Source organism: Planctomicrobium aquicomposti, from assembly GCF_051466325.1.
In the GTDB taxonomy this organism is placed as follows: domain Bacteria; phylum Planctomycetota; class Planctomycetia; order Planctomycetales; family Planctomycetaceae; genus Planctomicrobium.
Window position 1 is genome coordinate 173,015 of the sequence record NZ_CP195792.1, and the last position, 115,343, is coordinate 288,357.

Genomic DNA, 115,343 nt, shown 5'->3' on the forward strand with positions numbered 1-115,343 from the left:
AGCCCGTTGATTGCGAGGCGAGGGGAAGTCTGACCAAGGCCCCCAATACGAATCGGTGTGGTTTTTGACCAAGCCACCGAGTCGACTTTGGAGTGGCGATGATCGCAGGCTGCCCCGCGAACGGGGCCTGCTCAGCAGCTCCGGTCGATCGACATTTGCGGCAACTGCATCAGCACGCTCTTGGCGGGAGAGTCGGGGAGGACTTCCAATTCCTTCCGTGCGGCATCAGCCAGTTCACCGGCAAAGCGGACCGCATCTTCGATGACGCCCCCTTCGCGGGCCTGGCGAACCACTTCGCGGCAGGCTTCATCGCTCCCCTCTTCCAGCAGAGCGACGAGCTTTTCACGAACGGGAGGAGCGGAGGAATTCAGCAACCGGATGATCGGCAGAGTCAGCTTCTGCTGATGCAGATCAGTTCCCAGCGTTTTGCCGACCGACGCTTCCATGCCGATCAGATCCAGCACGTCATCGGCGATCTGAAACGCCTGCCCCAGCAGCTGACCATAGCGTTCGAGGGCCGCCACCACCGTGTCGTTCGCCCCGGCATACCGGGCGCCAATTTCACAGGAGATGGCACACAGGGCGGCGGTTTTGCCGTCGATAATGGCCAGATACTCCGCTTCCGTCAGGGCGAGATTCCCCCGGTTGCGGATCTGCATCAGTTCCCCTTCGCAGACCTTATTGGTCGCTCGGCCGATCATGCGGCAGGCGGCAGCGCTGCCGGTACTGGCGGCGAGGTGAAAGGCATGCGTGAAGAGGTAATCGCCGTAAAGGACGCTCGTTTCGTTGTTCCAGCGGACGTTGACCGTGGCCACATGCCGACGGACATCGGCGTTATCGAGGACGTCGTCATGCACGAGCGTGGCGGTGTGAATCATCTCCACCACAGCGGCGAGGATGAGATGTTCGCGTTGAATCTCGCCGAGAGCCTTGGCGGTCATCAGGCAGAGCAGCGGGCGCAATCGCTTGCCACGAAAACGTCGCGTATGTTCAATGATATCGCGAAGATACGGATTCTCGGCGGTCAACTCGTCTTCGAAAATCTGATCGACGTCATCCAACGCGCTGCCGAGCAAAAACCGTGTGCGGTTGAGAAGTTCGTTCACATCTTGCAAATGGGCCATAACCGATCTCGTCTGAACTCCCGATTCCGTTCCTAAACCGCAGGCTGTTTCCGCGTTTCACGCTGGAAATGGCCACTTTTTCCGCCCGACTTTTCCAACAGCCGGACATTCGAGATTTCCATTTCCCGGTCGACCGACTTACACATGTCATAGATTGTGAGGGCGGCAATTGTCACGGCCATCAGGGCCTCCATCTCCACTCCGGTGCGGCCCCGCGTGATGACCCGCGACTCGACCCGCAGCTGCTGACTCCCCACCCCCTCGAAATCCACCACCACTCCATCCAGTCCCAGCGAGTGACATAACGGAATCAGTTCGTCAGTCCGCTTGGTCGCCATAATGCCGGCCAGACGAGCCACTTCCAGCACGTCCCCCTTGGACAGCTGGCGGCTGTCAATCAGTTGCCGGGTCTCGGGCTGCATCGTCAGAAGTGCTTCGGCGCGCGCGATCCGGACCGTCGACTCTTTCGAGCTGACATCGACCATCCGACTTGCGCCGGCATCGTCAAAGTGTGTCAGTTTCGCCATGTGCACCAGGATGATTCAAGTCTGGTCGACTGTCAGCATCGATCCAGGACAATTTCGAAACATGATAGACACTGGCCGTCCGTCCCACACTTCCAATCGGGTATGAGCTTTTCAGATTCTGCCTGGACACAGGCGTTCGACTCCTCTGGGCGGTGCCGCCGTCGCTCTGGTCCCGACGAGAACCGCCGGATCGTCGGCTGAACGGGACGCATCAGCGGTTGCTGGTGTGTTGCGGCGGCTGTCACACTCGACATCAGGGAACTTCCGATGCAAATCGGTACGTATTCACGGTATAGCGAGACGCACGCGGTATTTGTGGGATCGGCTGAACCTCCTTCAGGGTCAGTGACTCCGAAGTTCTGATTTCTCACACGCCCCCGATTCATTCGATTGGTCGGCAAGCCCCCTTCTCGCGGTTTCCAACTTCGGATATCCCCGTCAGCAGGGGAGACTCGGTGCGATCATTTCGGTAGCCTCCATGGAGGGCCAACGCATCAAATCCTTCGCAAGTAGGAACTCTCCGGAGTCCCCGCAGCGACAGCGATTTCCGAAACACGGGAGACAAGGAACCTCAACCATGAGCCAGTCCCGGCGGTTCTGCTTGGTTTTGTGCCTGTTCGCGTTTCTGTCGGGCGGTTCGTCCGCCTTGGCTCAGCCCGCAACGGAAGCCGCCCCGGTCGGCCGCAATCCCTATCCGGGACAGTTTGTCGCCCCCAGTCTGGAAGGGGGGACCGAATGGCTGAACACCACCGGCCCGATCGAGCTGCCCGACCTCCGCGGCAAGATCGTCATTCTCGACTTCTGGACCTACTGCTGCATCAACTGCATTCACATTCTTCCGGACCTGAAGTACCTCGAGAAGAAGTACCCCAACGAACTGGTGGTCATTGGTGTCCATTCCGCCAAGTTTGAGAATGAACGGGACAGCGAGAACATCCGGCAGGCGATTCTCCGCTATGAGATCGCGCATCCGGTGATTAATGACTCGAACATGGTGGTCGCCCGGAAGTACGGCTTTAACAGTTGGCCGACTCTGGTGGTGATTGATCCGGAAGGAAAGGTGGTCGGCACCCGTTCGGGGGAGGGACATCGAGAATTGCTCGATCAGGTTGTGGGGCAGCTCGCCGCCTACCACCGGGCCAAAGGGACGCTCGACGAAAAGCCGGTCCACTTCAATCTGGAAAAGGAAAAGGTCGACCCGACTCCCTTGAGATACCCGGGCAAGCTCTTTGTTGATCTTCCCAAATCGCGGTTGTTTGTGTCCGACAGTAACCACAACCGCATTGTCGTCTCTTCCCTCGATGGAACACTGATCGACGTCATCGGCACCGGACAGATCGGGGCCAACGACGGAGGCTTCACCGAGGCAACGTTCGACCATCCGCAAGGACTGCAGCTGGTCGGTGACATCCTCTATGTGGCTGACACCGAGAACCATCTGCTTCGCACGATCAACCTCAAAACCCGGCAGGTCGCCACACTGGCGGGGACCGGCCAGCAAGGAAGTTTTCGCGGACGGGGGGGAAAGCTGCGACAGACCGCGCTCAACAGCCCCTGGGCTCTGCAGGAACTACAGGGAACCCTGTACATCGCCATGGCGGGACCCCATCAGATCTGGAAGCATGGCCTCAAGTCCGACTCGATTGAACCCTACGCCGGCAGTGGCCGGGAAGACATTCTCGACGGTCCCCGTTTTGAAGCGGCTCTCGCCCAGCCTTCCGACATCACCACCGACGGCCGGATGCTGTATCACGTCGACAGCGAGGGATCAGCGGTTCGCAAGATCGACCGGGGCACGCAAGGAGGAGTGCAGACGCTGGTCGGTCCGCACGACCTCGACAAGGGGGCTTCCCTGTTCACCTTCGGCGATCGGGATGGCGTCGGTGACGAAGTCCGGTTGCAGCATCCTCTCGGGCTCGTCTGGCACAACCGGGCCCTCTATGTCGCCGACAGTTACAACCACAAAATCAAACGAGTCGACCCCATTACCCGGACCTGCGTCACGTGGCTCGGAACCGGCGAACGGGGCAATTCGCTCTCCCCCGTGCAGCTGTCGGAGCCAGCGGGACTGGCAATTGCCGGTGATCAGCTGCTCATTGCCGACACCAACAACCACCGTATTCTGCAGGTCGATCTGGTTTCGCGGCAGACCCGCGAGTTGATCATTCGGGGACTCACCCCCCCGGCCGCAGCACAGCCGACACAGGATGACATGTTCCGCGGCGAAACGCATCAGGTCGAGGCGACGACGATAAAGCCGGGCGAGTCGCTGGAAGTGCGGATCAACTTCAGCCTCCCGATCGGGCACCACCTGAATGAGCTCGCTCCGGTCGTTTGCAAGCTCACGGCCGAGCCGGGGCAGACGATCATTCCTCCCGAGTTTCTCGCGGAACGCCACACGGCCGAATCTCTGGAGACCGCAGCCACACTGCAGGTTCCGCTCACCAGCACGAGCGGTTCCACCAGGCTGACTCTCACGGTTTCCTATCAATTCTGCCGCCTTGGAAAAGGGGGAGTCTGCCGGTTTGCCACCCAACGCTGGGAGATTCCGGTCAGCGTGGCTGCCGGGGGGGTGGAGCAGCTGGCACTGCAGGGATCGCCGCAGCAATGAGCCTCGAACAGCGAGCGGACTCCACCGGAACGTTCCCTGCTCGGGACGAGTCGTTGAGGGGCGGTGCCGTCCGTTTGAGCCTCCCTGCCCGGTGCGGTACACTGGATCGTTCGCCCCGAAGCACGTTGACCGGGGTTACACACCATTTTCTCCGGAGACATGTGACGCGATGTTTGGTATGGGCATGGGAGAACTGGTTATCATCGCGGTCATTGTGCTGGTGCTGTTTGGCAGCCGATTGCCCTCCGTGATGCGATCACTGGGAGGCTCGATCAGCGAATTCAAAAAGGGGATGAACGAAGCGGACGATGAAGACGCCGACCGGCTCAAGGGCCCGGACGACCGCCGCTGAACCGGCCTGCCACGCACACATTTCTCTTCCGGAGCGGTCCTGCCGCCGCTTGACCCGGTTTCCGTGACGCACTCGCGCTCCCTGTATTGGAACCTGCTCCCATGATCGAAGTCGATCACCTCCTGACCCCCGCGGATCTGCTCCCGGACCTGGCCCGACTCTGGCAAGCCTCGGGGCGCTGCATCGACGAGCTCGAAAGCTCCTGGAAGCCGGCAGACGGCTCTCCCGTGTTTACGATTCAGGGGAAGTACACCGCGCAGGGCTGGACCGAATGGACGCAGGGCTTTCAGTTCGGCTCTGCGATTCTGCAGTTCGATGCCACGGGCGATGAACGCTATCTGGAACTCGGGCGCCAGCGCACGCTCGACCTGATGGCGCCTCACGTCAGCCATATTGGCGTGCACGATCATGGGTTCAACAACGTCAGCACCTACGGTGCCTTGCGGCGGCTGATGAAAGAGGGGCGCATTCCCTTTAACGCCGGTGAACTCGCCTGTTACGACCTCGCACTGAAGACGAGTGGTGCCTGTCAGGCGGCCCGCTGGAGCACGACCCACGAGGGGGATGGCTATATCTATTCATTCAACGGACCGCATTCGCTGTTCTGCGATACGATCCGCTCACTCCGTTCGCTGGCGGTCGGCCATTTGCTCGGACATCGACTCATGGGGGAAAACGATGTCCCCTTCTCGCTGCTGGACCGGCTCATCCAGCATGCCCGCACGACAGCCCGTTACAACGTCTTCTACGGCGAAGGCCGGGATATTTATGATGTCCGGGGCCGGGTCGCTCACGAAAGCGTTTTCAACTGCAATGACGGCCGCTATCGCTGCCCCAACTCACAGCAGGGCTATTGCCCCTTCACCACCTGGACGCGGGGAGCGGCGTGGATCATCGCCGGCTATCCGGAACAGCTGGAATTTCTGCAGGTTCTCGATTCCAACGAGCTCAAGCCGTTCGGCGGGATTGTCGAAGTCGAAGACCTGATGCTGAAGGCAGCCCGGGCCACCTGCGATTACTACATCAGCGAGACTCCGGCCGACGGCATTCCGTACTGGGATACTGGAGCCCCGGGACTGGTCCATCTCGGTGACTATCGCAGCCGGCCGGCCGATCCGTTCAATGAATATGAACCGGTCGACAGTTCCGCCGCGGCCATTGCCGCACAGGGGCTGATCCGGCTGGGACGCTATCTGACTGCCCGGGGAGATCACGGCGGCGAAGAATATTTCCAGGCAGGACTGACCGTTCTGCGAACGCTGCTGAGCGACACCTATCTGAATCACAAGGCAGGACATCAGGGGCTGCTGCTGCACTCCGTCTACCATCGGCCGCGTGGTTGGGACTACATCCCTCCCGGCAGCAAGGTTCCGAATGGCGAAGCCTGCATGTGGGGCGACTACCACCTCCGGGAACTCGGGCTGCTGGTTCAGCGGCTGGCGAAGAACGAGCCGGACTACACCTTCTTCGGTCCGGTCCAATAGAGCGGGTGGCTCTGTCCGGCCCGTGCGTCGTGTGATCGCAGATTCACCTTCGCGGCGCAGTCGTCGACAGATCAGATCCAGAAGATTCTCCCGGGACTCGCGGGCCGATGACCGGCGGCGGCGTGCCCTTGGATGTGATTTCGACGCGCCCGGGGAGACTCTCCTTGCGGCCTGTTTTGTTTTTCAGCCGACTTCTCTTTCCGGGAACGGCGCTCTGGCTGCTCTCGTCGACAAATGACTGCCGATCGTCGGCGCGACCGCTCCCCGGCCCGACTTGAGGCCTCTGCTTCTCGAGTTCATCGTCGCACACTTTTTGCGCATTTGCTGCCCTGATCATCAGCAGAGGAGCCGCCCCCCTGCGTGGCAAATGGGTCTCTGCTGCAAGAAAATCCAGTGTTTTCTCTAGTGAAACCACTGTTCTCAAGGTTGTTGAAGTCCACGGCACACTGATTGCCAACTGCAACCGCTGCCCACATTCTCTCAAGAAAGAATTCAATCCGGCGACGCCAGCGGCGGGATGTTGCTCCAGTGATGCTGCATTCGCGAAAGGACTTCGTCAGGGCGGCTCCTTCATCATCTACTTACAGATTGGAAGACCCATGAAACGTTGGATAGTGCTCGGTCCCCTCATGTTGATGCTCTCAGTAGCAATACTGTCAGCATGCTCGGCGCAGGCTCAGGCGCAAGCTCCTGAAGCCGCTCCCGCAGCAGCGGCCCCCGCCGCAGAGAATCCGACACCTCCGATGGATTCGCCCACTGAAGTGGCGACCGTCGACGTTCCCGACTCCGGCAAGATCGCCTGGATGCTGACTTCCTGTGCTCTGGTGCTGATGATGACCGCCCCCGGTCTGGCCCTCTTCTACGGCGGTCTCGTCCGCAAGAAGAACATCCTCGGCGTGATGATGCAGTGCGTCTTTCTGATGGGGCTGATGTCCGTCCTGTGGGCCATCGTCGGCTACAGCTGGGCCTTCGGCGGCGAAAACCCCTACATCGGCAACCTGGACATGGTGCTGCTGAAGGGTGTGATCGCGGACAAGTCCCGCACCCTCGAAGCCGCCACCGGCGACATGATCTTCTGCCTGTTCCAGGGGATGTTCTTCATCATTACCCCCGCCCTGATCTGCGGTGCCTTTGCCGAACGGATGAAGTTCAGCGCCATGTGCGTGTATTCCGTCCTGTGGAGCCTCGTGGTGTACTGCCCGATCGCTCACTGGGTCTGGTCCGCACCGGGCTGGTTGAGCCTTGCCAATGAAAAAGCAGCCTTCCCCGGTCTGGACTTCGCAGGCGGAACCGTGGTGCACATCAGCTCCGGGGTTTCGGCTCTGGTCGCCGCCCTGCTGATCGGCAAACGTCTCGGCTTCGGCAAAGAGCCCATGCCTCCGCACAACCTGACCTACACCTGTATCGGGGCCGCCCTGCTCTGGGTGGGCTGGTTCGGCTTCAACGGCGGTAGCGCTCTGAACTCCGACAAGTGGGCCGTCAACGCATTCTTCGCCACGCATCTCGCCGCTGCTGCCGGCGTGCTGGCCTGGGCTTGTGCGGAATGGGTCATGCACGGCAAACCGACAACCCTCGGTGCCTGCTCAGGTGCCGTGGCTGGTCTGGTCTGCATCACCCCCGCTGCCGGTGCGGTGAACCCGATTCACGGAATCATTCTGGGACTGGCAGCTGGTCTGGTCTGCTTCCTGGCCTGCACCAAACTTAAGAATGCCTTCGGATATGACGATTCGCTGGACGCCTTCGGCGTGCACGGCGTCGGTGGAACCCTCGGAGCCATCCTGACCGGTGTCTTCGCCACCACCAGCGTCACGGAAGGGGTTGCCGGTCTGCTGGAAGGAAACCCCGGGCAGGTTGTCAATCAGGCTGTCGGCGTCGGAGCTTCGATCGCTCTGGCTGTCGTCGGCTCCTTCATCCTGCTGAAGCTCATCGACGCGGTGATGGGACTGCGGGTCACTCAGGAGGAAGAACTCCAGGGGCTCGACGTCACCCAGCATGGGGAAGAAGGTTACATCTTCCAGTAAGCTGCAGCCTCTGCTGAAACCAGAACGCGAGTCCCGGCGACCGATGTCGTCGGGACTTTTTTCGTTGGCCCTCTTCGCAACGGGCCTTAAAGTCTCCAGACGCTTCTTTACAAACAATTTAATGAATCGCAACTGCAGGCGTGCAAGCAGCTTACGCGTTTAGTTCTTGTGCGATTGAACCTTTTGGTTTGTGAAAGTGTCTCGCTCGGCAACAATACTCCTTTGCTGAGACCGCATCGGAAGCAACTTCCCCTGCCCGCCAGCGTTCGCCCTGCCCAAGTACTCACATGAGTTCTCCTGCTGAAGCCCTTCCGCTGGAACGGCCCGCCGCTCCGTCGACCACCATGAGCGTGCTGGTCGCGCTCAGTGTCTCGCACCTGCTGAACGATACGATTCAGTCGTTGCTTCCTGCCATTTATCCGGTGCTGAAAGACCTCTTCCAGCTGACGTATGGCGATATTGGACTGATCACCCTGACCACCCAGATGGTTGCCTCGATTCTGCAGCCGCTGGTCGGGCTCTACACCGACAAGCATCCCAAACCGTATTCACTGGCGATGGGAATGGGTTGCAGTCTGGCCGGTTTACTGCTGCTCTCGCGGGCTCACAATCTGCCGACCATTCTGACCGCGGCGGTGATGGTCGGCCTCGGGTCTGCGGTGTTTCATCCCGAAGCCTCTCGTCTGGCGAGGATGGCATCGGGGGGACGCCACGGGTTCGCGCAGGCCCTGTTTCAGCTGGGAGGGAACTTCGGGACGTCACTGGGACCGGCACTGGCGGCGATCGTCATTGTTCCGGCCGGACAGAAATCCATCGCCTGGTTTTCAGCGGTGGCATTGGCCGCCATGGCCATTCTCACCCGCGTGGGGCACTGGTACCGCGAAAAGCTGGAACAGGCGAAGAAGCGCACTGCCAGCGCTCATGAGACTTCGTTCCCCATCCCCGGCCGGAAAGTGCTGCTGGCGCTGCTCGTGCTCGTGCTCCTGGTGATTTCGAAATACATCTACCTCAGCAGTCTGACGAACTACTACACCTTCTTCCTGATTCACAAGTTCGGCGTCAGCGTGCAGAACGCGCAGTTCTGCCTGTTCGCCTTTCTGTTCTCCGTGGCTGTCGGCACGATCGCCGGCGGCCCGATCGGCGACCGCTTTGGTCGCCGGGTGGTGATCTGGTTTTCGATTCTGGGAGTCGCCCCGTTTTCACTGGCGCTGCCGTATGTCAGTCTGCCGTGGACCATCGTGCTGAGCATGTGCGCCGGTGCGATTCTGGCATCGGCCTTCTCGGCAATTCTGGTGTTCGCACAGGAGTTGATGCCGGGGAAAGTCGGCATGGTGGCCGGCCTGTTTTTCGGACTGGCATTCGGAGTGGGGGGCATCTCCGCCGCTTCCCTGGGAGAACTGGCGGATTACCGGGGAATCGAATACGTGTTCCATCTGTGCGCCTTCCTGCCGCTGACGGGACTCATCGCCGGTCTGCTGCCGAAGATTGAACGGTAACGCAGGGTGTTGTTTGCTGGATCCGCGCAGGCTGGGTTCCATCACGTGATCGTGTGTTTCCGCCGACGACCGGATGGCGGTGGTCGGCACGCACTGCCAGGTGAGGCGTCGTCGCCTACCTCGACCGATAATTGGCGGCGTCCACAATCGAATAGATCCAGATCATCGGCGCGAGTAACCACGCCAGCCCGACAGTCAGGACACCGCCGATGAGAATCAGGACCATCGTGAGCCAGTAGAGAAAGAACGAACCGATCCGTCCCTGAATCAGATAACCGATCGAGGGGAACAGGAAATTCAGAAGCGCAGCCAGTGCGTGCGACTCCCGTGGCGGCGACTGGATGTTAACGACCGTGTTCTGCTGCATCAGTGGTGCCTGCTGCAGAGGGGGCTGGGTGTAGAATTGTTGCTGCGGCTCGTACATTGGCGCAGGCACAATAGGCGGCAAGACGATCGGCGGTAGCTGCGGTGGCGTGGCCCGGCGTATCACTTCCTGTGCGGGTCCCGGCACACGGACTGTCTGTGTGCACTTGGGACATGGGAAACTCTTGCCGATCTTGGCATCGGACGCCTGCAGTCTGGTGTCACAGGCGGGACAGGCGAAACGGATCGATGCAGACATTGATTGCCCTCAGTAATCTGCCGGAGAGGCGATCCGTCGCAGCCCTTGCGTCCTGCAGCAACAGCATGTCGCGCAGAAGGCGTCACCGTCAAGCATTAATTTCCACGGGGACTCACTCTGGATCTGCCTGGTTCCGCGGTCAGGGCGTGGCAGAATCATTCAACGCAGTCCCCTCATCTGTGCACAGCGCCTCAGAGGGGGCCACCCGAATTTCCGGAATCGTTGGGGCCCGTGACGAGCACCAGGCTACCGATTCCGAATTCGATGCTTCGTAGCGATCGATAGTTTGAGAGCCAGATGCGGTCGACCGGCACGATTTCGCCTCCCGGTTCGCAGGGAATAAGACTTCCCCAAGATCTCCAGTCAGGTCGGTTCCGCCAAGGCGCAGGCAAATTCCAGCCGGACGCTGACCTTCCCCTCCACGCTGACCTTGCCTTTGAGGAAGTACGCGTTGGCAACTTTCTCACCCAGTTCTACCTCGATGTCGAGTGTGTCACCGGGGCGAACCAGCTTGCGGAACTGCACCTGATTTAATCTTGTGACCACCGGAACATGTCCCACTTCGGGAGGAGCCATGCGTGCAATCAGCACAGCCCCCGCCTGGAACGCCGCTTCACAGATCAGCACTCCCGGTAAGACGGGAAAGGCGGGATAGTGGCCCTGAAACACATCCAGCTGCGGATCAATCCATTTCCGTGCATGGATCCGGTTGTCGGTCAACTCCAGCACTTCATCCAGCCACAGAAACGGAGCCCGATGCGGGATCAGCTGCTGGATCTGCTCAACCGTCAGTGTGGTTTTCTGTTCAGAGGTCATCGAAAAATCCGGTCGCGGTTCAGGAAGCGACCGATCGTAGGGGAGCTGGGAGGCTGAAACAACCGATGTCATCACTGGGGCCAGCGTGCCAGCGCGATCCGTCAGGCCGCTCGTCTTCCCCCGAACGAATCAACATCGGTTTGAGCCAGAGGGGATGGAGTGGATTGCAGAATGTCGACATTCCATATCTTCAACTTCCGTATCGCTTGTTAAGATGTCCAGACTCCATCAGATAGCGGCCTGCGTTCGAAACGATCTCCCATGAGCACGAGGTCTGTCGAAACTGTGAGGCGTCCCCCCTTCACCGGGGTGCTGCCCGCCGCTGCGCTCTCCAGACACCGATCAGCAATGAGGAGTGGTATGAATTGCACCGCGTATGAATGGCTGGGAGCCCACCCTGTCACCGAAAACGGGAAAACAGGGACGCGGTTTGCTGTCTGGGCACCGAATGCCCGCGAAGTCTGTGTGCTGCTGGATCGCAATCACTGGCAGCACGGTGCCTTCTATCTGCACGGCAGCGATCTGGGAGTCTGGCAGGGAACGGTTCCGGATGTCGGCCCCGGAGAAGTTTACAAATACAGTATCCGGACTCAGTCAGGCGAGTTGCTGCAGAAGTCCGATCCGTATGCCTTCCAGGCGGAAGTGCCTCCCAAAACCGCCTCCGTCGTGACCGATCTGAGTCAGTATCAATGGCAGGATCAGGAGTGGATGGAACGCCGGCGGCAGACCAACTGGTATGAACGCCCGCTTCAGACCTATGAAGTTCATCTCGGTTCGTGGCGCCGGCCCAAAGATGGCCGACGTTACCTCAGCTATCTGGAGCTGGCGGACCAGCTTGTCGACTATGCCCTCGACATGGGTTTTACGCATCTGCAGCTGATGCCGATCACGGAGTATCCCTTCGACGGCTCATGGGGCTATCAGGCGACTGGTTATTTTGCGCCGACCTCCCGCTATGGGACTCCCGACGACTTCCGGATGTTCGTGGATCGCTGTCATCAGGCGGGGCTGGGAGTCCTGCTCGACTGGGTCCCCGGCCACTTCCCGACCGATGCGCATGGCCTGGCGCGGTTCGACGGCACATCGCTTTACGAACATGCCGACCCGCGACAGGGATTCCATCCGGACTGGAACACAAACATCTTCAATTACGGACGAAATGAAGTCCGTAACTTCCTGTTTTCCAGTGCCCGCTTCTGGTGCGAGGTCTATCACGTCGACGGCCTGCGGGTCGACGCTGTCGCTTCCATGCTGTATCTCGATTATTCCCGACAGCCGGGGCAATGGATTCCCAACCGCTTCGGCGGTCGCGACAATCTGGAAGCGATTCAGTTCCTGAAAGATCTCAACGTGATGCTGCACGGAGAATATCCCGGCATCATGACGATCGCGGAAGAATCGACCGCCTGGCCGGGAGTCTCGCGGCCCGTCTACGATGGCGGACTGGGCTTTACGATGAAGTGGGACATGGGCTGGATGAATGACACCCTCCGCTATCTGCGGCGCGATCCCCTTTATCGCGGTCATCATCAGCATGATCTGTCGTTCCGGTCGCTGTACGGCTTCACCGAGAACTTTGTACTGCCGCTCTCGCACGATGAAGTTGTTCACGGCAAGAAGTCGCTGGTCTCGCAGATGCCGGGGGACCACTGGCAGATGTTCGCGAACCTGCGGCTGCTGTTGGGGTATCAGGCGACGCTGCCGGGCAAGTCACTGTTGTTCATGGGGGCCGAACTCGCCCAGTGGACGGAGTGGAACCATGACATCGAACTGGACTGGATGCTGGAGTCGATTGATACGCATGCCGGGATCAAGCGGTTCGTGAAGGACCTCAATTTCCTCGTCAGGAATCACCCCTCTCTGCACGAACTCGATACGACCCACGCCGGCTTTGCGTGGATTCAGGCGGACGATGCCGTCAACAGTGTGTACGCCTTCTCCCGCTTTGCGAAAGAAGGGAAAGAGACCACGATCGTCATTCTGAACATGACCCCCGTCCCGCGCGGCGATTACCGGGTCGGAGTGCCAGAGGCTGGCTTCTACAAGGAAGTCCTCAACAGCGATGCCTGGATGTACGGCGGAACCGATGTCGGCAATCAGGGGGGCGTGGAATCGGAACCGGTCCAGATGCATGGCCGGGCGCAGAGCATTCAGGTTCAATTGCCTCCGCTGGGAATGCTGGTGTTCAAAGCCGAACCGTCGCGACGGCCCGCAGAGGCGGCGGCCCGGCCGAGTCTGAAAGCCACTCCTCCAGCAGTCCGCTGACTCGCTGAAATCAGATCCCCTGCCAGGCCCAGCCCCGGTCCTACGCGGGCAGACTCTCACTGCAACTCCCAGCGGAGCGGTCTCCTCGTTCGGTCATCGGTCTGACTGTCACTCCGCAAGGTGCTATCATCCCGCTGGCCCCGGGGTCCGGTCGAGAGCAGGTTGCTCTTTTCAGGGCTCGCACAGGCAGCGTTTCGTCTGGTGAAATACTGACGTCCGCGTGGCGACGAGGGGGCCATCAAAAGTCGAAATGCTCTTTCTCCCCGTTGAAAGCAAACCGTTGGAAACTCCTGTCCCCCTCTCGCGCGGCGATCTGGCAGCGATGTATCTCGATACCTTGCCGTACGAGCCGTATCGTGTTCAGGAAGATGCGCTGCTCACGTGGTTCGACGACACCGAGGGGATTCTGGTCTGTGCCCCGACCGGCACCGGCAAAACACTAATCGCCGAAGCTGCGCTGTTCGAAGCCCTGCACACCGGCAAGACCGCCTATTACACCACTCCGCTGATTGCCCTGACCGAACAGAAGTTTCAGGAGATTCAGGAAGCCGCCGTCCGCTGGGGATTCTCGGCCGATGATGTCGGTCTGATCACCGGCAACCGCAAAGTGAATCCGCAGGCACCGGTGTTGATCGTGGTCGCCGAGATCCTCCTGAATCGTCTGCTGCATCCGGAAGGGTTCGACTTCGGCAATGTCGCTGCGGTGGTGATGGATGAGTTCCACAACTTCAACGACCCGGAACGGGGAGTCGTGTGGGAACTTTCACTCGCCCTGCTTCCAAAGCAGGTGCGGCTGATGCTGCTCTCCGCCACAGTCGGAAACGCGGTCGATTTTCTGCTCTGGCTGCGGCGGGAACATGGCCGCAAGATTCAGTTGATTCAGGGGACTGAACGCAAAGTTCCGCTGGAGTTCGACTGGATCGGCGAAGAGTTGCTCCCGGAATTTCTGGAGCAGATTCAGGACGGCACCGAAGAAACCCGCCGGACTCCGGCGCTGGTTTTCTGTTTCAATCGGGAAGAATGCTGGTCCGTCGCGGAACAGCTGAAAGGGAAAAATCTGCTCCGCAGCGGACAACAACAGGAACTGGCCACCCGTCTGGACCAGTGGAGCTGGAAAACGGGAGCCGGTCCCAAGCTCAAGCAGCTGCTGATGCGCGGAGTCGGCGTGCACCACGCCGGATTGCTCCCGAAGTATCGTCGGCGGGTGGAGAAACTCTTTCAGGAGAAGCTGCTCTCCGTCTGTCTCTGTACGGAAACACTGGCGGCGGGCATCAATCTCCCCGCGCGCTCGGTTGTGCTGACGACGTTGATGAAAGGTCCGCCAGGCAAGAAAACGATTGTCGATGGGAGCACCGCGCATCAGATCTTCGGCCGCGCCGGTCGTCCGCAGTTCGACACGATGGGCTATGTGTTCTCGCTGGCCCATGAAGATGACGTCAAGTATGCCCGCTGGAAGAAGCAGTACGATCAGATCCCGGAAGACACGAAAGATCCGAACTTGATCCGGATGAAGAAGCAGATCAAAAAGAAGATGCCCAAGCGGCGGGCCAACGAGCAATACTGGAACGAAGAACAGTTCCGTAAACTGATCACCGCCCCGCCGGCCCATCTGGTGAGCAAGGGACAACTCCCCTGGCGACTGCTGGGCTATCTGCTGGAGCTCTCGCCGGACGTCAATCGACTGCTCCGCTTTGTCCGGACCCGGTTGTTACCCCCTAAGCTGCTGGAGAAATCAGGAGAACGACTGACCCAGATGCTGCTGCTGCTGGAAGCGGGGGATTTTGTTACGCTCGAACCCCCTCCCCCCGAGCCGTTGGTCAAAGCCCGTCGCGACTGGCCGATGCCTGACGAGGAAACCATCGCCGCCGCTGCCGCCGCGCCGGTTCTGACTGCACCCCCTGAAGAAGATTTCGGCGGAGATCTGCTGGAGGAACTGCAGGCCGAAGGGACTGCTCCCGTCGTTCCTGTGGAAGAATCGGCGGAGGTTATGGAACCGGAAGTCCCCCCGGCTGCCGCTTCACTGGGTTCGTTCGGGGCCCTCCTGCAGGAGGCGCTCACGAAAGAAACGCCTTCAGCTGAAAGTCCTCCTTCCGGAATCCGGACGATCAAACATCCGTCGATCATCGCCGCGGAAGAGAAAGAGATTTATCTGCCGCAGTTCGCGCATCCGACCGCGCGCATGAACCAGCTGATGCTCTTCCGCAGCTGTCATCCATTGTACGGCGCGTACCTGCTGGACCATCTCGGACTGGCTGACCGTGCTGAGCGCATCCAGATTCTGGAAAGTGTGCTGGAAGTGCCGAACTCGATTCTGCACCTCGTGCGGGTCCCGCCGCCGCAGGAGCTTCCCCCGGGTCCACTGGCCCGCTTGCGGATCGACCCGGAATTGATGTCGCGCGGATTGCTGACGCAGTCGGAAGTGGACCCCGATTCGGTCGAGCCGCTGTTCGATAATTTCGGCAAGCCGATCCGGCAGTTCGCTGTCCCGCTGGGAGACAAGCTGCGGCGGCTGTTCGATTCCGAGTACCCCGGTGTCCATGACTTCCGGACCCGTGCGGTCTGGATTGTCGGCGATCTTCTCCATGCGGGGGGAGATTTCAATCAGTACGTGACCACCCGCGACCTCACCAAACAGGAAGGGGTGATCTTCCGGCATCTGCTGCGGATGATTCTGCTCTGCGATGAATTCTCGCAGGTCTGTCCGACCGGCATCACCCCCGAGGCATGGGCTGAGGAACTGCGCTGGATTCAAGAGTCTTTGACCGCCAGTTGCCGGGCCGTCGATCCGGAGAGCACCGACAGCACGCTGGAAGCGATGAACGCCGTGGCTGACGTGGTGACGAGCTGAGCCCCTGATCGGCTGACTTTCGGCCGCGTCGGCCACCGGGGAAGTGGACCGGAATGGACCCCATCGCGCGCGCTTCGTGGCGGTAGAGGGACCGACGCTGCGAACTGTCGGCATCCTCCTCATTCTGCCCGGAGAGCCGGTCCCGAGTCGCTGCTGCGCTGGCAGGGTGACAACGAATCCGGGGATTTCTAATTGTCTTAAGTGGCTTTCTGTGATCCGGTTGCGCTCACTTCTAGCGGCAATTTCGGCTGGCGACTGTAGATCGTGCTTGTCGTCTGCGTACCACTTTTTGTCCGGAGATACCGGGCACCTTCCCCAGGACCCCACCGATGTCCCCTAAAAAGGTCATTTTCAGTTTGCTGTTGCTGAGGGCGCTTTCGTGTTGTGTGCAGTGCTGAATCCGAGCTTTCCGCTGGGCGCAGGCGTTGCGGGCAGCTGCCCGGCCGGTCGATTGCGTCCGCTCGCTCCTGATGGCCCCGGCATCTCGATGTGAACGGTTACTGATACTGAACGTCATTTTCCGCTGATGTGCAAAGGGTGGGGTTCGAAGTGATCGCCGACAAAACCACGTTACGAGAGAATGAAACGGAGTGTGGAATGAGCTTCAGCAGGCTGGCCGCAGCAGACACCGCACCAGACACCACTGAGCAATTTCGACTGAATGATCCGCTGTCTGCCGTGTTGAACCAGCTTCCGGTTCGATGTCAGATGACCGGAAAGCAGACGCTGCATGAACGCGAGCACGGCGAGCTGTTTCCCGAATTTCCCTGTTTTCAGTTTGTCACCGCCGGACAGGCCCTGTTCGCCCCGGAGAAAGATCGGCGGTTCCAGCTTCGGGTGGGGGATCTGCTGATTCTGCTGCGATCCCCCACGACCTCCCCGGGGGACAGCACATTGTTTGCACTGGAACCGGGAGAGATCTATTCCGGTCGGCTCGACTGCGCAGGTGATCGACTCCCGCCTTTGTTTGATGCTCTGCCGGCCGTGTTGCATGTCTCGGCACACGATCAGGCGGACCCGTTGAGCGGCCGGCTCCTGCAGGAAGCCCGCACGGCTTTGCAAAGCGAGCAGCCCGGGACCAGTGCCATCGTCAACCAGCTACTGTCGCTGGTGGTTCTGCAGTCGATCCGGATCAGTCTGCAGACTCTGTCTCCGCTGGAATCGGGCTGGATTCAGGGACTGCGTGATGCGGAACTCGGACCGATCTTCGCCTTGATGCTGCAATATCCGGAGCGGATCTGGACGATTGAATCGCTGGCTGCAGCGGGGCATCTTCCCCGGTCCACGTTTGCCCGCCGGTTCCGGCAGGTTGTCGGCGAGCCGCCGATGAATGTGCTGACGGTGATTCGCATGCAGACTGCCTGCCGGCTTCTGCAATCCTCCCTGGGACTCAAAGATGTGGCCCGACAGGCGGGCTATCGTTCACTCTCCGCTTTCTGCGCTGTCTTCCAGCGGTGGAGCGGATTGACGCCCCAGGCCTTCCGGAAGTCGCGACATCGGGACCAGGGAGAGGTAAGCGAACCGGCGCTGGCCGTCGTGAACTAGAGCGAGGCTCTCTCGTCTGCCCACGCGAACCGTGCGAATTCTCAAGCGATGTGCCCGCTGCTCGCAACCGGGGAACGAGCGGACGCGCGCGTCCATCTCGGCGGTCATTTCCCCTTGATCGTCGCCAGAGGGTCTGGTGGTCAGGCCGCCCGTCGGTGCTGTTGCTGTTTGTCTGTTGCCGTCAGCCGCTGCAGCAACACCTCCGCCGCACGGGCGACACCGCCGGTCGCCACGACGTCGTCGGCCAGCTGCGAGACCTCCTGCTGCACGTGGGCCAGCGCCTGGGGATCGCTCAGCCAATGGTCGAGTGTTTTGATCATCTGGCGGGTTGCGGAACGCTGCTTGTGCCAGAAGGGGAATTCCGGCATCACCACACGATCCGCAATCAGATTGGGGAGGGACATGTACTTGATCGTCCCCAGAAAAATCCCGATGCAGTAGATGAAGAGACCTGCCTTATACAGCACGACCGCCGGAGTTTTCCGGGCCAGCAGTTCGAGGCTGACCGATCCGGAGACCATCAGACAGCAGTCCGCGGCTTCGATCACTTCCGGAGTCCTGCTCAGATGCAGGTCGACTGGCAAATTCCCGCCATGTGCTGCGAGCAGCTGAGCGCAGCGGTCGTAGTGCCATTGCTTGAAGCAGGCGACAGGAAACCGGACGTCCGGATGTTTCCGGTGCAGCGCCTCGATGACCTGCAGCATGATCGGAAAGTTCCGTTCAACTTCCTGTTTGCGTGAGCCGGGAAGAATTCCGACGACGCGGTCCGTTCCGGCTTGAATCGCCCGGACGGCCTGCTGATCAAGGGGGTGGGCAGCCACTTCATCAAAGAAGGGATGGCCCACCAGCTCCACGTCGACGTTTCGGTTGCGGTACCAGTCCGCTTCGAACTTCAGGACCGACAGCACGCAGGTGACCCAGCGATGCACCTTGCGAATCCGCCAGGGAGCCCAGGCCCACAGCTGGGGAGGACAGTAGTAAAAGACAGGGACTCCGGCCCGCTTGGCCGCTTTGGCAATCCACCAGTTGAAGCCGGGGAAATCCACGAGCACCACGCCATCCGGCTTTTCTTTCAACAGAAAGGCCTCTGCCTCTTTATAGAGCCGCCAGAACGTTTTCAGCAGTGGCAACACGCCCGCCAGTCCCATCACCGCCAGATCGGTCAGCTGATACAGCCGGTCCTGTCCTGCGGCCGCCATTTCGGGCCCTCCGAAACCGGAGAGCCGGATTCCGGGATGGCGTTTCTTCAGCTGCTGCATGACCTGCGCAGCATGTTGGTCACCGCTTGGTTCACCCGCTGAGAAAAAGAGATGCATCGGCGTCCCTGCCAATTCTGTACGTGTTCTCGAACTCCATTTTGCTGCGGACCATAGCAGAACCGGCAGTCCGTGCCAGCAGCAATTTTCCGCGACGGGAGGTCGATTCGCCGGCTCCTCCGTCCCTTTGTGGGGACTTCGGTTTGCAATGTCCCGCAGGCTTGGGGAGAGTCTCTCCACAGCCACCCGAGGAGGTCTGTCGTCACTGCTCTATAGTTCGACTTCCACCAGTGTTTCGTACTCCCCGGAACTGTCGACTCTGGCAAAAACCGTTTCGCTGCCGGTATGCAGGCCAAGAACAGAACGGGGAAACCGGGGTGCTGCAAAGCTATGATACAACAGCCATTGCAGCTTTCCGATCCGAAGTCGGTGGCCGGCCGCGACGGTGGGATGGACGGAAACCCCATCTTCCGCGACGGTCAGCCGGGTCCATTCGACCGGGGCTTCGCGGCGCTTCGGGTTCCAGTCGAACAGAGTCGCGACGTACAAATTCGGGCCGCGCGCATTACTGGTGACCGTCAACAGCCGGTCACGGAGGCTCGTCTGCTCCTCGCTGCGGTGCACCTTCAGTTGTGGAGTGCTGAGCGGAAAGACCCGGACTCGTTGCTTCTCCTGAGTCAGGGCGAGTTCGCGGGTTTCACTGTCTTCTTCGTGCTGCCAGCCGGGGCAGAGGGGAACGGACCGTGAGAACTCCAGCAGGCCGGGCGATTCAGTCCGAATGGAGTCGGCCAGCAGCAGGACCGACTCACGCCGGAGCAGCAGCGCCTGGCGGATCATGCGGACCGACTCCCCTGATTTCTGCTCCAGTTCGATGAAGGAGGCCGACTTGTCGGCGTACCAGCAGACACAGGTCCAGTCCTCAACGATCGGGACGGTTTCATTGTCAATTTTGAGCGTATGCGACCAGTTCCCCCGGAACAGAGGATGGTCGGCAGCCACCAGATCCACCTCGGGCATCGACTGGTGATAGCGGACCAACAGCTGATCGGTCGATCCCCCGCCCGCATCGTGCAGCGTCGCCCATTCCGCCCAGTCGGACTGTCGCGAGAACGTATTCTTGTGCTTGCCGGCGGCGATCTGGCTCTGGGGACGCTCCTGTTCGAGAATGTGGCCGATCGAGCGGAGCATCTCTTCCGGGACGGCGGTCGAAGTCGCCTGAAACGGGAGGTGCGGCGTGCTCAGCAGCACCGCGGTCCGGCGAAAGAGGCCGGCAATCCGTTTCTCGGCCTTGTGTCCCCAGGGGCGTGCTTCGCAACTGGCCGCAAAGAGTTTGAGTCGGGCGAGCAGTGCCAGTGTCGGTACGACGTCAGCGAGAACCCGGGCGTGTGGCGTGCCGTCGCTGTCGGTCGCGGCATCGAGTGCGGGTAAAACTCCGTGGGCCGCCTTGCGTGACGCTTTGGAGAAGGCCTTCATCTCGCGGAACGTCTCACCGGCGAGCCAGAGAATTTCCAGCCGGTTCAGCCCTTCGAAGCCCGAGGGAGCTTCCTCTTTCGCCTGCGACACAGGCGAGATCAGACACGCTTCGAGTGTCCAGCGCCACAGCGACACGAGCGTCTGCGGATCGAGCCGGTTCACGGAGCTGCGCAGCATCCAGAGTGCTGCCAGCACGGTCTGAGGGTCAGGTGTCTCGCTCGTCTGGCCGGTGATGATCGCTTCGACGCGGCCGGAGAGTTCATCTTCGTTGAGGTCGGCATCAAACAGGCAATGCGCCAGCGAAGCGGGATCGATCTCACCTGAAAGCGCTTCTCCCGCTCGTGGCCAGAGACATTGCAGATGTTTCAACAGACGATTCCGCTTCCCTTTCTTCCAGCTCTGTTCCCGAAGGCCCGTCTGCAACGCCTCCGAAAATGCGCGCAGGTCGCCAGCTTGAGCCGCCAGCTTCAGTGCGGGTGGTGCCGATTTGCTGAAAACGAGGTGACTCAGCCACAAGGTGGAGGAAGCATCCGACGGAGGGCCGTGGGCGTCGGCCGGGAGTGGCAGGAGATTGACTGAGTCGTCCATATGCGAAGCTGCCTGTCGTGGTGGATCGCCGGGGCGCGGAAGATTGGAGCGGCACGCGCGAAGTGGGAACCTGTTGGATCAATTCGAGTGAATGGCGCCGGGAGGCTGCGAATCCCGGTGCAGGACACGGAAGACTCGCAGCAGGGGCCCCGGCAGAAACGTCTTGAGCGATCTGACCAGACGTTTTATATAGGGGGGGCAACCCGCGAAACAATGGAGTGCAAGGCAGAGTTTCATGCGATCGAACGTCATCTTCGCGCTGGTCCGGTTTCGGGTCGGCGCTCTGTTGCTGGGCCTGTTCTTCTCGCCTTTAACTGTTGTGGCGCAAGGGCCTACGTTTGGGACGTCAATGCGCGGAGCCCCGCCCATGTCCGCCCCGCAGCCTCAGGACATTCTGTTTCCACGGGGGGCCTACGACGCCCGGGGGCTGACCCCCGATGAAGCGATCAATGTCTCCGTCTACGAATTCTGCAATCGCGGCGTGGTGAATATTTCGACCGCCGGCGTTCCGGCCGGACGGTTTCTGATGATGCCCCTCGAAGGAGAGGGAAGCGGTTCCGGCGCCGTTCTCGATAAGCAGGGGCACATCCTGACGAACTACCACGTCATCGCCGGCGCCCGGCAGATCAACGTGACCCTGTTCAACGAAGAGACGGTCAGCGCCAAGCTGATCGGTGCCGATCCCGTCAACGACATCGCGGTGTTGAAGATCGACGCCCCCGAAGATCAGCTTTTCCCGCTCACGCTGGGAGATTCCGACCAGTTGAAAGTCGGAATGCGGGTCTTCGCCCTCGGCAATCCGTTCGGTCTTGAACGGAGCATGAGCCAAGGGATGATCTCCAGCCTGAACCGGACACTGGAGATCCAGAAGAACTGGGTGATCAAGTCGATCATTCAGATCGATGCCTCCATCAATCCGGGGAACTCGGGGGGGCCGCTGATCGACTCGAAGGGGAATCTGATCGGCATCAACACCGCCATTGCGAGTCGTGTCGAACAGAGTGCCGGCATCGGCTTTGCCATTCCGGTGAATCTTGTGCGACGCATTTTTCCCGAGCTGATTCAGTACGGCAAAGTGATTCGTGGTGACATTGGCATTACGCATGTGACCGTCGTCGAGAAGGGGCTGCGGGTCGCGCGGATGACTCCCGGTGGACCCGCGGAACGGGCGGGCATCAAGGGACCTGACATGATCCGCCGCGGGCTGGTCACCATCATCGATCGCTCCGTGGCGGATGTCATCGTTGCGGTCGACGGCAATCCGGTTGCGACCGCTGCGGAATTTCTGGGTTTCATTGAAAGCAAGAAGCCGGGGAACGTCGTCGAGTTGTCGGTGCTGCGGGCCGACAAGGTGATCAAGGTGAATGTCACCCTCGGAGGGGAACAAAGCGGGCCCGACGGCCTCAAGTTGTAGTTGCCTTGACGCGGCATCCCGCCGAGCCGTAACGATTCCTGAGGAATTCCTGCGGTGCGCTTGCGTCACGAAGGAGGGATCCAGACACTGCGCCAACATTTGTTCACCGGTTCGGGGCTCAGCGAATTTCCGGGTGCGAGGGCAAATCATGCTGGCGAAGCTGCAGACGTATTCCCTCTTTGGAATCGACGCCCGGCCGGTGGAGGCGGAGATCGATATCTCCCCGGCAGCTTTGCCGAAAACGATTCTGGTCGGGCTGGCGGAAGCGGCGGTCCGCGAGTGCGTGCATCGGATCGAGCGGGCGATCGTGAACTCCGGCTACACCCGGCCGATCGATCGCATTGTGATCAACCTCTCCCCCGCCGATCTGCCGAAAGAGGCACCCTCGTTTGATCTGCCGGTGGCGATCGGGGTTCTCGCAGCCAGTGGCCAGCTGCAGTCCGAACTGTTTCCGGCGTACGCGGCTGTGGGAGAACTGGCTCTCGACGGGACGGTGCGACCGGTGAAAGGGACGCTGTCGATGGCCCTGCAGGCCCGTCAGGATGGGCGTCGCGGTCTGCTGGTTCCCGCGGAGAATGCCCGGGAAGCGGCGGTGGTGGAAGGGATCGAAATCATCCCGGTGGGCTCGCTTGCCGAGGCGGTCGGCTTCTTTTCCGGAGAACTGGAGATCGACCCGGTTCCCTTCAGCTGGGATGAGGCTGTGCGGGAGTTGGCGGTCTATCCGGTCGACTATGCGGACGTCAAAGGGCAGGAGATGGCCAAGCGGGCGATTACGGTCGCGGCTGCGGGACGCCATCACATTCTGATGATCGGGGCGCCGGGGACCGGCAAAACCCTCCTCGCACAGCGGCTGGCGACAGTTCTGCCCGGACTTTCCGCCGAAGAGAGCCTGGAGACCACGCGGATTTACAGCGCGGTCGGTCGTCTGGCGGAACGTCAATCGCTGATGCTCACCCGTCCCTTCCGTTCGCCGCATCACACGATCAGTGAAGCGGGACTGGTCGGTGGGGGGAGTACTCCCGCACCCGGCGAAATCAGCCTCGCCCATCATGGAATTCTGTTTCTCGATGAATTGCCGGAGTTCAATCGCCGCACACTGGAAGTGCTGCGGCAGCCGCTGGAAGAGCATCGGGTCACGATCTCCCGGGCGATCGGCAGCCTCACGTTTCCGGCCAATCTCATGCTCGTGGCCGCCATGAATCCCTGCCCCTGCGGCTTCCGGGGAGACACCGCCCGACAGTGCAACTGCACACCGAATCAGATCGAACGTTATCTCGCCAAGATCAGCGGGCCGTTGCTCGACCGGATCGATATCCATATCGAAGTCCCCGCCGTTCCGTTTCGTGAACTCTCCAACGACCGGCCGGGGACCGACAGCCAGTCAATCCGCACTCAGGTGGTGCAGGCCCGGGCGATCCAGAAAGAGAGGTTCCGCGACCAACCCTCCGTGCAGAACGGGACGATGGGACCTCGACAGATTCGTCGCTACTGCAAGCTGGGAAATGAGACTGATGGTCTGCTGCAGTCGGCGATGGAAGAGATGGGACTCTCAGCACGGGCGCATGACAAAATTCTCCGTATCAGCCGCACGATTGCCGATCTCGCGGGGAGCGAACAGATTGAGGTTTCGCATCTGTCGGAGGCGATCAATTACAGAGCCCTCGATCGTCGGTACTGGTCGCATTGAGACAACGCCCGATTCCGAAGCGTTAATGTCGATGAACGAATCCAGAGCCCGATGCGTGAGTGTCGGTCTACTGGGCCCGCGCAGCAGAATTCTCCCCGTGTCAGACCGCGGACCGAACCTGCCGGGCGTTCTGGTGTCGTCTGCGGGATTGGCTGTTAAAATGAGCCTTTCGATTTTCTCCCAGACAGGTAGTGCAGCGTGAACGGTCCCGATTTTACAAAACACGAGTTGATTCCCGTCATCGCCCAGGATGCCGCCAGCGGCACCGTGCTGATGCTGGCCTACATGAACGAGACCGCATACCAGGAGACGCTGCAGACCGGCCGCGTCTGCTATTACAGCCGCAGCCGCAAAAAGTTGTGGCGAAAAGGGGAAGAGAGCGGCAACGTCCAGGTGCTCAAATCGCTGTATTTCGATTGCGACGCCGACACGCTGCTGGCCAAGGTCGAACAGATCGGTGGGGCTGCCTGCCACGAAGGCTATCAGAGCTGCTTCTTCCGGCGGATTGACCCTGCCACGGGGGACGTGACGACTGAAGGTGAACGAATCTTCGACCCGGCAGCGGTTTACGGGAAAAAGTAAGGGGTCCCGGCGCGATTCCGAGGGGGCACCCGATCGATGCGGAGTGCCTTGCATCAATCTCTGGGAATGCGATCCAGGAAATGCTCCTGCGGCGGGCGGTTTGTGCTCCTCAGTTGTGACAAAAATCGCCGCAACCCTCGCTGAGTGGCAGGCGGACACTTTTGAAGGGACCCGCCCGGTGACTACAGTGCGTTTTTCCAAACACGTGCGCGCCCGAGGATGATGTGATGTCTGGTCGAATTCTGAAACTGGGAATCCCTGCCGGCAGCCTGCAGGAAGCCACCGCCGAGCTGTTCCGCAAGGCCGGATACAAAATCACATTCTCTTCCCGGTCGTACTACCCGACGATCGACGACGATGAAATCGAGTGCCTGCTGATCCGGGCTCAGGAAATGGCCCGCTATGTGGAAGACGGCATTCTCGATGCCGGCATCACCGGACATGACTGGGTCGCCGAAACCCAGGCTGACGTGCACGAAGTCTGTGAGCTGATGTTTTCCCGTGTCAGCCGTCGGCCGGTCCGCTGGGTGCTCTGCGTTCCCGAGGATTCACCGGTCAAGACCGTCAAGGACCTGCAGGGGAAGCGGATCGCGACAGAAGCGGTCGGCCTGACCAGGGCCTACCTCGCGCGGCACGGTGTGACGGCGGAAGTCGAGTTCTCGTGGGGAGCGACCGAAGTGAAGCCCCCCCGTCTGGCCGATGCGATTGTCGAAATTACCGAAACCGGATCATCGCTGCGGGCGAACAACCTGCGGATTGTCGACGAAGTGATTCAGAGCACCACACGGCTGATTGCCAACAAGCAGTCGTGGGAAGATGAGTGGCTGCGGGCCAAGCTGGAAGGGGTTGCCCTGATGCTCAAGTCCTGTCTGGCTGCGGAAGGGAAGGTCGGCCTGATGATGAACATCCGGCGCAACGACCTGCCGACCATTCTGCGGGAGCTGCCGGCGCTCAAGGATCCGACGGTGGCGTCACTCTCCGATCCGGACTGGGTGGCGGTGAATACGATTCTCGATGAATCGATCGTCCGGACCATCGTGCCGAAGCTCAAAGCGGCCGGAGCCAACGGGATTGTCGAGTTCCCGATCAGCAAGATCATTGATTGATCACAGACTGAGTTTCGAATGGCGAGGACAGGTCGATTAAAATCCGACGCTGTGAGAGCAGGTTGCTCTTGCCAATGCCTGCGCAGCAAGCGTTGCGGAGGGTGAGCTGCTGACATCCGCCTGGCGAGGATGGGGCAATCAACAGTCAAAATGCTCGAGAGCGAATCTCAAAGACGCTTGGCCCTCTGCCGGTGGAAAACCAGGCGTTCAATCAAGGTTTGTCGCTGAAACGCCGCCACACTTCCCCGGGATCGGGGCTAGCGGTGGACCTGAATGTCGACGCCGGTCGCATTGTGGCGGGTCACTGGTCCGGCGATCAGCTACAGCTGACCGAATTGCACCGGTTTCCCATCTCTCCTGTCACGTGGAGGGGGACGCTGCGCTGGAATCTCCTCGGCATCTGGCAGGAAATTCAGATCGGGCTGGCGGCCGCCGCGCAGCAATTTGGAAAGCAGGTCACCTCGATCGGTGTGCAGTCATGGCATCGAGACTACGTGCTGTTGACCAGACAGGATGAGCGACTGGGAGAGGCCTGGAGTTTTGAAGACTCCCGCAGCAGTGGACTTCCCGCACACGCCGCGACACGTCTCAGCCAGCGTGACGTCGCCGCCACGACTGGGCGTGTCATTGATGAACGCAGCACGCTGTACCAGCTGATCGCCATGCAGTTGCGAGATCCTGAACTGCTGGAGCAGGCGCAGCGACTGTTGCTGCTGCCCGATTACTTCCATTGGCTGCTGTGCGGCAGCAAAGTTTCCGAGCTGACCAATGTGTCGGCGACCCAGTGTTTTCGCTGGCGGACCCGTGACTGGGCTCAGGACCTGCTGCGGCGTTTTGATCTGCCGACCCGCATTCTGCCCGAGATCGTTCCTCCGGGGACTCACCTCGGGTCGCTACGGAGTGAAGTTGCGCAGCAGGCGGGCGTGTCCCGGATAGACGTCATCACTCCAGTCACCTGGCGCACGGCCAGCGCCCTGCTGGCGACACCGACGGAACGAACGAATGTCCCCGGCTGGGCGGTCCTGCATTTCGACCAGCAGGCTGAACTGGCGCTGGAGATTGCGCAGCCAGTTGTCGGGGAGGAGACATTGAAGCCCGGCTGGTCTCATGCTGCGGGAGCGGATGGAAACTGGTGGTTGCACCGTCCGGTGACGGGACTCAGGGTCTGGAAGGCCGTTCATGAGGCGGTTTGTCAGGCGGAGAAAAAACCGACCGACAAACAGCTGGCCCGACAGATCGAAAAAGCGGCTCCGTGGTCGCAGCGAGTGACCGTGGCCGATCTTCGGGATGACGAATTTCCCCATCGGCTGCAGGCGCTGCGAGAGCAGCCTGACCCGGGTCCGGTCTTGCGCAGCCTGCTGGAAACACTGGCGTTTGAAGTGCGAAGGGGGCTGCAGCAACTGGAAAAAATAGCGGGGATCCAGATCGGGGAATTGCACGTGATCGGCCCGGGAGCAGAACTGCCGTTCCTCGGGCCGCTGCTGGCGAACGGGACGGGACGAACCGTCTTTCTCGGACCTGCCGAGGCAGCGGCCTTCGGATGTTGCCTCATGCAGGCGCGGGCGAGTGGACTGATTCCCTCGGTCGAGGAATTGCGACAGGTGGTTCGACGCTCGGCTCCTCCGCTCCTCTTCACCGGGCTGAGCACTTCCGGGCTGGAGGAAGCCTGGACCCGCTACCGGGCAGCGGCTGATGCGCTGGACGTCGGCCGCCCGTGAATGGGCGGTGTCGACAACGAGGAAAGGCGGCGGGGTTTTTTCCCTTCCATTCAATGCTATGCTGTCAGCTGCAGCCTTCCGGTTTCGATGCGGAACCTGATGTGGTGACAAGGCGGTTTTCAAATTTGGTTGAACAGGTTCGCAATGGGCTTTTTTGATTCACTCAAGTCGGCACTCAAGAAGACCAAAGATGTTCTGCGTACCGACGTGCGCGACTTGCTCAAGACCGGTGAGATTCTCGACGAGCAGAAGCTGGAAGAGTTTTACCGCGGGTTGATCACCACCGACATGGGGGTGGCCGCCGCCACCGAAGTGGTCGATCAGCTGCGTAAGGAATTCGGCGGACGAACCGTGATTCCCGACAAAATCTGGGAAGTGGTCCGCAGTAAACTGAAAGAGATTCTCAAGGGGGGCAATCAGCCGACATGGTCTCCCGAACAGCCCTTGTCACCGCTGAGTCTGGCGTCGAGCGGTCCGACCGTCATTCTGGTGTCCGGAGTGAACGGGGTGGGCAAGACAACATCGATCGCGAAGCTCGCGAATCTGCTGCACAAGGCAGGACGAAAGGTGGTGCTGGCTGCGGGGGACACGTTTCGGGCGGCGGCAGTCGATCAGCTGACGATGTGGAGCAAGCGCATCGGCTGCGAAATTGTGATCAAACCGCCGAAGACCGATCCGGCGGCGGTGGCGTTTGAAGGCTGTGATCAGGCGGCCAATCAGGGGGCGGATTTCGCGATTATCGACACGGCCGGTCGGCTGCAGACGCAGCAGAATCTGATGCAGGAACTGGAGAAGATTCACCGGGTGATCTCCAAGCGGATCGAAGGGGCTCCTCACGAAAGCCTGCTCGTGCTCGATGCGACCACCGGTCAGAACGGGATCAGCCAGGCGGCCAAGTTCAGTGAAGCAGCCCACTGCACCGGCATCATTCTGACGAAGCTCGACGGGACCGCCAAAGGGGGCGTGGTCATCGCCATTCGTCAGAAGATGGGAATTCCCGTGAAGTATGTCGGTGTGGGAGAAAAGCTGGATGACCTGCAGGTCTTCTCGGCCGACGACTTCGTGAACGCGCTCTTTTCGGACGTCTGACCTCGACCTCTGACAGATCGTTGATGATGGCCCAAGCATACACACCGGGTTTGCAGATCAAGGAGCGGACGCGCTATCGGGCGCAGCGGCTCCTCCCCATTTCCGGTGACGTGCTGGTGCAGGTTGGGGATGTGGTCCGCGCGGATCAGATCGTGGCCCGCACCGAACAGCCGGGGAATCTCTATCCGCTCAACGTCGCGAATCTGCTCTCGATCGTCCCGGCAGACGTTCCTGCGTGCATGCTGAAACAGGTGGGAGATAAGGTGGCTTCCGGAGAACCGTTGGCGATCTCGCGCGGGATCTTCGGCATGTTCCGACAGACAGCGTTTGCCTCGGCGGATGCGGTGGTGGAGTCGATTTCGGAGGTGACCGGGCAGGTCATCCTGCGCGGGGCTGCACTCCCCGTGCAGGTGGATGCTTTTGTCTCCGGAAAAGTGGTCGAGGTGCTTCCCGGTGAAGGGGTGGTGGTCGAAACCACGGCCGCCTTCCTGCAAGGAATTTTCGGTGTCGGCGGCGAGCAGCAGGGGGCGCTGCAGGTCGTCACAGAGCATCCCGATCAGGACTTCGAACCGCAGTTGCTGCAGCCCGGATACGCCGGGCAGATTATCGTGGGCGGCGGGCGGCTGCATGGGGCGACCGTGCGTCGTGCGCAGGAACTCGGCGTTCACGCGCTGATTGCCGGAGGAATCGACGATCAGGAGCTCAAAGAGATTCTCGGCTACGACCTGGGGGTGGCCATCACCGGTTCGGAGAAAATCGGCCTGACGATCATCATCACCGAGGGCTTCGGCCAGATTGCGATGGCTGGCCGCACGTTTTCCTTGCTTCGATCCCTGCAGGGAAAAGCGGCTTCGGTGAATGGGGCCACACAAATTCGTGCGGGTGTCATGCGGCCGGAAATCGTGATTCCTCTTCCCGGGGAAGTCGATGTGGCCGATACTGCTGCCAAAGTTGGAGGAGGAATTCTGCGGATCGGCTCGCATGTCCGGCTGATTCGCGACCCTTATTTTGGTGAACTGGGTGTCGTTGCGTCGTTGCCGTCTGAGCCGCAGCTACTCGCTTCGGGGTCCAAAGCCCGTGTCCTGCAGGTGAAATGTTCCTCCGGAAAAGAGGTCATTGTTCCTCGTGCCAACGTCGAACTGGTCGGAGACTGAAATGGCGGATCCATTCCGAAAGCCGTTTGCCCTGCTGCTGGTGACGGCAGTCTGCGGGATCTGTCTGTTCTCAGACCTGACGACCAGCATCTCCGCAGCGCCGCCGCTCCCACCGCTGTCGGTCCGGGCCTGGGCACCTGACTTCGATAATGGCTCGCGTCTGAAGGTAGAGATCGAATTGCCGGAGCAGGCCGAAGTCGCTCCGGGGTCTATCCCGATCCGGTATGTGGTGCAGCGGTCGGGAGAGGAGGTCGGGCTGTATGATGAGGAACTGATTGCGACTCCGACTCCTCGGGACCTGCGCGACGGCACGCTGCAGGTGGTGCTGGAAAAATGCATCCGCGGCGAGCCGTATTGGATTCGCGTCGCCGCCATCAACGGCGACGATGAGAAATCTGCGTACGTGATGCCGACGACGGGATTACCCGTGCGAACGTATCGCTCGTGGTTTGATGGGAGCCGCTTCTGGATGCTGATCGTCACGCTGGCGGTGTGCGGCGGGATTGTGGCTTATATTCTGATAGCCCGCAGCGGACAGAAGCTGTATGTCCGTCCGATCGCGGGGCTGGATGCCATTGAAGAGGCGGTGGGGCGGGCGACGGAGATGGGCCGCTCCTGCCTGTTCGTTCCCGGCATTCAGGACATGAACGAGGTGCAGACGATCGCCGGGCTGACGATTCTTTCCCGCGTCGCGGAACGGGCAGCCGAGTATGATTGCCGCATCGAAACGCCGACCTCCCGGTCGCTGGTGATGACGGCCGCCCGGGACATTGTCGAGACGGCCTACCTGACCGCCGGCCGACCCGATGCCTATAACCCTGATGACGTGTATTACGTGACCGATGAGCAGTTCGCCTACGTCTCGGCCGTCACCGGCAAGATGGTGCGGGAAAAACCGGCGGCCTGCTTTTATCTGGGGTCCTTCTACGCGGAATCCCTGATTCTGGCCGAAACCGGGAACGCCATCGGCGCGATTCAGATCGCCGGGACCGCTCAGCCGGCACAGCTTCCGTTTTTCGTGGCGGCCTGTGACTACACGCTGATCGGCGAAGAGTTTTTCGCTGCCAGTGCCTACCTGTCGAAAGATCCGGACCAGCTCGGCAGCCTCAAGGGGCAGGACTTCGGCAAGATCATTCTGGCCGCCCTGCTGTTCATCGGCCTGACGCTCGTGACGCTGGCCGATCTCGCCAACGCCCGCGCTGCGCAAGACCCGTTTGCCGCCCGTGTCGCACCCGCCCTGGAAGATGCCTCCGCCTATTTTCAGGACAGCGTGTTGAGCGCCGGGGGATAAAGCCGATTCCTCTTGCCCCGCTTCTCGCAGCTGCAAGCCGCGGCATCAGCGATCGGGGTCGTCGACCGGTTCGGCTTTCGACCCTGCGTCGTCATGATCCGGGAATTGCAGCGGGGGCTGGTTTCGCTGCTGCCGGACCCAGTTGATCGTTTTGCGGAGGGTGGGCTGGGACAGGATCAGACAGAGGAGTCGCCGCTTCCCCGGGAAGTCCAGCAGCGAAATTCCCAGCAGCAGCACCAGCATCCCCGGGCCGGGACTGAGGAGGAGGGGAATTCCCGCAGCCAGCAGCGCCAGTCCGATCAGGTTCTTGAGGATGAACCGGATCATGCGCCAGACCGGGTGTCGGCTCGTGTGGTCGCTGGGTGGGCGCACAAAAAAATCGGCCGGGAGGCGGGCCACGACCCAGGCCCCCAGCCAGGCTCCGCCGATACTCGCGACCGCACTCAGGACGCCGACCAGCCAATACGTTTCAACCAGTTCCAGTACGATGCGAAATCCCTTTTTGCGTTCTCTCTGCTGCGGCAGCAGGCAGCTCGATCCTGATTCTGCCCGGCGTGCGTTGGATTCGGCAACTGCACAAATCCGCGTGGCGAGTCCGGGACGATGGAATATCAGAATCCTCTCGCGAGTTCATCCGGACCGGTCCCATCTCCCGGACCGGGATGGGAGATGAATCCCGCTCAGGCATGGCTGCATCAAAATCCCGACACCGCTATTCTATCGTTTCTGCGGATTTGCAAAGGTCGCTTGTGGCGAAACCCGCCTGTTTTGCCAGACCTGCGAAACCGCTGGTGAAGTGGGCCGTTGCGGTCGGAGGAGAAGTCTCCAGACCATCCCGCTGCGGCGACGTTCACGACAGGTCACTCCCTGTCGTTGCTGCGGCGGAACCAGTTCCGCAAAGGTGAGTTGTCCTGAGAGGAAGTTGCAGTGCCGATTATCAGTGTCGAAGGTGATGTGCTCAACGGGTTGCTGGGCCGGACGTATCCGGTTGAGGAACTGGCAGAGGCGCTGGAGCAGATCGGCTGCGATGTAGACGACGTCCTCGATGTTGACCGATACCGGTGTCCGCGCTGCGAGCATGCCGTGGAGGCTTCGCTCGGCGCGGAAGTGACCAATCGCTGCAACTGGTGCGAATACGAACAGGCAGCGAGCTTTCCCAAAATCGGCCGCAGCACGGTGATTCGTCTCGACCTGCTGGCCGCGCGGCCCGACCTCTTCGACGTGGGAGGGATTGCTCGTGCTCTCAAGGGATACCTCGGACAAGTCGAAGGCTTGCCGGAATACGCAGTTTCACCCGGACCCGTAGAGGTGATCGTCGATCCTTCCGTGGCGGGGGCGGATTGTCAGCGGCCTTTCATTCGCTGTGCGGTGATTGAGCTTCCGCCGGTGGATGACATGCTGCTGGTGTCGTTGATGAAGCTGCAGGAAGCCCTGCACTGGGGGGTGGGGCGGGACCGCAAACTCGCTTCGATCGGTGTGTATGACCTCGACACGATTACGTCGCCGGTCAGCTACACGACACTCGATCCGGTGGTCGACAGCTTCGAGCCGCTGGGGCGTCCCGGAGAACGGATGACCGGTCAGGAAATTCTGGAGAAGCATCCCAAGGGGATCGCCTACGCCCGTCTGCTGGCCGATCATCGACGTTACCCGGTGCTGAAAGACGCCCAGGGACAAGTGCTGTCGATGCCGCCGATCATCAACAGCGAATCGACCAAGGTGAAACTGGGGTCACAGCGTCTGTTTGTGGATGTGACCGGGCCGAGTCTGGCAGCGGTGGTCAAGTCATTGGATACATTTGTTTCCTCGCTGGTGGAACTCGGCGGGACGGTGAAGTCGGTCCAGATCCGCGAAGCGGACGGCAGCACGCGGACTTCGCCCGACCTGAGTCCGCGCGAGATGGAGATCGACCTCGAAGCGGCGAAACGCTGGCTCGGCTTGCCGCTCGATGGCGATTCGCTGGTCAAGGCACTGCGGAGGATGCGGCTGGACGCCGCTGCGGTCGAAAGTTCCTCAAGCCGATATCGGGTCCGCTTTCCAGCGCTGCGGACCGACTTCAAGCATATGGTCGACGTCTTTGAAGACCTCGCGATCGGCTATGGCTACAAGAACATTCAGCCCCGTTATGTGGGACAGGCGACCACTGGTGAGGCCCGTCCGGAAGAAGACCGCAGTGATCTGGTCCGCAGCGTGATGCTCGGCCTCGGTTACTCCGAGATCATGAGTCTGCCGATGACGACGGAGGAACTCCACTACGAGCGTTTCCGTCTGCCGGTTCCCGAGCACTATGCCCGGATCGGAAATCCGAAGCTCAAGGCGCTGACGGTGGTCCGGTCGCATCTGCTGTCCGGACTGCTGGAGCACCTGCGTGAAAATCGCCGGGCGCCGCTGCCGTTGCGGTTCTTCGAACTCGATAACGTCACCATCCTCGATGCGAACGCCGAGACCGGTGCCCGCGAAGAACGGCATCTGGCGATCGTCGACATGGGCCGCGAGGCGAGTTATGCCTCGATTCGGTCCGTCGTCGATGCGCTGCTGTTCGAACTGGGCCTCGAAGGGACCTTTGCCCCCATCGACAGCCCGATGTTCATTCCCGGCCGCGGTGCCTCGCTCTCCACCGACGGAGAGATCAGCGGCCTGTTGGGAGAAATGCATCCCGAGGGGATTCTGAACTTCGGTCTTGATCACCCGGTGGCAATGGCCGATCTGAAAATCATGGCGGTTCGCTGAGTCCCCGATGGCCCTGTCGGACGGGTCAATGTGAAAGATGTCATGACTGAATCGTCCGAAGCGGCTGCCGGGATAACTGCACAGCCACGTCGATCATTGTTCCGGAACGTCCTTTGGTGGGGAACCGCTGCGGTCCTGGGACTCGGACTGGCTGTCCGGCTGACGGTCTGTGATGCGGTGCTCGTGGCGTCGACGATCTTCTATGCCACGCCGTTACCCGTTCTGACGGCGGGGGCAGCGTTCCTGCTCTTGCTGGATGGAGTGTGGGGGCCGCGTCGTCGCGCGCTGTTCTGGTTGGCGGTGGTGCTGGCCCTCGGATTCTGGACGTACCGCAAGGATTGGCGCTGGCCGCCGGTGGAGGTAGTGGCTTCCCGTCCCGCCGGGGAGAGTGCGCACGAACACGAAACTCTGAAACTCCTCTTCTGGAATGTCGCCCGCAGGGAAAATCTTGAGCCGGCAGCGGAGTACATCCGGCAGAGCGACGCCGACATCGTGGGGCTTGTCGAGGCTTCGGGGGACCCGCAGGTCCTCAAGCAGTTCTGGCGCGAGCAACTGCCGGAATACGATGTGACAAATGCCGGAGGCGGGATGTATTACCTCGCCAAGGGGACCAGCGGGGAGGTGACAGGTGAAAAGATTGCGTGGGAATCGAACCTGCGGCAGCTGCGGATCACGGTGAGAGGGGTGGAATACCACTGCTTCATCGCGGACCTCGGCGCTCACATTCATCGCTTGCGAAAGACCGGTCTCGAGGGGGTGGCGAAGTTCGCGGACGAACATCCCTCCGAACGGGTTCTGGTGATGGGAGATTTCAACACGCCACCCGACTCACCGCAGTTTGCCCGGTTGCGACAGCACCATCGGTTGCTCTTCGAAGTGGTCGGCGATGGTTACGCACCCACCTGGCCGGTCCCGCTTCCGGTGTTGCAGCTTGACCAGATCTGGGTCAATCAGCACCTGCAGCCGGTTCTCTGCTGGCACGGGTTCTCCTCCGCCTCTGACCATCGGCCGGTGCACGCCATTGTCCGGACCCAGCGCTGAGCGACACCCGCGACCGACGTCAGGACTTGAGCCGGCATTCGTCCGAAATTCGGATTTTGCAGCATTTACAAAGTGGCCTTTGCGCAATGCCGCAATCTGGGTAGACTTCGGGTGGAGCCGTAAGGCTGGGGAGCAGATTGCCCCCGCTGAATTGGATGATGTCTGGCAGCAGGAAAGGATTCCTACATGTCGCGCCTGGGATTTCGCTTCGTTCACGCGACTTGCCTCTGCCTCGATGAACCGCTCGTCGGTACCGGCCCTCTTTCGCCGGAAGAGCGTGAAATTGCAGAAGATGCGACGTTCCGTGCCTGGGATGGCATCGTGGAGACCTGCATCGCCGCGCAGGTGGAATTTCTGCTGCTGACCGGAAACAGCTTCAACTCCAAAGTGAACAGTCTGCGAGCCCGCGTCGCCCTGGAAAAAGGCTTCGAAAAGCTCGCAGCCCACGATATTTCCGTCTTTATCGCCGCCGGATCGCTCGATCCACTCTCCTCCTGGAGGCGGGGAGTGCATCTCCCGCCCAATGTGACCTTGCTGGCCGACGAAGATCAGGAGCCGGTCGCCGTGATGCGGGATCAGCGGGTGCTGGCCTCGATTTCCGTTCTCGCCACCCCCTTTGGTGACCCGCATCGGATTCACGCGAATGGCGCAGCGACCGCGAGCCGGCACCAGACCCCGTTCCGGATCGGGCTGGTGGCAGCGGGGACCGGAATCACGTTCGAACAGGGACAATGGCAGGCTCCCGCGTCGGCGGAAGCGGCGATTCGACTCGCGATTGAACAGCAGACCGACTACATCGCCATCGGGGAAGGGAACCCGGCGACCGAATATTTTGCAACGGGTCTGATGCATGACCCGGGCTGTGCGCAGGCACTCTCCGGACAGGTGACCGGCTCGCGCGGCTGTACGGTGGTCGATGTTTCGGCGACGGGAAGCGTCACGCTGGATGCGGTGGCGATCGCTCCGGTCCGCTGGGAACGCATCGAGCTCACGGTCGATCGCCACAGCAACTGGACTGACCTCGCCGAGAAAATGGCGCTCGCGGTGATGGAGCGGGCCGCCGACAACGACGAGAAAATGTGGATCGTCAACTGGCGAATCAATGGTGAGGGGACCGTCTACGATGCGCTCGCGGAAGCCGGTCCGCAGCAGGAACTCTGGACACTGCTGCAGAAAGAGCTGACCGGCGAAACGGAAGTCCGGCGTGTCTTCCGGATCGAACGGGCCACGCACCGGCAGCCGGACCCCAAAGCTCCGCATGTGCAGTCGACCGGACTGCTGCAGGAGTTTCAGAGGCTGCTGGAGGAATCACAGGATCATCTGGTCGAGCGGGTTCGGCGCGAACTGGCGGATCTGGACTGGATGAAGAGTGCGGAAGCCAAAGTGGTCCGGGAGACGTTACAGCATCTTCCGGGAGGAGCCATCTCGCGCAGGGCCCGGGCTCTGGCTGCCGAATGGCTGGACTGAAAAGGTGCTCCACGGGGGGAGCAAGATAGCGGGACGATGCGGGAAACTGAGATGCGGCAGATCTGTCGAAACGGATTTGACAGCGGAATTGAAACAGGCTTCGGCAGGTGGCCGAAGCGAATGACGTCGGTTTGATCGACGTGAATCAGATTGCGTCATTCACGGAGGACGACGCGGATGCAACTTCGAGAACTCGAAATCGACCGCTTCGGGGTCTGGCAGGATGTGACCTTCCCGTTCAATGATCGGGGAGTCACGGTTCTGTATGGTCCGAACGAAGCGGGCAAGTCGACGCTGATGCGGTTTATCCGCGGCGTGCTGTATGGCTTTCAGCCGCAGGACGAACGGGTCAACGGCCCCAACCCGCGCAAGGTCGAATGCTCGGGGATGCTGCGGCTCGTGCATCGCGGCCAGGATTACCGGCTGCGCCGCATCTCGCAGCCCGGAACCCGCGGTCGACTGGAGATCAATGGACGCATCGCCAGCGATGATGACGCGGTGTTGCAGGATCTGATCGGCAACACTCCCGAGCCGATCTTTCAGAACATTTTCGCCATCGGCCTGAATGAGTTGCAGCAGCTGGCCACTCTCAACGGCGAAGATGTCGCCAAGCATATCTATGGCCTGTCGCTGGGGCCCGAAGGGGAACAGATCTTCAAGGCTCAGGCTGCCTTCGCTGCCGAACAGCAGCGGCTGACCGGTGGAGCACGCGACGGCGACCTGTTCACGCTCCTGCATCAGCTGCGGAACGTCGATCGCGAACTGTCGAAGCTCGGTCCTCCGACCGAGAAACATGCCCGACTGCAGACGCAGCGGAATCAGATTGAAGCGGAAATTGAGTCGTGGAAGAACCGGCAGGCCGACATTCAGCAGAACCTGCGGGGCCATCAATTGATGTCCCGGATTCACGAACCGTGGCGGAAAGAGCGGGAGCTTCGACGGCAGCTCGAACGACTGCCGAGCACTGACATCGACCGGGAAATCCTGAATCGCTTCGATGCGCTGGAACTCGAACTGTCCGAGATCGGTGATCGCCGGGAAGCATTGCTGAATGAAGCCCGCCAGCTGCAACAATCGGCGGAAGGGATCGAAACCCGCCCGGAACTGGAACAACATACCTGCGCCATCCGCAACCTGTTCGAGAAGACCCGCGCGATGCAGGCCCTCGAACGGTCGTTGCCAAACGGGCAGAATTCCAGCGACCCACGCGATCGTGAAGTCGATGAACTGCTTTCCCGTCTGGAAGGTCGCTGGGATCGCCGTCGACTGCAGAACACGACCTTTTCTCCGTCGGACTGGCACAAGCTCGCGGTGCATGTCGGCAGCTATCGACAAGCGGCGCAGAGCCGACGCCGACTGGTCCGTCGTTACAAGAAACTGTCTGCCGGTCTCACCCGGCTGCAACAGACCTGGAAAGTCCGCACTCGTGACCTCGGCAAGCAGTCGCCCGCGGAAGCCCGCAAGCTTCTGCAGCGGAAGCTGAATGACCTGAGCGAGCTGCACGGGCTGCGGCTGCGTCGGGACCATCTGATCAAAACCTATGAGCTGGTCGGGGGGGATTTTGGCCCGAAAGTGATTCAGCGGGAACTTCCGCCGTTCTTCTGGCTGATTCTCTGGTTCTTCGTGGCTGCGGGAATTGTGCTGCTCGGCGCGGGGGGCTATGCCGCCCTACACGGGTATGAAGGTCTCGTGGCGGGGGGACCGGCTGCGTGGATTGTCGGGGCCTGTTTCGCGTTTCTGGGCCTCTCCGTGATGGGGACGAGCTGGACGATGAAGCAGTATTTCGAAACTGTCGATCTCTCGTCCTCCGCCATGGCCGATCAACGTCGGTCGCTGCAGCATGACCTGCAGCGGGTCGAGCAGGCGATTGACCGCATCCTGCGTCGCGATCAGCCGACGACTTCCGCATTTCCTCCGCCACCAGGAACTCCCGCAGTGCCGGAGGTGAGCGAAGAAGAGCGGATGCAGCAGATCCGGCAGCAGCTGCAGGCGTTCGATCAGTATGAAACGCTCGCGACGCGCATTGAGAAATTGCGGCGGCGGCTCAGCGGAATGCGGCAGCGATTGCAGGAACGTCAGCGCGGACTGGCCCGGGCCCGTCGCGAATGGACCGACACCCTGCGACGGATGGGACTGACCGAAACATTGAAAACCACGCAGGCGTTGCAGCAGTGTGAACTGCTGGCGCAGGCGAAGTCGCTGCTGCAGGAGCGGGAATCGCGACTGGAGCGGGAAGAGCTGCAACGACGTGAGCTGGAAGCCTTCCATCTGCAGGTCACAGAACTGGCGGAGAAGATCGAAGGTCGCGGCAAGCGGGTTCGCGATTCCTATGAAGCGCTCGCCGGCTGGGATCGGGAACTGCAGACCCTGCACGATCGCCGCAAGGAACGGTCGCGGCTGCGTCAGGCCAGTCAGGAGAAACGGAAGCAGGCAGCCACGCTCTCGGAAAGCATTTCCAAGATGCGTCATCAACGTTCGTCGCTGCTGAAGCGGCTCGGCGTGGCGGATCGGGGCGAAATTGCAGCCAAGCTGGCGGCCATTGATGAACGAGCGACGCTCGAACATCAGATCAAGGGAGTGCGTGAGGAACTGGCCAAGCTGACCGCGACCGATGCCGATCTCGCGATCGCAGAAGATGATCTTCTCCGTTACGACGAAGCCCGCAATCGCGATGCAATGAGTCATCTCAAGCAGGAACTTGGTGAACTTGAAGCCAAGATGCAGGCCGCGTTCGAAGATCTGGGAACGCTGAAGCGGGAGCTGCGGCAGATCGAAGACGATCGCACGCTGACCTCGCTGCGTTACGATCGTGAACAGCTGATGCATGGCATTCGGGAAGCGACCGAACAGCTCGCCTCCGCCCGTCTCGCCGATCGCGTCGTCGAGGAACTGCGACAGCGTATTGAACAGGATCGTCAGCCCAACACGCTGAAGGCTGCCTCCACCTATCTGAGACAGTTAACCTGCGGCAAGTACCAGAAAATCTGGACCCCGCTCAGCGAGCGCGTGCTGCTGGTCGATGATGAACAGAACAATCCCCTGCGAATGGACCAGCTCAGCAGCGGAACCCGAGAGCAGGTCTTCCTCGCGGTTCGTCTGGCGATGATTCGCGACTTCGCCAAACAGGGGACCGAACTGCCGATGGTGCTGGATGACGTGACCGTCAACTTCGACCAGACCCGGACGGAAGCGACTGTGCAGACACTGGTGGATGTGGCCGAACAGGGACAGCAGATTCTGCTGTTCACCTGTCATCTGCATCTCGCGCAGATGTTCGCTGCCCGCGGACTCGAACCGGTCTGGCTTCCCAAACAGCGGAGCGAGGGACAACTGCAACGCTCCTAAGCATCGCGCGAGACGGGTGGCTTCGAGTGCTGCCGCCCGGTCGACCGCCTTTCATTTCGGTTTCAACTTTATTCACCACGCGGAGTTGTGCTTTCGATGAGATGGAAATCGTGCTGCGCCGGCACGGTGAAGTGCACCCCGCTTTGATCAGGAGTTCACCCGTTCGAACTGGTTTTCAAGTCGAACGCATGAAGTTCGAAGTCACCTGATCCCGCCGCAGGGAAAGAGTTTTCAGTCCTGAAAGACCTGCAGCGGGAAGGGGCAGAGCGTTTGAGGAAGACATGCAGAAATTGTTTGAAGTCGCAGCCCGCATGGACAAAGTGGGAGTGAAGGTGACCCGGTGGGGGTTGATCGTCGTCCTGCTCTGGATCGGGGGGCTGAAAGCCTTCCGCTACGAGGCGGACGGAATCGTCCCCTTCGTCGCGAACAGCCCGTTCATGAGCTTCTTCTATACAGACCCCGGTCAGTACAGGGCCCACAAAAATCCGGAAGGGGTGCTGAATGCGGAGAATCGGGCCTGGCATGAAGCGAACAATACCTACCCGTTTGCGTATGGACTGGGGGCTGTCATTGTTCTCTATGGTGTGCTGCTGTGTCTGAACCCGTGGTTGCCGCAGGCGGCTGCTGTTGGCAGTTTTCTTGTCTTCATGATGTCTTTAGTCACACTCTCGTTTCTGATCACAACCCCCGAATGCTGGGTCCCCGACCTGGGTGATGCCCAGCACGGTTTCCCGTATCTCAGTGGCGCAGGTCGACTCGTGGTCAAGGACTCGATCATGATGGGAGCAGCATTGGTGACGATGGCGGATTCCGCGCAAACGTATCTGAGCAGGCGGGCCTTGTCCGCCCAGCCGTCACAGGTCGCCGTGTAGCAGCGGCCTTCATCAGAAGACGGGCTTCCGTTTCAAGCAGACGAAAAGACCATGACACCGGATGTCAGATCATGCCCCGACGATCCCCGGACCCGCAGCAGCGACTTCCATCGGAAGGTTGCTGCCCGGGGACCGAGCAGGCGAGAACCACGATGCGGCGGGTGACTCCGACCGGATGCGTGTCGTCCACGCTGCGGACAACCCTGCGCGGAATGCTGCTGGTCGGACTGGTTCTCTGCACCTCAGGCTGCCCGCATCGGGGCATGATGGCCGACTCCCTGCCGAACAAGTACGAGGTGGCCACCGGCGAACTGATTCTCCGTTCCGACCTGAAGATCTCCGCGGATCATGAACTGCTGAAGCAGCTGAAACAGATTCGCATCGAGTTGACGCAGTTGCTGGAACTCCCGCATCCCCACCGGGCGGTGGTTGTGCATCTGTTTGGCGATGAAGCCCGCTATGCAGAGTACATGCGACTCCGGCATCCCAATCTCCCGCCGCGACGGGCGTTCTTCATTGGTTCATCCATTGAGCTCGGAGTCTATGCTCACTGGAGTCCGAATGTGGCGGAAGACCTGCGACATGAGTACACGCATGGGGTGCTGCATGCGTCGTTAAGGACCGTTCCGCTCTGGCTCGATGAAGGGCTGGCGGAATATTTTGAAGTGGTGTCGGAGGACCAGCGGCGGCTGCACGCCGAGCATACGTCGCGGTTGAAACTGGCACTCAGGAATGGCTGGCGGCCCGACCTCGCGCGGCTCGAGCAGATTGAAGATGTCGCCCAGATGCGGACGGCCGACTATCAGGAAGCGTGGGCGTGGGTGCACTATCTGCTGCACGACGCCGCTGATGGACGTGGACTGCTGGTCGATTACTGTCGCAGTCTCCGCAAATCCGATAAGCCCCCGCGCTTCAGTGAGTTGCTGGCACGTAACTTCCACGATGCCGACACGCGGCTGGCGTCGTATATCTCACTATCTCTCGGGCGGGAGATGACCGGTTCGGACGTCCAATGGGCCAGTGGAACGGCCATCGCCAAGTAGAGCAGGTTGCTCCGTCCCGGGCCCGCGCAGCCGGCGTTTCGTCTGGTGAAATCACGGCATCCGCGTGGCGATGACGGGGCAATCCCAAGGCGGAATGCTCTCCGCGTTTCCAACGTCGTCAGTTACAGCTGTCAGGGTGTGGGGGCCGCACCTGCATCCGAAGAACCGGCGATAGCCTGCTCACGCTGGAGCGCAGCCGGAATGCCCACGACCGGGAGTTCGGCTCGCGGAACTTTGGAGGTCCCCGCCACCTCACTGAGCGGAACACCATCTTCCCGATGTCGCAGGAGGAAGTAGATGATCGTGGCGGTGGTCCAGAAATAACTGAAGACGAAGGCGGTCGGCACGCTCTGGATGACGTTCTTCCAGAATCCCATGATCTGGGCGGCGAAGCCGGTCGCCTCCGGGGATTGCATCGGTAATGCGGCGAACGAGGCATATCCCAGGCCGACGACGGTCAGTCGCAGCCCGAGAACCAGAATACCACCGACAAAGAACAACAGGGTCGCGCCGTAAAGTGTCGACAGCAAAGTCAGGAACAGCGCGTACCACGGGCGATTGAAGAGATAGCTGAACGCCCGGCTGAGGGCATCAAAGGCATCGCTCCCTTCGGTGTTCACCGCGGCCACCATCAGCGGCCAGCCGAGCGTCAACGCCACCACCAACAGTGCCAGACAGATTCCAAATGCCAGAAGGATCGGCCACGCGAGCGCCAGCAACAGATCCCCCAGCAGCGGCACCGCGCTGACCCAGCCGGTCACTCGCAAGGGAATGATGAAGACCAGCATCCCGATGAACGCCAGCGCGGGAGCTCCCAGAAACGACAACAGATGTCGACGTGTATATCGCAGCGACGGGAGAAGCGATCCCTCTCCCTCGCCAGCGATCTCGATCGCTGTCATCCGTGAAATGGAGCCTCCGAAAAGTCCCGTGATCAGCAGCCCCCACAGCAGCAGACAGCCTGCTGCGAACTTCAGCGGAAACGAGTTCTCCGGATGCAGCAGCGGACCTGCGGTGTTGAGCATTCGGTGCAGCGGTCCCAGCAGCACCTCGCCGCCGGACGTCGACTTCAGCGCCGCTCCCCAGGGGTTGGTGAGCATCTCTGAAAACTTGAGGCCGTTACTGAAGGCGGGACCCTGCAGGATTTCGGACTCGGAGGGCCAGGGATGCTGGTGGGCCGGAGCCGTTGTCCCCAGCAGTGCGGACGTGACCATGCGGTCGCCCGCGGCCCAGATCCAGACCGCCAGCAGTGCCAGAAACATCCGTCGATAATCGATGGCGATGCGAAAGGCCTGAAACAGCCGCAGCCAGGGAAGCCACCGTTGCAGTCGCGCCTGATGAGTTGGAAAAAACTGTTCTTCCAGGTCGGTCTCGACTGTCGAGGACATGCCTGCTCTCACTTCCTGTTGCCATCAGCAAAAAACACCACGCGACTGATCCCGCGCGCACTCCGTCGGACCGCTGTCGACAGCGGCCGAAATTCCAGGGAGTCGCGGTGCGCTCCGGGCGATAGTATAGACGGCCTCCTTCGTGACACGCTACAAGCCGGTTGAACCGCGCGTGGCCCCCAGGACACAGAAGAATTTTCCGCAGGCCGGTGAATTTCTGTTTCCATTGACGGTTTGTGATATTTCAGACGGCGGGCAGGTGGCACTTCTCGTTTTTGTGTGACGAGATGTGGCATTCCAGCGCCGACGTGTCCGCTGAGCAGGAGTCGACGATGCCCTGGATTCAACGACAGATTTCCTTACCCGCCCAGCGGCGGGGTTTTCATCTGATCACCCGTCGTGTGCTCGAAGCGCTCCCCGAACTGGGAGAAATCCGCGCGGGCCTGCTGCATGTTTTCATCTTGCACACATCGGCGTCGCTAACGATCAACGAGAATGCCGATCCCGATGTCCCGCGCGATCTGGAATCGTCGTTCAATGCGATTGCTCCCGAAGACTTCCCTTACGTTCACACTTGTGAAGGTCCCGACGACATGCCGGCGCACGTCAAAGCGTCGTTGCTGGGAGCGTCGGTCAGCATTCCGGTCATGAATGGCCGCCTCGTGCTGGGGACCTGGCAGGGAATCTTTCTATGCGAACACCGGGACCACGGCGGCTCGCGGAAGTTGATGTTGACGCTGCAGGGGGAAACCGGCTCGGGTCAGTGAGAGACCAGGGACGACACTGTGATTTGCGTGGCGAAAGTCCCCGCAGCGCACGACGTGTCGGCGAGTGAGCCCCGCGTATTTGCCGATTGCGGTTCGGAAGCACTTGCTGACGCTTCGTGCTCGGAAAATTCGGGGATTCGAATGCCGGGACCGGAAGACCAGCCGGCTCTAAAATTCCGCCAACGGCTGGCCGTCGGACTTGTTTCCCACATAGCACCACGTGGGATAGTCGATCGCTTCGTTGATCAGTCGTACGCTCCCGTCGGCGAGAGCCATCTGGACACCTCCCGCGTGCGTACTCTTGAAGCCCCCCATCGCGGCATAGCAGGTCCCGATGCGTGTCGTCCGTGACGGAGGGCAGGCGGTGTGGATCTTGTGATAGTTCGGAGGAGGATTGTTCGTGCCGATGTGCAGATGCGAAGCAAAGTACATCTGGAACGTGCTGTAGATCGGCAGTGTTTCACCAATCAGAAACGTGTTGCTCAGGCCGTCGGTGCACTCGCTGAAGCGGTAGGCCCGCCAGCCACCGGCGAACATGCCCGGAGCATCTTCATTCAGACGGGCTCCCCCATTCCCGAGACAGTTGATATTCGGGCTGCGCGCGGGAATCGGACAGGAATTCATGTGCAGCGGCCCCGCGCAGGGAATGTAGTTGGCGCCGAGCGATTCTCCCGCTCCGGGGGTGTAGTCGGTCTCGCGGGAGTTGGGAAAGAGCCCGCTGTCGGGGTCGGATGGACATTTCAGCAGGGCTGGCTGCCAGTTGTTCAGGACCGACGGATTCACCCCGCGGTGGTTGGAGACGTTGAAATTGATGGCCGCGTGTTTGTTCTGCTCATCGATGAAGGGCAGGAGGGTTTCAATCCAGGTGTGACAATGCTGAATGGTGGATGACCCCGGAACACCGCAGTACGCCGGAGAGGGGAGTTTCCCGTGCGTGTCGTGATAATTGTGCAGCGCCAGGCTGATCTGCTTGAGATGATTGCGGCACTGGGTTCTTCGGGCGGCCTCACGACCTTGCTGGACTGCCGGGACGGAGAGCGCCAGCAGCAGAGACGTGACCGCAATGACGACCAGCAGTTCGATGAGCGTAAAGGCAGGGCGTGTCTTCAGCTCCCGCGTTCGCATCGCTGGTGGATTTCCGCACAGGTCGTGGGCGTTTCAGACCATTCCGAATCAACGACGAGGGGAGTCCGTCGGTCCCTGCCTCTGCGCAGAAGTTGTCTGTCCAAGTCCCTTCCGCCGCGCGGCGGTGCAGAAAAAGCCGGAGTCCAGCTGCCCTCGTGAGTGATTCCACTCGCAAGGGAAGGTAAACACTTCAGGTGAAATGTCAATCCTGGCCCCAGGCGTCTGTCATCTGATCAGGCACGCTGATAATCCATCATTCCACTTCACCGCATTCAGAATTACTGAATGGTGACGTTGTTAATAATCAGCTTTCCTTTCACGCCGGTGCTCGGGACGAACAGTTCCGTGCTGGCACCGGTAATCGTATTGCTGAGCGAGGAATCGAACGTGATGAACGGATCGTCGCTGCCGGTGATGGTGGAGAGCACGATGCCCCGATCGACGAAGGCGCTGGGGGAGCTCAGGTCGATCACGTTGCCGGAGAGTGAAAGTGAGCTCCCTTTCTCGACGCTGGTGAACAGGATGCCGGTTGCTCCGCCCGCTTTGTCCGCGATGCCGTTGCCGTACAACGTCATGCCCGAGGCTTTGTGCAGCTCGGCCCGGATTCCGATGCCGTCGGTCCCGGTGAACTGAATCTGGTTGGCCACGACCTGAATCGTGGAAGGGGAGTACGACAGCACATCAAGACCGATCGAGTTCTTGCCTCCCAGGGCAATCAGGTTCTGCTGGACGACCAGCTGCGACAGGCTGGTGGAGTTGTCTGTTTCGAACCGGATGGCGGTCTGGTTGGCATGCGAACCGGTGAAGGAGTTGGAGGCAATGACTGCCTGTGAGACTCCCGTCCAGTCAAGTTCGATGGCGGTATCCAGAGCCTGTTTCATGGTGAACGAGTTGGACTGAACGCTGTAGGTCAGCTTGGCGTTCGAGAGCGAGCCGACTGTCGAGGTCTTCAGGAAGGTCCCCGCGGTTTCCTTGACGAGGTTCTGCTCGAAGCCGAAGGCGTAGCTGCCATCCTTGTCGGCGGTGAAGTCAATGCCGACACCCGATGACAGGGAATTGTTCTCCAGCGTCGAGGCATAGACGGTCAGCAGCTCCAGATTGTTGGCATCGATGATCTGGATGCCGGTTCCGGTGATGGCAGCACCCGCAATCTGCAGCGATGTGGAATCTTCGACCTTGGCGACGTAGTCATTGTTCTTGAAGTTGACTCCCTGCACGCCGAGGTTGCCGGAGTCCTCCATATAGATGGCGACATCGGTATTCTTGATGACACCACCGATGCCGATGTCGTCGTTCAAATCGTTGTCTTTCCCGGTGCCGACCACGGCGAACTGCCCGGCGGTCCGGACCATGCGGATCCCTTCCGTGCCGCCATCAGCGAATACCTTGTCCAGCTTGATGGTGACCTGCGAATCTTCGAGATCCGCAACCGGAGCATCTTTGGAATTCAGCACGCCGCTGCCGATTCCGAGCCAAGACGAGTCACGCATGATCAGGGCAGAGCCGTTTTCGGTGGTCACGTCGACCTTGCTGAAGTAGATGTAACCTTCGCTGTTGTTGATGCTGATTCCGTCCGCTCCGGTGGCGTCGGTGATCTTCAGGTTGTCCACCTGCACCACACCCATCGTGACCGTTTCGGTGTCGTCCGACGTGGTGGCGGTTCCCTTGTCATCGACGACGGTCACTTTCTCCAGGCCATCGATCGCGAAGCCCGCCTGGGCCGCGTTTGAAATCTGGGTCAGACCGCCGAAGCCGATTTCGCCCAGTCCACCGACGATATGAATGCCGTTGGCACCGGCTCCATCGACCGTGATGGAATTGAGTTCCATGACGTCATCGATGTCGACCAGACGAATCCCGTCATTGGTAACGCCGTTCACGACGACACGGCTGACGGTCGAGTCGCTGACGCCGTTCATTTCAATTCCGTGGTTCCCGGCGCCGGTGATGACGATGTCTTCCAGCACGCTCCCCGAGCCGCCGGTAATGGAAATTCCCGAGCCGGCTGCGTTGATGATCTTCACGTCCGAAATGCGGAAGTTATTAGCGTTGTTCGCCACGATCGCATTGCCACCGGCACCCTGAATGGTGAAGCCGGAGAGGACCGAGTTGTCTCCCATGAAGATGCCATGCCCCGGCGGATTGAACACGATGGGGGTCGTTCCGGTCGGGTCGCCGGGAAGCGTGAAGCGTCCATAGCGGGCATCCCGCAGCTGGTGGGCCTTTCCTTCTCCCAGCAGATACTGACCATTGCCCAGTGTGATCGTTTCGGTCAGTGTGGTGCCGTTGTGAACGTAGATAATCTCCGCGCCGTTGGCCTGCGCCTGTGCGACGGAGGTGTAGGGGCTGGTGGGAGAGCCGGACCCGGAGCCGAGGCCGACACCGACGTGTCCGACCTGATAGGCGTTGCCGGTCAGCGGGTTGATCGCCTCGACATTCTCTTCGACCTTCTTCTTGTTGTCGACGATAATGTTGTAGTTACGTTCGACGAAGCGTCGCAGCTGTCCACGGAGGTTGGTATCGGGCACGTCGGTGGTACCGAACCGCCAGTTGAAGCCGATCGTCAGATTGGTGCCGAACGTGTTGTCGTGGGTGAGAATCACCTGGTTGTACAACGAGCGGTACACGGCGGCATCGGTCTGGATCAGATAGCCGTTGATCGATTCGGCATTGTCGCCTTCAAAGTGGTACCAGCCGCCGGTCAGCTGGATCTCGTGGTCTTCACAGAAGTCGCCGGGGAGATAAACGTTCGCCCGCAGGTCCATCCCCCGCATGGCGGTGCCGAGACGGGAGGTGACATCGAAGAGGAGTTTGTTCCCTTCAAAATGGACGTTCGACAGAGTCCGTTTGATGGTCTGGTTTGTGTCCCCCACTGGAAAGTAGGCGTTTCCGGCCAGTCCGAACCGTTCGGTGCGGGCTTCCGCTCCGAATCCAAGTTGATGAAACAGTTCGCCGGAGGTGCCGTCGGCGTCGTAAAAGCCGTTGATGCCGAACATCACCAGATCATTCGGTTCGATAAATCGCCAGCCGGTGCCGAAGTTCCCTCCCAGCAGGCCGTCGTTGCTGATGAAGCCCCGCAGGTCCGCGAACAGGATCTGGTTGTCGGTCTGGATGTAGGGGAAGAGCTCCAGTGGAGCGATACCCGTATCGCGGCCGAACGAAGGCATGGCCCAGTAACCGATTCGTCCGTCAACCCCGGCAGCCGGGTGGGCGTTGACCGGCTCGGTCAACTTGGCGCCGATGTTGGAAACAGGCACATCCGGGAAGCCGAAATCTCCGGTTTCTTCCTGGGCCGCGGCGGTCCCACCGAGGAGCCCCAGAGAGAGGACGAGAGCCCGTAGCTTACTGCTTCGCAGAAATGGAGTGGCCCAGCGGGAACGGCCGGATTGGGATTCGGGCGAGGTGCTCATCATGAGTCTTCACTGTGCGCAAGGGGGCGATCAATCGGCCCCGGTGAACCGTTGGCGGACGGCGGGGGTAGTAATTGCGTGAGGCGGAATTCACCAATCGGGCATCGCTGAATCCGGATTCTTGCGAATGCATTCCGGACGATCTCACATATTTTTGATTTCAGATCGGCAGGAGATGCCTGAAATCTGGCCACCATCGCAGGGACACGGCGAGCCTCATCGGTGTTGCCTTTGGGCTGCGGATGACAGGTCAGCGGTGGCTCAGAGACTGGGCCGGGTGGCTTCGCAGAGAGCGCTACTCCAGTGAAGAAAGGGGGCTGAAGCTGGATGCTCTCTCCAGTCCCCGCGCAGCAAGCGTTTCGTTTGGCAAAATGCACTCACGCACAGATGCTCAGCGGAGGGCGACACCGGTCTCCAGCGGAACCCAGCCGGTGGTCTCGTGTCGACGCGGGCCGTCCTGCCACCGGGGATCGAGAATCTCGGCCAGGATCTCAGCCGACTCCACCAGTCGGGGACCGGGGCGATTGAAATACTGGTTGCCGTCGGTCACGAAAACTCGTCCCTGTCGGACGGCAGACAATTGCGACCAGCCGGGCCGGGAAGTGACCAGTTCCACTTCCTGCAGCGTGCGCGGAATGTCAAAACCGCACGGCATGATCGCGATCACCTCGGGGTCAATGGCCTGCAGTTCCTCCCAGCTGAAGTAGGGGGAATGCTGTCCGGGGATGCACAGGACCGGTTCTCCTCCCGCGAGGCTGACCAATTCGGGCACCCAGTTTCCCGCCGACATCAGCGGCTCCAGCCATTCCAGACAAAGGACGCGCGGTTTTTCGGTGCGGGAAGCCACCGCACGCTGCACCTCGTTCAATCTTGCTTTGAGTTCTGCCTCGAGCCGCTCGCCCCGCTCCGGAACTCCGAGCGCCTGGGCCACCTGCTGGATGTCTCTCCAGAAGTCATCCAGATTCATCGGCTCCAGCGAGACAACGCGCGTGTTCAGTCCAGTCAGCTGGCAGAGGGTTCGCTCCACATCCTGCAGGCTGACCGCACAGACCTCGCACTGAGTCTGGGTGATCACGTGCGTGGGCTGCAGCCGCTGCAGTTCCTCTCCGAGAACTTCATAGACCGAGAGTGCGTGAGCCACACGGGCCCGCACCTGCCGATCAATCTCCCGGCTGCTGGCCTGTACGTTGATCTGCGGCTGCGAGCAGACCGGAAGCAAACCGACCTCTAGGGGAAAGTCGCATTCATGCGAGCGCCCGACCAGTTGCTGTTGCAGCCCCAGAGCGCAGACAATTTCTGTTGCGCTGGCGATCAGCGAGACGAGACGCAACTCGGTTGGTTCAGCAGGCATGGACATCTTCGTTGACCGGGCCGACCGGTTTTCCCGACCGATCAGTGGAGACACTCTTCTCCGGAGCGACAGCCGCGAGCCCGGAAGACAGGTGAACACCTTGCTGAAAGCAGAGTCGGCCCGTCTCCGCCGCGCGGAGCGGTGCTGTTCCATCAACGAAACGCACAGCTCCACCACCGGGGGAGAACGAACTTTCAGTACTCGTCGTTCAGAATCTTCAGCAGCACGTTCTCGTGCGGATAAGGATGGTTCAGGTACTGGCGGAACCCTTCGCCATACTGCACGCCGATTTCTGAACCGCGCTGTTCGCACCAGCGGCGGGTGCTGTCGAGGTATTCATCCATACCGTGCTGCTGCCGCAACCATTCCCGCTGGCTGGCATGACAGGCCAGCATCTGCTGCTTGAGCTCGAAGGTTTCGGTCACGTCGACGATGAAATCGGCCGGAATCGGCTGTCCAAACCAGTCGGTCCCTCCGATCGGATCCATAAAGTACAGCGCGGGAATGTGGGCCAGTCGCGGGGCGGGATCCCACTGCTCCGTGGCATAGTTGGGAACCGAGGAGCAGAAGCAGGCATCGCGGACCAGACGGCCGGTCGCTTCATGATCGTTCATGTAGTCGACAGGAGGAGCTGTGATGACGATGTCCGCTTTTGCCTTGCGCAGGACTTCGGTCACCCGCTTACGGCTCTCGTTGCAGAAATCGATCGCCAGATCGCGGAACTCCAGACAGATGTATTCCGCGCCCAGAAGGGCTGCGGCTGTTTTCGCTTCTTCCCGGCGGACGGCGGCGATTTCATCGGGCCCCAGCTCGGCACTCCCCTTGTCACCGGGCGTCATCGAAGCCATGACGATCTCGCAGCCTTTCTGTTTGAGTCGGGCGAGAGTCCCCGCGCAGAGAATTTCGATGTCATCCGGGTGGGCATGAATTGCGAGAATACGGGGAAGGGGAGCGGCCATCAGTGATGTTCCTGTCAATAAAGTGCCGTAAGTTGCAGGGAGTATTTCCTGCCGGTGTGGATGTGTAAAGTCGTTCGACTCGCGGAAGTGAATCCCGATTTCTCAGGGTTGCTGCTTCTGTTGGAGAAGCGCGGGGGCCTGCTCCAGCGACTCGCGGATCAGATGCGCCATTTTGGGGTGCGAAGGCTCCAGGTCGGGGGGGAGGTTGTATTCCCGCAGCCGTTCCGAAGCGGTCGGGCCGATGCTGCCAATCACGCAGCGGGCTGCGGCAGCCCGCCAGCGTTCCCGCACTCCCATCTGTTCGGCCACTTCGCTCAGATGCACAATCTGCTGCGCGCTGGTGAACAGCAGGACGTCGAAATTTCCGGCGAGGGTCTGCCGGATGGCGTCCTGCAACGGCGCGAGGTCTTCCGGCAGCGCCCAGCGGTAGACGGGGACCGGAAGGACGGTGCTCCCGTGATCGCGCAGCCAGGCATAAAGTTCGGTACTCGGGGCTCCGTACTCCTGCACGGCGACGACCCGTCCCTGAAAAGAGACCTTCGCGGCCTGCAGGGCTGCGGTCAGTTCATGCCAGGTGTTCGGCTCCGGGGCTCTGACATCGATGCGAATGCCGAGTTTGTTCAGCGCCGCCACCGGTTTGGGGCCTCGTGCGGCCACCAGACAGGTTGCCAGCTGGAGTCGAACGGCATCGGTCAGATCCCGGCCGGCCAGCACCTGAAACAGGGCTTCGGTTCCGACTCCGGTCATGAAGATGACAATGTCGATCTGGGCAGCCAGCAGCTGCTCTGCGAACACGAAGACGTCGGCATTGTCGTCGAGCGGAATCTCGCGCATCGACGGGGCGACGGTGGATTGCCCCCCAAATTTTTCAATCATCCGCCCCATTTCTTCCTGGCGGCGGCTTTCGAACGAGCAGACTCGGAGAGGCTGTGGATTCATGCGGCTCAGTATATCGACCTGGGCCGCGATTCAGCTCTGTCCGGATGTTCGATTGGACTGAAAATGCTGTGACGGGGAGAGCGGAGAAAGACAAAAGCGAGTGATGATGACTGGGGGCGTGGGCGCTCGCCCGGAAGCAACCCAACGAGGGCAGTTCCGGCCACACCCCCAGTCATACATCACTCGCTCTTGTTGACGGACAAGAAGGCAAGGTCCATGCCAGTTCTCAAAAGAATGTTGTCTCTTGTTGTAAGTGTTGATTGTCAAATGGAATGCGATTCGTTCTGCGAGTGCAGTCGAAAATTGTGATGCCCCCTGTTTGGGCACAGAGCTCACGAAATGCCTGTTCGCGCGACATCTCCCGAGATGTTCAGAATCAGCGGGTGACCCGTTTTGCGTGTGATCGTCAAGATGAGTGGCGCGGTCGCACCGATTCTCGAGATTCTTTTGCTCCTGCTCACTCTTTCGATCGGGGACCACCGGTTGACCGGTGGCTGGGACGAACTAGGTTTGAATGAGGTCCTGCCCGGTCTCCGGGGTTGTCGGGGCCCGACAGATCAGCTTTTGTTGGATTGTGGAAATGACTTCGCCGGACACTCTCTCTGACGCAGAACAGGATCAGTCTGCCGGGAGTACCGAAACCGTTTACATGGAAGCGGGACGGGGAGGAATTGTCCGCAAGGAGGTGACTCCCGATGTCATCCGGGGGAACTCCCATCTGGAAGCCCTGTTCGCCCGCGTCAATTCTCTGCTCGGAAGTGCGTCGGCGGCCGACAAAGAGTTTTTTCCGCACGTTCCTGAGACGCTGGAGCAAATGGGGCTCAACGCTGATGACGTGCAGCGGCTGGTCCTCAAGTTTCTGCTGCAGAAGGGCTCGGCGACCGGACGGGAAATTTCTCAACAGATCAAAATCCCCTTCGGAATTACGTTCCCCCTCCTGAAGGATTGGAAAAACGAACAGCTGGTGACGTATCGGTCGGCCGGTGAAATGGGAGACTATGTCTTCGCAATCACTGAATCCGGCCGCGATCGGGGACGAAAATTTCAGGAAGAGTGCAGCTACTACGGAGCCGCGCCGGTTGGCCTGCCGGAATACCTGAAAGCGATGGAACTGCAGTCGATCGCCGGTCTGGAGGCGACGGAAGCGGATCTACAGGAGGCGTTCTCCGACCTGCTCATCAGCGAGGAGATGTTCGAGAAGCTCGGCCCCGCCATCAATTCCGGACGGGGGATGTTTCTGTTTGGTGAGCCGGGGAACGGCAAGACCAGTATCGCCGAACGCATCACCCGCTGCTTCGGTGATGATGTCTGGATTCCCCGGGCACTGGGGATCGATGGAGACATCATCCGGCTGTTCGATCCCGGAGTGCATGACGAAGTCCGCTCAGAGACCAGCGGCTCCAGTCTGTTCGATCTTTCTGGGGTGGATCCCCGCTGGATCAAGATTCGTCGCCCCACGATCGTGGCCGGGGGTGAACTGACCATGAATGAACTGGAAGTGACCCAGAATCCGGTCACGAAAATCTGCGAAGCCCCTTTGCAGCTGAAAAGCAACTGCGGAACGCTCGTGATCGACGACTTCGGCCGCCAGACGATGCCGGTGGATGTGCTGCTCAACCGCTGGATTGTCCCTTTGGAGAAGCGTTACGACTTTCTCAACCTGCCCAGCGGAAAAAAGATTCAGGTGCCGTTCGATCAGCTGATCATCTTCTCGACGAACCTCGAACCGAAAGATCTGGTGGACGGCGCGTTTCTCCGGCGAATTCCCTACAAGATCAACGTTCCCAATCCTTCGCGAGAACACTTCCGTCAACTGTTCAATATCATGGGGCCCAAGCTGGGGCTGATCATGGATGACGCGGCGGTCGAATACCTGATCGAGAAGCATTACATCGAAGCGGGTCGGCCGTTCCGCAACTGCCAGCCGCGCGATCTGCTGCTGCAGATCAAGAACTATTGTGCCTACCGGGGCATTCCCCGACGGGTGACGCCGGAAGGCTTCGACTTCGCCGTCGAGAACTACTTCTCGATGATGTGAACCGCTGCCCGAACGCGGGAGAGGGCCGCTACTGGAACCGCATCAGTCCCGAAGTCGCCGGACGCGGGTCGGAGGGAGTGGCGCTCCAGCTCTGAATGCCGATCCCCGGTCGGATGCGTGAAATCCCGACAGACCAGATCCCCTGCCCGATCCGCTCTGGCGGCAACAGCTCTTCCAGCGGAATGGCTGCTTCAACCCGCCAGTCGTTGTTGTCCCGGATGACAGCACAGTACCACTTGGGATTGTACGTCCAGTCCTCCCAGCAGGCCTCGCGCAGCTGTCCCCGCTGATCGACTTCAAAGTGATAGAACGTCGCGTAGTCCCGGTCGAGATCCAGTTGCAGGGCGAGACGATCGTACCGGTCGAGATCGGCATCGTAGGTCCGGCTGGCCAGATCGGGAGTGACCGACGGCAACCGGGGTTCGACAGGGATGCTGGCGCCGAAATAGAAAAAGCGATCATCGTAGGCGAACATGACGATCGGCTGTCGCCCGTCGCCGGCAGTGGGAGACTCTGTGGAATTCGGGCCGACATAGTTGCCCCGGCTGGCGGTCGCGGTCAGACGAACCTCCTGAGCCTCGGCCCAGCAGTTGTCGCCGAGCAGGCCATCAAGGACCGGTGGCGTTGCGGTTCTCCGGCAGACCACTTCCGGTTTGGGAGAGATCGCTCCCGGATGCACCAGAAACGTTTCTCCCGCAGCGGCGATATGCCACGGGTCATCGCTGATGGTGCTCAGGTAGCGCCCGTAGATCTCGTCCGCCCGCCGCGGGTCTCCTTTTCTGCGGGCCAGGGCGGCGGTGACAAACTGCAGTTCGGCATGTTGCTTCAGGTGCGGATAAGCCCCTTCCAGGCGTTTGGCGGTCTGGTTGGCCATCTCCTGCCAGCGGGCGATGAGCATCTGCTGTTGACCCGCCGACTGCCCGGTCTGCCCTGACTGCAGGACCGATTGCAGGTCCCCCGAAGTGGGCAGCAGAGACGAAGTCGTGCTGTGGCTGACCGGACGAATCTCGGAACTGCCGTCGAAGAGAACGCCGGTTGTGGTGATCTCCTTCCCGTCGCTGTCAGGCAAGGTGTTTCCGCTGAGTGTAATGCTGCGGTTGATTCTCGTGGCGTTCACGCTGCGGAGCCGTTGCCAGTTCGCTTCGGAACTGGACCACAGTTTAATCAGCCAGATCGATGCCTCGACCGCAGCTGGTTGATCGGGATAGCGGGTCATCAGTTCTGCGTAGATCGATTCCGTCAGTCCCCAATCCCCCGATTGTCGGGCGGCGGCGCCGAGATCCGCCAGCTGACGGGCGGCCTGTTCGGGAGAGAGAGAACGGATGATCTCCTGCATCTGCCCCAGCAGCAGATTGGCTCCCCCCGGCTGGGCCGTCAGCTTCTGGCCGATCGCGACCACATTCCGACGTTGTGTGATCTGGCTGGAGAGCTTGCCGATCTGGGCATCACTGAGAGGGAGTGGTTGCCGCCGGGCTGGGGAACCGGGGCCGAGTCCCAGATCACCGAACAGCGTTCGCTCCGAGGCATCAGCTGTGGAAGTGGTCTTCACGACGGCATACTGCTGTCGCGGGGGGAGTGTCTCCCGCTCCTGTCCGAGCGCCTCGTCCGCCTCCGCGCTGGCGATGTCGAGGGTGGTTCCGAGTCGCGGGAGAAGTTCGAGTGCCTCCTGAGTGATCGTCCCGCCGACACCCTCCCGTCGGCGTTGCACCAGTTTTTTCACGCTCCAGGGGGAGAGTCCCCCCAGCTGGAACTGTTCGGGAAACCGGGTCGGGTCCCCGGCCTGCTCGACTGCATGAATGACCGCCTGCTGAATCAGGCCGGCTGCGAAATCGCCTGGGGCCGGTTCTTCAATGAGCACCAGCGACGGACGATCGGTTCGGATTCGGCTGACGAGATTTCCCAGCAGTACCTGAGGCAGGCGACGATCGGTCAGCTGATACCATTGTTCCAGCAGTCGCTCTTCATTCTGGGCGAGTCCGGGGATCGACAGCGGCAGCCGCCAGTCAATCGTGGTGACATTTCCCCCGGCGATCTGGACAGCGCGCTGGAAGCGGACATCCGTCTGCGAGAAGGCGGAGGCATCGTCAACATCTCGACGGGTGGCGACCACCACAGCACTCCGATATCCCTCTTCACGCGACCACCGTGTGAGAAAGGGGAGCGCCGACTGCACCTGTGCAGTCTGAATCACGAGCGCAGCGAGTCGACGATCACCACCACGGGCGGTGGTCCATGTCTCTCCACCATCGTCGGTGTAGGCGATTCGGCCATAGTCACCAACCGCCACGCCATGCCGATCACTCGAGAACCGGAGTGCCCGGATGCTTCCCGAATCGGGGGTCCGTTGGGGCTGCCAGCTGGCCCCGGCATCCGCGGAGTGCCAGATCTGTGACCCGGGACTGCCCGCCACCCAGACCCGTGATCCCCGCTGGGCGAGGCAATGAAAGTCGCAGAAATCTTCGAGTTCGGTTGCGAGCGGAGCCGCCGGAGGCTGCCAGGAAATCCCCTGATCGTCACTGCAGCGGAGGAGCGCTCCTTCTCCCGCGAGCCAGTATCGTTCTCCGGGAGGGACACTCAGAGCCCGAATCCCGCGCAGCCCCCGGAGTGTCGGGCTGGAACGGTTCAATCCTGCCTGTGACAAAATGGCCAGCGAGCCACGATCGCCAGCGACCAGACCCGATTGCGGAGACAGAAAGCCTCCGGTGTTCCAGCGGCCCGAGGTGGTCGCGCCGATCGCTTCCCATGTTTTTCCGCCGTCAGCCGTTCGCAGCAATCCGGAGGGATATTGCTGATTCCGCTCGCCAACGGCGATCCCTTGCTCAAGATCAAAAAACTGAATCGATTTCAGGAAGGGGAGCCCGAGACTGTTGCACAATGTCCAGCTCGCACCGGCATCGCGGGTGAACAGCACGATCCCCTGATGGTCCCCTCCCGCCGGCAGCACGGTGCCGCCAGCGATCCAGCCGACCCGGTCGGTCAAAAAACAGATGCTGCGCAGCGAGAACTGTTCGATCTGGGGAATCGATGCGACAAAGTTCCATGTCGCACCTCCCGTTTCTGTGGACCAGATCGCTCCCCGGTCCCCGACGGCCCAGCCTTTGGATTCTCCCAGCAGCACGACATCGTGCAGAGTGGCATCATCCTGCAAAGGGGAGCAGGCGGCTGAGGAGACGGTCCGCTGTTCAAAGAGTCCCTGTCCCCAGACGTTCTGGTCGGGCAACAGGGTGACTAACCCGAGAACGAGCAGGAGTCGAAGCCGAGTTGTCGGGGTTCGGGTCGGTGGCATCATGATCCTGGACCACAGCAGCCTCACGGAACGGGAGGTGGGGACTGTATGCCGATTCGCGGTCCTGTTCCTACAGGAGATTTTGGGGGGGCGCAACATCCGGCCGGTGCGGGCTGCCTATTCAACTCATCTTGACCTGTTTTTCCGAACGGGGGTACAACGCCCGCCGCAGGTCCTGATCGGGAACCGATTTGGGAACACGAAAGACTCCTGCTCTCGCCGTAGAGTCAACGTCCGCATGAATGAATCGCTGGCGATTTCCCCGACGACCAACAGCCCTGTTGCTCCTGCAGCGACCACGGCGCTGCGTTCATGGCACTGGGCGAAAAAAGGGGTGCTGGCGGTCGGTCTGCGCGGCGCAGCTGCGGCGATTGCACTCGGTGTGCAGATCTGTCTGGCCCGCCTGCTGGGGCAGACCGAGTTCGGTGCGTTTGCCTATGCCTTTGCCTGGATGCAGATCCTCCTGATTTTTGCCCGGGGAGGACTTGATACCACCGCGCTCCGTTTCGTGGCGGAATATCGCGCGCGCGGCGAATGGGGGCTGATGCACGGCTTTCTGCGGTGGGCGACTCGTCTCGCTCTTCTGGAATCGGTTTTGTTCGGACTCGGACTCGCGGTTGTTTCGCTCCTGTGTGCCGGCTGGACGTCGGGCTCCACTCTAATCAATTTCCTGATTGTCGCGGTCACCATCCCGGTCTTCTCGCAATCCCTGTTCTGCAGTGCCGCGGTCCGGGGACTGGGTGAAGTGACCTGGAGCATGCTCGCCGATTTGATTCGTCCGGTGGCTCTCCTGGGATTTCTCCTGGGTCTGGCGGCGTTGTCTGTCGGGCCGATCACGGCGACCACCGCTCTGCTCTGGCAGCTGGTGGCGACCTCGCTGGGGCTGACCGTGATGTGGTTTCTGCAGCGGAAGCTGGAACGGCGTTTCCACCCGGAGCTTCCCGGAGAAGTGCGGCAGCAGGAATGGATGTCGACTTCGCTGCACTGCGTCGGAGCGATGGGGCTCGCCTATCTGCAGGGACGAACCGGCGTGGTTGTGGCGGGGCTGTTCCTCAGTCAGGACTCTGCGGGGACCTATGCCGCCATCGAACGTCTGGCCGAGGCGATGCTGCTGGGGATGGCCTCCATCAACATGATTTCCGCGCCGGTCTTCGCGTCGCTGCACGCGCAGGGCAAACGGGATGAGCTGCAGCGAATGGCCCGGCTGGCGGCCTGGGGAGCGACCGGCTTCATGCTCGTCGGGCTGCTGATGATGGCGCTGTTCGGGAAACCGATCCTCGGATTGTTCGGGAAAGAGTTTGTTCCGGCTTACTGGCCGTTAATGATTCTGCTGGGAGGGACTGCCATCAATGCGATGTGTGGTTCGGTCGATTTTCTGTTGACGATGACCGGTCATCACCGGTCACTGGCTCCGATCTTTGCGGGCAGCCTGTTCGTCAATCTGGGGCTCTGTCTGCTGCTGTTACCTCGGTATGACGTGCTGGGGCTGGCGATCGCGAATGCGGCAGCGGTGGTGTTCTGGAATGTGAGCATGCTGGTTGTTGTCCGTCGACGTCTGGGGCTCTGGCCCAACATCGGTCGGCTGTCTGCGAAAACCCTGTTGTGACGTCCGGAACCCCGCAAGCCCCGGTCCCCCTCAAGTTCTGTTGTGCAGCGTCCCGGAAAGGGAGATGAACATGACGCCACCCGCCACGGCCACGCCGTCACGAGTCACGGTTCGCACCGACGTTCCCCGGAAGCCTGCGCCGGCCTGTCCGCTGGTTTCGGTCTTCATCCTGACACGGAACCGGCTCGAAGTTCTGCAGAAGGCGGTGCAGAGCGTGCTGCTGCAGGAAGGGGTTGACTTCGAGATTCTGATTCTCGATGACGCTTCCGACTGCGGAGATACGGCCCACGCACTGACCGCGCGCCTCGCTGATCCCCGCATTCGTGCGTTTCATGTGACGACGTCGCTCGGAGTGGCCGGGGGACGAAACCTGCTGATGAACGAGTCCCGCGGCGCAATTCTGGTGTCCCTCGATGACGATGCGGTCTTCACGCATCCCGATGCGTTGCGGCTGGCTGTCGAATCGTTTGAGCGCTGGCCCCGCGCCGGGATCGTGGCCTTTCAGATCACGAATGTCATTCGTAATGAACGGACTCCGCTGGTGCCGTTTCAGCGGCGCACGATTCAGTCGCATCCCGAGGTTGTGCAACAACCGGCGCTTGTCGCCTCTTATCGGGGAGGAGGACACGCGCTGCGTCGCGAGATTTTCACGGAGCTGGGAGGCTACCGCTCCGACATGATGTACTCCGGCGAAGAAATGGATCTCGCCTACCGCGTCATCAATGCGGGCTATGAAATTGCCTATCAACCCGAGGTGCAGGTCGACCACTTCCCGATGCCCAGTGTGGTCGGACCGACGGCGGGCAGAAAGGTTTCGGAGCTGACCTTTCATATCCGCAATCGGGTCTATCTGGCGTGGAGATATCTTCCGGCTCTCTACCTGCCCAGCTATCTCTCAATCTGGCTCGCTTATTACGCCTTCAGCGCGTTGCGGACCGGGCAGCTGGGAAGCTTTCTGCTGGGGCTGCGCAGCGTCCCCGGTTATCTGCGGGGGGTGAAACGGGAAACGTTTTCAGCCGACGCCCTGAAGTATCTGCGGGAACACAACGGACGGCTGTGGATGTAGCTTGCGGACTCCACTTCACCCCATCGGCAGGCACGTGCCTGCGAATGACTGTCCCCGCCCTGAAATCACGAGAGCGTCTGGAATCGGAATGTCGCTGGCTGTCACTCGTCCGGATCCCGCAGTTCCCCGCGCGCTGGAACGTCCTGAACGGCGCGCTGGAAAAACGTTTCCTCCCAACAGCTGGGGTGATCGTCTGGCGGTGTTCATTCTGCTGCTCTGTCCGACGCCCCCGTTTCTGGTTGATATCGCCGTTCGTCTGCTCGATCTGGTTCGCTTTGGCGCGGTGGGAGCCCGTCTGATGTTTGTCCCCCGTCCGATCTGGGGGACGAACGTCACGATCTTCACGCTGCTGATGCTGTCCATGCTCGGCTTTGAAATGGTGTCGTTGCTCCGCGGCGAGAGCGTCACGATCCGTGACTTCATGGATGTGATGCGGCTGATTCCATTCCTAGGCATCTTCCTGTTCGGAACGTCGCTGGCGCAGCGTGGCAAAGGGCAATCCGGCGCATTGATCGGCACCTGTCATCTGCTGCTGACCATTGCCGTGGCGAATGCGATCTTCACGATCATGCAATACGCCCTGCCGGTCGCGACGCGGCCGATCCAGCAGTTTTATTCGGTGGAACGTCACATGGATGTGATGGACATCCAGGGACGGGGATTCGGCTTCTTTGTGAATCCGAACGTCAACGCGCTGATGACCGTGCTGCTGTCGTTGTCAGCGCTCCCGCCGTACAGGCTGACAGGCAAGTGGCGCTATCTGCTGTTCGGCGGACTGGTCCTCTTCAGCGTGATATTTACCGGCTCCCGCACCGGACTGGCGATGGCCGGCCTGGTGGCTTCGGTCGTCTGTCTGTCGACTGGCCGTGCGAAATTCTTTTTCGGCTTCCTGCTGGTGGCGGGGGGGATGTATTTGAGCCTCGATGCCATTGTGCAGAGCGGCATCGTGAAAGAGATCTTTCCGTATCTGGGAGAATTCCTCGTGAAGATTCACGGGGCGGTGCGGGGTGGCGGCTTTGATGCGAATGAGTTCAACTCTTTCGCCGCACGGGTGGAGATCTGGGACGACACGCTCGACTGGTTCTATAAGTATCCGGTGTTCGGGGCGGGCCCGTTGCGGGACGTGATTCCCAGTTATGCCGACAATTATTACGTCTATCAGCTCTCACGGTTTGGAGTCGTCGGCTGTGCCCATTACTGCGTGCTGATGCTGTTCGTGGCCTCGTTGAGCATCCGCGCGATTCTGACCCGTCTGAGTCCCTATCAGGAATTCGGGTCGGCGGCGCTGGCGGCACTCGTCGCGCTGTGTGCCGCAAACTACACGATGGATGCCTTTGCCACCGTGCCGATTGCCTCGGTCAGCCTGATCTACATGGGTTATCTGGCGATGCTGATGGACATTCACGGGCGGGAAGTCCGGGCGCGGCGGCTGGCGCGGTCCCGGTTCGTGCAGCAGTCCACTCCACGCGCGGAAGATGCCCAGAAGACCAACGGCCCTCAACGACGTATCGATCTCGCGCAGCTCAAGCGTGCCAGCGGCCTCCCCCGACAGGCTCGTCCGGGTCGACTCCCCGGTCCGCGGCCGAGGCGACCCTGAAACGGGTGGACTGGCAACGCGTTCTCCGCTCGACACAGGCTGGGAGAAGTTCAACCCCCCCCGTTTTTCGCGGCACCGGAGGCATTTTTCGCATAATCCGCGAAAGTTCTTGCGACTCGTTTCCCCTCTGCCGGGGAAGGGGGCGCCCCACTTCCAATTCCCCCCTGAGCGGTTAGCATGAATGCCATCTCTGTACCGCTTCGGGAATTTGCACGATGTATGATAAGCAGGCCTTGATTGAACTCTTTCGCCAGCGGGCACTGAAGTTCGGTGACTTCACGCTGGCCTCCGGCAAGAAAGCCAAATACTACCTCGATGGCAAGCAGATCACTCTGCATTCCAAAGGCCTGCATCTGGTGAGCGAGGGGCTGCTGGAACTGATGGGGTCCAGCGAGGTTCAGGCCGTCGGCGGCATGTCGATCGGCGCTGATCCGATTGTGGCCGGTGTCCTCTCCGCAGCCGCGGCCCGTCAGCAGGAGCTGCTCGGCTTTCTCGTCCGCAAGGAAGCCAAAGGCCACGGCACACAGAAATACGTGGAAGGGCCGATTGAGCCGGGCATGAAGGTGACGATCGTTGAAGACGTCGTCACCACCGGCGGGAGTTCGCTGCTGGCGGTGGAACGTGTGCAGGCCTTCGGCTGCGAGGTGGTTGAAGTGCTGGCGATCATCGATCGCATGGAAGGGGGAGCGAAGAACTTCGCCGACAAGGGACTGGCGTTCCGCTCGCTGCTGACGATCCAGGATTTTGGAATTGAACCTCCGGTGCCGCATCAGTCCTGAGTTCCCTGACCGGGCGGTGTGCCTCCTGTCCTTCGTCACCGACTGATCACGACGCTTCGATTTCAAGGAGAATTGTGAATGGCTGCTCGCTCTTTGCTGACCTACGATTCGCGGGCCTGTGACTTTCTGCTGGGCAAGGCTCCCGCCGGGATTGCCGACAAGCTGGAGGGGGCACGCCGGGAAACACTGGATGATGTGCAGCTGCTGCGCAGCGGGGCAGCGATTCCTTCCCACAAGCAGCCTCTCGACAGCGGGTTCATTGATTTGCCGCAGCGGTTGCTGGCCGGTGAAGATGGACTGTTGCAGCGGATTGAAGCCTCGGCCTCAAGCCTGCGGGAATCGATCGATCTGATGCTGGTGCTGGGGATCGGCGGATCCTATATGGGGTTGCGGGCGCTGTTCGAAGCTCTCTGCGATCCTTATCACAACGCCCGTCCTCGCAGTGGTCGACATCAGGCTCCCCGACTGTTCTACGAAGGAGAGAACCTCGACAACGACAGCACCGGGGCGATGCTCGATCTGCTGAAGACACAATGCCAGCGGCCGGAAGATCTGGCGCAGCGGTGGGGGATTGTGGTCATCAGCAAGTCGGGCGGCACGCTGGAAACCGCCGTCGCCTTCCGCATTTTCCGGGAAGCCCTCGAAGCGTATTACGGTCCGCAGTCGGCCGCCGCTAAAGATCTCGTAGTGCCAATCACCGGCGAGACTGGCAGGCTGCGGGAATTTGCCAAGGCTCAGGGATACCCGGTGACGTTCCCCATTCCGGACGGTGTGGGGGGCCGTTTTTCGGTCCTGACGGCAGTGGGACTCTATCCGGCGGCAGTGCTCGGCATCGACATCCGGGCCCTGCTCGAAGGAGCTGCGGAAATGACGGAACGGTTCCGGACCGCTCCGATCGGTCAGAATCCGGTGCTCGATTATGTCTCGACGTGCCACCTGCTGGAACAGGACCACGGCCTGGACATGCGGGTCCTGTCGACCTGGGGCAAAGGACTGGAAGGGGTCGGCCTGTGGTACGACCAGCTGCTGGCCGAAAGCCTCGGCAAGGAAGAACGGGGAGCCACTCCGCTGACGGTGGTCAATACGCGCGACCTGCACAGCCGTGGTCAGCAGCATCAGGAAGGCAAGCGCGATCGCCTCATCACCAACCTGATTGTGGATGCTCCGCGACTTCCCGCCGTCACCGTACCGACCGCTCCTGAAAATCTCGATCAGGATCAGCTCAATCGCATCGCCGGGAAGCCGATGTCTGAACTGCTCGCGGCCGCGATTCAGGGAACGAACAAGGCGTACGCCGATGTGCAGCGGCCCACCGCGAATATTCACCTGCCGCAGCTGGATGCCTTTGCGATCGGCCAGCTCCTGCAGATGTTCATGCTCGCCACCGTGGTCGAAGGTCGTTTGATCGGCATCAACCCTTACGGTCAGCCCGGCGTGGAGGCCTATAAGCAGAACATGGGCGAGATTCTCTACGGCAAGAAGTAGTTCCACGGGCGGAAGAGTCGCCGGGAGAGCCGCGCGACGTTCGCTGATCATCCCGTCTGATCACAGACTTGTCTGTCCCTTCGCAGCGCAAAGGAAAGAGCGTCCGCTCTCGCATCTATGACCTCATCCAAGGACGACGCCCGGCTGACACCGATGATGCAGCGGTATCAGGAGGTCAAACAGGAAACTCCCGGAACGCTGCTGCTGTTCCGTATGGGGGACTTCTACGAGCTCTTCCATGAAGATGCGCAGATCGCCGCGAAAATTCTCGGACTGACGCTTACCAGTCGCGACAAGAACTCCCCCAATCCTGTCCCGATGGCGGGGTTCCCTTATCACGCGCTCGAGGGCTATCTCACCAAATTGATCGCTGCCGGACATCGTGCCGCCATCTGCGATCAGGTTGAAGATCCCAAAACCGCGAAGGGGATGGTCCGGCGGGAAGTGACCCGCATCGTCACTCCGGGCACATTGACCGATGAGGCTTTGCTCGATCCGAAGGAGAGCAATTTTCTGGCGGCGGTCTGTCCGCAAAAGGATGCGATCGGTCTGGCGTGGATGGAACTTTCGACCGGACTCTTCCAGTGCATGACGGTGAACAATGTCGAGTCGACAGCGCCGGCCGGATTCCACTCGCAGGCCCCGTTTCTCGACGAACTGGCCCGGGTTCAGCCGGCGGAATGCCTGTACCCCAACACCGCGAAAGAACACGCCGCTTATCCCGCGCTGCTAGAGCTGCCGGGGACAGTCGTCACCGAGCGGCCGGGCTGGTCCTTCGGTGCGCAGCATTGCCGTGATCTGCTCCTCCGGCATTTTGAAACAGCCACGCTGGAAGGCTTCGATCTCTCTGATTCCGACCTGCCCGCGATCACCGCTGCGGGGGCGCTGCTGGAATATGTGCAGGAGACGCAGCGCTCCTCACTGGGGCATCTCGCGCGGCTGGAGCCTTATCATCGCGGTTCCAATCTGCTGATCGATGAAACGACCCGCCGCAGTCTGGAGCTGACCCGCACGCAGCGGGAGGGGAAACGGGAAGGTTCGCTGATCAGCATTCTCGATGAGACCTGCACCCCGATGGGTGCGCGGTTGCTGTCGGACTGGTTGTCGAATCCATTGACCGACCGGTTGGCGATTGAGCGCCGACTCGATGCGGTTGAAGAGCTGACGCGCGAGGCGATGCTCTGTCGCGAACTGCGTGATCTGCTGCAACAGGCGTATGACCTGCAGCGGCTGGCAGGGCGGGTGGCAACCCTGCGAGCCTCTCCACGTGATCTGGGGACGCTCGGACGGACACTTGCCTTGCTGCCCAGGCTGAAGGCGAAACTCTCCGGGCGCTCTGCTGATCTCCTGCAGATGCTGGAGGCCCGGCTGGACCTGTGTGCCGAGGTGCGGTCCGCCGTGGAGCAGCTGCTGGTGGATGAACCTCCGCTCGCCACCACCGAGGGGGGGATCATCCGGGAAGGCTACCATCCGCAGCTGGACGAGCTGCGCGATCTCGCGCGGGGCGGGAAGAAGTGGATCGCCGAGTATCAGGCCCAGGAGATGGAGCGGACCGGGATTTCCACGCTGAAAGTTGGCTTCAATAAGGTCTTCGGTTACTACCTGGAGGTGACCGCTGCGCAGATGCACAAGGTCCCCGAGGACTACATCCGTAAGCAGACCCTCAAGAATCAGGAACGTTTCATCACTCCGCAGCTGAAGGAGTACGAAGAACGGGTTCTGCGCGCGGAGGATCAGTCGAAGCTGTTGGAGCAGGAACTCTTTCACACTCTGCGGGAACAGGTCGCCGCCGAGTGCCGGCGGCTGCAGCAGACCGCCGAAGTGCTGGCCCAGCTGGATGTGCTGGCCAATCTGGCGACACTGGCGGTCAGCCAGGGCTATTGCCGTCCGGTGATGACCGAAGAGGTCTGCCTTGATATTCGCGATGGCCGCCATCCGGTCCTCGATCGGCTCAAGCCTTCGGGCGCGTTTGTTCCGAATGATGTCCGGCTGGGTGTCCGGACTCCGAACGATCCGGAAGCGGGACCGCCGATCATGGCGCTGATAACCGGTCCGAACATGGCGGGGAAAAGTACCTACATCCGTCAGGCGGCGCTGCTGACGGTGATGGCGCAGATCGGCTCATTTCTTCCCGCAGCTTCAGCCACGATTGGAATTGCTGACCGGGTCTTCGCCCGTGTCGGTGCGAGTGATGAACTGGGGAAAGGGCAGTCGACCTTCATGGTCGAAATGACGGAGACCGCCCGCATTCTGAACACCGCCACCCGGAAAAGTCTGGTGATTCTTGATGAGATCGGACGCGGCACCAGCACCTATGACGGCATTTCGCTGGCGTGGGCGATTACGGAATATCTGCACGATCACGCCTGTTGTCGGACGCTCTTTGCCACGCATTATCACGAGCTGACGGAGCTGCCGCAGACTCTCACGCGGGTCTGCAACTGGAACGTGGCGGTGCATGAACAGAACGGCGATGTCGTCTTTCTGCACAAGATTGTGCCCGGAGCCGCGGACCGCAGTTACGGGATTCATGTCGCGCGGCTGGCGGGCGTTCCGAAGGATGTCATCCGCCGGGCGGGTGTGATTCTCGAGACGCTGGAATCGGATCACCACGATGAGCGGGGCAAGCTCACGATCCCCGCGCGGAAGTCGAAGAACTCCCGGCAGCTGACGCTGTTTGAGCCTCCGCCGCACCCGCTGATTGACGAACTGCGGGCCCTGAAGCTGGATGAGCTGACTCCCCTCGCAGCGCTGCAGAAGCTGCACACGCTGCAGGGGAAACTGAGTTCAGACGACTCCGCTCGCAGTCCGTAGCGCAGCCCGATTACGGGGCGAACACGGCATTCTGAAAGGCTTCGCGGACGGCGGAACCATCGCCGTTCTTCAGGTTCGATCGCTGGATCATCAGGATGACGACCCGGTCTTGTTGCGGATCGATCCACGCCTGCGTTCCGTAAGCTCCTCCATGCCCGAATGTCCCCGGCTTGAGATGCCGCGTGACTCCCTGCGGTTCACGAACCACACAGACCCCGACACCCCAGCCGTTTCCAGGAGTGAAGCCTGTAACCAGATCACCACTGTGAACGGTGCTCAGCAGCTTCACCCCCTCGGGGCTCAGGTAGCGTTTGCCATCAAGTTCTCCGCCGTTGAGCAGCATGCGGGCAAAGCTGGCATAGTCGGGAGCCGTGGAGAACAGCCCCCCGTTCCCGGCTGGAAAACGCATCCACGCGGTCAGGCCATCCCGATCGTATAGTTTCATCTTGGGGGATGGGATCAGCTCTCCTTCCGGGGTCCGTTCACAGACCTCCACGCGACGTGCCGCCTGTTCGGGAGTGAGCCAGAAAGCGGTGTCCTTCATCCCTAACGGCTGAAACAGTCGCTCATTCAGAAACTGGTCGAAGGTCTGGCCCGACAGGACTTCCACGATCCGGGCGGCGGTGTTGATTCCGGACTGGCAGTATTTCCATTGAGAGCCCGGTTCAAAATTGACGGGCTTCGACAGATACAGCGGCGTCACATCCGCCAGCAGGCGAAAGTTTTCGAGTTCGTCTGCCTTGAAGTCGGACAGGCCGGACGTGTGCGTCAGCAGTTGCTTGACTGTGATGGCGACCGGCTGGCCTTCCTTGTCCTTGAGTGATGCGAACTCGGGGATGAATTTTGAAACCGGATCGTCGAGCGTCAATTTCCCTTCGTCGATCAGCATGCAGATGGCGACACCCGTGACCGGCTTCGACATCGAGGCGATCCAGAAGATCGTGTCGGTTTTCATGGGGTGCTGGTGCGCCACATCGCTCCAGCCGACCGCTTCCAGGCTGAGCACTTTGTCCCGCGCGGCGACCACCGTCACGGCCCCCTGGATCTCATTCTGCTGGATCAGGGGCAATAATGCGGACGCGACATTCGCTGTAGGAGGAGCTGTGCTTTCTGCCAGCAGCAGCTGGACATTCAGGAGGGTGAACAGCGCTGAGTAAAACATCCAGCCGTGGCGCATCGGAAACCTCTCAGGCAGGAATTCAAAGTTGTGCGACAGTGTGGGCGAGTATAGCGGTCGGTTCTCCCGCTCACACCGCAGGGGAAATCGCGGCGGCGATGACGCGGGTTGATTGGTATTCAATGCTCGAATTCTATAGAACAAACCCCAGAGATGAGTGAGGTCGCGTAGAATCGGATAGGCAGTGAACAGGAGCCCGAAAGATGTTAACGCCCGCACTGGATCGACTGTTTCAACGGCTGTGGGCGGATTTCACCCAGATCAATCCGCAGGCGAATACGATTCGTCAGCTGCTCGAAGGGCGCGGCGAAACGATCATCAATGATCACATTGCCTTCCGCACGTTCGATGATCCGCGTGTGAACATCGACGTCATTGCCCGCCCGTTCGTGGCGGAAGGCTATGAAGCCCGGGAGGTCTATCGCTTCGAGCAGAAGAAGCTGGATGCCCGGCACTTCGAGTTCAACCATCCGAGCGCCCCCAAGATCTTTATCAGCGAACTGAATCTCTCCGGCTTCAGCACCGGTTTGCAGAACACCGTCGCGACGCTGCTCGATCAGATCCCGCAGTCCGCCCTGGAAGACCCGGAATTCTGTGCGATCGGGCGTCCCTGGCAGCTGACCTACGGGGACTACGAAGCGCTCGCGCGGGAGAGCGAATACGCCGGCTGGATGGCCGCCTTCGGATTCCGGGCCAACCACTTCACCGTGCTCGTGAATTCGCTGAAGACCGTCAAAAGTCTGAAGGAGCTGAACGAGCTGGTGAAGGAAGCCGGTTTCCCACTGAATACCGAAGGGGGCGAAATCAAAGGGGGCCCGCAGGATTTCCTGGAGCAGTCCTCCACGCTCGCCTCAGAAGTGGCGGTGTCCTTCGCGGATGGGACATTTCGCATTCCCGGGTGTTATCAGGAGTTTGCCCGGCGCTACCCGCTTCCGGACGGGACTTTGTTCTCCGGGTTCGTCACGAAGAGCGCGGACAAGATTTTTCAAAGCACGGATCGGCGTTCCTGAATTCGTAACTGACTGTATGGTAGTCGTTTAAGTCTCGTTTTCCGTCGTCTGTGGAACCTTGCGGTAGTCAGGCTGGAAACTTGCGCATACGATGTGAAGGCCGGGCAGAGGTTACATTCGCGCATCCGCACACGAACGGACTCCCAGAGATGGCTTCACAGGCAGAGGTTCCCCCCGCTTCTGGTGCCCCGACCGCAGTCGCCCCGGCTCCCAAACGCCGCTGGTTTCTCAAGCTGGTCTTCCTGTTCGTTCTCGGGGGGGGAGTCTTCATCTATTTCCTGCCGGCACTCGCGTCGAGGGTGCTCAGTCAGCCCGAAGCAATGGACACGCTGTCACAGCAATTGCCCGCGACGGTGCGCGTCGGTGAGGCGCATCTGGCCTGGAATGAGCCGGTGCGGGTGAATGATGTCAAGGTCACCACGAGCAAAGGAAAGCCGGTCGCCCAGATCGACAAGGTCGCCTCCGGTCGTTCACTGCTGGAGATGCTGACCCGGCCGGATAAAACCCTTGAGCTCGATTTTGTCGGCCTGCGGTATTCCGTGACCGTCTCGGCTCCGGATGAAACTGGACGGGGAAAGTCGTTCGATGAAATGGTCCGGTCGATTCAGGCTTCGAAAATGTCCCGCCCCAGCCGTCCGATGCGGGTCAAGCTCAAGAACAGCGGCATCGACTTTCGGGATGAAGATGGTGAAATCCTCGGGACCCTCGAAGGGATCGATGCCGTCTATGAGTACACACTGACACCGATTCCGACGCAGACCGTGACCGTGACCATTCCCCGTCCCGAGAACGGTGAATTGACCATGCTGACGTTGTCCGGCAAGTGGGACATGACCGAGCTGGATGTCGAAACCGTCGATTTGAAGATCGGTACGAACGGCCTGCTGCTGAAAGCCTACGATGAATGGTTCATGCATTATCTCGGCTCTCCCGCAGAACCGGTGAATGGGGCGTTGACGCTGCACATGGAGCGTGAACCGGAAGAGGGCTTCAAGCTGAAGGGGGAGGCGGCGCTCGTTCCGGAACGTTCGCAGGCTCCGGCGGGAACTCTCAAGGTGCGACTGGATACCCAGTTTGACCGCTTGCGCGACCAGTTGTTTGTCCCGGAATTGCACGTGTCGACAGCGATTGCCTCTCTCAATGTGCAGGGCGAGGTCAAGCAGCTGGGGGGGGCTCAGCTGGCCGATCTCAAGGGTAGTCTGTCCTCCCCCGGCCTGTCCCTGATCGACTTGCTGCCTCCCGAAATTCGACAGGAAGTTCAGGTCGATTCACTGGCCTTCTCGGATCTGGCCGCCCGAGGGGCACTTCGCCAGCGCGGTTTCGCGGAGGTGCCGCCGCTGGAGTTGTCCGGCACGATGCGCTGGAAAACACTCCACGCCTATGGCCTGCACTCCCAGGATGCCGAGTTGAAGTTCGCGCTGAACAACTCCCGCCTGACGACGAATTCGCTGCGAGTGCCGATCAATGGAGGATCTCTGCGGCAGCTGCCGGCGATCGATTTTTCGACGCAACCTCCGACGGTCCTTTTTGAAAGCGGCGTGATGCTGGAGAATGTGCAATTGACGGAGGAGGTTTGCCGTGGGTGGATGCGGTATGTCTCGCCGGCACTCGCGAATGCCACCAGTACCGTGGGGACGTTTTCGCTGGGGATGCATCAAGGTCAGGCCCAGCTGCAGAATCTGAAGACTGCCGATCTCAGCGGGGCAGTGCTGATTCATTCCGCACAGGTCAAGCCGGGGCCGGTCGCCGGCGAAATGTTGCAGTCTGTCGGTCGTCTGCAAGGATTACTGCAGCGCGGCGGGCAGGACATCACCGACCGGACGCTGGTCCATATCGATCGTTCCGAGGTGAATTTCCGCCTGGTGGAAGGCAGGGTTTATCACGACCGATTCGGATTCAACATCGGGAAGGTCCCGGTTGCCACCACTGGTTCCGTGGGTCTCGACCATTCCATCGACATGGTGATGACGATCTCCATGCCCGAGCAGTGGAGGACGAATGCCGGACCGATCCTGCAGGCGCTGCAGGGAGAGCAGGTGCAGGTGGCCATCGGGGGGACGTTGAATCAGCCGCAGATCGACGCCACAACGCTGGCGGACTTCGGAAAGAACGCCGGGCTCAAGGCCGGGGCGGGGCTGCTGGAGAAGATTCTGGAGAAGCGTGCGAACCGTCGCCGGTAATAGAGCGAACGGCCCCCCGAATTCGGGCAATCACAGCTGTGAAATTCCGTTATGGAATTCAGCTTCGCGATTTGTTTTCACCGGGGAGAGATGGCGGGGTGAAAACGAAAATAGGCGCGCCGGAAAGGCGAATGTCCGGGACATCCGCGATCGGTGCGCCTGAGAATCAAGCCGTTCGGCTTTGATTTATTTACGGTGGCGGATCTTCGCACGCATCCGGCGTTTTTTCCGACCCAGTTTCCGCCGACCTTTACCGGATTTCTTCACACCCATCGGACCAAATTCTCCACTACACATGAATTATGACGACACCGGCCAGTCCGCAGCAGCGAGGCCGGGAATTTCGCAGTTGTGAGCCAGCGGCTCAGGCAATTCTTGGGTTCCCCCCGCGATGGTTGAACCATAGCGCTGGAAGGTGGACGGACGTTCATCCGCGCCCGCGCAAGGGGGGAATCGGAAACAGTACGTAAACCGGCTGAAGATTGCAAGTCGTCCGGTGGGGTCTCGCGGTGTTCCCCGGAGAACCGGCAATTCGTTCCGGATGCACGGGGAGAAAACAAAAATGCCCCGATGAGACGATCATCGGGGCACGTCCTGCACCAACGCGGCGCAGGCGCGCGGAGTTTAGAGAGCAGGCCAGGCTCAGCAACGTTTCGTCATGCAAAAAGCTCCTGAATCACTTCTCCTCCATCGACCACTTTCATGGGGCGGCCGAGGGGGCTGATGTTCTCCTTCAGGGGATTGATTCCCAATGCGTGTGACAGCGATTTCAGGAAGTCGGCGACCGTCACCGGACGATCGTCCACTGCGGTTCCGTCCGCGGTCGATTTCCCGATCACCTGTCCCCCGCGCACGCCGCCCCCCGCGATCCAGCAGTTGAAGACCCGGGGATAGTGATCTCGTCCGCCGCGGGCGTTCAGCTTGGGAGTGCGACCGAATTCACCGGCCCAGACCACCACGGTCCGTTCCAGCAGTCCGCGCGATTTCAGATCTGCGAGCAACGCAGCACACGCCGGATCGACTTCGCCCGCCAGCTGACTGATCCGGTTCTCCAGATCATCGTGTGTGTCCCAGCCATTGGAGCGGACTTCAACGCAAGTGGTGCCGGTCTCGACCAGGCGTCTGGCCAGCAGGCAGCCCCGTCCGAATTCCGTATCACCATATTCGGCTCGCAGATCGGCAGGTTCCTGCTCGAGATCGAAGACGCTGGTCTGCGGACTGAGAACGAGACGGGCCGCCTTCTGATAGAGCTGGCGGTGGCTGGTCACGTTTGCATCGGCTCCGCGCTGCGCGAACTCCCCTTCGAGCCGCTGCAACAGGCCGAGTCGTCGTTCAAAGCGGGCAGTGGTCTGTGGGTTGCCGAGATTCGCGGGGACTTTACCAGGCTGATCGACAATGAACGGCTCGTAGTCCACTCCCAGGAATCCTGACCCCTGTGTTCTTCCGATCGAAACCACACTTGGCAACTCCGCTTCCGGGTCGGCGAGCTGCTGGGCGACAAGACTTCCGAACGCGGGATGTTTCACGCTGCCGGAAGGAATGTAGCCGGTGTGCATCTGATAGGTGGCCCGCTGGTGGTTCCCCTCCTTGTTGGTCAGCGAACGGATGATCGCGATCTCGTTCATCAGCTGGGCTGTCTTCTCCCAGCCTTCCGCAATCTGAATTCCGGGGACAGCTGTGGAGATGGCATGCGTCTCGCCGCCGTTCTCGTGCGCGGGTTTAGGATCAAAGGTTTCAAACTGACTTGGTCCCCCCGCCATCCAGAGGAGGATCAGGGACTTCCCCTGTCGACGAAGTTCCGACGCCTGCAGGGAAAGTGCGTCGCGGAAGTTCAGCAGACCAGTCGCCGCACTGGCGACGCTGATCTGTCGAAGGAAGCGTCGCCGGGAGATCTGATGCCGTTGCAGCAGCACGTTTTCCTGAACATAAGCGGGCATGGTCAGTCCTTGTGGCGTGAGAGCAGGCGAATGCAGGGAGGCTGGCTCCGCAGTCGCAATAAAAACTGGTCTGGCGGTGTGGAGACTACGGCATTTTGTTTTTTGAGCTACCCGTTCTTGCCACGCGGAACTGAGCATTTCCGCACACGAAACGCTTGCTGCGCGGGGACTGGAAAGAGCAACCTGCTCTAACGCTTCGACAGAAACTCGCTGGAGTTCAGCAGACTCCAGAAAATGTCTTCAAAGGCAGCCGTCCGGCTTCCCACATCGCGGAGATAGTCCATGTTGATCTGGAGTTCTTCCGAGGAGGGAGACCGGGTCAGCACCAGCAGGTAAACCTCCTCGAGTGCGTCGGCATTGTTGGGCTGCGCTTTCAGAATTCGTCCCAGCTGCGTGTCCCCGAGTCCTTTTGTGTACGCCTGCAGCTGCGGAGAATTCATGAGGTAAAGTGCCTGGGGAATGTTTCCGGCAATCTCATCCTGCGGCGTGCTGGGGTCGAATCCGAACAGCAGGGAGAAGGCGAATTTCTGCGGATTGAGACCCGCTCGGCCTCCCCCGATCTGCAGTTTGCGCTGCCGCTCGATGAGCTGTGCATTCTCGGGAATTCCCAGAACCTGCAGCAGCGAGTAATAAACCTGATCCGCCTTCAGGCGCGCCGGGCTGGCGGCGACGAAGGGGACGGCACTTCCATCGGTCGGCTGTGCCTGCAGCTGGCGTTGATATGCCTGGGTGTTTGTGATGGTTCGGTACAACCACTTCACGTCCGACCCCTGTCTGGTGAACTCTGTTGCTAATAACTGCAGGACGTTCTCCGCGACCGGAGTCCGCTCCGGGCCGATGTCATCAATCGGCGTGTAAAAGCCCTGACCGACCAGTTCGCTCCAGATCCGATTGACGAAGGCGCGGGCGAACCACGGATTATCCGGGCTGGTGATGGCCTCTGCCAGCGCGTTTCGGCGGCTCTGATCATCGGCTCCCTCGGAAAGATAGGGGGAGGGGACCTCAGTCAGAAAGAACGCCGGCTCGGTGAGTGTCCCTTTGGAGGAGGGATTCTGCAGGTCGGGCATGTAATATTCCGCAGAGCCCCGTCCGGGCTGCATTTTGATCTCTTTGCCCCCTTCCTGAAGTTCCTTCAGCGACAGGAGGCCATCCTTGTTCTTGTCGAGCCGTTCCGCGAGTTGATCGAACCGCCGCTGCAGTCGGGGAGGCGCTTCGGCTTTTGAAAGCAGACCATCCCGATTCCGGTCGAACGTGCGGATGAGGTTTTCGAGATTCTCGCCTCCGACGGGGCCCCGACGGCTGTCGGGGCGGGCGACATTCAGTGAAGAGACAGCGTACGACTGATTGTCATTCGGCGTTTCGCGGCGAACCTGCACCCGCGGGAAGTAGGCCGCCAGCTGATGGAACTGCGTCCGCTTCCACTGGTCGGTCGGGTGATCGTGACAGTTCGCGCAGCTCATCTGGATCCCCAGAAAGATCCGCGAGACTTCGGCCGCCACTTCTTCTGGGACCCCGGTGTGAGCAAAGAGGAGCGCTGTTTCACCCGCTTCGGTGACAGGGCCGGTCGCGACAATCAATTCCCGGGCAACTTCGGTCCAGGGGCGGTTCGAGTCGAGTTGCTCTCCCATCCAGCGTTCGAAAGCAGGTTGGGCGAGACGAGCCCGCTGCTCGGTGGCACGCAGGAAAATGACGTCCGCCCAGTAGCTCGCCCAGAAGCGGGCATAGCGGTCCGATTCCAGCAGCTGATCAATCATGCGGGCCCGTTTCTCCGGATGGGGATCGAGGCCAAATAGCGTGGCAGCCTGGGGAGAGGGAATCACGCCGGTCAGGTCGAGCGACACCCGTCGAAGAAAGTCCTGATCGTTGTTCAGCGGTGCGGGAGTGACTCCAGCCTGCTCGAAAAACTCTGCCAGCAGTCGGTCCACTTGGGCGGCGGTCGCCTGTTCAGAAGAGGGGAGTGCCTGGTTTCCGGCCCGGGCGGCAGTGTTCAAGAGGTTTAAGACGCAGAAGAAACCAGCCACGGCGAACATGCGTGATCGCATGACATGCTCCTCGCGAAACGACCGGCAGGGGGAGAGAAGATTGGCCCCATGCACAATTCTGGAGAGTTCGCCGATTCAAACACCGGAGCGAAATGAGAGTTCTGCGACATTTTTTGCGTTCGCGCATTTTCGGCGTGGGACGATCCCCCTTTCGTCCGGGTGCCCGTAGCGCTGGGTGAGGGAAAAGCTTTTGCCGGGGGGGAGCGACAGAGGCGACCATCTGTCGCAGGAGGAAGATCAGTCGGACTCGTCTCGGAGGGTCCGGTCGATTCGGCACTGTCAATAACGACATCGGCAGCGTCCGGGTTAACCGAACACTGCCGATGCGGGTCACGACACAAACACGCGGACGACTGTTACAGCGCTGTTTCGGGATGCAGCTGTAACCGCAACGCCAGATCCTGCAACTTTTCCACGGCCCGCGCCTGGAGCTGGCGGACCCGCTCCTTGCTCAAGCCGACACTTTCGGCAATCGCCTTCAGGGTTCCCGAGGCCGGACGATTGTTCAGGCCAAACCGATGCTCCAGGATGAATTTTTCACGTTCATCAAGGCATTCATCGAAGTGGCTGACCAGCAGGGCGGCCATCGCAAAATCGGGAAGAGAATTCGGCTCGCGGTTGCAGGCGACATCCGAAAGGATTTCATTGGCAGTTGAAACCTCCCGCTGCTGACGTCGCTGCCGACGCTGCATCAGGCGGAAGTAGTGCCGCTGGACGGCATGAGTGGCATAGGTGCTGAAGCGGAAGCCCCGGCTGTAGTCGAATTTGTCGACAGCGTTCACCAGGACGAGATTTCCCTCGCAGACGAGTTCGTCGAAGTCGGTCGGCGCCCCGGCGAATTTGCCGGCGAGCGCTGTGACAAGTCGCAGGTTCGAGCTGACCAGCTCGTCCCGGCAGCGCGCCGATTCCGAAAGAAACGTTTCGAGCTGATCCATGGTCGCCACGCAGGGGCGAGCGGTGCTCAGTTTCTTCTGCAATGCCCGGGCGCGGTGTTTGAGATAGTTCATCCGGCGGAACAGATACTGTTCGCCAGCCGGAGTCAGCAGTGGGAGCTGCTGATAGCCACTTCCACTGGTGGATTGAGAATCGGTCAATTCGTGAAGTTCCGTCGGACGCTCCGCTGTCAGAACTTCATCTGAAAGGTGAGCAAACTCCGTGGCGGAAATAAAGCGGATTTCGAGTTTTTGAAGTTCCCGACACCGTTCGACCTGGCGGCTGTCGCGGGAGTACTGACCAGCCATCGTTGCGATTTGCTCGGACATGTCTGCTCCTTTGAAACGTTCAAAACGTTCTTTTAGATCGCATCCGATGCGATTGCAACAGAAAACCATCAAAATAATTCGTGGGCGAATTAAAAAGTTGGCGCAGTGGGAATCCGGTTGCCGCAAAAGAAGGCTTTCAGAGTCGTTCAGGCGTCCCATTCCTATGACGTGAGGGGTGGTGTGAACTTCTGTTCATGTGTCAGGGTTGAAATCCGCACAGATTGCAGGGATAATGAGGTTCTTCTCTTTCCGCATTCCTGCTTTGAGATCGGAAGTACCAGAAAATGCTCAAGACCAAAGACCTTGAACAATTCCGAGACCTGTTGCTCTCGCTTCAGTCCCGACTGCGGGGTGACGTGCAAACCCTCACGAGCGGAGCACTGGGAACGTCTTCGGATTCCAAAAGCCCCACCCATATGGCTGAACTGGGAACGGAGACCTACGAGCAGGATTTCTCGTTGCGGGTGATGGAGAGCGATCAGGAGGTCCTCAAGGAGATCCGCGTCGCCCTCAAGAAGATTGAAGATGGAACATTCGGAATCTGCGAAGGGTGCATGGACCACGGTCGGCCCCCCTCCAAGTGCTGGATTCCGAAGACCCGTCTGAAAGTGATCCCGCATGCACGCTTCTGCGTCTCCTGTGCGGAGAAACTGGAAAAGCAGTTCAGCTACTGAGTGAATCTCAGGGCCCGACCGATGTGATTCGGATCTTTCGTCCTCGCCACGCGGGGACTTGGCGAATCACCCGCTCGAGCGGCAAATCGTGGTGAACTCTCCGGCCGTGTAAGGAGTACACGCGAAGCGCTGAGTGCGTCAGTCCGCCGGGCCTGCTGATTTCAATTCGAACTCGACCTCTCGGACATGTGGGATCACCCGCATGTCCGTTTTTATTGGCAACTCCCCGCAACGTTGCGGTCGAATGCTCACGGGCCGCGTGTGGAGACTGGGGGCAATCTCCCGTTTTCTCTTCCATTGCAGCGGAGCGAGTCCAGGACGCTCTCCCCCCTCTGCTGTCCGTTTTTCAGAAATCGACTTAAAATACGATTGGGTGATCACGTCGATTCCCGCGACCGCTGGAGAAGTCTGCCAGTTGCAGGGGAGACATTTCAGGAGGAGCAGGTCGCTCGATCGCGCTGACTTGTTCTCCATCGCCGCAAGTGTGCCCGGATATGATCGACTATCAAGAACTGCTCTTTCAGTTTCAGCGCGGGATTGATCGTCGGCAGGCGGCGGAAGAGGCACTCCGCGCAGCGGCCGCCGGACCTGATCCTCAGGAGCAGACCTTCCGTGACACGCTCTCCCTTCAATTGCAGGGACGCAATGAACATCTGCAGGGGATCGAGAGTGAATTTCAGTCGGTACTGCAGGCGGTGGAGCAGGAATCGAACGCGCTGATCGCCGAGGAAGACCGTCGCCACTACGACACACTGCGAGGGATCGAGGCGGAAGCGGCCAAGGGTTCGGCCGACATCGAACAGGCCCGCGACAACAGCGAATGGGTCGTCTCTTCTGTCCTGGACGAGCGTGCTGAAGATGGGCCGCTGAAAGAATTCGATCGCTTCAAGGCGGTCTTGCAGAAATCGAAAGAAGAACAGGGGACGGAACTGGCCGGACTGGAAACAATGGTCCAGCAGGCCTTTGACTCTCGCGGAGCAGCGCGTCCGTTGCCCCGGGAACCGGTGGATCCTCCCCACGATCGCGAATCGGCGCAGCTGCGGTTCGCCACCGCCACCACAGAAACCCGCAAGCAGCTCGATCGTCTCGCCAAGCTGTGGATGCCCCGGCTGGTGCGCGGAGCGATGAGTCTGGTTCTGTTCGCGATTCTGACTGCGCTGATTGCCGCTCCCTTTTATTTTTTCGTCGACCCGACCTTACTCGGATTTGAAGGGGGGCGTCAGCAGGGGATGTGGATCGGCATTTCCCTCGGTGCTGGAGCCGTGGCAGGGTTGATCCTCACGGCGATCTTTTACAGCCTGGCGATGTCACAGCAGTCTGAGGTTCTGGGGCTGATTCAGGATCTGTCGGCGGAAGCGGAGTGGGCCCATCAGTTCTGGCTGCGATATGCCAAAGAGCAGCTGGAGCGTCAGCAGAAAGAGACCGAGCTGCATCGTCGACAGATCGCTCAGGAACGGCAGGAGGCACTCAGGCGGTATGAATCCGCACACCGCAGTCAGGTCGAACTGATTGAACGGACCCGACAGCGAAAGTTGAATCTGGAACGCAAGCGGCACGATCAGGAATGGAGTCGACTGACGCAAGAGCGGGACGCGCAGCTGTCGATGATTCACGAAGAGCATGCCCGGCAGGTGCAGGCGGCGACCGCGTACTGGGAGCAGGCGATCGGCACCGCAGATCAGGCGCTGCAGCATTACGTCAGCAATCGGCAGCGGACACAACGGGAGCTGTGGAGCACGCTGAAGGCGGAATGGGATGAAGTCTGGCAGAACTTCGACTCCACCAGCCGGAAGTTGTTGCAGGAAGGGGAGACCAAATTTCCCGACTGGAAATTGCTCTCGCAGGGGAACTGGTCCCCGTCGGCCCGAATCCCGGATGCGGTTCGTCTCGGGGATTATGTTCTGGATCTGAATGTCTGGTCAGGGGCCATTTCCGAGGATGTGCGGCTGGCTCCCCGGCAGACTGCCTATCGGTTGCCCGCGCTCCTGAAGTTTCCGACGGCGACATCGTTGCTGTTTCGGTGTCCTTCACTGGCGGCGCGCGAGCAGGCGGTCCTGGCATTGCAATCGGTGGTTCTCCGTCTGTTGACGTTGATCCCTCCAGGGAAGCTGCGGCTGACGATTATCGATCCGGTTGGGCTGGGCGAAAGTTTCGGCGGCTTCATGCACCTGGCCGACTATGATGAAATGCTGGTGACCAGTCGCATCTGGACCGAGCCGAATCAGATCGAGGCGCGGCTGGCCGACCTGACCGAGCATATGGAAAACGTGCTGCAGAAGTACCTGCGGAATGAATTCCAGACGATCGAAGAGTACAACGCTTCGGCAGGGGAAGTGGCCGAGCCGTATCACATTCTGATCATCAGTGATTTTCCTTCGAAGTTCAGTGAGATCGCGGCCCGTCGACTGATCAGCATTATCAACAGCGGACCACGTTGCGGGGTCTATACGCTGATGAGTCTCGACACGACCAAGCAACTCCCGAACGGGTTTCGGCTGGCGGACGTTGAACCGCGGATGACGTCGCTGGAATGGCGCGGCTCCGAGTTATCGACCGCGTATCAGAAGTCGGTCGATCCGCTGGAATGGACTGATGGCAAAGGGGACTTCGACGACAGTCTCGATTCGCTGACCACGGCTGCGGCTCAGCGCAAAACAGGACCGCTGGGGGATGGGAGCCGGCTCTCATTTTATCTGCGTGAGGCAGCACTCGCAGCCTGGCCGATCGATCTCGACCGGCCCCCTCCATCCGATCAGTTTACCGCCATTGTGAAAATGGTGGGCGAAGCTTCCAAAGATGCCCGGCGCGTGGAAGTGTCGTTCGAGCGGATCGCTCCGGACCCCAGATCGATCTGGGCGGGGGACAGTCGCAAGGAGATCGAAATTCCGCTGGGACGGGCGGGAGCGACCAAGCTGCAGCGGATGCGTCTGGGAAAAGGAACCTCCCAGCACATGCTCGTGGCCGGGAAAACCGGCTCCGGAAAGTCGACCTTCCTGCACATTCTGATTACGAATCTCGCGCTGCATTACAGTCCGGATGAAGTGAACTTCTATCTGATCGACTTCAAGAAAGGGGTCGAGTTCAAGAGTTATGCCTCTCATCAGCTCCCTCATGCCCGGGTCATTGCGGTTGAAAGCGATCGTGAGTTCGGAGTCAGCACGCTGCAGAAGCTGGATGAAGTACTGCAGGAACGGGGAGAGCTGTTTCGGCGGCATGGCGTCCAGGACATCGCGGGATACCGGAATGCGACGAACAAGCCTCTGCCGCGCATTCTGCTGATTGTGGACGAGTTCCAGGAGTTCTTCGTGGAGGACGACAAGCTCGGCCAGTCGGCGGCGCTCCTGCTGGACCGGCTTGTGCGACAGGGGCGGGCCTTCGGCATGCATGTGGTGCTGGGGTCGCAGACGCTGGGAGGCGCGTATTCGCTGGCGCGCAGTACACTCGGTCAGGTGGCTGTGCGTGTCGCTCTGCAGTGCAGTGAAGCAGATGCTCATCTCATTCTGAGTGAAGAAAACACCGCTGCGCGGCTGCTGACTCGTCCCGGCGAAGCGATCTACAACGATGCCAACGGCGTCATGGAGGGGAATCATCCGTTCCAGATCGCCTGGCTGAGCGATGATCAACGCGATGCCGCCCTCAAGCTGATTCGCGAGCGGACGATGCGACGGGGAGTCGAGGCCCCCTCGCCTGTCGTATTTGAAGGGAACATTCCCAGCGACCTGACCCGCAACGGACTCGTCTCCACCGTGATCGATACGTTCTCGACCCGCCCGGAACCGGCCGCAGCGCCAACGATCTGGCTGGGAGACGCCGTGGAAATCGCTCCGCCGACGTCGATGACGTTTCATCGTCACAGCGGCAGCCATCTGCTGATTGTGGGACAGGATTCCGAAGCCGCACTCGGGCTGATGACCGCTTCGGCGATTGCCCTTTCAGCCGCGGGAACGAACCGACCCGAGCAGCCGACAATCCAGATTCTGGATGGAAGTCATCCGGGAAGTCTGGAGTACGAGAGCTGGAAGAAGGGGGCCCAGGCCCTCACCGGAAACACCCGGCTGTCGCACGTCAATGACGTGGTCGGGGTGCTGCAGTCCCTGACGACGGAAATGAAACGCCGGGAAGCCGAAGCGGATACGACCGCCCCGCCCCTCTTTCTGCTGGTCTTCAACCTTGCCCGGTTTCGTGACCTGCGCAAGGCGGAAGATGATTACAGCTTCAGCTCCTTCGGCAGTCAGCCCTCCGAGAAGCCCGTGGAGCCGGGGAAGCTGTTCGCCGATCTGCTGACGCAGGGGCCCGCGATGGGAATTCATGTCATCATCTGGTGCGATTCCATGAATAATCTGGAGCGCTGGCTGAGTCGACAGTCACAGAAAGAATTGGAAACGAGAGTCGCGTTCCAGATGAACGCGTCCGATTCCAGCAACTTCATCGACTCTCCCGCCGCGTCGCGGCTGGGGACGCACCGGGCGTTGCTCTACCGGGAAGAGACCGGAACGGCGGAGAAATTCCGGCCCTACGGAATGCCACCCGCCGCGTGGTTCGACAGTCTGCGGGAGCGGCTGCGGCATGGTCCGGCTGCCGAGTTCGCGACAGATCTGGAAGAATTCAGCATTCTGTAGGGTGGGCGCTCGCCGGTTGACGGACTGCAGCCGATTCTGCAGACTTCGTGAGCCCCTTTCTTTGCCGAGAAGACCGACGATGATCAACTATGCGGACGCGTTTGCAGCAGCTTATCCCTACACTGCCTTCCTTGAAAAATACGGGACCGAAGAACAGCGTCGCCGCTGGGCCGACTTCCACGCGTCGATCGCGCTGACGCAGGCACAGCAGGCGTTACTCGCCAGTTTCACCCGCGAAATGAAGGTGCTGGTCCTCGCGGGCGCCTGGTGCGGCGACTGTGTGAATCAGTGTCCGATCTTCGAGCATTTTGCCGCAGCCAGCCCGTTGATTCAGATCCGCTATGCCGACCGCGATGACTCGGGTCTGGCGAGTGAATTGACCACCTGCGGGGGAGCCCGCGTGCCGGCCGTCGTCTTTCTGAGTGAAGATGGCCAGTTCTGCGGTCGCGCTGGGGACCGGACGCTCTCCAAGTACCGGAGTCTGGTGCGGAATCTGGCGGGAGCTTCGTGTCCGACCGGTCTCGCGGTCGCCGATGACCTCACTGCCGACGTGATTCAGGACTGGCTTAACGAGTTCGAACGGATTCAGTGGATGCTGCGGACCTCCAGCCGGTTGCGGCAGTTACACGGCGACTGAAGCCGGTTGGTTCCATGTGCTGCGCCGCCAGCGTTTCGTCTGGGGAATGCTGACCTCCGCGTGGCGAGGACAAGGCCATCCCCGGTCAAACTGCTTTGCATCCCCGCAAGCCCGGGGTAGCGTTACACCCCTGGTCTTGTGAGTGGGAGCTGCGGGTCTACAGGTCAAACGTCATCGTCCGTCGCACGGCACGCAGGCCCCGCGTGAACAACGATTCTCGCCCCGCGTCGATCCTCCCCCAGCCGGGCTGATCGACCGCGAGCACGGAGTCGGGATGTGCGAACTGCACCCGCACCTCGTGAAGGGGGGCGAGCGGTTGCAGGCCGCCACGCCCTGTCGCCACACCGGGGATCGCCTGAGAGTGCGCGAGCACATCGGGAATCTGCACCACCGGGCTGACGGCCACTTCCACAACCTTCCCCTGCAGGACGGTTCCTCCCAGTTGCGGAACAGTGAACTCGGCCGCGGCTCCGGGCTTCAGTGTCGCCGCTTCCGCCTGATCGACATAGAAGACCGCCTCTCGCGCTGTCGCGTTGCCGATCACACAGAACGGGAGCCCCGCCTCCAGCCAGGCCCCTTCATTCTGCGGCTGGAACGGTTCCCCTTCCCGCTGCAGGCGGAGATCAGATCGTGAAGTGGACGCAGGCTGTTCTCCTCCCAGCAGCATGCCTCCCTGGGGAGCGGTCAACCGGAGTCGTCCGGCATCTTCGGTTCTGCGGGCGAGTCGTTCCTCCACGTCGGCGAGAGCTGCCCGCGCGGAAGGCAGTTGCGATGACGCCTGCGGGTCGGCGTACTGACGACCCTCCAGATGTTCGACACGTTTGCGGGCACGGGCGACCTCCCCCTGCAGTCGGGCGATGTCCCGTTCAATCTCCGGGTTGGTCAGCACCGCGAGCAACTCTCCCTGCCGGATTTCCTTTCCTGCCCGGAGTCGATTCGGCAGATGCAGCTGTCCCGGTGATGTGACGAAGACCGGTTGTCGTTCCGCGGCAACGACGCGCACCGGAGCCCGCAGCGACTTCGGAAAGGGCCACGCCAGCAGCAACGCGAGCAGTGCGGTGACGGCGACGACCGCCGCCGCGAATCGACGGGGGCGAAACTGGCCGTCGCGTTTGAGAAATTCGGTCATGCGTCCCCACTGCCTGCCGGTCTCAACGATCCGTCCCCCCACCAGCAACGGAGCCACGGCCAGTACGACAGACTGCAGATCCTGAGCGGCCGCCAGACGATACAGCATCCAGAGAATCCCGACGAGCAGCAGCCACCCATAGACCCACGAGGCGATGCCGTAGAACGTCATTGCCACCCGTGGCAGACCGCTCACCGGCTGGGGAGCGGGGAGCGTGACTCCAAAGAAGATTCGCGTCCAGAAGGAGCGGGCCAGATTCATCGACCGGCTGCGCAGATTGGGAATGTCCACCAGATCTGCCAGCAGATAATAACCGTCGTAGCGCAGCAGAGGGTTGCCGTTCAGCAGCAGGGTATTCACCGAGCAGATGAGCATGACATCCAGGCAGAGTGCATGAAACAACCCCGGGACTGAATAACGCCAGAGGAATGTGCACAGGCTCGCGAGAAACAGTTCCACGTACATCCCTGCGCCGCTGACTGCAGCCCGTTGCCAGCGGCTGCGAAACAGCCACGAGTCGGAAACGTTACAATAGAGGCAGGGGGTCAGGACGAGCAGCATCAGGCCGAGTTCGCGGCACGCCCCCCCCAATTTCTTGCAGGTCAGCGCATGTCCCAGCTCGTGCAGTATCTTGATCACTCCGATCGTCAGCATCAGCCAGAGCAGACGGTCCGCCCGGAAGATGTTGGCCGCCTGCGGAATCTCGCGCAGCAGTGTTTCCGATTCATTCGCCGCCAGCACGACAGCACTGATCATCAGCGTAAGCGTGCAGAGGACCGCCGTCCGCGAAAACATCCAGCCGACAAAAGGAAGGCACGCGGAAAGGAGTGGATCCGGATTGATTCCAGGAAATCGGATGGCCAGCAGATTTTTCCAGAAGCCGCGACGTGTCTGCTGCCGGCTCTCTGTCTGGCGGGCCAGCAACTCTGTAGAGAGTCCGAAACGGTTGACCGTCAGCAATCCCTGTCCCCAGAGCTGCTGGATGAAGGCCAGAAGCTGCTGCGCACTCAACACCCGGGGGGCGAACTGACCGTGAAAACGCTCCTGCAGTTCCGAGAGCGTGATCTGACCGTCGAGTTGGGAAAAGACAAAGTGATCCGCTTCCCCCAGCTGGAAGAACTGGAGTGAAAGTGGATCTTTGACGGTCCAGCGGGGAGCCCCTGCCGGGCCGTTGGAGACGATCACCAGATCATGCCGGCGGCAGACCGGAAGAACGATGTCGGCAGGAGGCGGACTGGCGGTCATGGAGCGCTGGTGGCTGGCGGGGCGGGGGAAATCAGCATCTCGGGTCGCAGTCCGGGACGCAGGATCTCGTCCGGATTTTCAATCTCGGCCCAGACACGATACTGGCCGGTGATCGGATTGACTTCCGGATCGACGAAGCTGAGAACTCCCGAAAAGACATGGAGAGGAGCCCCTTCCAGTTGGAGTCGAAGCTGCACCGGTTGTCCCGGTCGAATGACTCCGTCCTTCAGCGAGACAAAGCCTTCTGCCCGCAACCGGTCCGTGCGCAGAATCCGGCAGAGCGTTTCGCCTGGCTGAATCCATTCACCCGGCTGTCGCTCCACTTTGACGACCAGTCCGGCGAGCGGAGCCCGAAAGCGCCGCCGCTCGATGCGCCGATTTGCGATATCGACTTCGGCCTGCTTCAGCAGCACCTGTAATTCTGCCTGCGCCATCTCTTCGCGAGCATGCTGAATCTGCAGCTCCGCCTGATCGCGTGCGAAACGGAGTTTGTCCAGCTCGGTCGTGGAGACGGCGTCCGGATATTTCTCGTTCGACTTTTCGGAGCGGAGCAATTCGGCATTGGCCACGCCAAAGGCTTTTTCCGCGAGCTGCACGCTCAGGCGACTGGCTGCCGCTGTCCGGGCGATCTGCAGTTCCGCCAGCATCCGCTGACGCTCCAGCTGGGCGTCAATGTCATCCAATTCGCCCAACTCGGCCTGGGCCTCGACCCGATCCCCCTCGCGGACGAGGAGCTTGCGGACGATTCCGCTATCCTGCGACGCAACAGCGACATCGTCAATCAACGAAATGACGACCGATTGCACCGGAACGACCTCGCCCGCCGTCGCCTGTGCGGTCAGGCAGCACCAGCCCATCAGCAGGCAGAGTCCCGCTCTCATTCGTTCCTCCTTGCACCAGATCTGGAATCCGATCCATTAGAGCATGTTGCTCTTTCCAGTGCCCGCGCAGCAGGCTCTTCGCTTGCAGAAAGTCCCACTCCGCGTGGCGAGGACGGTGAGGCTTCTGCTCAACAGCCTTGGAGCAGGTTGCTCTTTCCAGTGCCCGCGCAGCAGGCTCTTCGCTTACAGAAAGTCCCACTCCGCGTGGAGAGGACTGGAGAGTCGGGAACAGGCCACATCACTCCGGAAGAAGATCCCCACGTCCCTTCAGGGCGATACGCGAAGAATTGTCGGCGTCATGGGTGAGCAGGCTCGAGCCTGATTTTCTCTCAATTGTCGAGCCCATCGGGCGGCTCTGGCCGTTGGCCGTTGCGGGGTGGCGGAGGGCCAGGTCGTTCTCCGCTGGGGGGCGGACCCCTCCCTTCCGGCTCGAAGAAAAAGTCACCTGGAAAACCGGTGCCTCGGCCCTCTTCCGGACGCGAACCCCGGCGGGGTGGCGGGGCCCCTTCTCCCGGTGGACCACCGTCGCGCGGACCTCTTCCCGGTCCCCGTCCGCCCGGCAGACCCCGTCGGTCAGGGCCATCTCCTCCGCCGGGGCCTCCCGGACCCATGCGCAAGTTCCGGCCCATGCCGAAGACTTCATTCAGCACCTCTGGCTTCACGGGTTGATTCCGGTTGACGAAGGTATTCCGCAGGTCCGTTTTGAAGTCACTCGCTTCCAGTTGCAGCAGCATCTCCTGCACATCGGGCGGAAGGGTCAGCAGTTCCTCTTTCAGCATGCTGTCGCTGGGTTGTCGGACTTCACGGCGGTCTTCATTCAGCTGGGCCAGTAAGGACAGGTAGAGCACGATCGCCAAACGGGCCTCTTTGGAGTTCGCCAGCTTGGGCTCACGTCCGAACAGCCCGTCATTGTTGTTGCCGGAATTGTGGATGAAGTCGCGAATCCGTGCATTGTCGGTGTATTGGTCGATGTGAGCGGCCAGTTCCGAAAACGCGGCGGGCTGATGCACGAGGAGGGGGCGTTTTTCGACATCCAGATCCCGGAGTGCCTGCAGCAGCTGCACATCCCGGGCGATTCCCTCTTTGCCTTGAATCTCGGCCTGCTGCGCCGGCACAAGGCTGGGGAGCGTTAACGTCTCCAGTTGCGTGAACAGCTTTCGGAACTCGTCATTGGTCAGCCGGCGGTCACCCATGCGGCCCCCCATGAATCCCCAGTTGTTCCCGCGACGGGCCACGAACCGGCCCATCACGCGGTTCTGCTCCTCCTTGACGATGGATTTCATCAGATCGATGCGGGCGGTCGTCTCCGGCTTGTGATGCAGTTCGTCGCGATGACGGGGTGTGATCGTCTTCAGCCAGTTCGTGTACTGGTTCATGATGGCGGTGAGTTCACCATGATTGGTTGCCTGGTCATGTGCCAGCGCCTGCTGGAACTCGCGCGCGGCCTGTTGCTGCTGCGGGGTTGCCTTCTTGTAGAGTTCCAGATTCCGCATCAGACGGGCCCGTTCCGTGGTGGAAAGCCGGGCGATGGCTGCCGCATTCGCTGCACGACGCTGATGGATTTGTTCGTCTCCGCGGGCCAGAAAGGGGGCCAGTCCGAGAGCGAGGAAGACCGAGAGCAGCAGCCAGAGACGGATGATCGTACGATTCATGGCGTGGTCTCCGGACGGATCTCCTGAAGCAGTTCTTTTTCACCGGAGAGACGATTCAGAAAGTCGATACTCTGCACTTCACTGACCGAGTCAAAGTTCTGAATGACCGGCAGCTGATCCAGCAGCAGAAGCTCATCGGGGTCGGCGGTGAGGCGGTTCGTCAGTGCGTAGCCCGCGGTGGCGGTGGCCACCATGGCAGCCGTCCACAAACCGAGAACAGCGCACTTCTGCAGGGTCTGAAACCACGCCTGTTGAGCCAGTGGCTTGCGGAAGTTTTCCAGCTTGGCGGTGGCGACGGTCTTTTCGACGAACTCGTTCGAGGCCTTCGGACGCGGCAGGGAATCCAGCAGGTCGTACGTCCGGGCGAGGATTTCGACTTCGTTCCGGGCGACCGCATTGTGTGTGAGGATCGATTCGATCTGGCGCGTCGCCTGCTCATCCAGTTCGCCGTCGAGATAGGCGGACAGATTATCGCGATCTTCAGGAGAAAGTCGGGTGATCTTTTCCATGCGATTTGAACTGACGAAAACGCAGCCCTTTTCTGCGCCGGAGCGACGGTCATCGGCAGGAAACCGATGACAGAGACGACGGCCCGGTGCGGCCTGTGATTAGTGCATTTTTTTTGAGAAGTCGATTTGTCCTGCCGCAAAAAAACGATTCTTGGAATCCATTCCGCAAACGGTGTGCTTCAGCAATCCAGCGGGCTGGTCGGAAGTGCGGCCTGCTCACTGGCGGGTTGCACTTTTCCGTCTCGGGGCAGCGAGCGTTTCGGGTACTGAAATGCTCAGTGCCGCGTGGCGAGACCGGCTCAATCAAAAGTCAAAATGCTCTAGCTGACGTAACCCTCCAGGGCCACACGCAGGTTTTCACGTGCCCGCGACAACAGTGACTTCACCGCCTGCGGGCTCATTCCCATGGCATCGCCGATGTCGGCGTAGCTCATTCCTTCAAACTTATGCAGCAGCACGGCGATCCGCTGCCGCTCACTCAAGGTTTCCATGGCGGCCTGCACCCGTTCACGCAGTTCGTCGGCGTCTGCCTGACGGGTCGGCATCATGCCGGATTTCTCCGGCACCAGCTGTTCCCCCGGGGTCATCATCTGGGAGGCTGATGTGCCGGGTTGAAACTGCACCTCTTTCTTGCGGCCTTTGGTTCGTCGGGAATTGCTGGCGAGGTTGCTGGCAATCTGAAAAACCCAGGTCGAAAACTTGGCGGTCGGCTCGTATCCCTGTCGTGCACGATAGATTCGTAAAAAAACTTCCTGCGCCAGATCTTCGGCCAGCGCGGAGTCATTAAACATATTCGTAAAGACCGCAATCAGGCGGTCCTGGTATTTTGCGACCAGCTGTGCGAATGAAGGTTCATCTCCCCCTTTCACGCGCAACATCAGTTGCACGTCCGGGTCACGAAGATAGGCGGAGGAACCGACGGGAGTCGTCACCACAATACGAACGCAGTTCTATGGCTGATACGCCCGGTCGGGCTCTCGTGATTAAACCCCGCTCGGTGCGAAGAGTTTCGTCATTTCATTCAGAACGTCAGCGTAACGCATTCTTGTCAGATCAGGCAAACGGAACCGGACCAGTTCAGCGGCTGCTCTTCCGTCCCCGGGGATGTTATCCTCGCGGGAAACCGCCGATTTCATTCAAGAACCTTTTCCCATGTCGCTCAGCACGCTTCCTCTCGGTTATTGCACGAACGTCCATCCCGGGCAGACTGTGGCGGAGGTCCTGCAGGGGCTGCAGAACTTCACGATTCCCGCGCGGCGGCAACTCGGGAGCCGGATTGCGGCGGGATTGTGGCTGCCGGCGACGGTGATCGGGGAGCTGGAACAGGCACCCGAGCTGTTGCCATCGCTCCAGCAGGTCCTGCGGGAAGGGGAGCTGGTCTGTTATTCGCTGAATGCGTTTCCGTTTGGCAACTTCCACGGAACCCGGGTGAAGGAAAACGTTTATCTCCCCGACTGGGCTCATCCCGATCGACTGCGGTATACCGCCCGCTGTGCGAATGTTCTGTCAGAACTGATGCCCGAGGGGGTGGAGGGGAGCATCTCGACAGTTCCACTCGGCTTTAAGGGGTTTCCGCAACCGGTGGACTTCATTGATCGCTGCATCGGTCAGCTACTGGAACTGGCCCGACAGCTGGATGAGCTGCATGATGAAACGGGTCGGATCATCCGGCTGGCCATTGAGCCGGAGCCGTGCTGTCTGCTGGAAACCACTCCCGAGACGCTCGCCTTCTTTGATCGCCTGTACGCGTCGGCCGAACAGCGGAGTCTGCTGGATGAAGCCCGTCGGCATCTCGGGCTCTGTTATGACGTCTGCCATCAGGCAGTTGAGTTTGAAGACATCCCCGGCACGATCAGGCAGTTTTCACAGGCCGATGTCCGCATCAACAAAGTGCACATCACCTGTGCGATTCATGTGGAGGCTCCACTGGAAAACCGTTCCGCCATGGAGGCTCTGCAGGCCTACGTGGAGCCACGCTACCTGCACCAGACCTTTGTTCGCTCGCGCAGTGGGGAGATTGCTCACCGGCAGGACCTCACAAGGGAATTGCTGGAGAGTCCGCCGGTCGAGTTCCGTGAGGCGGAGGCGTGGCGGGTTCATTTTCATGTGCCGGTGCACCGCGAAGAACTGGGGCCGCTGCAGACGACCCGCCAGGAATTAAAGGGAGCGCTCGCAGCAGTGGCTGGGCTCGATTACGCTCCTCATCTTGAGGTCGAGACCTATACCTGGGGCGTCCTGCCGGGTGAAGAACAGCCCTCGCTGGAGCAGGGGGTCGTGAACGAGTTGGCAGCGACGCAGGGACTGCTGCAGCAGATCGGGCGTGACCAGCCTTCCGCTCCGTAACGCGGATTGGGGACACGTTCCGGGTCGCGTGGCAAGGAGGCGGAATTCAACGGGCAGAGGTTGCTCCAGTCGGAGCAGGTTGTTCGTTCCGGTTCTCGCCGAGCGAGCATACCGTATGGGAAAAGGCACACTTTTCCCGTGGTGGGGGCCGGTCAATCGGCAGCCAAGCGGCTCTCAGGACAGCGGGCCGCGAAGAGTCAGGAGCTCAAGCAGAGTGCTCAGCGCAGCGACAACCGGAAGAAGAGGCTATTGGGGGCTCGACAGCCGTTGACCCCGGGCAGCCACGGATCGGAAACCCGTGGAATCGCCCGGATCGGACTCTCGGCGGCAGCGTGCTGCCTGTCAGATGCAGCACGCTCTCGGCGTCAGACGGCCAACCTTACTTCTTGCCCTTGGCGGCCTTGCCCTTGGCGGGAGTGGCGGCGTCGTCTTCCTTCTTTTCTTTCTTCTTCTTGCCCAGCACAGCCTTCTGCACGCGGACCTTGGGCAATCCGAACGGGCTGGACCCTTCGATCCAGCGGTCGTCAGCCCGCAGCTGTGCGATGCGCTCATCACGCTTCAGCACGTTGCGTGACCGGGAGAGGCGGCTGCCCCGCTTCAGACTTTTATCGATACTCATCGGAATGATCCACAATCACTTATGTTACAGATTTCTGCGCGTACGAAGATCGTCGGCAGGGTCGAGCAGTTTAGAGAGATTTGCGGTGGAACACAATCAAATCTCAGTGAATCTGCCGGGAGGTCGGCTGCGGGAAGTGCGATCGGCCTGACCCGGCAGTTGCCAAGGCTGCGGAGACGGTCTACAACTGGAAGAATCGGCCACAGCGGCCGGGAACGGAAGATATTTTCACAAAAGTTGTTACGAGAAACAGTCCACCCATGCAAGAAGATGCCGCCGCACTGGTCGGACCCGAGTTACAGACCCGCATTCTTGATCGCGTTGACGCAATTATCAGGGAATGTGAAACGGCAGGAAAACCGCTGGAAATGGACCCTGCCCGCAGTCAGCTGTTTGAGTTGTTTGTCATGGCCGACGCCGCGAACTGCCTGCACGAGGAGGCCGATCCAGATCTGTCGGCAGATGGTTTGTGCGCTTCGCTCGCGGAGCGCTGGGGGCTGAAGTCGGCGGCCCAGTCGTCCGTCAAGGAGCAGCGGGCGATCCCTCCGGAGCATCTGGCCCGGATGCGCAGCCTGTGGAGTGTCATGCGAATGTGGATGGAATGGACCTATGCCTGGCAGCGTTGGTCTGAGTTTCATTCCCGGGGGGCGGATGTTTCGTCGGGTTCGTGAAGGGTGACGGAGGAGTTGTCGGGCTCTGTTTGGGTGAGGGCGGGCGGCGCCGTCTGGAGGGATTTTGCCGGGGGCTGGGGCGGGAAATGGAGGCCGAGAATGGTGCTTTCCCTGCCTGGGGCTCGGTGAATTGCTGAAAAATGCACGCCCCGGGCAGAGCGTCGCCGCTGTTTTTCTCTGGATTTCACGGAAACTTTTTCCAGAGCCTGTTCGTCCAATCCTTTGCTCCGAATAATCCCTACAGCCTCGCTCGTCGGGGTGCGGGGTTGACGGTTGCAGCCTGAACGACAGGGAATGAATTTGCGAACTCCTGTCGGTTCACTTAAGCTACTGAGAACCATTCACTTCAGTTGATTCTAATTCCTTGAATTCGCAGCCGTCTGCCCGGCGTCTTTGCCATGGTGCCCTCCGCCGGGACAGATCTGGCGTTGAGGAACAGCGACGATGGCGGAAGCACGTTCAGCGTGGGGAATCGATCTCGGCCAGTCGGCATTAAAGGCGGTCAAGGTCCGATATCTGCCGGAGACGGATCAGATTGTGGCCGAGGCCTTCGACTACATTCAGTATCCGAAGATTCTCAGCCAGCCGGATGCCATTCCGGAAGAGATCGTCCCGGAGGCGATGAAGACCTTCCTCTCCCGCAACGACCTGAAGGGGAGCCAGATCGCCATCAGTGTGCCGGGACCGTCCGCCCTCGCCCGCTTCATTCAGCTGCCCCCCGTCCAGGCCAACAAGCTGCACGAGATCGTGAAATACGAGGCGCGCCAGCAAATTCCCTTCTCGCTGGAAGAGATGGTCTGGGACTATCAGCCGCTCGGAGCCGGTTCGACTGAAGGGGGCTTCCTGCTGGATGCGGAAGTCGGCCTGTTCGCCATGAAGCGCGATCAGGTGTACCAGCAGATGCGCCCTTACACCAACGCCAAAGTGGAAGTGGAACTCGTTCAGATCGCACCGCTGGCGCTGTACAGCGTGCTCAGTGTCGATGAGCTGAACATCCGCAGCAACTCGGAAGGTGAGCCCGGGGACGAATACTACATCGTGCTGGACATGGGCTGTGACAACACCACCGTGATGGTGTCGAACGGGTACAAAATCTGGATCCGCAATGTCTCCATCGGGGGGAATCACTTTACGCGGGCACTCGCCAAGGAAATGAAACTCGGCTTTGCCAAGGCCGAACACCTGAAGTGCAACGCCACCAAGGCTCCCGATCCGCGTGCCGTGTTCCAGGCGCTGCGGCCGGTCTTCAATGACTATGTGACAGACATTCAGCGGTCGATCGGGTACTTCTCCAGCGTGAATCGTGCCGCCAAGGTGACCAAGGTCATCGGCATGGGGAATGGCTTCAAACTGGCGGGTCTACAGAAATTTCTGCAGCAGAACCTGCAGTACGAAGTGGAACGTCCGGATGCCTTCAAGGCTCTCGCGGGTGATGCCGTGTTGAGTTCGCCCCTGTTCGGCGAAAACCTGTTGAGCTTTGCCGTCCCCTATGGTCTGGCCCTGCAGTCGCTGGGGCTCTCCCGGATTCACACGACGCTGCTGCCGCCGGAAATTGCCGCTGCACGGCGAATCCGCAAGAAGAAGCCGTGGGCTGTGGCTGCCGCGTCGGTGATGCTGGCCGGGTTTGCGCTGTCGACTGTGGGCAACGCGTTTTCGAATAACGCTGTGAACACTCCTGAGTTTGCCGCCGCTCAGGAAGCTGCAAAGACGTTCGGCGAAGAAGTCAGTGCGCTTGGCGGTGAATATGAGGGTCAAAAGGGGAAGTTCGCCGAGGCTCAGGCCAAGCTCGACGGCTATACCAAAGGTCGACGGGAGATCGTCGGCATGGAGGTGCTCAATACCATTACCGATTGTCTTCCCCGTGATCCGGAAGACGTCGAGGTTCCCCCTGAGCAGGCTGAGAAGAAGCAGCTGATCTGTATTACGGAAATCAGCAACACTCCCCTGCCCGATGCCGCGACCTGGTTCAATCGTCTGACCCCGAGTCAGAAGACGTTCATGACCGAAGCCGACAAGGCCGCCGCTCCTTCGGGACCCGCGACCCTGTACACGATTCGGGGGAAATCCTGGCATCAGGGAGAGACTCCGGAAGACAGCGGCATCCTCTATGTGGCTCACCAGTTCCTGTCACGGCTGCAGCAGCCGAAGCTGGAAGTTCCCGGACTCCCGACCCGCGATGTGACCCGCATGGGGATCTCCCACGCGACGATCGCCTTCTACAAGGATCCGATCGAAGTCGCCGCCACGAAGCCCGGGAAGAAAACAAAGACTTCCCGCTTTACGACTCCGCAAGCGGGAGGGATGACTCCCGGAGCCATTCCGACGATGCCGCAAATGGGGGGGGATGAAGGCATGATTTCCACCCCGGGCGGAAGCGTCGATCCTAATAACCTGCAGATTTTCCGACAGACGGAGTTTGATATCCAGTTCCTGCTGAAGTTTGTGCCTCCCGATCAGCGAACGGATGCTCCACCTCCCGGTGCGGAAGGGGAAGAGGGGGCTCCTGTCGAGGGGGCACCGACGGAGTAACGTCCTCGCAGTCGTTCTGAATGCAGACCTTTGACCACCTGAAATTTTCGTCAGAGAGTTCGTCATGGACAAATTACAACCGCTGATTCGGAACCGTTTCTGGATCCTGGCCGGCCTGATCGTGCCAATGGCGATGTACGGCTATTTTTCTGCCAACAACGCCCTGAAGGCGGCGACCGATGCCCGGCAGAAGGAACTGGACGGCGTCAAGCAGGGAGTCCCCAAAGGGACCGAACCGAATCAGGACTACACGACCAAGCTCAGCCATATCAATACGGTGCTCTCCCGCTATGTCGACGAAGCAATCGTCGATATCTGGAACCATCAGAAGAAGCGGATGACCTGGCCCCCGATCGTGGCGGCACAGGAGCCCGCAGACTTCATGGGGCCCTGGCCGGTCAACGCCCGGTTTGCTTACCGTCAGGACTACCCCCGGATCATGGGAGAGCTTCGCGATTACGCTGAGCCGGTGATGCCGATGCCCACGATGGATGCCAACACCTCCTTCGGCGGACGGCCGAGCGCGGTGCCGCAGGTTCCCGTACAGCCCCGAATTCGCACGGAAGATTACCCGTTCAAGCAGAAGCTGATTCTGGCTGTCAGCGAACTCCCCGAAGCGAAGTGGCTGAGCAACCTCGGAATCGAGTCGCAGGAAATGTGGGACGCCCAGATTGATGTCTGGCTGACCCGCCTGCTGCTGGATGCGGTCCGGAACATCAATGCCGATAAAGAAACGATCAACGAATCGATGATTCGCCGGATCGACAAGCTCGCTCTCATGGGGGGGACCGGTGTCACCGATCCGAGTGCCATGGGAATGATGGAAGAGGGAATGGGGGACGAGTACTCCGACTACGGCGGAGATTACGGCGGTGGTGAGGCGATGGGAATGAACGGAATGGGCGGGGCAACCGGCAACGCCTCGACCGTGATGAGCACCATCTCCTTCCCGCCCGAACAAGAATTCGGCCTCGCAGTCGATCCGAATGCCGGGGGCGAAATGAATGAACTGGGACAGCCGACGGTCGTACTGCCCAAACGGTACATCGCAGAGTCCGAGACGGCCCCGTTTCTGGAGCGGGGATTCTACATGAGCGTCATCATCATGCAGAACAAGGTTCCGGACTTCCTGGTGGAACTGACAAACGCCGATTGGCCGATTCGCATCAAACGCTTCAATATCGGCGATAACCCCTATCGCACGGAGTCCTCGCTCTACGCCGTCAGCAACCCCATGAGCGGAGGTGGCAACAACCCGATGATGGGGATGGGACCCGGCGGCCAATCCAGCAGTCTCACCACCGGCATCGCACCACGCCGCGGAACGATCGGCCGGGGGGGAATGGGGGCGGGCATGGGTTTGACGCAGCTGGCACGCACCCGACAGGGGTCGACCACTGTATCGGGCCCGCTGGCGACCGGCTTGCCTCCGCAGGCCTATGCCGCGCTGGAGCATCCCGATCTGGTGCAGCTGGACCTGTGCGGAATCATCACCATCTATCGTCAGCCGAAAGATTCAATTGCAGCGCTGGCAGCCGCGCAGGCTGCTCCGGCCGAAGGGGAAGCCCCCGCCGAAGAGACCATTGTCATGCCGGCAGTCGAACGACCTTCGGCAGACCCGGTGCCGGTCGCCGATCCGGCAGAGACGACCCCTCCGACTGCCGAGTCGGTCGAAGGGGGAGCCAACATGACACCGCCGACACAGGAACCGGTCACGGCGGACCCGGCGGCTGCTGCCCCCGCATCGGCTTCGTCTGAGGCGGCTCCTGCCGAGGCAGCTCCCGCAGCGACGAATCCGTAATGGAACGATTCATCGATTTTGCATTTCCCGGAGAGATCCACTCACTTCTGATGACTCACATCCCCGCCCGTTTCGGATAACAGTTCCGAAGCCCAGGCTCGTGAAGGTGCGATATGGCGAAGATTGACTTTAAGCAGGCTGCCCTCGATCACGTCGAAAAAGTCGTGTTCGGAATCATCGTGCTCGTCGTCCTGATGGGGCTTTGGGGAACCCAGTGGAAGCCCTATGCCGGAACGCCCCGGCAGATCGAAGACGCGGTCAACACGGGACGCAAGACCCTGTTGACGAACAAGTGGCCAGAGGAAGAACAGCAGCAGTTCACTGTCACCGGCGCTGCCGTGCCGCGAAATATTGTTCATGAGCGGCTGTGGAGTTCCATTAATCCCGCGGATTACGAGCTCTCGACCAAGCTGGTCGCGGATGTCCTGGGGGGGAATGAGCCGATTCGTGAACCCGATCGGAACGCTCCGCAGGACCCGATTGCAACCGCCGGCCGGGCCTATCTGCAGCAGGTCGATCCGGCCTCACTGGAGATCGACCCGACTGCCCTGGCGGCTTCTTCGACTCCCGTCATGCAGGAAATTGATTCCGGAGTGGCTGGAGAGTTCCGTCGCAAAGCCAATCAGGTCCGCAATCTTCCCACAGAGGGAATGGAGGGCGAGATCTTCCGTTATGGCAGCCTGCAGAGTCAGATCGAAACCAGCCAGTACACCAACACTCGTCGGCGCGGAAGGACCGCCTCGGCCGCTGGTCAACCGGGTATGCCGCCCGGCGCCGCCGGAATGGGGGGACCGGGCATGGGGCCTTACGATCCCAACAACCCCTACGGGGCTGGTCCGGTGCCACTGATCGGCAAGGGGTATCACTTCGTTTCGGTGCGGGCGATCTTCCCGCTGCGGGACCAGATCCGGAAATTTGCCGATGCGATTCACCGTCCATTCAGCGAAGCCGCCGCGCTGTTTGATATTCGCGATTTTGAACTGGAACGCCAGATGGCGCTGCCGGGCGACAATCCCTGGACCGGACCCTGGGAACCGGTGGACATGGACGTTGTGGCAGACATCCTGCAGCGGTCTGATGGCTTTGAGGCCGATGTCGTCAGCAGTGCTGTGACGAACAGCGTGGTCACCATGCCGTTGCCGATGCGGCTGACCGGCGTCTGGGATGCGGATGTGGCCAGCCATCCCCGCATCCAGAAGTTCGTGCTGTCAGAAGAGGAAATCGAGTTCGAACTGAAGATGCAGCGGGAGATGCTGGACGAGCTCGTCAAGCAGAACCGTGAAATCGACGCCGCGACCGTCAAACGCAAGGGGTTCAACGAATTCCAGTTTGATTCCCGTTCCGTGCGGGCCGACCTGATGGGGACCCAGACCTATGGCTTCGGCGGGATGGGGGGCATGGGAGGAGGAATGGGTGGCTACGGAATGGGCGATGAAGAAATGGGAATGGGCTATAGCTCCGGATCGGGGCAGTTTGCTCCCTCCACAATTTCTGTCGGCCCCAATGCCAACGTGACCGGCCAGCAACAGGCCCTGATCACCGCCCTGGCCAAGAAACTCTCCACCGACAAAAAAGCGGATATCAAAAAGGAAGAAGAGAAGATCAAGAAATGGTTGATGACCAGCATGTCGGCGGAAGGGGAACTGCTGCTGTTCCGCTTCCTCGACTTCAGCGTCGAGCCGGGCAAGACGTATCGTTACCGCGTCCGTCTGGTTCTGGCGAACCCGAACTTCAACCGCCGTCCCGCCGATGCCGGAGGCTTGGCTCACGTGGTGGAAGGTGAAACCAGGGAAACCCCCTGGAGCAAGGAAACCGAACCGGTTCGCATTGAAGAAGATGTCCGCTACTTCCTGACGTCTGTGGAAGACCGGGTCGGCCGTGTGCTGCCGATCGCCCGCATGGATGTCTTCGAGTGGGATCCGAAATACGGGACCACGATGAATCATGCTCTCGATATCCGGACAGGACAGCGGATCGGCGACAAGGTCAACACGACGGTCATCGATCCTGCCAACTTCTTCTACGGCGAACGGGAATACGTTTTCAACTCGCAGGACTATCTCGTTGACGTGCAGACGGACATCCAGTTTGAGTCAGACCTGCATGAAAAAGCAGACGATGGCAAACGGTTCAAGCCCACGGGTCTGCGTGGACGCGTGGAGTGCACTCCCGCGGGACTCGTGAACAAGAGCGGCACGTTGAAACAGCTGACCGATGGTCGTCGCGACGCTCTCTATGCCCGTCTGAAAAAGGAACAGGAGTGGATTTCCACTCAGTTCGAGTACCTGAAAGAGCCGGTCGCGGAAGAAATGGCTGTGGACGAATTCGGCAATCCTGTGGATGTCGATGGCAATCCGATCAAGGAGGGGCGGAAGAACCGCAGTGCCCTGCGAAAGAAGACCCCCATTGGCGCGGCCAACCGTCCTCCGCTGTAGGACGAGGCCCGTCGGAAGGAGACCCGGCACTGCACCGCGGAGGTGCTTCTTAGTCAGGTCCAGACGTTGATCTCCTCAGGCCGACAGGAACCGCTCATCAGGTTCTTGCCGGCCTGATTTCATGGGAAGACTGAGTCGAGCGGGGAGCGTGCCGAGGGTCTCGCGACAGTTGGGATAAGGTCGACGTCAAGGTGTTCAACACGACGTACGGGGGAAGCGTCCCCGTTGAAGCGGAGCGTCGACCGGAACACGAGTGACGCGGTCTGGTTCTCCTGTTGGAGTTCGCCGGAGCCCGACACGTCGGCGAAGGTTTACTTTGAATTCCTTCAGGCCGTCGCGCTGCACGCGGACGGTTTCCTTGGACACTTTCGTCGTCGTCCTCGTCGAACGGGAGCTCAAGTGCTCATTGCTCTTTCTCGATCCCGCGCAGCTGGCGTCTCGTCTGGTGAAATGCTCAAAGCCGCGTGGTGAGGAGGTGGCAAACAAAGGTCGAAACGCTCAAAGACGCGCGTGGGATCGCTCCGGAGCCCGACGCTTCCACAACCGCCCGTATTGAAATCCCTCGGGCCGACCTGCGGGGCAGAAGCTACAGCCCGCCCCAGTCGAGACGATAAATCCCCTGCTGGGCCATTCCGAAGATCGCCCATTCCCCCAGCGGATCGCAGATGACTCCATTGATGTCATCATCGACGGCGGTGGCCCAGAGCATCTCGCCATCCGCATCCAGCCAGTACAGGGACCGCTCGATCGTCGAGGCGATGAGTCGCTGCGGCTCGAAGCTGACGTCGATCCGTTTCACCGTGCCGTCCAGCACATAGCTCCCCACCGTGGCTCCGTCTCCATCCAGCGCCTGAATGCCGTGTCCGAAGCTCGCCAGATAAATCAGATCCCCGTCACCGGTGGCAGCCATCTGGCCGACATTGGCCCAGTTCCGTTGCTGCCAGATTTCCGCTCCGGACAGATCGTGGCAACAGAGCAGGCCATGTTCCGCGGCTCCGAAGATGACCGCTTCGGTCCGGCAGAACTTCAGAAAGGGGAGCGGCCGGGAGGTCTCGAACTGGGCGATGCGGCGTTTGCGTTCATTGAAGATCAGGTTCGAGCCATTCGCCAGCCCGACGACAAGGTGATTGCCGAACGGCGAAACGGAAAGTCCCAGGCAGGTGTCGGGCAAGGTCAGCCGCTGAACGGTCTGCAGATTCTCATCGAACCGCAGCACCTGATCTTCGCCGAGAATGACCGCCCCGAGCTTGCCATCGTCGCTCCAGTCCAGGGCGAGCAGCGGTTGGTTGAGCCGTGTCATCGCCACAATTTTGCCGAGGCGATTCAGGCGGTAGAGCGTTCCGGCCCCATCGGCGACGAACAGGTCACTCGATTCGCGGGCATAAGCAAACGTGGTGAGCGGACCATCGGTTCCGAAGTGCCACTTGATCCTCGGTCCCAGACCGCGCCCCGTCAACCAGGCCGGATTGCGGTTTGCGTTGCCGAAGGAAGAAGAGCTCATCGTTTGGTGTATTCGGTGGTCCGCAGTTGACGGAGGGCCTCACGCAGATCCGGGTCATTCTCCAGATCGACATCTCCGAGCGGCCGGTCCTTGGGACCTTCCTGCACCACGATGTCAGGCTGCAGACCGATCTTACCCCAAGTGTTTCCGCGGGGCGAGTAGAACTTGGCAGTCGTCATCCGGATGGCGGTTCCGTAGCGGGAATCGAAGATCGACTGCACGCTCCATTTGCCGAACGAGGTGCGGCCGATGATGAGTCCCCGCTGGTGATCGCGAATGGCTCCGGCCACGATTTCGCTGGCACTGGCGCTGTTTTCGTCGATCAGCAGCACCAGCGGTGTATTCCACGTGCCGGGACGATGCGCCGTGTAGGAGTTGCTCTGGTCTTCCGCGCGGCCGCGGGTCGAGACGATCACCCCTTCCTCGAGGAAGCGGTCGAGCACTTCGATGGCTGCGGTGAGCAGTCCCCCCGGATTTTCCCGCAGATCCCAGATCAGTGTTCGCATTCCCTGCCGCTGCAGGTCGTTGAGTGCGGCGTCCATCTCGGCGACGGTGCTCTGCTGGAAGCCGGTCATCTGGATGTAGCCGATTCCTTGGGAAGCGTCGATGATCTTGGCAACGGGAATGCTTTTGACCTTCACTTCGCGGCGGGTGCACTGCACGCGGAAGGTGCCCGAGTTGGGACGGGAGATCTCCAGCTCCACGCGGGATCCCGCTTTGCCGGTCAGCAGGCCGGCAGCTTCTTCGGTCGACATCGCCCGGCAGTCACGCCCTTCGATGCCGATGATGAAGTCCCCCCGTTTCAGGCCCCCTTCGGCCGCCGGACTCTCGGGGAGAATCTGGCTGAGCTTCATTCCCTTGCCGCTCTCGGCTTCCATGACGATGCCGATCCCGACGAATTCTCCCTTGATGTTGCCGTACAGGTCTTGCCGTTTGCCCGGCGTCAGGACATTGGAATAGTCGTCCAGGCAGTTGCAGGCTCCGAAGACGTACTCCATAACGACCGGTCCACTTTCCAGGCCGACCTGCTTCTGGCAAAGGTCACAGACTTCGGAAATCATCTGGCGGGCGGCCGCGGGGGTGGCGACATTCTTGTTCCAGAAGTTCTCGTACAGCGAACGACGGAGCGTCTGAATGCGGTCGGCTGAAGCACCAAACAGGTTTTCTTCGACGAACCGGTCATTCCCCAGTGCCAGCCAAAGGCTTTCCGTACCGTGGGCGACGACGGACGTCGTGTTGATCGGGTCGACGTAGTAGGCCTGAATATTGGTCAGGACATCTTCAAACAGGGCGAGTGCGGTGTCGCGCGACATCGGCCGCAACGACCGCAGGAAGCTTTCGTCCGTGTAGCGGCGGGCAACCGAGAATTGAAACTGCGAGCGACGCAGTCCGAGTTTCAGGGATTCTTCTTCAGGCCACTGCTTCAGGGCCTTCTTATAGACGTCAACAGCCTCTTTCCAGTTGCGTTCTTCTTCCAGGCGGGTGCCGGTCCGGACCGCGGTCTGGGAGTCTGCCAGCTCTTCGACAGCAAACAGCGAAACGGGAGCGCTGCTCCACACCAGCGTGCAGAGTGCGAGTTGCAAGACGAAGCGGAATCGATCCCTGAAGTTCGACAAATCCATTCGACTCCCCTTTTGGCAGTTGACTGGTATTTCTGGCTGCGCACCTCCTGGCGTTGCGAAAGCTCATCCGGATGCTCTCGGCGACTGTGGTCAGTCGCGGCTGTTGTCATCAACCTAGTCCACAATGCCACGGCTGGCAAAAAGTGGCAAGCCCCAAACTTGATTGAAAACCAGTTCCAAATCGCAATCCACTGGAATTCAGTCGGAGGCAACGGTCACATGCGACCTTGTCAATTTGCGAAATCTGGGTGGCTGCGGAGGGGGTTGCTGTTGCGTAAGCCTTGTGGCGTGCGGAGATTATACGCGGCGTGGCGTTTGCGGAGGGGCGGAATCCGGATCCCGGAGAATTGTCACCGCCCACACGATACGCGTGACCGCTGTGCAGAGAGCCGGTCCCGGGAAAACCACGCCGACCGATGTCGAATGACTGCAGCAGGATCGGAGAAACTGCTGCAAGCCGTGCAATCTGAACGGGGGCCGGTGCTGTCGATTGCGTCGGAGTGAGAGATTCTCCCTGAAAGCGCACGGCCCCACCGAAGTGTCGATACTACCCGGACGGGAGCCGCGACAGCTCGCGCTCTCTCCGGATGCGAAAGACGCTGGCGCAGGGGGGGCGTCTCAGATCGAATAATCTGTCGGCTCGAAGACCCTGACCGATTGCGGTGTCACGTACACGTGTTCACCGGTCTGCAGGACCAGTTCCCGGAAACGGTCCCGGGTGACGTCGACAGTCATCTCCAGTCCGAACTGCTCCGAGATGACCCGCACTTTGGCCACCGAGGCCGCCGGGTTGATCTGCAGAATTTTAACCGCCAGACAGGAAGACCCGTTGGGATGGCGGGTGATCTCCAGCTCGTGCGGACGGATATAGCCGGTGATATTGCGGGGCTCGCTGTGATGGTCGTGTTCGTAAGCCATGCTGAACGGACCAAGCTGGGCCTGCCCGCTTTCCAGTCGGCCGTGGAACACGTTGACATTCCCCAGAAAATCCATCACGAACGGAGTCGCGGGGTGATCGAAGACCTCCTGGGGCGTGCCGATCTGCTCGACATTTCCCTGCTTCATGACGACCACCTGATCGGAGACCTCGAAGGCCTCTTCCTGGTCGTGCGTCACGAAGACCGTGGTGACGTGCATCTCTTCATGCAACTTGCGCAGCCAGATCCGAAGTTCCTGCCGGACTTTGGCATCGAGTGCCCCAAATGGTTCGTCGAGCAGCAGCATCCGGGGCTTCACGGCCAGAGCGCGGGCCAGAGCGACCCGCTGCCGCTGTCCCCCCGACAGCTCGGACGGGAAACGCTGACCGAGGCCTTCGAGCCGCACCAGCGACAGCAGTTCGTGCACACGGTCCGTCACTTCTGCATTGGGAGACTTGCGGACCCGCAATCCGAAGGCGACGTTTTCAAAGACAGTCATGTGCCGGAACAGGGCGTAATGCTGAAAGACGAAGCCGATCTCACGATCTTTGACCGATCGTCCGGTGACATCTTCGTCCTGAAACAGGATCGTCCCCGAGTCGGAGGTTTCCAGGCCGGAAATGATGCGGAGCAGCGTCGTCTTGCCGGATCCCGACGGACCGAGCAGCGCGGTCAGGCTGCCGGAAGGGACTTCCAGACTCACATTGTCGAGCGCGAGGTACGAGCCGAAGCGCTTGGTGATTTGCCGGATGCTGATACTCATGTTTTTTCCTCGGTGGTCACCAGCTCTGCGTCGTGCGGCACCACGGTGCGGGCGGAGAGATGCTCCAGAACGATCTTGGCTACCAGCGTGGCGAGGGCCATCAGCGTGAGCAGTGATGCCACGGCATACGAGGCAGCATTCTGCGATTCCTGAAACAGCTTTTCGACTCGCAGGGGCATCGTGTCGGTCTCACCGGCAATGTGTCCGGAGAGGACTGAAACCGCGCCGAACTCGCCGATGGCCCGGGCGTTGCACTGGATGATGCCGAACATCAGCCCCCATTTGATATTGGGAAGGGTAATCCGCCAGAACATCTGCCAGGGACTCGCCCCCAGACTGATCGCGGCGAGTTCTTCATCCGGGCCGATGGCCTGCATCAGCGGGATCAGCTCGCGGGCTACAAAGGGAATCGTCACAAAGGTCGTGGCCAGCAGCAGGCCGGGCCAGGCGAACACAATCTGAATGCCCCACTCCCTCAGCTCCGGACCAAAGTAGCCCCTCATTCCGAACAGCAGCACGAACATCAACCCGGCGACAACCGGAGAGACTGCGAAGGGAAGGTCGAGCATGGTGACCAGCAGTGACCGGCCTGGAAACCGGAACCGGGTGATCGCCCAGGCGGCCGCGAGGCCGAAAATCGTATTCAGCACGACCGCCAGTGGAGCGACCGCCAATGTCATATAGATTGAATGGACGGTGTCCGGGTCGTCCCACAGGTTCGACCAATAGGTCTCCAGTCCGGGGGCGAGTGCCTGCACGAACACATACACCAAGGGGACGACGATCAGCACCGTCACGGTGAGGAGGGCCAGCGAGATCAGCAGGATGCGCAGCCAGGCGGGCTCGTTCGCCACCATCTTCCCGACTGTTTTTGTGTGGCGGGATTTAGGCTGCATAGCGGCGACTCCGTGCATCCAGCCAGTTGATCACTCCCAGCGAGAAGAACGAACCCGCCAGCAGCACCATGGCAATGGCGGTCGCTTCGGGGTAAGCGAATTCCTCCAGTTTCGCGACGATGAGCATCGGGGCGATTTCGGTCTGGAAAGGCTTGTTGCCGGAAACGAAGACCACCGATCCGTACTCGCCCAGTCCCCGGGCAAATGACAGGGCAAAGCCGGTCACCAGTCCCGGCAGCAGTGACGGGAAGAGGACTTTGGTGAATGTCTGCCAGCGGGTGGCCCCCAGCGAGGCGGCGACCTCTTCCAGATCACTCTCCAGACTTTCCAGCAGCGGCTGCACCGTACGGACCACGAATGGGAGTCCAAGAAATGTCAAAACGAGGACAATGGCGAGCCGTGAATACGCTCCGTGAATTCCCAGTGGGACAAGGAACTGCCCGTACCAGCCGTTCTGGACATACAGGCTGGAGTAGACCAGGCCCGCCACGGCGGTCGGCAGCGCGAAGGGAATATCGATCAGGGCATCGAGCACATTGCGGCCGGGAAACTGGTAGCGGACCAGAACCCAGGCGAGGAGCAAGCCCAGCACCGCACTGGCTAACCCCGCAACGGCAGAGGCACCGAAGGTGAGCAGGTAGGCCGCCCGGGCCCGTTCCGACCAGACCGCCTTCCAGAATTCGTCCAGCGACAGCGATGACGCCTTGACGATGCAAGCGATCAAAGGGATCACCAGCAGCAGCGTCAGGTACAGGAGGGTGAAGCTCAAGCTCGGCAGAAATCCCGGAAGGGGGCTGCGAGAGAGGCGACGGAAAAACATGACGGTCCTTCAGGACTCAAAAGCCCGAGACTCGGAATGATCGAAACTCGAAGAGTAGGGGAGAGTCTCATTTTTGTCATGGGGAATCAGCGAACCCGACGCCTCATGCCACGCGAACCCTCCCTTTTCACCGGTCGAGCCAGGTGGAGACGGGCGACCGCGGCCTGCCGGCCATTCTCAGCGTGCCTCAGCGGGAATAGACCTGATCAAAGATTCCGCCATCGGCGAAAAACTTCTGCTGCAGCTGATCCCAGTCCCCCCCCAGATCGGTCGCCTTGAACAGCGTCAGCGGCGGGAAGCTGGCTGCGTGCTGGGCAAGGATTTCGGGGTTGCTGGGGCGGTAATAATGCTTGGCGATGATCTCCTGTCCGGCGGGCGAGTAAGCGAAGTTCAGATAGGCCTCGGCCACGGCGCGGGTGTTGTGACGGTCGACATTGGAGTCGACGATGGCCACATGCGGTTCGGCCAGAATGCTGCGCGGGGGATAGACCAGTTCCAGGTTATCGCCAGCCTCCTTGAGTTCGAGATACGCTTCACTTTCCCAGGTGAGATGGACATCGCCGATCCCCTTCTGGGAGAAGGTGGTCGTGGCGCCGCGGGCTCCGGTATCGAGGACCGGGACCACCTTGTAAAGCTGCTGGACGAACTTGCGGGCATCCTCTTCGCTGCCCCCGGTGGTGGTGACACTTCCCCAGGCCCCCAGGAAGGCGAGTTTGCCGTTCCCGGATGTCTTGGGATTGGGGGTAATGACTTCGATGCCCGGGCGAGTCAGGTCGCTCCAGTCCTTGATCCCCTTGGGGTTTCCCTTGCGGACCACAAACACAATGGTGGATGTGTAAGGGAGGCTGCGATTCGGGAACTCTTCTTCCCAGCCGGGCTGAATCAGGCCTGATTTGGAAACGGCGTTGGTGTCGGGCCAGAGTGCGAGAGTCACCACGTCGGCGTCGAGCCCTTCCATCACGGAGCGGGCCTGGCTGCCGGATGCGCCGTGCGACTGCTTGATCTGCACTTTCTGGCCGTGTTCCTGACTGTAAGAATCTGTGAAGCCCTTGTTCAGGTCGCGCCACAGTTCGCGGGTCGGATCGTAAGAGACGTTCAGCAGGGTGATCTGGTCGGAGGGACTGCGGTTGCAGCCGGGAGCTGCCAGCAGGCAGAGTCCCGCCATCAGAACAAACAGGGCGCGCATGTTGAGGCTCGCTTTTCCGTCGAGTTGTCTGAGAGATTCCTGCCCTCATCGGGCAAGTTCAGATGCCGTCCCCGTGAACGAAACCGGGGCTGAAGACTTCTTCCCGTCGAACAATCGCGCTGCCGAACACATGTTCGAGCGTGGCGTTGTCCATCATGCGGGTGACATAGTTCCGGATGTCGAGCAGAATTCGACGAAACCGGCAGACACCTTCCTGCGAACAGGGTTCGTATGAGGAGGTGGAGACGCAGGCAATCGGCGCCAGAATTCCGTCGAAATGGCGGACGATCTGTCCCATCGTGATTTCGGCGGGAGGCTTGGCGAGGATGAATCCCCCATCGCGCCCGGCGATGCTTTTCACCCAGCCCTTCGTCCGCAGCTCAATCATGATCTGCTCCAGAAACCGCCGAGGGATGTCGTTTTTCTCAGCGATTTCACGGATGGAAAGAACGCCTCGACCATAGTTCGCGACGAGAGCAAACATGGCACGCAATGCATAATCGGATTTTCTGGAAAGTTTCATCGACCTGCCAAAGTCCGGAGAAGTTGAACCACGACTCTTTTAGTCGTGGATTTTATTCTAGCAGACCTCAGCGTCAATCGTCACCCCCAAGCCGAACACTGGAACAATTGGTGCCGGACGTCGGGCTCCCAAGCGGCAAAAATCGCAAGTTCAAGTGCCGCATGAGGTCTGGATCAAGGGAGGCTGTTATGACAGACGCCTGCCGGAATTACGGCAGCAGGCGGTCATGGAAGCTTTTCAGCAGCGACCTGAGATCGGCGGAGTCTACCTGACGCTCTGAAGTGAAACTGAGACGGACCGCTTCCTGTCCGTTTCGCTGCAGCGTGATTTCCCTCGCGTCGCCCAGATCGGCAATCTGCCCGAGGGCAATCGTTCCCGCAGGGGTGTTCAGGACCAGCTGGATCGCCTCGCGACGTTTGGTGTGCAGTTCCACAACGGCTGATTTGGAACCGGCTGCACGAAACGACACCATCGTCTTGTTCGACCAGTCGACCTCCAGGGTGGTGAAGGTCGATTCGAGCAGGTCGAACAGTGTCTCCAGAATTTCCTGTTTCCAGGCGACTCGTTTGTCTGAGGGAAAACCCTTTCGGGAGAGGTGCCACTTCTTTCCCAGAACTTTCCACGGCGACAGATCTGCGGGGGACTGCGACGTCTTCTCGACCTGACCGAGATAAGCGGCCACCGCCTGTTTCAGAAATTGGCGGAAGGCTGCGGTGTCGATCTCTTTCTTCCAGTGGACATCCAGCACGACCTCTTCGAACGGCCCCTTCTGCCGATTGACTCGGACGCGGTCGCTCCGGTTATAGACTTCGAGTTCATCGAGGTCGTTGACCGATTTCAGCGCCAGGCTCTTTTGCAACTGGGCTTCGTTGAAGGTCCCCTTCGGAACCCGGAAATACATTCTCAGCAGCCATTCGTCCCCGGTGAGAGCATGAAAGAACCAGCCGGTTCCCGCTTTCTTCTCAGCGGTGACTTCGACATGGGCCTGATCATTCCAGTTCGGCTCTTTCAGGCCGTCGAAGGTCGACAGCAGATCGACGACAAACGTCAGCGCCGACCCTTCCCAGCGACACGGTTTCCCGCTGCGGGCCACACGCTGCTCCGTGTGCCAGCGTCTGCCGTCGGTCTTCCATGGCGCGTCGACTTCGCGACCGACCGCGGCGATATCCATATCCCCCTTGCGTTTCTTCGAGGCCTCCGCCACGTCGAAGACATCGAGTGCCCCCCGTTCTCCTTCGGCCAGCACCGGAGCGAGCAGCTCGCCGGTCCAGGATCGCAAGCGGCCGGCAGACTGTGCCGCGCCCGCTTTGCCGCGTGGCTTCTTCTTTCCGTCTTCCGGGGGTCGGTGAAAGCTCTCTGCCTGGGCCACTACGTCCTCGGGAGTTCCCTGCGCGACGACCAGCCCCCCGTGAATGCCCGCTTCCGGACCCAGATCGATGATCCAGTCGGCCGTCTTGATGACATCCAGATTGTGTTCGATGATGACGACCGTGTTTCCCTGTTCGACCAGACTGTTCAACACTTTCAACAGTTTGGAGATGTCGTCGAAATGCAGGCCGGTGGTCGGTTCGTCGAGGAGATACAGAGTTTTCCCGGCGTTCGGTTTGGCCAGTTCTGCGGCCAGCTTGACTCGCTGTGCTTCACCCCCGCTGAGCGTTGTGGCAGATTGGCCGAGTGTCAGATAGTCGAGACCAATGGCGGCCAGCGTTGCCAGTGGGGCCCGGATCTTCGGAATCTTTTCGAAGACATCGAGCGCCTGACCGATCGACATCTCCAGCACGTCGGCAATCGAGAACCCTTTGAACTTCACCGCGAGCGATTCCTGATTGTACCGCTTGCCGTGACACGTATCGCACTCGACCCAGACGTCGGGGAGGAAGTGCATTTCGATTTTCTTTTGACCCATTCCTTCGCAGTCTTCGCACCGCCCCCCAGCGCGATTGAAGCTGAAGCGTCCCGGTTTGAAGCCCCGGACTTTGCTTTCCGGCAGCTTGCTGAACAGCTCTCGAATCGGATCAAAAACTCCGGTGTAGGTGGCCGGATTCGATGCGGGCGTCGCTCCCAGTGGTTGCTGGTCGACGGTGATGACGCGGCTGATCAGTTCGGCGCCGGTCATGGCATCGAACGGTCCCGGCGCTGGTCCCTGTCGACGAAGATGACGGGCCACCGCGCGCGAGAGAGTTTCCTGCACGAGTGAACTCTTGCCGGAGCCGGAGAGGCCGGTGACGCAGGTCAACGTCCCTTGCGGGATTCGCAGGTCGACATCACGGAGGTTGTTCTGCCGACAGCCCAGAATCTCTAGCCAGGCCCCCCCGGGCGGTTTCTCGTACGCCAGATGAATCTCTTTCGGGTCGGCCAGCACCGGACCGCGGTCTTCTTTGCGAACCATTCGCCGCAGCAGCGGAACGGGAATTCCCTTCACCCCCGACAGATAGGCCCCCGTCAGCGACTTGTCGCTCTGCTGACCGATCTCCTCTGCCGTCCCTTCGGCCGTGACCGAGCCCCCGAACCGTCCGGAGCCAGGACCGAAGTCGTAAAGCCGGTCCGCCGCTTCCAGCACTTCCCGGTCATGCTCCACGAGCACGACGGTGTTCCCGAGGTCGCGTAATTTTTCGAGTGCCTGCACCAGCCGGCCGTTGTCGCGGGGATGCAGACCAATCGTCGGCTCGTCCAGCACGTACAGCACGCCGGTGAGTGCCCGGCCAATCTGCCCGGCCAGTCGGATTCGCTGCGATTCCCCACCGGAGAGAGTCGGCATGCTGCGATCGAGATTCAGATAATGCAGGCCGACATCGATCAGGAACTTGAGCCGGTGAATCGCTTCGTTGAGCAGGTCTCCGGCGATTTTCTGTTCTTCACTGTTGAGCTGCAGACTCTGCAGATAGGCCAGCGTCTCTTCGAGCGTGAGGCGGCAGACTTCGGGGAGAGATTTTCCGGAGAGCCGGACGGAGGCGGCATCTTCCCGCATCCGGTCTCCATGACAGACCGAGCAGGGTCGATCTCCCACCAGATCCTGCAGCTGGACCCGGTAAGCGTATGAAACGCGAGTCGCTTCCTCGATGGCGGGGTAGAGCCCTTTGAACTGCATGGAGATCGGCTGCTTCGCACCGGGCAACGTCACTTCGAACCAACGGTCACCCGTCCCCTGAAGAACAAGTCGCTGCTGCCGGGGGCTGAGCTGATACCAGGGAAGATCCAGCGGGATGTTGAACTGTTCTCCCAGCGCTTCCAGCACCGCTGCGAAGGCCGGATTGGCCTGAGGACGGGGCCAAGCGGAGATGGCACCTGCGCGCAGCGACAGATTGGTGTTCGCCACGATCGAACTCTGGTCGGTGCCGATTTCGGTCCCCAGACCTTCACAGGCGGGACACCAGCCCAGCGGACTATTGAAAGAGAAATTCTGCGGAGTCAGTTCTTCAAAACTGCGGGGCATGCGAAATCGCAACAGAGGTTGGAAATGTTCAGGAGCGCGGGCCCGGCCAAAGCGGCTAACGGGCGAGCTGAGTCCCAGAGGGAATCATAGCGCCGGGGACTCGGAAAAACACCCGCACTCACCGATTTACCCGACAGCAAGCGAAGGGGCATTTCGTCTCAACGCGAGTTCCCGGCAGACCGAGCGTTTTTTCCGCCGGTCAGAGATCCAGTCGGCCCCAGAACAGGCGTTGACGGTCACCGCGCTCGCGGAGGTCATTGAGGAGAGCCTGTGCCGACGGTTTCACATAGTCGCTGTGCAGGGTACGGCCGTTGAAGTGCACGTCGCAGCGGCTGTCGAAGTCGTACAGTTCGGGCGAGAGCCAGATCGTCATCCCCTTGCCGGGATGTTTGACATAGATGGCTGTGACTTTCGGACGATTGGGGTCGATATTGGCGCTCGCGGTGATGGTTCCTTCGAACAGGCGGGGAACTTTCCGCTGTTGCTGGTCCCAGAGGATCGGCTGGAAGAGGACGTCCGGCAACTGGTTCGAGCGGAACCAGTAGAACTCGTTATCGCTGGCACGGAGAGTTTTGGCTTCGAACTTGGCGAAGTTTTTCAGCGGGGCGCGGCGATGAGTCTGCATCCAGTCGAAGATTCGCCCCTGCTCTTCGTGGTAGGTTTCGTACCCGCGGGATTTGTAGTCGCAGTAGACCACGTCGTACTGGGCCCGCATCATCCGGTTGATGGTCGGCGCGTTCACGTCGCGAGTGTCGCGGTCCCGCTCTCCTCCGACCACATACCACGCCAGATCCGGAGCGTTTTTGTAATAGATCGGGCAGACCTGATGGCAATAACCGGTGAACGGAATCGCCCCCGCGAAGATGTGGGGATGAGAGAACGCGATGTCGAAACAGGCATTCCCCCCCATGCCGTGTCCGGCCAGGAAGATCCGGTTGGAGTCAATCCGGAACCGCTTGCGGGCATGGTCGATCGATTGCAGGACGATCGCATGTTCGATGGCATTGCCGTTGAACTCGGTCGCACTCTCGGAGCAGTAGTGGGGGGCGAGCACAATGTAGCCCCGACGCTGCGCCCAGCCCGGATAGTCTTCATCTCCCATCCACCACTTGACCGCCTGTTCGTAGGTCCGCCCTTCTCCTTTCAGTTCGATCAGCAGCGGATACTCGTGAGCCGGGTTATACTCGGGAGGCAGGGCGATCGTGTATTGTCCGCCCGGCTGACCTTCGACCGGGGGAAGATCGATGACCTGAGGTACGACCGGGACCGTGGAAGGGGCTTCGACCGGCAGGGGAAGATACGGAATCATCTGGGCGAGACGGGGAACGTTGATCCCTTCAATTCCGTCGAGCTGTTTCAGGATCTCAGTATCGCGGAGCGAGTCCTTCTCGTTGCGGAGATACTCGATCGCCAGAAACCGGGCATTCCATAACCGCAGGGTCGCGTCGAGATCTTCGATCGCATTTTCGCTTCCCAGCAGCCACCCCGAATAAGCGAGCGCCAGCTTCTGTCTGGAGCTGATATCGGTCTCTTCCGCCACCTGCAGGAACGGCTTGAGTCGCGGGAGAGACTCGTAGTGCAATTCATTGATCAACGTGGCCCGGATGGAGTGCAGCCGCTGCGACTGTTCTTCGGGAAGCTCGGCCTGCAGCATGTCGAGCTGCATCAGAATCTGGTCGCGATCACTGAGTGCCTGATCGTACTCTTCTACGACTTCGCGGGCTTCCCGTTGGACGTCGGCACTGACATGCTCGGTCGGGAACTGTCGGGCGATCTGGTAGGCCAGCCGATGCTGTCCGGCATCACGACGGCGCTGAATTTCATGAATGCCACGACGCGCCTGCAGCTCGTAGATTTCCTCGCGAGGCCTTTCGGCCCAGGAAGCGAGTTCGGGAAAACGTTCGAGAAGCCGGTCGAGCTCGCTGAGTGCTTCCGGGAACATCTCGGCCTGCAGGTAGAACTGCAAGGCGGCCTTCCGCTCGGCGGGATCTTCGCGGTCCGAGTTCTTCTCGATCAGGCGCTGTACAAGTTCCGGCGGAAGAATTCTGGTATCAAGGCAGAAGTCCCAGACAAATTTTGAAGTCTGGATGCGGGCGAAGTCCGGCCGCAGCTCGGTGATCTCCTGCAGCAGTTGGAACTCCCTCCCCGAGGCATTCAGGCGGATTTCGCGACGACCGAACTGATCGAAGGGCTGCAACACCTGAAATCCGCCGACGACACCCAGCCCGGACGTGCGGGCCTGCTTCTGATGTTCGATTTTGTAATTCACATAGCGGGAGAGTTCCTGTTCGGCGATTCGCTGTGCGACCTGCCGCTTGTGCACGAAATAGCAGCGGACGCCATCGTCCAGCATGATGAATGAGGTGTCGAGATCGGTTTTGTCCGGGCGATTGAATTTGGCCACGGCCAGTGTCATGCCCGCCACATCGATGGCGTTGCCCCGGAGAGACAGACCGTTTTTCAGAATGATCTCGTCGGCCGGACTGATCCGGGCGAGCGCCAACAGACACAGCAGCCCCCGCCCCCAGAACGACAGCGTCCGGGCGGTGCGCGTGGAGCCAGTCATCATGGACTGAGTCGTCTCTGTGACAGATCTGTGGTCCGTCAAGCGAGGTCCCCACTCTTCAGGGGGGTTCTTTCCTGGTCGCTGGAATGCAGCGTCCGTGAAACTCGACGGGCGCCGGAATGTGCGGGCAGGCTGCCTGCGGGGCGATCAGGATCGGAGAGAACCCGGAAACTTACTGCGTATCGGTTCCATCATTCGTGTGGAACGGCCAAATTTCCAGTGGAATCCGCTTCCTCGTCACCAATTGCCAGTGGGTTGGGGTTGTGACGACTGTGAGGGCTGTGCGGTCTGGCGCGGGCGGTCCTTCTCCAGCATTTGCTCGCTGGACGGGTTGGGGGGGAGTTGCAGCCGTCGACCGGAACTGAGAGCATTTTCACCTGAGATTGCCCCCTCCTCGCCACACGGAAGTCAGCATTCCACCAGACGAAACGCTGACTGCGGGAGCTGAGAGGGAGCAATCGGCTCTAAGTCAGATCCGTCAGCGGGCCGTCGGTACAGAAATCGGGATTGCCGAAGCGGTCGATGTGATGCCCCATGCTGTGAGCCAGCGACATCAGCAGGCGATTGTGTGGCACCTTCGGGTATTTGAGGCTGCGGCCCATTTTAAAGCCGGCGCCATTCCCAACAATGACAAAGGGAATGTTGTTGAGCGTGTGGCTGTTCCCCTGTCCCAGTTCGTTGGTCCAGACGATGGTGGTGTGATCGAGCAGGCTGCCGTCGCCACCCGGTTCCGGTGTTTCGTCCAGCCGCTTGGCGAGCAGAGCGACCTGTTCGCAGTACCATTTGTTGATCCGCGTCAGCTTCTCCTGCGCATCCTTGTTGGAGTCCGGTTCGTGAGAGAGGGTGTGATGCAGGTCGTCGATCCCCAGCCACTTCATTCGCGCCTGACCGACCGAATTGGTGAACTGGAACGTGGCGATGCGGGTGAAGTCGTTCACGAAGCTGTCGACCATCAGATCGATGTGCATCCGTGAGATCTGCGGGATGTTGTCATTCGCATCGACGACTCCCGGTTCCAGGACGGGCATGGGGTGCGAATTGTCGGCCCGGGCGGAGGCTTGAAGCTCCTGTTCCATCTGCCGTACGAACTGGGCATGTTCTTCGAGCCGACGGCGATCTTCTTCGCTGACGAGTTGTCCGACCTTTTCGAAATCCACATGCAGATCGTCGAGCACGCTCTTGAGCATCGCCTGATCTTTGGCGTGTCCGTAGAACTTGTGGAACATCTGATAGGGATCGTCGATCGGACTGATCGGCTTGTTCGCACCCGCGTAAACCATGCGGGTCCAGGTGTCCGCACGATCCGGCACGACCACGCCGAATTCGAGTGAGCCGAAGCGTGTTCGGGTTTCCGGTCGGCTCTGCAGAAAGTTCTTCAGCTCCTGGTCGATCGACAGGCCGCTGGCCCAGCCGGCAGGTGAATCGCTCCCCCCCTGAATGTTGCCGGGGAACAATTCGATTCCGGTTAGCAGGCACCCCATGCCCCGCATGTGGCTGTCGCCGTCTCCGCGAATCTTGTCGCAGACGCCGTGCAAAGTCAGGGTCCGGCTGCGGAACGGCTCCAGCGGGGTGAGAATCTCTTTGAAGCTCGCCAGCTCACCCGCTTCGTCGGGCCAGAATTCCCAGGGGACGGTTCCGTTGGGACTGAAGACGATCACCAGCCGCTGCTTCGGCCGCGTGGAGCCATCAAAGCCGAGACTGGGAAGGTTACAGATGAACGGAAGCGCTGCGGCACTGAGTCCGACCTGCTTCAGGAATTCGCGACGGGAGGCGTGCATGACCATGAGGATCGTCCTGGAGGCAAATGGATTCCGTCAGGGGCGTGTGACCGACGACTGTCGCTGGTCAGTGGGGGAGGCTTTGCTGTTTTTGATTTCTCTGGCTCGCAGGGCGGACCCGGTCACCATTTCCTGGGCCAGGCTGCGGATGTTGAACTGGCGACGAACAAACTCGGCCTGCAACTCCGTCTGGTGTTCGGGTCCGAAGGCTCTGACTGGCTGCTTCACCAGATTCTGGAAGAGCTGCTGGACGAAGGCCCCCTGTGCTTCCGGGCTGTCCGCCAGGAAACGTGCCAGTTCGCGCGGGCCCTGAAACTCGATCGTCTCGCCGGACAGGTCGGTGTAGGTCCCTTGCGTATCAAGAGCCCGGTCCTGCTCCTGTTCCCGGTATCGACCGACCGCATCAAAGTTTTCCAGTGAAAATCCGAGCGGATTGATCATGGCATGGCAAGTTTGACACGCGCCGGGGCTAGTCTGCAAGAGGATTCGTTCCCGGGTGCTCAGGCCTGCATGCAGATCGGGAGCCAGCGGCGAGACCGCTTCGGGAGGGGGGAGCAGCCGCCGACCCAGCACACTGCGGGCCAGAAACACTCCGCGATGGATCGGTGACGTCGTCCGGTCATACGCGAAACCGGCCATCAGCAGGGGATGAGTCAACACTCCCGCCCGCGCCTGAGCTGCCATGGAAACCCGCTGGAACGGAGCGTCTTCCGGCAGGTCAATCCCGTAGAACCGGGCAAGCCGACCGTTCAGATACATCGAGTCGGACAACAGGAGTTCACGGAAATCCGCGGAGTCACTCGACAGCACGTCATCGAGGAACAGATCCAGGGAGATCCGGAGATCCGAAATCACTTCCGGAGTGAATTCCGGGAACAGGCTGGCATCTTTTTCCAGTTCGGCAAAGCGGTCGGTGTGCAGCCATTGCCGCAGGAAATCTTTCTGTTTGGCGAGGCTGCGGGGATCTTTCATCATCCGCGCGACTTGTTTTTCAATCTGCTCACGGGTCTTCAGTTCGCCCCGCTGGGCTGCTCCCATCAACTCGCGATCCGGAATGGAGTCCCAGACGGAGAAGGAGAGCCACGACGCGATGTCGTAATCGTCCATCGTCGTGTGACGCGTCTCCCGATACAGGAACCGGGGAGACTTGAGGGCCAGCACAATCACCCGGGTCAGCGCCTGTTTCAGATCGGTCTGATCACGAAAGAACCGCGCAACGAAGAACTCCTGTTCTTCGGCGGTCAGTGGTCTGCGAAAAGCAAACTGCACGTATGTCTTGCAGAACGCTTCCACCTTTTGTGGATAGTCGGCGTCGGTCTCCTTGCCGCTGATCAGTTGGGGCATGTGGGCGACGATGTCGCGGGCTGCTTCGAGCGCTGCGGAGGTTGTCGCTTCATCCCAGCTGCGGGAGATGATGGTTCCCCGCTCATAGCCGATGCTGCGGTCATCCGGAGGAAACGGGGTCTCGAGCACAAACGTAGTCTTCCCCGCCTTCGAGAAGAGATTCCGTTCGGGAATGAGTTCGAGCGACTGATGGGGCGGCTTCCATTTCAGCCGGACGAATGTGTGCGGTTCGCGGAAGCGGGTGAAGGTCAGCTTGAGGGGATAGGTCCGTCCGCCGAGCAGGCGGATTTTTTCCTGATAGACCTGACCGTCTCCCGACTTCACCGATACGTCGATCAGAGGATTCCCAAAGTCGTTCACCCACAGTCGCACGCTGGTGGGGCACTCGACATGAAACTCATAATCGCCCGTCGTCGGGGCCAGGACCGCGCCTTCCCAGGTGACGGAGTAACCGAGAATGTTCTC

General features: G+C 60.5%; 74 protein-coding genes and 1 pseudogene (1 of these 75 cut by a window edge). 40 read left to right on the plus strand and 35 right to left on the minus strand.

What is annotated here, in order from left to right; genetic code table 11:
- Positions 1–131 precede the first annotated feature (131 nt).
- Together SH664x_RS00745 and moaC are read right to left on the minus strand one after the other, a co-directional pair.
- Entirely contained in the window at positions 132–1,124 is a 993-nt protein-coding gene (locus SH664x_RS00745; RefSeq protein ID WP_437204161.1) for a polyprenyl synthetase family protein, read from the minus strand.
- A 32-nt stretch (positions 1,125–1,156) separates the two neighbouring features.
- On the minus strand, positions 1,157–1,651 hold the full coding sequence (gene moaC / locus SH664x_RS00750; protein WP_437204163.1) for a cyclic pyranopterin monophosphate synthase MoaC: 495 nt from the start codon (positions 1,649–1,651) through the stop codon (positions 1,157–1,159).
- Between the two features lie 577 nt (positions 1,652–2,228).
- Here moaC and SH664x_RS00755 point away from each other — a divergent pair.
- The 5 genes from SH664x_RS00755 (at position 2,229) to SH664x_RS00775 (ending at position 9,615) form a co-directional block, all read left to right on the plus strand.
- Positions 2,229–4,262 (plus strand): thioredoxin-like domain-containing protein, encoded by a 2,034-nt coding sequence (locus SH664x_RS00755; RefSeq protein ID WP_437204165.1) that lies wholly within the window; start codon positions 2,229–2,231, stop codon positions 4,260–4,262.
- Positions 4,263–4,431: 169 nt separating this feature from the next.
- Entirely contained in the window at positions 4,432–4,614 is a 183-nt protein-coding gene (locus tag SH664x_RS00760; RefSeq protein WP_437204167.1) for a Sec-independent protein translocase subunit TatA/TatB, read from the plus strand.
- A gap of 101 nt (positions 4,615–4,715) precedes the next feature.
- Positions 4,716–6,098 carry a glycosyl hydrolase gene (locus tag SH664x_RS00765; protein WP_437204169.1) on the plus strand — a complete coding sequence of 461 codons (1,383 nt, stop codon included), beginning with the start codon at positions 4,716–4,718 and terminating at the stop codon, positions 6,096–6,098.
- Positions 6,099–6,727: 629 nt separating this feature from the next.
- The gene (locus SH664x_RS00770) at positions 6,728–8,119 is read left to right on the plus strand and encodes an ammonium transporter (protein ID WP_437207280.1); all 1,392 of its coding nucleotides are present in this window, start codon (positions 6,728–6,730) and stop codon (positions 8,117–8,119) included.
- A gap of 287 nt (positions 8,120–8,406) precedes the next feature.
- On the plus strand, positions 8,407–9,615 hold the full coding sequence (locus SH664x_RS00775; protein ID WP_437204171.1) for an MFS transporter: 1,209 nt from the start codon (positions 8,407–8,409) through the stop codon (positions 9,613–9,615).
- Between the two features lie 115 nt (positions 9,616–9,730).
- Here the strand turns inward: SH664x_RS00775 and SH664x_RS00780 are convergent, their stop codons facing one another.
- Positions 9,731–10,237: a hypothetical protein gene (locus SH664x_RS00780; RefSeq protein ID WP_437204173.1), complete on the minus strand. Its 507-nt coding sequence runs from the start codon at positions 10,235–10,237 to the stop codon at positions 9,731–9,733.
- Positions 10,238–10,600: 363 nt separating this feature from the next.
- The gene (locus SH664x_RS00785) at positions 10,601–11,053 is read right to left on the minus strand and encodes a 3-hydroxyacyl-ACP dehydratase FabZ family protein (protein WP_437204175.1); all 453 of its coding nucleotides are present in this window, start codon (positions 11,051–11,053) and stop codon (positions 10,601–10,603) included.
- 261 nt (positions 11,054–11,314) lie between these two features.
- Here SH664x_RS00785 and glgB point away from each other — a divergent pair, with 261 nt between their 5' ends.
- The 3 genes from glgB to SH664x_RS00800 all read left to right on the plus strand — a co-directional run bounded on the left by glgB (position 11,315) and on the right by SH664x_RS00800 (position 17,711).
- Positions 11,315–13,318 carry a 1,4-alpha-glucan branching protein GlgB gene (gene glgB, locus SH664x_RS00790; RefSeq protein ID WP_437204177.1) on the plus strand — a complete coding sequence of 668 codons (2,004 nt, stop codon included), beginning with the start codon at positions 11,315–11,317 and terminating at the stop codon, positions 13,316–13,318.
- Between the two features lie 250 nt (positions 13,319–13,568).
- The gene (locus SH664x_RS00795; RefSeq protein WP_437204179.1) at positions 13,569–16,166 is read left to right on the plus strand and encodes a DEAD/DEAH box helicase; all 2,598 of its coding nucleotides are present in this window, start codon (positions 13,569–13,571) and stop codon (positions 16,164–16,166) included.
- A gap of 597 nt (positions 16,167–16,763) precedes the next feature.
- A complete protein-coding gene (locus SH664x_RS00800; protein ID WP_437204181.1) occupies positions 16,764–17,711 on the plus strand; it encodes an AraC family transcriptional regulator in 948 nt (315 codons plus the stop codon).
- Between the two features lie 140 nt (positions 17,712–17,851).
- Here the strand turns inward: SH664x_RS00800 and lpxB are convergent, their stop codons facing one another.
- Together lpxB and SH664x_RS00810 are read right to left on the minus strand one after the other, a co-directional pair.
- Positions 17,852–19,027: a lipid-A-disaccharide synthase gene (lpxB, locus tag SH664x_RS00805; protein ID WP_437204183.1), complete on the minus strand. Its 1,176-nt coding sequence runs from the start codon at positions 19,025–19,027 to the stop codon at positions 17,852–17,854.
- A 210-nt stretch (positions 19,028–19,237) separates the two neighbouring features.
- Positions 19,238–21,028, minus strand: a complete 1,791-nt coding sequence (locus tag SH664x_RS00810) for a hypothetical protein (RefSeq protein WP_437204185.1) — start codon at positions 21,026–21,028, stop codon at positions 19,238–19,240.
- 235 nt (positions 21,029–21,263) lie between these two features.
- Here SH664x_RS00810 and SH664x_RS00815 point away from each other — a divergent pair, with 235 nt between their 5' ends.
- From SH664x_RS00815 to SH664x_RS00850, 8 genes are all read left to right on the plus strand, one after another.
- Complete coding sequence (locus tag SH664x_RS00815) at positions 21,264–22,442, plus strand: S1C family serine protease (protein ID WP_437204187.1); 1,179 nt, start codon at positions 21,264–21,266, stop codon at positions 22,440–22,442.
- 148 nt (positions 22,443–22,590) lie between these two features.
- On the plus strand, positions 22,591–24,129 hold the full coding sequence (locus tag SH664x_RS00820; RefSeq protein WP_437204188.1) for a YifB family Mg chelatase-like AAA ATPase: 1,539 nt from the start codon (positions 22,591–22,593) through the stop codon (positions 24,127–24,129).
- Between the two features lie 198 nt (positions 24,130–24,327).
- Entirely contained in the window at positions 24,328–24,711 is a 384-nt protein-coding gene (gene hisI / locus SH664x_RS00825; RefSeq protein ID WP_437204190.1) for a phosphoribosyl-AMP cyclohydrolase, read from the plus strand.
- 227 nt (positions 24,712–24,938) lie between these two features.
- Positions 24,939–25,817 carry an ATP phosphoribosyltransferase gene (hisG, locus tag SH664x_RS00830; RefSeq protein WP_437204192.1) on the plus strand — a complete coding sequence of 293 codons (879 nt, stop codon included), beginning with the start codon at positions 24,939–24,941 and terminating at the stop codon, positions 25,815–25,817.
- Between the two features lie 263 nt (positions 25,818–26,080).
- Positions 26,081–27,535: a rhamnulokinase gene (locus SH664x_RS00835; RefSeq protein WP_437204194.1), complete on the plus strand. Its 1,455-nt coding sequence runs from the start codon at positions 26,081–26,083 to the stop codon at positions 27,533–27,535.
- Between the two features lie 144 nt (positions 27,536–27,679).
- Positions 27,680–28,624: a signal recognition particle-docking protein FtsY gene (gene ftsY, locus SH664x_RS00840; protein ID WP_437204196.1), complete on the plus strand. Its 945-nt coding sequence runs from the start codon at positions 27,680–27,682 to the stop codon at positions 28,622–28,624.
- A gap of 23 nt (positions 28,625–28,647) precedes the next feature.
- The gene (locus SH664x_RS00845; protein ID WP_437204198.1) at positions 28,648–29,778 is read left to right on the plus strand and encodes a hypothetical protein; all 1,131 of its coding nucleotides are present in this window, start codon (positions 28,648–28,650) and stop codon (positions 29,776–29,778) included.
- Between the two features lies 1 nt (position 29,779).
- Positions 29,780–31,069 carry a DUF6754 domain-containing protein gene (locus SH664x_RS00850; protein ID WP_437204200.1) on the plus strand — a complete coding sequence of 430 codons (1,290 nt, stop codon included), beginning with the start codon at positions 29,780–29,782 and terminating at the stop codon, positions 31,067–31,069.
- Between the two features lie 45 nt (positions 31,070–31,114).
- On the opposite strand, the gene SH664x_RS00855 is transcribed toward SH664x_RS00850, so the two are convergent.
- Positions 31,115–31,396 carry a PGPGW domain-containing protein gene (locus tag SH664x_RS00855; protein ID WP_437204201.1) on the minus strand — a complete coding sequence of 94 codons (282 nt, stop codon included), beginning with the start codon at positions 31,394–31,396 and terminating at the stop codon, positions 31,115–31,117.
- A 600-nt stretch (positions 31,397–31,996) separates the two neighbouring features.
- Here SH664x_RS00855 and pheT point away from each other — a divergent pair.
- The 6 genes from pheT to SH664x_RS00885 all read left to right on the plus strand — a co-directional run bounded on the left by pheT (position 31,997) and on the right by SH664x_RS00885 (position 41,567).
- Positions 31,997–33,799 carry a phenylalanine--tRNA ligase subunit beta gene (gene pheT / locus SH664x_RS00860; protein WP_437204203.1) on the plus strand — a complete coding sequence of 601 codons (1,803 nt, stop codon included), beginning with the start codon at positions 31,997–31,999 and terminating at the stop codon, positions 33,797–33,799.
- Between the two features lie 42 nt (positions 33,800–33,841).
- Positions 33,842–34,840: an endonuclease/exonuclease/phosphatase family protein gene (locus SH664x_RS00865; RefSeq protein ID WP_437204205.1), complete on the plus strand. Its 999-nt coding sequence runs from the start codon at positions 33,842–33,844 to the stop codon at positions 34,838–34,840.
- Between the two features lie 186 nt (positions 34,841–35,026).
- On the plus strand, positions 35,027–36,307 hold the full coding sequence (locus tag SH664x_RS00870) for a metallophosphoesterase family protein (protein ID WP_437204207.1): 1,281 nt from the start codon (positions 35,027–35,029) through the stop codon (positions 36,305–36,307).
- 177 nt (positions 36,308–36,484) lie between these two features.
- Complete coding sequence (locus SH664x_RS00875; protein WP_437204209.1) at positions 36,485–39,652, plus strand: AAA family ATPase; 3,168 nt, start codon at positions 36,485–36,487, stop codon at positions 39,650–39,652.
- A 281-nt stretch (positions 39,653–39,933) separates the two neighbouring features.
- Positions 39,934–40,524, plus strand: a complete 591-nt coding sequence (locus tag SH664x_RS00880) for a DUF417 family protein (RefSeq protein WP_437204210.1) — start codon at positions 39,934–39,936, stop codon at positions 40,522–40,524.
- 71 nt (positions 40,525–40,595) lie between these two features.
- A complete protein-coding gene (locus SH664x_RS00885) occupies positions 40,596–41,567 on the plus strand; it encodes a DUF1570 domain-containing protein (protein WP_437204212.1) in 972 nt (323 codons plus the stop codon).
- Positions 41,568–41,698: 131 nt separating this feature from the next.
- Here the strand turns inward: SH664x_RS00885 and SH664x_RS00890 are convergent, their stop codons facing one another.
- On the minus strand, positions 41,699–42,955 hold the full coding sequence (locus tag SH664x_RS00890; protein WP_437204214.1) for a hypothetical protein: 1,257 nt from the start codon (positions 42,953–42,955) through the stop codon (positions 41,699–41,701).
- Positions 42,956–43,287: 332 nt separating this feature from the next.
- On the opposite strand from SH664x_RS00890, the gene SH664x_RS00895 reads away from it, so the two are divergent.
- On the plus strand, positions 43,288–43,722 hold the full coding sequence (locus tag SH664x_RS00895) for a secondary thiamine-phosphate synthase enzyme YjbQ (RefSeq protein WP_437204215.1): 435 nt from the start codon (positions 43,288–43,290) through the stop codon (positions 43,720–43,722).
- A gap of 168 nt (positions 43,723–43,890) precedes the next feature.
- On the opposite strand, the gene SH664x_RS00900 is transcribed toward SH664x_RS00895, so the two are convergent.
- The 5 genes from SH664x_RS00900 to SH664x_RS00920 all read right to left on the minus strand — a co-directional run bounded on the left by SH664x_RS00900 (position 43,891) and on the right by SH664x_RS00920 (position 51,443).
- Entirely contained in the window at positions 43,891–44,847 is a 957-nt protein-coding gene (locus SH664x_RS00900; protein WP_437204217.1) for a DUF1559 family PulG-like putative transporter, read from the minus strand.
- 278 nt (positions 44,848–45,125) lie between these two features.
- Positions 45,126–48,260, minus strand: a complete 3,135-nt coding sequence (locus tag SH664x_RS00905; RefSeq protein WP_437204218.1) for an inverse autotransporter beta domain-containing protein — start codon at positions 48,258–48,260, stop codon at positions 45,126–45,128.
- Between the two features lie 388 nt (positions 48,261–48,648).
- Positions 48,649–49,608, minus strand: coding sequence for a cobalamin-binding protein (locus SH664x_RS00910; RefSeq protein WP_437204220.1), 960 nt, complete (start codon positions 49,606–49,608; stop codon positions 48,649–48,651).
- Positions 49,609–49,802: 194 nt separating this feature from the next.
- Entirely contained in the window at positions 49,803–50,567 is a 765-nt protein-coding gene (locus SH664x_RS00915) for a PIG-L deacetylase family protein (RefSeq protein WP_437204222.1), read from the minus strand.
- Positions 50,568–50,669: 102 nt separating this feature from the next.
- Positions 50,670–51,443, minus strand: coding sequence for a uroporphyrinogen-III synthase (locus SH664x_RS00920; RefSeq protein ID WP_437204224.1), 774 nt, complete (start codon positions 51,441–51,443; stop codon positions 50,670–50,672).
- A 643-nt stretch (positions 51,444–52,086) separates the two neighbouring features.
- Here SH664x_RS00920 and SH664x_RS00925 point away from each other — a divergent pair.
- Entirely contained in the window at positions 52,087–53,544 is a 1,458-nt protein-coding gene (locus SH664x_RS00925; RefSeq protein WP_437204226.1) for an AAA family ATPase, read from the plus strand.
- A 28-nt stretch (positions 53,545–53,572) separates the two neighbouring features.
- Here SH664x_RS00925 and SH664x_RS00930 read toward each other — a convergent pair whose 3' ends face one another.
- Entirely contained in the window at positions 53,573–56,833 is a 3,261-nt protein-coding gene (locus SH664x_RS00930; RefSeq protein ID WP_437204228.1) for a YCF48-related protein, read from the minus strand.
- 235 nt (positions 56,834–57,068) lie between these two features.
- Here SH664x_RS00930 and SH664x_RS00935 point away from each other — a divergent pair, with 235 nt between their 5' ends.
- From SH664x_RS00935 to mutS, 6 genes are all read left to right on the plus strand, one after another.
- Complete coding sequence (locus SH664x_RS00935) at positions 57,069–58,436, plus strand: lipopolysaccharide biosynthesis protein (RefSeq protein ID WP_437204229.1); 1,368 nt, start codon at positions 57,069–57,071, stop codon at positions 58,434–58,436.
- A gap of 70 nt (positions 58,437–58,506) precedes the next feature.
- Positions 58,507–59,502, plus strand: coding sequence for a glycosyltransferase family 2 protein (locus SH664x_RS00940; RefSeq protein WP_437204231.1), 996 nt, complete (start codon positions 58,507–58,509; stop codon positions 59,500–59,502).
- Positions 59,503–59,590: 88 nt separating this feature from the next.
- Entirely contained in the window at positions 59,591–61,099 is a 1,509-nt protein-coding gene (locus SH664x_RS00945; protein ID WP_437204233.1) for an O-antigen ligase family protein, read from the plus strand.
- 215 nt (positions 61,100–61,314) lie between these two features.
- Positions 61,315–61,878: an orotate phosphoribosyltransferase gene (pyrE, locus tag SH664x_RS00950; RefSeq protein ID WP_437204234.1), complete on the plus strand. Its 564-nt coding sequence runs from the start codon at positions 61,315–61,317 to the stop codon at positions 61,876–61,878.
- 78 nt (positions 61,879–61,956) lie between these two features.
- Complete coding sequence (locus SH664x_RS00955) at positions 61,957–63,363, plus strand: glucose-6-phosphate isomerase (protein WP_437204236.1); 1,407 nt, start codon at positions 61,957–61,959, stop codon at positions 63,361–63,363.
- A gap of 117 nt (positions 63,364–63,480) precedes the next feature.
- A complete protein-coding gene (mutS, locus tag SH664x_RS00960; RefSeq protein WP_437204238.1) occupies positions 63,481–66,177 on the plus strand; it encodes a DNA mismatch repair protein MutS in 2,697 nt (898 codons plus the stop codon).
- 10 nt (positions 66,178–66,187) lie between these two features.
- Here the strand turns inward: mutS and SH664x_RS00965 are convergent, their stop codons facing one another.
- Positions 66,188–67,354 carry a serine hydrolase domain-containing protein gene (locus SH664x_RS00965; RefSeq protein ID WP_437204240.1) on the minus strand — a complete coding sequence of 389 codons (1,167 nt, stop codon included), beginning with the start codon at positions 67,352–67,354 and terminating at the stop codon, positions 66,188–66,190.
- 203 nt (positions 67,355–67,557) lie between these two features.
- Here SH664x_RS00965 and SH664x_RS00970 point away from each other — a divergent pair, with 203 nt between their 5' ends.
- Together SH664x_RS00970 and SH664x_RS00975 are read left to right on the plus strand one after the other, a co-directional pair.
- Entirely contained in the window at positions 67,558–68,364 is an 807-nt protein-coding gene (locus SH664x_RS00970) for a DUF1338 domain-containing protein (protein ID WP_437204242.1), read from the plus strand.
- Positions 68,365–68,513: 149 nt separating this feature from the next.
- Entirely contained in the window at positions 68,514–70,544 is a 2,031-nt protein-coding gene (locus SH664x_RS00975) for a hypothetical protein (RefSeq protein ID WP_437204244.1), read from the plus strand.
- A gap of 656 nt (positions 70,545–71,200) precedes the next feature.
- On the opposite strand, the gene SH664x_RS00980 is transcribed toward SH664x_RS00975, so the two are convergent.
- From SH664x_RS00980 to SH664x_RS00990, 3 genes are all read right to left on the minus strand, one after another.
- Complete coding sequence (locus SH664x_RS00980) at positions 71,201–72,481, minus strand: DUF1501 domain-containing protein (RefSeq protein WP_437204246.1); 1,281 nt, start codon at positions 72,479–72,481, stop codon at positions 71,201–71,203.
- Between the two features lie 188 nt (positions 72,482–72,669).
- The gene (locus SH664x_RS00985; RefSeq protein ID WP_437204248.1) at positions 72,670–74,523 is read right to left on the minus strand and encodes a DUF1549 domain-containing protein; all 1,854 of its coding nucleotides are present in this window, start codon (positions 74,521–74,523) and stop codon (positions 72,670–72,672) included.
- Between the two features lie 356 nt (positions 74,524–74,879).
- Entirely contained in the window at positions 74,880–75,785 is a 906-nt protein-coding gene (locus SH664x_RS00990) for a sigma-70 family RNA polymerase sigma factor (RefSeq protein WP_437204249.1), read from the minus strand.
- Positions 75,786–76,069: 284 nt separating this feature from the next.
- Between SH664x_RS00990 and SH664x_RS00995 the strand changes: the two genes are divergently transcribed.
- The 3 genes from SH664x_RS00995 to SH664x_RS01005 all read left to right on the plus strand — a co-directional run bounded on the left by SH664x_RS00995 (position 76,070) and on the right by SH664x_RS01005 (position 81,715).
- The gene (locus SH664x_RS00995) at positions 76,070–76,459 is read left to right on the plus strand and encodes a TraR/DksA family transcriptional regulator (RefSeq protein WP_437204251.1); all 390 of its coding nucleotides are present in this window, start codon (positions 76,070–76,072) and stop codon (positions 76,457–76,459) included.
- Positions 76,460–76,953: 494 nt separating this feature from the next.
- Positions 76,954–81,078 carry an FtsK/SpoIIIE domain-containing protein gene (locus SH664x_RS01000; protein WP_437204253.1) on the plus strand — a complete coding sequence of 1,375 codons (4,125 nt, stop codon included), beginning with the start codon at positions 76,954–76,956 and terminating at the stop codon, positions 81,076–81,078.
- 79 nt (positions 81,079–81,157) lie between these two features.
- Positions 81,158–81,715, plus strand: a complete 558-nt coding sequence (locus tag SH664x_RS01005) for a thioredoxin family protein (RefSeq protein ID WP_437204255.1) — start codon at positions 81,158–81,160, stop codon at positions 81,713–81,715.
- Positions 81,716–81,872: 157 nt separating this feature from the next.
- Here SH664x_RS01005 and SH664x_RS01010 read toward each other — a convergent pair whose 3' ends face one another.
- The 5 genes from SH664x_RS01010 to SH664x_RS01030 form a co-directional block, all read right to left on the minus strand.
- Positions 81,873–84,089: a hypothetical protein gene (locus SH664x_RS01010; protein ID WP_437204257.1), complete on the minus strand. Its 2,217-nt coding sequence runs from the start codon at positions 84,087–84,089 to the stop codon at positions 81,873–81,875.
- On the minus strand, positions 84,086–84,970 hold the full coding sequence (locus tag SH664x_RS01015) for an efflux RND transporter periplasmic adaptor subunit (protein ID WP_437204259.1): 885 nt from the start codon (positions 84,968–84,970) through the stop codon (positions 84,086–84,088). The genes SH664x_RS01010 and SH664x_RS01015 overlap by 4 nt, the downstream gene beginning before the upstream one ends.
- A gap of 329 nt (positions 84,971–85,299) precedes the next feature.
- The gene (locus SH664x_RS01020) at positions 85,300–86,622 is read right to left on the minus strand and encodes a hypothetical protein (protein WP_437204261.1); all 1,323 of its coding nucleotides are present in this window, start codon (positions 86,620–86,622) and stop codon (positions 85,300–85,302) included.
- Positions 86,619–87,131, minus strand: coding sequence for an anti-sigma factor family protein (locus SH664x_RS01025; protein ID WP_437204263.1), 513 nt, complete (start codon positions 87,129–87,131; stop codon positions 86,619–86,621). Before SH664x_RS01025 ends, SH664x_RS01020 begins: the two co-directional genes overlap by 4 nt.
- A gap of 320 nt (positions 87,132–87,451) precedes the next feature.
- Complete coding sequence (locus tag SH664x_RS01030; RefSeq protein ID WP_437204265.1) at positions 87,452–88,066, minus strand: RNA polymerase sigma factor; 615 nt, start codon at positions 88,064–88,066, stop codon at positions 87,452–87,454.
- A gap of 217 nt (positions 88,067–88,283) precedes the next feature.
- Between SH664x_RS01030 and eboE the strand changes: the two genes are divergently transcribed.
- Positions 88,284–89,474, plus strand: coding sequence for a metabolite traffic protein EboE (gene eboE, locus SH664x_RS01035; protein ID WP_437204267.1), 1,191 nt, complete (start codon positions 88,284–88,286; stop codon positions 89,472–89,474).
- Between the two features lie 379 nt (positions 89,475–89,853).
- On the opposite strand, the gene SH664x_RS01040 is transcribed toward eboE, so the two are convergent.
- A complete protein-coding gene (locus SH664x_RS01040) occupies positions 89,854–90,093 on the minus strand; it encodes a small basic protein (RefSeq protein WP_437204269.1) in 240 nt (79 codons plus the stop codon).
- Positions 90,094–90,353: 260 nt separating this feature from the next.
- On the opposite strand from SH664x_RS01040, the gene SH664x_RS01045 reads away from it, so the two are divergent.
- From SH664x_RS01045 to SH664x_RS01060, 4 genes are all read left to right on the plus strand, one after another.
- Complete coding sequence (locus tag SH664x_RS01045) at positions 90,354–90,764, plus strand: hypothetical protein (RefSeq protein ID WP_437204270.1); 411 nt, start codon at positions 90,354–90,356, stop codon at positions 90,762–90,764.
- A gap of 444 nt (positions 90,765–91,208) precedes the next feature.
- The gene (pilM, locus tag SH664x_RS01050; RefSeq protein ID WP_437204272.1) at positions 91,209–93,293 is read left to right on the plus strand and encodes a type IV pilus assembly protein PilM; all 2,085 of its coding nucleotides are present in this window, start codon (positions 91,209–91,211) and stop codon (positions 93,291–93,293) included.
- 64 nt (positions 93,294–93,357) lie between these two features.
- Positions 93,358–95,094, plus strand: a complete 1,737-nt coding sequence (locus SH664x_RS01055; protein WP_437204274.1) for a hypothetical protein — start codon at positions 93,358–93,360, stop codon at positions 95,092–95,094.
- 113 nt (positions 95,095–95,207) lie between these two features.
- Positions 95,208–97,529: a hypothetical protein gene (locus SH664x_RS01060; protein WP_437204275.1), complete on the plus strand. Its 2,322-nt coding sequence runs from the start codon at positions 95,208–95,210 to the stop codon at positions 97,527–97,529.
- Positions 97,530–98,115: 586 nt separating this feature from the next.
- Here the strand turns inward: SH664x_RS01060 and SH664x_RS01065 are convergent.
- From SH664x_RS01065 to SH664x_RS01115, 11 genes and pseudogenes are all read right to left on the minus strand, one after another.
- A complete protein-coding gene (locus SH664x_RS01065) occupies positions 98,116–99,030 on the minus strand; it encodes a hypothetical protein (protein ID WP_437204276.1) in 915 nt (304 codons plus the stop codon).
- The gene (locus SH664x_RS01070) at positions 99,027–100,652 is read right to left on the minus strand and encodes a S41 family peptidase (protein ID WP_437204278.1); all 1,626 of its coding nucleotides are present in this window, start codon (positions 100,650–100,652) and stop codon (positions 99,027–99,029) included. The genes SH664x_RS01065 and SH664x_RS01070 overlap by 4 nt, the downstream gene beginning before the upstream one ends.
- Positions 100,653–101,270: 618 nt before the next feature.
- Positions 101,271–102,332, minus strand: coding sequence for a sulfate/molybdate ABC transporter ATP-binding protein (locus SH664x_RS01075; RefSeq protein WP_437204279.1), 1,062 nt, complete (start codon positions 102,330–102,332; stop codon positions 101,271–101,273).
- Positions 102,329–103,228, minus strand: coding sequence for a sulfate ABC transporter permease subunit CysW (gene cysW / locus SH664x_RS01080; RefSeq protein WP_437204281.1), 900 nt, complete (start codon positions 103,226–103,228; stop codon positions 102,329–102,331). Before cysW ends, SH664x_RS01075 begins: the two co-directional genes overlap by 4 nt.
- Complete coding sequence (gene cysT / locus SH664x_RS01085; protein ID WP_437204283.1) at positions 103,218–104,048, minus strand: sulfate ABC transporter permease subunit CysT; 831 nt, start codon at positions 104,046–104,048, stop codon at positions 103,218–103,220. The genes cysW and cysT overlap by 11 nt, the downstream gene beginning before the upstream one ends.
- 187 nt (positions 104,049–104,235) lie before the next feature.
- Positions 104,236–105,234 (minus strand): sulfate ABC transporter substrate-binding protein, encoded by a 999-nt coding sequence (locus tag SH664x_RS01090; protein ID WP_437204284.1) that lies wholly within the window; start codon positions 105,232–105,234, stop codon positions 104,236–104,238.
- Positions 105,235–105,292: 58 nt separating this feature from the next.
- On the minus strand, positions 105,293–105,757 hold the full coding sequence (locus SH664x_RS01095; RefSeq protein ID WP_437204286.1) for an RrF2 family transcriptional regulator: 465 nt from the start codon (positions 105,755–105,757) through the stop codon (positions 105,293–105,295).
- Positions 105,758–105,965: 208 nt separating this feature from the next.
- Positions 105,966–109,190, minus strand: a pseudogene (gene uvrA, locus SH664x_RS01100) (excinuclease ABC subunit UvrA); the annotation flags it as partial.
- 199 nt (positions 109,191–109,389) lie between these two features.
- Complete coding sequence (locus SH664x_RS01105) at positions 109,390–111,759, minus strand: hypothetical protein (protein WP_437204287.1); 2,370 nt, start codon at positions 111,757–111,759, stop codon at positions 109,390–109,392.
- A 461-nt stretch (positions 111,760–112,220) separates the two neighbouring features.
- Positions 112,221–113,540, minus strand: a complete 1,320-nt coding sequence (locus SH664x_RS01110; RefSeq protein WP_437204288.1) for a DUF1552 domain-containing protein — start codon at positions 113,538–113,540, stop codon at positions 112,221–112,223.
- A 30-nt stretch (positions 113,541–113,570) separates the two neighbouring features.
- A protein-coding gene (locus SH664x_RS01115; protein WP_437204289.1) for a DUF1592 domain-containing protein crosses the window boundary here: on the minus strand, positions 113,571–115,343 show its 3' portion. The gene runs 627 nt beyond the window's last position; the window shows 1,773 of its 2,400 coding nt (coding positions 628–2,400); its start codon lies beyond the right edge, outside the window; it ends in the stop codon at positions 113,571–113,573.

Bases quoted from the DNA above. Each gene is read 5' to 3' on its own strand.
- SH664x_RS00745 (WP_437204161.1), bottom strand. From the start codon at position 1,124: ATGGCCCATTTGCAAGATGTGAACGAACTTCTCAACCGCACACGGTTT.
- moaC (WP_437204163.1), bottom strand. From the start codon at position 1,651: ATGGCGAAACTGACACACTTTGACGATGCCGGCGCAAGTCGGATGGTC.
- SH664x_RS00755 (WP_437204165.1), top strand. From the start codon at position 2,229: ATGAGCCAGTCCCGGCGGTTCTGCTTGGTTTTGTGCCTGTTCGCGTTT.
- SH664x_RS00760 (WP_437204167.1), top strand. From the start codon at position 4,432: ATGTTTGGTATGGGCATGGGAGAACTGGTTATCATCGCGGTCATTGTG.
- SH664x_RS00765 (WP_437204169.1), top strand. From the start codon at position 4,716: ATGATCGAAGTCGATCACCTCCTGACCCCCGCGGATCTGCTCCCGGAC.
- SH664x_RS00770 (WP_437207280.1), top strand. From the start codon at position 6,728: ATGTTGATGCTCTCAGTAGCAATACTGTCAGCATGCTCGGCGCAGGCT.
- SH664x_RS00775 (WP_437204171.1), top strand. From the start codon at position 8,407: ATGAGTTCTCCTGCTGAAGCCCTTCCGCTGGAACGGCCCGCCGCTCCG.
- SH664x_RS00780 (WP_437204173.1), bottom strand. From the start codon at position 10,237: ATGTCTGCATCGATCCGTTTCGCCTGTCCCGCCTGTGACACCAGACTG.
- SH664x_RS00785 (WP_437204175.1), bottom strand. From the start codon at position 11,053: ATGACCTCTGAACAGAAAACCACACTGACGGTTGAGCAGATCCAGCAG.
- glgB (WP_437204177.1), top strand. From the start codon at position 11,315: ATGAGCACGAGGTCTGTCGAAACTGTGAGGCGTCCCCCCTTCACCGGG.
- SH664x_RS00795 (WP_437204179.1), top strand. From the start codon at position 13,569: ATGCTCTTTCTCCCCGTTGAAAGCAAACCGTTGGAAACTCCTGTCCCC.
- SH664x_RS00800 (WP_437204181.1), top strand. From the start codon at position 16,764: ATGAGCTTCAGCAGGCTGGCCGCAGCAGACACCGCACCAGACACCACT.
- lpxB (WP_437204183.1), bottom strand. From the start codon at position 19,027: ATGCATCTCTTTTTCTCAGCGGGTGAACCAAGCGGTGACCAACATGCT.
- SH664x_RS00810 (WP_437204185.1), bottom strand. From the start codon at position 21,028: ATGGACGACTCAGTCAATCTCCTGCCACTCCCGGCCGACGCCCACGGC.
- SH664x_RS00815 (WP_437204187.1), top strand. From the start codon at position 21,264: ATGCGATCGAACGTCATCTTCGCGCTGGTCCGGTTTCGGGTCGGCGCT.
- SH664x_RS00820 (WP_437204188.1), top strand. From the start codon at position 22,591: ATGCTGGCGAAGCTGCAGACGTATTCCCTCTTTGGAATCGACGCCCGG.
- hisG (WP_437204192.1), top strand. From the start codon at position 24,939: ATGTCTGGTCGAATTCTGAAACTGGGAATCCCTGCCGGCAGCCTGCAG.
- ftsY (WP_437204196.1), top strand. From the start codon at position 27,680: ATGGGCTTTTTTGATTCACTCAAGTCGGCACTCAAGAAGACCAAAGAT.
- SH664x_RS00845 (WP_437204198.1), top strand. From the start codon at position 28,648: ATGATGGCCCAAGCATACACACCGGGTTTGCAGATCAAGGAGCGGACG.
- SH664x_RS00850 (WP_437204200.1), top strand. From the start codon at position 29,780: ATGGCGGATCCATTCCGAAAGCCGTTTGCCCTGCTGCTGGTGACGGCA.
- SH664x_RS00855 (WP_437204201.1), bottom strand. From the start codon at position 31,396: ATGATCCGGTTCATCCTCAAGAACCTGATCGGACTGGCGCTGCTGGCT.
- SH664x_RS00865 (WP_437204205.1), top strand. From the start codon at position 33,842: ATGACTGAATCGTCCGAAGCGGCTGCCGGGATAACTGCACAGCCACGT.
- SH664x_RS00870 (WP_437204207.1), top strand. From the start codon at position 35,027: ATGTCGCGCCTGGGATTTCGCTTCGTTCACGCGACTTGCCTCTGCCTC.
- SH664x_RS00875 (WP_437204209.1), top strand. From the start codon at position 36,485: ATGCAACTTCGAGAACTCGAAATCGACCGCTTCGGGGTCTGGCAGGAT.
- SH664x_RS00880 (WP_437204210.1), top strand. From the start codon at position 39,934: ATGCAGAAATTGTTTGAAGTCGCAGCCCGCATGGACAAAGTGGGAGTG.
- SH664x_RS00885 (WP_437204212.1), top strand. From the start codon at position 40,596: ATGCCCCGACGATCCCCGGACCCGCAGCAGCGACTTCCATCGGAAGGT.
- SH664x_RS00890 (WP_437204214.1), bottom strand. From the start codon at position 42,955: ATGTCCTCGACAGTCGAGACCGACCTGGAAGAACAGTTTTTTCCAACT.
- SH664x_RS00895 (WP_437204215.1), top strand. From the start codon at position 43,288: ATGCCCTGGATTCAACGACAGATTTCCTTACCCGCCCAGCGGCGGGGT.
- SH664x_RS00900 (WP_437204217.1), bottom strand. From the start codon at position 44,847: ATGCGAACGCGGGAGCTGAAGACACGCCCTGCCTTTACGCTCATCGAA.
- SH664x_RS00905 (WP_437204218.1), bottom strand. From the start codon at position 48,260: ATGATGAGCACCTCGCCCGAATCCCAATCCGGCCGTTCCCGCTGGGCC.
- SH664x_RS00910 (WP_437204220.1), bottom strand. From the start codon at position 49,608: ATGCCTGCTGAACCAACCGAGTTGCGTCTCGTCTCGCTGATCGCCAGC.
- SH664x_RS00915 (WP_437204222.1), bottom strand. From the start codon at position 50,567: ATGGCCGCTCCCCTTCCCCGTATTCTCGCAATTCATGCCCACCCGGAT.
- SH664x_RS00920 (WP_437204224.1), bottom strand. From the start codon at position 51,443: ATGATTGAAAAATTTGGGGGGCAATCCACCGTCGCCCCGTCGATGCGC.
- SH664x_RS00925 (WP_437204226.1), top strand. From the start codon at position 52,087: ATGACTTCGCCGGACACTCTCTCTGACGCAGAACAGGATCAGTCTGCC.
- SH664x_RS00930 (WP_437204228.1), bottom strand. From the start codon at position 56,833: ATGATGCCACCGACCCGAACCCCGACAACTCGGCTTCGACTCCTGCTC.
- SH664x_RS00935 (WP_437204229.1), top strand. From the start codon at position 57,069: ATGAATGAATCGCTGGCGATTTCCCCGACGACCAACAGCCCTGTTGCT.
- SH664x_RS00940 (WP_437204231.1), top strand. From the start codon at position 58,507: ATGACGCCACCCGCCACGGCCACGCCGTCACGAGTCACGGTTCGCACC.
- SH664x_RS00945 (WP_437204233.1), top strand. From the start codon at position 59,591: ATGTCGCTGGCTGTCACTCGTCCGGATCCCGCAGTTCCCCGCGCGCTG.
- pyrE (WP_437204234.1), top strand. From the start codon at position 61,315: ATGTATGATAAGCAGGCCTTGATTGAACTCTTTCGCCAGCGGGCACTG.
- SH664x_RS00955 (WP_437204236.1), top strand. From the start codon at position 61,957: ATGGCTGCTCGCTCTTTGCTGACCTACGATTCGCGGGCCTGTGACTTT.
- mutS (WP_437204238.1), top strand. From the start codon at position 63,481: ATGACCTCATCCAAGGACGACGCCCGGCTGACACCGATGATGCAGCGG.
- SH664x_RS00965 (WP_437204240.1), bottom strand. From the start codon at position 67,354: ATGCGCCACGGCTGGATGTTTTACTCAGCGCTGTTCACCCTCCTGAAT.
- SH664x_RS00970 (WP_437204242.1), top strand. From the start codon at position 67,558: ATGTTAACGCCCGCACTGGATCGACTGTTTCAACGGCTGTGGGCGGAT.
- SH664x_RS00975 (WP_437204244.1), top strand. From the start codon at position 68,514: ATGGCTTCACAGGCAGAGGTTCCCCCCGCTTCTGGTGCCCCGACCGCA.
- SH664x_RS00980 (WP_437204246.1), bottom strand. From the start codon at position 72,481: ATGCCCGCTTATGTTCAGGAAAACGTGCTGCTGCAACGGCATCAGATC.
- SH664x_RS00985 (WP_437204248.1), bottom strand. From the start codon at position 74,523: ATGCGATCACGCATGTTCGCCGTGGCTGGTTTCTTCTGCGTCTTAAAC.
- SH664x_RS00990 (WP_437204249.1), bottom strand. From the start codon at position 75,785: ATGTCCGAGCAAATCGCAACGATGGCTGGTCAGTACTCCCGCGACAGC.
- SH664x_RS00995 (WP_437204251.1), top strand. From the start codon at position 76,070: ATGCTCAAGACCAAAGACCTTGAACAATTCCGAGACCTGTTGCTCTCG.
- SH664x_RS01000 (WP_437204253.1), top strand. From the start codon at position 76,954: ATGATCGACTATCAAGAACTGCTCTTTCAGTTTCAGCGCGGGATTGAT.
- SH664x_RS01005 (WP_437204255.1), top strand. From the start codon at position 81,158: ATGATCAACTATGCGGACGCGTTTGCAGCAGCTTATCCCTACACTGCC.
- SH664x_RS01010 (WP_437204257.1), bottom strand. From the start codon at position 84,089: ATGACCGCCAGTCCGCCTCCTGCCGACATCGTTCTTCCGGTCTGCCGC.
- SH664x_RS01015 (WP_437204259.1), bottom strand. From the start codon at position 84,970: ATGAGAGCGGGACTCTGCCTGCTGATGGGCTGGTGCTGCCTGACCGCA.
- SH664x_RS01020 (WP_437204261.1), bottom strand. From the start codon at position 86,622: ATGAATCGTACGATCATCCGTCTCTGGCTGCTGCTCTCGGTCTTCCTC.
- SH664x_RS01025 (WP_437204263.1), bottom strand. From the start codon at position 87,131: ATGGAAAAGATCACCCGACTTTCTCCTGAAGATCGCGATAATCTGTCC.
- eboE (WP_437204267.1), top strand. From the start codon at position 88,284: ATGTCGCTCAGCACGCTTCCTCTCGGTTATTGCACGAACGTCCATCCC.
- SH664x_RS01040 (WP_437204269.1), bottom strand. From the start codon at position 90,093: ATGAGTATCGATAAAAGTCTGAAGCGGGGCAGCCGCCTCTCCCGGTCA.
- SH664x_RS01045 (WP_437204270.1), top strand. From the start codon at position 90,354: ATGCAAGAAGATGCCGCCGCACTGGTCGGACCCGAGTTACAGACCCGC.
- pilM (WP_437204272.1), top strand. From the start codon at position 91,209: ATGGCGGAAGCACGTTCAGCGTGGGGAATCGATCTCGGCCAGTCGGCA.
- SH664x_RS01055 (WP_437204274.1), top strand. From the start codon at position 93,358: ATGGACAAATTACAACCGCTGATTCGGAACCGTTTCTGGATCCTGGCC.
- SH664x_RS01060 (WP_437204275.1), top strand. From the start codon at position 95,208: ATGGCGAAGATTGACTTTAAGCAGGCTGCCCTCGATCACGTCGAAAAA.
- SH664x_RS01065 (WP_437204276.1), bottom strand. From the start codon at position 99,030: ATGAGCTCTTCTTCCTTCGGCAACGCAAACCGCAATCCGGCCTGGTTG.
- SH664x_RS01070 (WP_437204278.1), bottom strand. From the start codon at position 100,652: ATGGATTTGTCGAACTTCAGGGATCGATTCCGCTTCGTCTTGCAACTC.
- SH664x_RS01075 (WP_437204279.1), bottom strand. From the start codon at position 102,332: ATGAGTATCAGCATCCGGCAAATCACCAAGCGCTTCGGCTCGTACCTC.
- cysW (WP_437204281.1), bottom strand. From the start codon at position 103,228: ATGCAGCCTAAATCCCGCCACACAAAAACAGTCGGGAAGATGGTGGCG.
- cysT (WP_437204283.1), bottom strand. From the start codon at position 104,048: ATGTTTTTCCGTCGCCTCTCTCGCAGCCCCCTTCCGGGATTTCTGCCG.
- SH664x_RS01090 (WP_437204284.1), bottom strand. From the start codon at position 105,234: ATGCGCGCCCTGTTTGTTCTGATGGCGGGACTCTGCCTGCTGGCAGCT.
- SH664x_RS01095 (WP_437204286.1), bottom strand. From the start codon at position 105,757: ATGAAACTTTCCAGAAAATCCGATTATGCATTGCGTGCCATGTTTGCT.
- SH664x_RS01105 (WP_437204287.1), bottom strand. From the start codon at position 111,759: ATGATGACTGGCTCCACGCGCACCGCCCGGACGCTGTCGTTCTGGGGG.
- SH664x_RS01110 (WP_437204288.1), bottom strand. From the start codon at position 113,540: ATGGTCATGCACGCCTCCCGTCGCGAATTCCTGAAGCAGGTCGGACTC.